105 protein-coding genes and 2 pseudogenes (2 of these 107 running past the window's edge) are annotated in these 111,844 nt (G+C 75.4%); 57 read left to right on the top strand and 50 right to left on the bottom strand.

Features of this window, described 5'->3' with window-relative positions; translation table 11 throughout:
- Together O7633_RS05230 and O7633_RS05225 are read left to right on the top strand one after the other, a co-directional pair.
- Positions 1 to 674: the 3' portion of a ferredoxin reductase gene (locus O7633_RS05230; protein ID WP_282326405.1), read on the top strand. 73 nt of this gene lie to the left of the window's left edge; the window shows 674 of its 747 coding nt (coding positions 74-747); its start codon lies off the left edge, out of view; it ends in the stop codon at positions 672 to 674.
- 19 nt (positions 675 to 693) lie between these two features.
- On the top strand, positions 694 to 978 hold the full coding sequence (locus O7633_RS05225; protein ID WP_278135862.1) for a DUF6510 family protein: 285 nt from the start codon (positions 694 to 696) through the stop codon (positions 976 to 978).
- 132 nt (positions 979 to 1,110) lie between these two features.
- On the opposite strand, the gene O7633_RS05220 is transcribed toward O7633_RS05225, so the two are convergent.
- Positions 1,111 to 2,139, bottom strand: coding sequence for a glycoside hydrolase family 43 protein (locus O7633_RS05220; RefSeq protein WP_282326404.1), 1,029 nt, complete (start codon positions 2,137 to 2,139; stop codon positions 1,111 to 1,113).
- Positions 2,140 to 2,285: 146 nt separating this feature from the next.
- Between O7633_RS05220 and O7633_RS05215 the strand changes: the two genes are divergently transcribed.
- From O7633_RS05215 to O7633_RS05200, 4 genes are all read left to right on the top strand, one after another.
- A complete protein-coding gene (locus O7633_RS05215) occupies positions 2,286 to 3,161 on the top strand; it encodes an endonuclease/exonuclease/phosphatase family protein (protein ID WP_282326402.1) in 876 nt (291 codons plus the stop codon).
- A 149-nt stretch (positions 3,162 to 3,310) separates the two neighbouring features.
- Positions 3,311 to 4,468, top strand: coding sequence for a ThiF family adenylyltransferase (locus tag O7633_RS05210; RefSeq protein WP_282326400.1), 1,158 nt, complete (start codon positions 3,311 to 3,313; stop codon positions 4,466 to 4,468).
- Between the two features lie 13 nt (positions 4,469 to 4,481).
- On the top strand, positions 4,482 to 4,859 hold the full coding sequence (locus O7633_RS05205; RefSeq protein WP_282326399.1) for a hypothetical protein: 378 nt from the start codon (positions 4,482 to 4,484) through the stop codon (positions 4,857 to 4,859).
- A gap of 277 nt (positions 4,860 to 5,136) precedes the next feature.
- Positions 5,137 to 6,336, top strand: a complete 1,200-nt coding sequence (locus O7633_RS05200; RefSeq protein WP_282326398.1) for an alpha/beta hydrolase-fold protein — start codon at positions 5,137 to 5,139, stop codon at positions 6,334 to 6,336.
- A gap of 39 nt (positions 6,337 to 6,375) precedes the next feature.
- Here O7633_RS05200 and O7633_RS05195 read toward each other — a convergent pair whose 3' ends face one another.
- Positions 6,376 to 7,698: an FAD-dependent monooxygenase gene (locus O7633_RS05195; protein ID WP_282326396.1), complete on the bottom strand. Its 1,323-nt coding sequence runs from the start codon at positions 7,696 to 7,698 to the stop codon at positions 6,376 to 6,378.
- 163 nt (positions 7,699 to 7,861) lie between these two features.
- Between O7633_RS05195 and O7633_RS05190 the strand changes: the two genes are divergently transcribed.
- Together O7633_RS05190 and O7633_RS05185 are read left to right on the top strand one after the other, a co-directional pair.
- Positions 7,862 to 9,574, top strand: a complete 1,713-nt coding sequence (locus tag O7633_RS05190; protein WP_282326395.1) for an L-lactate permease — start codon at positions 7,862 to 7,864, stop codon at positions 9,572 to 9,574.
- A 98-nt stretch (positions 9,575 to 9,672) separates the two neighbouring features.
- Positions 9,673 to 10,974 carry an NAD(P)/FAD-dependent oxidoreductase gene (locus O7633_RS05185; RefSeq protein WP_282326394.1) on the top strand — a complete coding sequence of 434 codons (1,302 nt, stop codon included), beginning with the start codon at positions 9,673 to 9,675 and terminating at the stop codon, positions 10,972 to 10,974.
- A gap of 144 nt (positions 10,975 to 11,118) precedes the next feature.
- On the opposite strand, the gene O7633_RS05180 is transcribed toward O7633_RS05185, so the two are convergent.
- From O7633_RS05180 to O7633_RS05155, 6 genes and pseudogenes are all read right to left on the bottom strand, one after another.
- A complete protein-coding gene (locus O7633_RS05180) occupies positions 11,119 to 12,153 on the bottom strand; it encodes an AI-2E family transporter (RefSeq protein ID WP_282326393.1) in 1,035 nt (344 codons plus the stop codon).
- A 154-nt stretch (positions 12,154 to 12,307) separates the two neighbouring features.
- Positions 12,308 to 13,099 (bottom strand): fused MFS/spermidine synthase, encoded by a 792-nt coding sequence (locus O7633_RS05175; RefSeq protein WP_282326391.1) that lies wholly within the window; start codon positions 13,097 to 13,099, stop codon positions 12,308 to 12,310.
- A gap of 109 nt (positions 13,100 to 13,208) precedes the next feature.
- Positions 13,209 to 13,856: pseudogene (locus tag O7633_RS05170) on the bottom strand (DUF2267 domain-containing protein); the annotation flags it as partial.
- Positions 13,857 to 14,121: 265 nt separating this feature from the next.
- Positions 14,122 to 15,087: pseudogene (gene bla / locus O7633_RS05165) on the bottom strand (class A beta-lactamase); the annotation flags it as partial.
- Positions 15,088 to 15,310: 223 nt separating this feature from the next.
- Positions 15,311 to 15,655, bottom strand: coding sequence for an STAS domain-containing protein (locus tag O7633_RS05160; RefSeq protein ID WP_282326390.1), 345 nt, complete (start codon positions 15,653 to 15,655; stop codon positions 15,311 to 15,313).
- Positions 15,656 to 15,701: 46 nt separating this feature from the next.
- Positions 15,702 to 16,103, bottom strand: a complete 402-nt coding sequence (locus O7633_RS05155) for an STAS domain-containing protein (protein ID WP_282326388.1) — start codon at positions 16,101 to 16,103, stop codon at positions 15,702 to 15,704.
- Between the two features lie 224 nt (positions 16,104 to 16,327).
- Between O7633_RS05155 and O7633_RS05150 the strand changes: the two genes are divergently transcribed.
- From O7633_RS05150 to O7633_RS05130, 5 genes are all read left to right on the top strand, one after another.
- Positions 16,328 to 18,088: a PP2C family protein-serine/threonine phosphatase gene (locus O7633_RS05150; protein WP_282326386.1), complete on the top strand. Its 1,761-nt coding sequence runs from the start codon at positions 16,328 to 16,330 to the stop codon at positions 18,086 to 18,088.
- Between the two features lie 112 nt (positions 18,089 to 18,200).
- Positions 18,201 to 19,250, top strand: coding sequence for a cobalamin-dependent protein (locus O7633_RS05145; protein ID WP_282326384.1), 1,050 nt, complete (start codon positions 18,201 to 18,203; stop codon positions 19,248 to 19,250).
- Positions 19,251 to 19,335: 85 nt separating this feature from the next.
- On the top strand, positions 19,336 to 19,683 hold the full coding sequence (locus tag O7633_RS05140; RefSeq protein ID WP_282326381.1) for an STAS domain-containing protein: 348 nt from the start codon (positions 19,336 to 19,338) through the stop codon (positions 19,681 to 19,683).
- A 68-nt stretch (positions 19,684 to 19,751) separates the two neighbouring features.
- Complete coding sequence (locus tag O7633_RS05135) at positions 19,752 to 20,198, top strand: response regulator (protein ID WP_074473272.1); 447 nt, start codon at positions 19,752 to 19,754, stop codon at positions 20,196 to 20,198.
- A 167-nt stretch (positions 20,199 to 20,365) separates the two neighbouring features.
- The gene (locus O7633_RS05130; RefSeq protein ID WP_282326379.1) at positions 20,366 to 20,902 is read left to right on the top strand and encodes an ATPase; all 537 of its coding nucleotides are present in this window, start codon (positions 20,366 to 20,368) and stop codon (positions 20,900 to 20,902) included.
- A gap of 7 nt (positions 20,903 to 20,909) precedes the next feature.
- On the opposite strand, the gene O7633_RS05125 is transcribed toward O7633_RS05130, so the two are convergent.
- From O7633_RS05125 to O7633_RS05110, 4 genes are all read right to left on the bottom strand, one after another.
- Positions 20,910 to 21,668, bottom strand: coding sequence for a hypothetical protein (locus tag O7633_RS05125; RefSeq protein ID WP_282328471.1), 759 nt, complete (start codon positions 21,666 to 21,668; stop codon positions 20,910 to 20,912).
- A 380-nt stretch (positions 21,669 to 22,048) separates the two neighbouring features.
- The gene (locus O7633_RS05120) at positions 22,049 to 22,474 is read right to left on the bottom strand and encodes an OsmC family protein (RefSeq protein WP_074473275.1); all 426 of its coding nucleotides are present in this window, start codon (positions 22,472 to 22,474) and stop codon (positions 22,049 to 22,051) included.
- Between the two features lie 11 nt (positions 22,475 to 22,485).
- A complete protein-coding gene (locus O7633_RS05115) occupies positions 22,486 to 23,457 on the bottom strand; it encodes a serine/threonine-protein kinase (RefSeq protein ID WP_282326377.1) in 972 nt (323 codons plus the stop codon).
- A gap of 137 nt (positions 23,458 to 23,594) precedes the next feature.
- Complete coding sequence (locus O7633_RS05110) at positions 23,595 to 24,428, bottom strand: FAD:protein FMN transferase (protein ID WP_282326375.1); 834 nt, start codon at positions 24,426 to 24,428, stop codon at positions 23,595 to 23,597.
- Between the two features lie 162 nt (positions 24,429 to 24,590).
- Here O7633_RS05110 and O7633_RS05105 point away from each other — a divergent pair, with 162 nt between their 5' ends.
- The 4 genes from O7633_RS05105 to O7633_RS05090 are packed head-to-tail and all read left to right on the top strand — an operon-like array spanning position 24,591 to position 30,334.
- On the top strand, positions 24,591 to 25,331 hold the full coding sequence (locus O7633_RS05105) for a response regulator transcription factor (RefSeq protein WP_141723685.1): 741 nt from the start codon (positions 24,591 to 24,593) through the stop codon (positions 25,329 to 25,331).
- Complete coding sequence (locus O7633_RS05100; RefSeq protein ID WP_282326373.1) at positions 25,309 to 26,802, top strand: ATP-binding protein; 1,494 nt, start codon at positions 25,309 to 25,311, stop codon at positions 26,800 to 26,802. Before O7633_RS05105 ends, O7633_RS05100 begins: the two co-directional genes overlap by 23 nt.
- 45 nt (positions 26,803 to 26,847) lie before the next feature.
- Positions 26,848 to 29,007 carry a glycosyltransferase family 39 protein gene (locus O7633_RS05095; protein WP_282326371.1) on the top strand — a complete coding sequence of 720 codons (2,160 nt, stop codon included), beginning with the start codon at positions 26,848 to 26,850 and terminating at the stop codon, positions 29,005 to 29,007.
- A 4-nt stretch (positions 29,008 to 29,011) separates the two neighbouring features.
- Positions 29,012 to 30,334 (top strand): glycosyltransferase, encoded by a 1,323-nt coding sequence (locus O7633_RS05090; RefSeq protein WP_278135843.1) that lies wholly within the window; start codon positions 29,012 to 29,014, stop codon positions 30,332 to 30,334.
- Positions 30,335 to 30,700: 366 nt separating this feature from the next.
- Here the strand turns inward: O7633_RS05090 and O7633_RS05085 are convergent, their stop codons facing one another.
- Genes O7633_RS05085 through O7633_RS05040 form a run of 10 tightly spaced genes read right to left on the bottom strand, consistent with a single transcriptional unit; the run spans position 30,701 to position 40,366 of the window.
- Positions 30,701 to 31,735 (bottom strand): LacI family DNA-binding transcriptional regulator, encoded by a 1,035-nt coding sequence (locus tag O7633_RS05085; RefSeq protein WP_278135842.1) that lies wholly within the window; start codon positions 31,733 to 31,735, stop codon positions 30,701 to 30,703.
- Between the two features lie 39 nt (positions 31,736 to 31,774).
- Positions 31,775 to 32,437, bottom strand: a complete 663-nt coding sequence (locus O7633_RS05080) for an SDR family oxidoreductase (RefSeq protein WP_278135841.1) — start codon at positions 32,435 to 32,437, stop codon at positions 31,775 to 31,777.
- Positions 32,434 to 33,216, bottom strand: a complete 783-nt coding sequence (locus O7633_RS05075) for an aldolase/citrate lyase family protein (RefSeq protein ID WP_282326369.1) — start codon at positions 33,214 to 33,216, stop codon at positions 32,434 to 32,436. Before O7633_RS05075 ends, O7633_RS05080 begins: the two co-directional genes overlap by 4 nt.
- Positions 33,216 to 34,298 (bottom strand): ABC transporter substrate-binding protein, encoded by a 1,083-nt coding sequence (locus tag O7633_RS05070; protein WP_278135839.1) that lies wholly within the window; start codon positions 34,296 to 34,298, stop codon positions 33,216 to 33,218. The genes O7633_RS05075 and O7633_RS05070 overlap by 1 nt, the downstream gene beginning before the upstream one ends.
- Positions 34,295 to 35,164 (bottom strand): ABC transporter permease, encoded by an 870-nt coding sequence (locus tag O7633_RS05065; RefSeq protein WP_282326366.1) that lies wholly within the window; start codon positions 35,162 to 35,164, stop codon positions 34,295 to 34,297. Before O7633_RS05065 ends, O7633_RS05070 begins: the two co-directional genes overlap by 4 nt.
- Positions 35,161 to 35,952, bottom strand: coding sequence for an ABC transporter ATP-binding protein (locus tag O7633_RS05060; RefSeq protein WP_282326364.1), 792 nt, complete (start codon positions 35,950 to 35,952; stop codon positions 35,161 to 35,163). The genes O7633_RS05065 and O7633_RS05060 overlap by 4 nt, the downstream gene beginning before the upstream one ends.
- 1 nt (position 35,953) lies before the next feature.
- The gene (locus O7633_RS05055; protein WP_282326363.1) at positions 35,954 to 36,892 is read right to left on the bottom strand and encodes a polysaccharide deacetylase family protein; all 939 of its coding nucleotides are present in this window, start codon (positions 36,890 to 36,892) and stop codon (positions 35,954 to 35,956) included.
- Positions 36,886 to 38,364, bottom strand: coding sequence for an MmgE/PrpD family protein (locus O7633_RS05050; RefSeq protein ID WP_282326361.1), 1,479 nt, complete (start codon positions 38,362 to 38,364; stop codon positions 36,886 to 36,888). The genes O7633_RS05055 and O7633_RS05050 overlap by 7 nt, the downstream gene beginning before the upstream one ends.
- Entirely contained in the window at positions 38,361 to 39,392 is a 1,032-nt protein-coding gene (locus tag O7633_RS05045; protein ID WP_278135834.1) for a zinc-binding dehydrogenase, read from the bottom strand. The genes O7633_RS05050 and O7633_RS05045 overlap by 4 nt, the downstream gene beginning before the upstream one ends.
- On the bottom strand, positions 39,389 to 40,366 hold the full coding sequence (locus tag O7633_RS05040) for an asparaginase (protein WP_278135833.1): 978 nt from the start codon (positions 40,364 to 40,366) through the stop codon (positions 39,389 to 39,391). The genes O7633_RS05045 and O7633_RS05040 overlap by 4 nt, the downstream gene beginning before the upstream one ends.
- Before the next feature lie 228 nt (positions 40,367 to 40,594).
- Between O7633_RS05040 and O7633_RS05035 the strand changes: the two genes are divergently transcribed.
- On the top strand, positions 40,595 to 41,275 hold the full coding sequence (locus tag O7633_RS05035; RefSeq protein ID WP_282326358.1) for a helix-turn-helix transcriptional regulator: 681 nt from the start codon (positions 40,595 to 40,597) through the stop codon (positions 41,273 to 41,275).
- Between the two features lie 114 nt (positions 41,276 to 41,389).
- On the opposite strand, the gene O7633_RS05030 is transcribed toward O7633_RS05035, so the two are convergent.
- Positions 41,390 to 41,791, bottom strand: a complete 402-nt coding sequence (locus O7633_RS05030) for a VOC family protein (protein WP_282326357.1) — start codon at positions 41,789 to 41,791, stop codon at positions 41,390 to 41,392.
- A 206-nt stretch (positions 41,792 to 41,997) separates the two neighbouring features.
- Between O7633_RS05030 and O7633_RS05025 the strand changes: the two genes are divergently transcribed.
- From O7633_RS05025 to O7633_RS05010, 4 genes are all read left to right on the top strand, one after another.
- The gene (locus O7633_RS05025; protein ID WP_176734789.1) at positions 41,998 to 42,147 is read left to right on the top strand and encodes a hypothetical protein; all 150 of its coding nucleotides are present in this window, start codon (positions 41,998 to 42,000) and stop codon (positions 42,145 to 42,147) included.
- Positions 42,148 to 42,164: 17 nt separating this feature from the next.
- Positions 42,165 to 43,595: a class I SAM-dependent methyltransferase gene (locus O7633_RS05020; protein WP_282326356.1), complete on the top strand. Its 1,431-nt coding sequence runs from the start codon at positions 42,165 to 42,167 to the stop codon at positions 43,593 to 43,595.
- Positions 43,588 to 45,648, top strand: a complete 2,061-nt coding sequence (locus O7633_RS05015) for a sulfatase-like hydrolase/transferase (RefSeq protein ID WP_282326355.1) — start codon at positions 43,588 to 43,590, stop codon at positions 45,646 to 45,648. The genes O7633_RS05020 and O7633_RS05015 overlap by 8 nt, the downstream gene beginning before the upstream one ends.
- 241 nt (positions 45,649 to 45,889) lie before the next feature.
- Positions 45,890 to 47,173: a citrate synthase gene (locus O7633_RS05010; RefSeq protein ID WP_074473291.1), complete on the top strand. Its 1,284-nt coding sequence runs from the start codon at positions 45,890 to 45,892 to the stop codon at positions 47,171 to 47,173.
- Between the two features lie 71 nt (positions 47,174 to 47,244).
- Here O7633_RS05010 and O7633_RS05005 read toward each other — a convergent pair whose 3' ends face one another.
- Entirely contained in the window at positions 47,245 to 48,663 is a 1,419-nt protein-coding gene (locus O7633_RS05005) for a glycosyltransferase family 4 protein (protein WP_282326353.1), read from the bottom strand.
- Between the two features lie 322 nt (positions 48,664 to 48,985).
- Between O7633_RS05005 and glgX the strand changes: the two genes are divergently transcribed.
- The 3 genes from glgX to treZ are packed head-to-tail and all read left to right on the top strand — an operon-like array spanning position 48,986 to position 55,210.
- On the top strand, positions 48,986 to 51,106 hold the full coding sequence (gene glgX, locus O7633_RS05000) for a glycogen debranching protein GlgX (protein WP_282326351.1): 2,121 nt from the start codon (positions 48,986 to 48,988) through the stop codon (positions 51,104 to 51,106).
- A gap of 4 nt (positions 51,107 to 51,110) precedes the next feature.
- Positions 51,111 to 53,468 (top strand): malto-oligosyltrehalose synthase, encoded by a 2,358-nt coding sequence (gene treY, locus O7633_RS04995; protein ID WP_282326350.1) that lies wholly within the window; start codon positions 51,111 to 51,113, stop codon positions 53,466 to 53,468.
- Positions 53,465 to 55,210: a malto-oligosyltrehalose trehalohydrolase gene (gene treZ, locus O7633_RS04990; RefSeq protein WP_278135825.1), complete on the top strand. Its 1,746-nt coding sequence runs from the start codon at positions 53,465 to 53,467 to the stop codon at positions 55,208 to 55,210. The genes treY and treZ overlap by 4 nt, the downstream gene beginning before the upstream one ends.
- A gap of 221 nt (positions 55,211 to 55,431) precedes the next feature.
- Here treZ and O7633_RS04985 read toward each other — a convergent pair whose 3' ends face one another.
- Positions 55,432 to 55,794: a hypothetical protein gene (locus tag O7633_RS04985; protein ID WP_278135824.1), complete on the bottom strand. Its 363-nt coding sequence runs from the start codon at positions 55,792 to 55,794 to the stop codon at positions 55,432 to 55,434.
- 509 nt (positions 55,795 to 56,303) lie between these two features.
- Here O7633_RS04985 and O7633_RS04980 point away from each other — a divergent pair.
- Both O7633_RS04980 and O7633_RS04975 read left to right on the top strand, forming a co-directional pair.
- The gene (locus O7633_RS04980; RefSeq protein ID WP_282326348.1) at positions 56,304 to 57,953 is read left to right on the top strand and encodes a pentapeptide repeat-containing protein; all 1,650 of its coding nucleotides are present in this window, start codon (positions 56,304 to 56,306) and stop codon (positions 57,951 to 57,953) included.
- A gap of 163 nt (positions 57,954 to 58,116) precedes the next feature.
- Positions 58,117 to 58,725, top strand: coding sequence for a hypothetical protein (locus O7633_RS04975; protein WP_282326347.1), 609 nt, complete (start codon positions 58,117 to 58,119; stop codon positions 58,723 to 58,725).
- Between the two features lie 139 nt (positions 58,726 to 58,864).
- On the opposite strand, the gene O7633_RS04970 is transcribed toward O7633_RS04975, so the two are convergent.
- Both O7633_RS04970 and O7633_RS04965 read right to left on the bottom strand, forming a co-directional pair.
- On the bottom strand, positions 58,865 to 59,287 hold the full coding sequence (locus O7633_RS04970) for an SUKH-4 family immunity protein (RefSeq protein WP_282326345.1): 423 nt from the start codon (positions 59,285 to 59,287) through the stop codon (positions 58,865 to 58,867).
- An 89-nt stretch (positions 59,288 to 59,376) separates the two neighbouring features.
- Positions 59,377 to 60,855, bottom strand: coding sequence for a glutamate--cysteine ligase (locus tag O7633_RS04965; protein ID WP_282326343.1), 1,479 nt, complete (start codon positions 60,853 to 60,855; stop codon positions 59,377 to 59,379).
- Positions 60,856 to 61,035: 180 nt separating this feature from the next.
- Here O7633_RS04965 and O7633_RS04960 point away from each other — a divergent pair, with 180 nt between their 5' ends.
- Entirely contained in the window at positions 61,036 to 61,374 is a 339-nt protein-coding gene (locus O7633_RS04960) for a DUF3817 domain-containing protein (RefSeq protein WP_074473307.1), read from the top strand.
- Between the two features lie 78 nt (positions 61,375 to 61,452).
- Here O7633_RS04960 and O7633_RS04955 read toward each other — a convergent pair whose 3' ends face one another.
- Entirely contained in the window at positions 61,453 to 61,989 is a 537-nt protein-coding gene (locus O7633_RS04955) for a hypothetical protein (RefSeq protein WP_282326341.1), read from the bottom strand.
- 239 nt (positions 61,990 to 62,228) lie between these two features.
- On the opposite strand from O7633_RS04955, the gene O7633_RS04950 reads away from it, so the two are divergent.
- The 4 genes from O7633_RS04950 (at position 62,229) to O7633_RS04935 (ending at position 67,760) form a co-directional block, all read left to right on the top strand.
- Positions 62,229 to 63,353: a Vms1/Ankzf1 family peptidyl-tRNA hydrolase gene (locus O7633_RS04950; protein ID WP_282326340.1), complete on the top strand. Its 1,125-nt coding sequence runs from the start codon at positions 62,229 to 62,231 to the stop codon at positions 63,351 to 63,353.
- Positions 63,346 to 65,106 carry a thiamine pyrophosphate-binding protein gene (locus tag O7633_RS04945; protein ID WP_282326338.1) on the top strand — a complete coding sequence of 587 codons (1,761 nt, stop codon included), beginning with the start codon at positions 63,346 to 63,348 and terminating at the stop codon, positions 65,104 to 65,106. Before O7633_RS04950 ends, O7633_RS04945 begins: the two co-directional genes overlap by 8 nt.
- A gap of 130 nt (positions 65,107 to 65,236) precedes the next feature.
- The gene (locus O7633_RS04940) at positions 65,237 to 66,625 is read left to right on the top strand and encodes a hypothetical protein (protein WP_282326337.1); all 1,389 of its coding nucleotides are present in this window, start codon (positions 65,237 to 65,239) and stop codon (positions 66,623 to 66,625) included.
- 280 nt (positions 66,626 to 66,905) lie between these two features.
- Positions 66,906 to 67,760: a SigB/SigF/SigG family RNA polymerase sigma factor gene (locus tag O7633_RS04935; RefSeq protein ID WP_074473317.1), complete on the top strand. Its 855-nt coding sequence runs from the start codon at positions 66,906 to 66,908 to the stop codon at positions 67,758 to 67,760.
- An 83-nt stretch (positions 67,761 to 67,843) separates the two neighbouring features.
- Here the strand turns inward: O7633_RS04935 and ctaD are convergent, their stop codons facing one another.
- From ctaD to O7633_RS04910, 5 genes are all read right to left on the bottom strand, one after another.
- Positions 67,844 to 69,847 carry a cytochrome c oxidase subunit I gene (ctaD, locus tag O7633_RS04930; protein WP_282326335.1) on the bottom strand — a complete coding sequence of 668 codons (2,004 nt, stop codon included), beginning with the start codon at positions 69,845 to 69,847 and terminating at the stop codon, positions 67,844 to 67,846.
- 146 nt (positions 69,848 to 69,993) lie between these two features.
- Positions 69,994 to 70,725, bottom strand: a complete 732-nt coding sequence (locus O7633_RS04925) for an ATP-binding protein (RefSeq protein ID WP_178065123.1) — start codon at positions 70,723 to 70,725, stop codon at positions 69,994 to 69,996.
- A 116-nt stretch (positions 70,726 to 70,841) separates the two neighbouring features.
- Entirely contained in the window at positions 70,842 to 71,294 is a 453-nt protein-coding gene (locus O7633_RS04920; protein ID WP_282328470.1) for a DUF4383 domain-containing protein, read from the bottom strand.
- A gap of 184 nt (positions 71,295 to 71,478) precedes the next feature.
- Positions 71,479 to 72,633, bottom strand: coding sequence for a glycosyltransferase (locus O7633_RS04915; protein ID WP_282326333.1), 1,155 nt, complete (start codon positions 72,631 to 72,633; stop codon positions 71,479 to 71,481).
- A complete protein-coding gene (locus O7633_RS04910) occupies positions 72,630 to 73,610 on the bottom strand; it encodes a glucosyl-3-phosphoglycerate synthase (protein WP_282328469.1) in 981 nt (326 codons plus the stop codon). Before O7633_RS04910 ends, O7633_RS04915 begins: the two co-directional genes overlap by 4 nt.
- Before the next feature lie 229 nt (positions 73,611 to 73,839).
- Here O7633_RS04910 and O7633_RS04905 point away from each other — a divergent pair, with 229 nt between their 5' ends.
- From O7633_RS04905 to O7633_RS04880, 6 genes are all read left to right on the top strand, one after another.
- Entirely contained in the window at positions 73,840 to 74,865 is a 1,026-nt protein-coding gene (locus O7633_RS04905) for a Gfo/Idh/MocA family oxidoreductase (RefSeq protein ID WP_282326331.1), read from the top strand.
- Positions 74,858 to 75,946: a zinc-binding dehydrogenase gene (locus O7633_RS04900; RefSeq protein ID WP_278135812.1), complete on the top strand. Its 1,089-nt coding sequence runs from the start codon at positions 74,858 to 74,860 to the stop codon at positions 75,944 to 75,946. Before O7633_RS04905 ends, O7633_RS04900 begins: the two co-directional genes overlap by 8 nt.
- 43 nt (positions 75,947 to 75,989) lie before the next feature.
- Positions 75,990 to 78,284, top strand: a complete 2,295-nt coding sequence (secA2, locus tag O7633_RS04895; protein ID WP_282326329.1) for an accessory Sec system translocase SecA2 — start codon at positions 75,990 to 75,992, stop codon at positions 78,282 to 78,284.
- A 142-nt stretch (positions 78,285 to 78,426) separates the two neighbouring features.
- Entirely contained in the window at positions 78,427 to 79,167 is a 741-nt protein-coding gene (locus O7633_RS04890) for a GAF and ANTAR domain-containing protein (protein ID WP_282326327.1), read from the top strand.
- Between the two features lie 122 nt (positions 79,168 to 79,289).
- Positions 79,290 to 79,790: a DUF2231 domain-containing protein gene (locus tag O7633_RS04885; protein ID WP_282326325.1), complete on the top strand. Its 501-nt coding sequence runs from the start codon at positions 79,290 to 79,292 to the stop codon at positions 79,788 to 79,790.
- 43 nt (positions 79,791 to 79,833) lie between these two features.
- Positions 79,834 to 80,595, top strand: a complete 762-nt coding sequence (locus O7633_RS04880; protein WP_278135809.1) for a class I SAM-dependent methyltransferase — start codon at positions 79,834 to 79,836, stop codon at positions 80,593 to 80,595.
- 96 nt (positions 80,596 to 80,691) lie between these two features.
- Here the strand turns inward: O7633_RS04880 and O7633_RS04875 are convergent, their stop codons facing one another.
- Complete coding sequence (locus O7633_RS04875) at positions 80,692 to 81,642, bottom strand: DUF3500 domain-containing protein (RefSeq protein ID WP_282326324.1); 951 nt, start codon at positions 81,640 to 81,642, stop codon at positions 80,692 to 80,694.
- Between the two features lie 93 nt (positions 81,643 to 81,735).
- Here O7633_RS04875 and O7633_RS04870 point away from each other — a divergent pair, with 93 nt between their 5' ends.
- The 8 genes from O7633_RS04870 (at position 81,736) to O7633_RS04835 (ending at position 87,289) form a co-directional block, all read left to right on the top strand.
- The gene (locus O7633_RS04870) at positions 81,736 to 82,119 is read left to right on the top strand and encodes a signal peptidase I (RefSeq protein WP_074473346.1); all 384 of its coding nucleotides are present in this window, start codon (positions 81,736 to 81,738) and stop codon (positions 82,117 to 82,119) included.
- Between the two features lie 113 nt (positions 82,120 to 82,232).
- Positions 82,233 to 82,694: a cysteine dioxygenase family protein gene (locus O7633_RS04865; protein WP_074473348.1), complete on the top strand. Its 462-nt coding sequence runs from the start codon at positions 82,233 to 82,235 to the stop codon at positions 82,692 to 82,694.
- Between the two features lie 86 nt (positions 82,695 to 82,780).
- Positions 82,781 to 83,278, top strand: a complete 498-nt coding sequence (locus tag O7633_RS04860) for a rhodanese-like domain-containing protein (RefSeq protein WP_282326323.1) — start codon at positions 82,781 to 82,783, stop codon at positions 83,276 to 83,278.
- Positions 83,279 to 83,330: 52 nt separating this feature from the next.
- Positions 83,331 to 84,038, top strand: coding sequence for a winged helix-turn-helix domain-containing protein (locus O7633_RS04855; RefSeq protein ID WP_282326322.1), 708 nt, complete (start codon positions 83,331 to 83,333; stop codon positions 84,036 to 84,038).
- 329 nt (positions 84,039 to 84,367) lie between these two features.
- On the top strand, positions 84,368 to 84,973 hold the full coding sequence (locus tag O7633_RS04850) for a winged helix-turn-helix domain-containing protein (RefSeq protein WP_278135805.1): 606 nt from the start codon (positions 84,368 to 84,370) through the stop codon (positions 84,971 to 84,973).
- 135 nt (positions 84,974 to 85,108) lie between these two features.
- On the top strand, positions 85,109 to 85,747 hold the full coding sequence (locus O7633_RS04845; protein WP_178065134.1) for a uridine kinase: 639 nt from the start codon (positions 85,109 to 85,111) through the stop codon (positions 85,745 to 85,747).
- Between the two features lie 217 nt (positions 85,748 to 85,964).
- Complete coding sequence (locus O7633_RS04840) at positions 85,965 to 86,363, top strand: TraR/DksA C4-type zinc finger protein (protein WP_074473357.1); 399 nt, start codon at positions 85,965 to 85,967, stop codon at positions 86,361 to 86,363.
- Between the two features lie 50 nt (positions 86,364 to 86,413).
- Complete coding sequence (locus O7633_RS04835; RefSeq protein ID WP_282326318.1) at positions 86,414 to 87,289, top strand: DUF72 domain-containing protein; 876 nt, start codon at positions 86,414 to 86,416, stop codon at positions 87,287 to 87,289.
- A gap of 274 nt (positions 87,290 to 87,563) precedes the next feature.
- Here O7633_RS04835 and O7633_RS04830 read toward each other — a convergent pair whose 3' ends face one another.
- Positions 87,564 to 87,818, bottom strand: coding sequence for a hypothetical protein (locus tag O7633_RS04830; RefSeq protein WP_282326316.1), 255 nt, complete (start codon positions 87,816 to 87,818; stop codon positions 87,564 to 87,566).
- Positions 87,819 to 87,945: 127 nt separating this feature from the next.
- Here O7633_RS04830 and O7633_RS04825 point away from each other — a divergent pair, with 127 nt between their 5' ends.
- A complete protein-coding gene (locus tag O7633_RS04825) occupies positions 87,946 to 88,602 on the top strand; it encodes a hypothetical protein (protein WP_282326315.1) in 657 nt (218 codons plus the stop codon).
- A gap of 11 nt (positions 88,603 to 88,613) precedes the next feature.
- Here O7633_RS04825 and O7633_RS04820 read toward each other — a convergent pair whose 3' ends face one another.
- From O7633_RS04820 to O7633_RS04805, 4 genes are read right to left on the bottom strand one after another with little or no spacing between them, the layout of a single operon-like run.
- Positions 88,614 to 89,324 (bottom strand): ABC transporter permease subunit, encoded by a 711-nt coding sequence (locus O7633_RS04820; protein ID WP_282326314.1) that lies wholly within the window; start codon positions 89,322 to 89,324, stop codon positions 88,614 to 88,616.
- A 5-nt stretch (positions 89,325 to 89,329) separates the two neighbouring features.
- On the bottom strand, positions 89,330 to 90,295 hold the full coding sequence (locus O7633_RS04815; RefSeq protein WP_282326312.1) for an ABC transporter ATP-binding protein: 966 nt from the start codon (positions 90,293 to 90,295) through the stop codon (positions 89,330 to 89,332).
- The gene (locus O7633_RS04810) at positions 90,292 to 91,173 is read right to left on the bottom strand and encodes an ABC transporter permease subunit (protein ID WP_178065137.1); all 882 of its coding nucleotides are present in this window, start codon (positions 91,171 to 91,173) and stop codon (positions 90,292 to 90,294) included. The genes O7633_RS04815 and O7633_RS04810 overlap by 4 nt, the downstream gene beginning before the upstream one ends.
- Positions 91,166 to 92,080, bottom strand: coding sequence for an ABC transporter ATP-binding protein (locus tag O7633_RS04805; protein WP_074473371.1), 915 nt, complete (start codon positions 92,078 to 92,080; stop codon positions 91,166 to 91,168). Before O7633_RS04805 ends, O7633_RS04810 begins: the two co-directional genes overlap by 8 nt.
- A gap of 292 nt (positions 92,081 to 92,372) precedes the next feature.
- Between O7633_RS04805 and O7633_RS04800 the strand changes: the two genes are divergently transcribed.
- Complete coding sequence (locus O7633_RS04800; RefSeq protein ID WP_176734790.1) at positions 92,373 to 92,537, top strand: hypothetical protein; 165 nt, start codon at positions 92,373 to 92,375, stop codon at positions 92,535 to 92,537.
- Positions 92,538 to 92,580: 43 nt separating this feature from the next.
- Complete coding sequence (locus tag O7633_RS04795) at positions 92,581 to 93,009, top strand: DUF2267 domain-containing protein (RefSeq protein ID WP_091284136.1); 429 nt, start codon at positions 92,581 to 92,583, stop codon at positions 93,007 to 93,009.
- Positions 93,010 to 93,068: 59 nt separating this feature from the next.
- On the opposite strand, the gene O7633_RS04790 is transcribed toward O7633_RS04795, so the two are convergent.
- Positions 93,069 to 94,334 carry an MFS transporter gene (locus O7633_RS04790; protein ID WP_282326307.1) on the bottom strand — a complete coding sequence of 422 codons (1,266 nt, stop codon included), beginning with the start codon at positions 94,332 to 94,334 and terminating at the stop codon, positions 93,069 to 93,071.
- Positions 94,335 to 94,544: 210 nt separating this feature from the next.
- Between O7633_RS04790 and O7633_RS04785 the strand changes: the two genes are divergently transcribed.
- From O7633_RS04785 to O7633_RS04775, 3 genes are all read left to right on the top strand, one after another.
- Entirely contained in the window at positions 94,545 to 96,032 is a 1,488-nt protein-coding gene (locus O7633_RS04785) for an endo-1,4-beta-xylanase (RefSeq protein ID WP_282326305.1), read from the top strand.
- Between the two features lie 156 nt (positions 96,033 to 96,188).
- A complete protein-coding gene (locus tag O7633_RS04780; protein WP_074473379.1) occupies positions 96,189 to 96,494 on the top strand; it encodes a hypothetical protein in 306 nt (101 codons plus the stop codon).
- A gap of 9 nt (positions 96,495 to 96,503) precedes the next feature.
- The gene (locus tag O7633_RS04775; RefSeq protein ID WP_282326303.1) at positions 96,504 to 97,778 is read left to right on the top strand and encodes a cupin domain-containing protein; all 1,275 of its coding nucleotides are present in this window, start codon (positions 96,504 to 96,506) and stop codon (positions 97,776 to 97,778) included.
- A 116-nt stretch (positions 97,779 to 97,894) separates the two neighbouring features.
- Here O7633_RS04775 and O7633_RS04770 read toward each other — a convergent pair whose 3' ends face one another.
- From O7633_RS04770 to O7633_RS04750, 5 genes are all read right to left on the bottom strand, one after another.
- On the bottom strand, positions 97,895 to 98,560 hold the full coding sequence (locus tag O7633_RS04770; RefSeq protein ID WP_282326301.1) for a hypothetical protein: 666 nt from the start codon (positions 98,558 to 98,560) through the stop codon (positions 97,895 to 97,897).
- Positions 98,557 to 101,241, bottom strand: a complete 2,685-nt coding sequence (locus O7633_RS04765; protein ID WP_282326299.1) for an FtsK/SpoIIIE domain-containing protein — start codon at positions 101,239 to 101,241, stop codon at positions 98,557 to 98,559. Before O7633_RS04765 ends, O7633_RS04770 begins: the two co-directional genes overlap by 4 nt.
- Positions 101,234 to 102,280, bottom strand: a complete 1,047-nt coding sequence (locus tag O7633_RS04760; protein ID WP_282326298.1) for a hypothetical protein — start codon at positions 102,278 to 102,280, stop codon at positions 101,234 to 101,236. Before O7633_RS04760 ends, O7633_RS04765 begins: the two co-directional genes overlap by 8 nt.
- An 8-nt stretch (positions 102,281 to 102,288) precedes the next feature.
- Positions 102,289 to 102,549 carry a hypothetical protein gene (locus O7633_RS04755; RefSeq protein WP_007076395.1) on the bottom strand — a complete coding sequence of 87 codons (261 nt, stop codon included), beginning with the start codon at positions 102,547 to 102,549 and terminating at the stop codon, positions 102,289 to 102,291.
- Between the two features lie 196 nt (positions 102,550 to 102,745).
- The gene (locus O7633_RS04750) at positions 102,746 to 103,123 is read right to left on the bottom strand and encodes a hypothetical protein (RefSeq protein ID WP_074473391.1); all 378 of its coding nucleotides are present in this window, start codon (positions 103,121 to 103,123) and stop codon (positions 102,746 to 102,748) included.
- 142 nt (positions 103,124 to 103,265) lie between these two features.
- On the opposite strand from O7633_RS04750, the gene O7633_RS04745 reads away from it, so the two are divergent.
- From O7633_RS04745 to O7633_RS04735, 3 genes are read left to right on the top strand one after another with little or no spacing between them, the layout of a single operon-like run.
- Positions 103,266 to 105,821, top strand: a complete 2,556-nt coding sequence (locus O7633_RS04745; RefSeq protein WP_282326283.1) for an ATP-dependent Clp protease ATP-binding subunit — start codon at positions 103,266 to 103,268, stop codon at positions 105,819 to 105,821.
- Positions 105,822 to 105,838: 17 nt separating this feature from the next.
- The gene (locus tag O7633_RS04740) at positions 105,839 to 106,012 is read left to right on the top strand and encodes a hypothetical protein (RefSeq protein ID WP_282326282.1); all 174 of its coding nucleotides are present in this window, start codon (positions 105,839 to 105,841) and stop codon (positions 106,010 to 106,012) included.
- Positions 106,012 to 106,362, top strand: a complete 351-nt coding sequence (locus O7633_RS04735) for a DUF3140 domain-containing protein (protein ID WP_282326281.1) — start codon at positions 106,012 to 106,014, stop codon at positions 106,360 to 106,362. Before O7633_RS04740 ends, O7633_RS04735 begins: the two co-directional genes overlap by 1 nt.
- A 149-nt stretch (positions 106,363 to 106,511) precedes the next feature.
- On the opposite strand, the gene O7633_RS04730 is transcribed toward O7633_RS04735, so the two are convergent.
- The 3 genes from O7633_RS04730 to O7633_RS04720 form a co-directional block, all read right to left on the bottom strand.
- Positions 106,512 to 106,748, bottom strand: a complete 237-nt coding sequence (locus O7633_RS04730; RefSeq protein ID WP_074473398.1) for a hypothetical protein — start codon at positions 106,746 to 106,748, stop codon at positions 106,512 to 106,514.
- 19 nt (positions 106,749 to 106,767) lie between these two features.
- Positions 106,768 to 107,781 (bottom strand): LysR substrate-binding domain-containing protein, encoded by a 1,014-nt coding sequence (locus O7633_RS04725; RefSeq protein ID WP_074473400.1) that lies wholly within the window; start codon positions 107,779 to 107,781, stop codon positions 106,768 to 106,770.
- Positions 107,782 to 107,904: 123 nt separating this feature from the next.
- Positions 107,905 to 108,519, bottom strand: coding sequence for a hemerythrin domain-containing protein (locus O7633_RS04720; protein ID WP_282326279.1), 615 nt, complete (start codon positions 108,517 to 108,519; stop codon positions 107,905 to 107,907).
- Positions 108,520 to 108,759: 240 nt separating this feature from the next.
- Between O7633_RS04720 and O7633_RS04715 the strand changes: the two genes are divergently transcribed.
- Positions 108,760 to 110,088: a M20/M25/M40 family metallo-hydrolase gene (locus O7633_RS04715; protein ID WP_282326278.1), complete on the top strand. Its 1,329-nt coding sequence runs from the start codon at positions 108,760 to 108,762 to the stop codon at positions 110,086 to 110,088.
- Positions 110,089 to 110,148: 60 nt separating this feature from the next.
- Entirely contained in the window at positions 110,149 to 110,814 is a 666-nt protein-coding gene (locus O7633_RS04710) for a hypothetical protein (RefSeq protein WP_282326276.1), read from the top strand.
- 67 nt (positions 110,815 to 110,881) lie between these two features.
- On the opposite strand, the gene O7633_RS04705 is transcribed toward O7633_RS04710, so the two are convergent.
- Positions 110,882 to 111,073, bottom strand: coding sequence for a DUF5703 family protein (locus O7633_RS04705; RefSeq protein ID WP_074473406.1), 192 nt, complete (start codon positions 111,071 to 111,073; stop codon positions 110,882 to 110,884).
- A gap of 94 nt (positions 111,074 to 111,167) precedes the next feature.
- Positions 111,168 to 111,844 carry the 3' portion of an aldo/keto reductase gene (locus O7633_RS04700; RefSeq protein ID WP_043968769.1) on the bottom strand. 295 nt of this gene lie beyond the right edge of the window, so 677 of the gene's 972 nt are visible here — the last part of the coding sequence; its start codon lies beyond the right edge, outside the window; it ends in the stop codon at positions 111,168 to 111,170.

The raw sequence follows: 111,844 nt of genomic DNA, 5'->3' as shown, positions 1-111,844 counted from the left end.
CCGCGCAGACCCTCGTGCTCGACGTTCCCGGCTGGCCCGGCCACCTGCCCGGCCAGCACGTCGACGTGCGGCTCACCGCCCCCGACGGCTACCAGGCCGCCCGGTCGTACTCCCTCGCCGGGCCCGCCGAGGGCGACCGCGTCGCGCTCACCGTGCAGCGCGTGCCCGACGGAGAGGTCTCGCCGTACCTCATCGACACCTGGGCGCCCGGCGACCCGGTGGAGGTGCGCGGCCCGGTCGGCGGGTGGTTCGTGTGGCGCCCCGCCGAGACCGCGCCGGTGCTGCTGGTCGCCGGCGGCTCGGGGGTGGTGCCGTTGATGGCGATGGTCCGCGCGCGCCGCGCCGCCGGCAGCCGGGCCCCGTTCCGGCTGATCTACTCCGCGCGGACCCCGGCCGACGTGATCTACGCCGACGAGCTGCGCCGCCGGGCCCGCGACGACCAGGGCCTCGACGTGGCGTACGTCTACACCCGGGCCGCCCCCGACGGCTGGCGGGGCGAGCCGCACCGGATCGGGCTGGCCGACGTGAACACCCACGGCTGGCCAGCCGAGCTGGAGCCGCTGTGCTACGTCTGCGGCCCGACCGGGTTCGTGGAGACGGTGGCGGACCTGCTGGTGGGGCTGGGCCACCCGCCGCGTCGGGTCCGCACCGAACGCTTCGGCCCCACCGGCTGACCGCCGACGAGGAGACCCCATGACCGAACAGTCCTACCTGGACGGCAACATGCTCGACGGCCCGCTGCGGGAGGTCTTCGCGATGGACGTCAGCGCGGCCACCGGGCGCTGCGCGTCGTGCGGCGCGACCGGTCCCATGGCGGGCCTGCGGGTCTACTCCCACGCCCCCGGCCTGGTGGCCCGCTGCCCGGCCTGCGCGGAGGTGATGCTGCGCCTGGTGCGCGGGCCCGACCGGGCGTGGCTCGACCTGCGCGGCACCACCTTCCTCCAGGTGCCGCTGCCACCCGACCCCCGCCCGCGCTGACGCCCCGGTCCCGGCGTCGTCCGCCGCGCCCGCACCCGCGGGCCGGCCGGTCGCGCGGCGGTGGTCCGGCCGGTCGCGCGGACACGGTCCGGCCGGTGCGCGGCGGCGGGCCCGCCGGTCGCGCGGCGGCGCTCAGAGGAACGCGCCGACGCGGGGGGTGGCGCCGTCCCACCGGAACACCGCCGCGTACAGCGCGCGGCGGGCGTCGGCGGGAAGCGAGCCGTCGGGCTGCTGTCGGCACGGGGCGGTGCCGCCGCAGACCCAGCCGTGCAGGAAGATCCGTTGCTCGTCGTCGACCAGCGCCGGCACGACGTCGGCCCCGCCCGGGCCGCAGATGCCGGTGCCGGCGGTGGTGAGCAGCGAATTCTGGGCCTTGCCGTGGAAGTCCCACTTGTCGGTGGAGGTGAGGTAGACGGTGGCGTAGCTGCAGTTGTCGTAGCCGTACCGGGAGGCGAACAGCACGAAGGTGGAGCCGCGCTGGCGTAGCTGCGGGTTCTCGATGATGCCGTCGCTGCGGACCAGTTCGCCGCTGGGGTTGCCCACCCAGCCGGTCCCGGCGTCGTCGACCCGCAGCATCCGGATCGACGAGGGCGTCTGCTGCGTCTTGTACAGCAGGAAACGGCGGCCCTCGGCGTCCTGGAACGGCGCCGGATCGATGACGCCGGCGGCGGACACCGGCCGACCCGGCACCGCGTCGTCCGCGCCGTGCGCGCCACCCGGACAGACCAGCGGGGTGTCGCCGACCGGATCGTACGGGCCGCCGACGGCGGTGGACCTCGCGACGCCGATGCACCGCTGCCCGTCCAGGTCCTTCGCCGGAGCCGAGTAGTAGAGGACCCAGCCGGCGGGGGTGCGGACCGCGTCCGGCGCCCAGACCGCCCCGCTCGCGGCCCAGCCGGGCAGCGCCCGGAGCACCGGCCCGAGATCGACCCAGGGGCCCGAGGCGGTGTCCCCCCGGTATGCCGGGGCCCGGCTGCCGGTGGCGAAGACGAAGAAGTTCCCGTCGTGCTGCACGACCCCCGGGTCGGCGACGCCGCCCGGCGGGGCGTAGACGGGTTGCGGGGCGGCTGCCGTGGCCGGCGTGGCGCCACCGCCGACCAGGCCGAGCGCGGCAGCGACGACGGCGGCCAGCAGCGGTCGCCAGGTCCTTCGTGGAGACACCGGACTCCTCCGGGGGACGGGACGCGCCGAAAACGTGCCCAGGTATTCATGATGATGACTTCTTTGCCCGTTAGTGTCTACGTCCGGAACGGCGTCGGCGTCGCGCGCGACGTCCCGTCCGGAACGGCAGCGAGGGGGAAGCGTCGATGCGGCGTGCAGGACGGTGGTTGGCCCGCGGCGCGGGTGCTCTGGTCGGCTCGGTCGTGCTGGTGGCCGGTCTGCTGCCCGCGCCCCCGGCAGCCGCGGCGAACGCGACCTTCAGGGTGGCGACGTTGAACATCCTCTACGAGCTGACCCAGGCCCAGTTCGTCGAGGACCTGCAACTGATCACCTCGAAGGCGGACCTGGTCGGCCTCAACGAGGTGGGCGGCCGGAAGGCGTACCTGCAGGACTGGGCCGCCGCGAACGGTTGGTGGCTGTACGCGCCCGAGCCGACGCAGGCCGCGGGAGAGGCGCTGTTGGCCCGCAAGAGCATGTTCGACGTGCTCGACAAGGACTCGGTCTTCGTGTGCGACACCAACGGGCCCGGCGAGGCGCCGCCGGCCCGCTACGACAACTGGGTCCGGTACCGGCACAAGCAGAGCGGCCGCAGCGTGTTCCACATCAACGCGCACGCCAACGCCAGCATCGAGGAGAACGGCCGCCCGGAGGACCTGCCGCGCACCAGGTGCGCCGAGAAGCAGTTCCAGGACCTCAAGAACCTGGCCGCCGTGAAGAAGGACCAGGGGCAGGTCATCGTCAGCGGCGACCTCAACGTCGACTTCAGCGCCGACCGGGCCTACGGGTACGAGAAGTTCCCGTGGAAGGTCTTCGAGGCCAACGACCTGCCCAACCTGCGATCCTGCTACAACCTCCTCGGCGAGAAGGGCAACGGGACGCACGGCAACCGGCACATCGACTACATCTACTTCTGGAAGCGCCTCGAGGAGTACCGGGAGATGTGGCTGAACGACTACGACATCGTCGGCGGGACCAACTCCGACCACAACGGCGTCGTCGCGCACTTCTCCATCGCCCTGTAGGAGCCGACCTGCGGGCCCGGCGTCGGGCGCCGGCCCGGGCCGGCGCACGCCGTCCGGGTCACCGTTCGGACACGGGGTGTTGCTTTCGTCACCGCCGTCCGCCAGGCTGATCGCCAAGACAGCGATCTGCCGTACGGGGGCGAGGATCGATGGCTTCACTCATGACGTCCGGGTGGTATCCGCAGGTGAAGCCCGAGCACGGCCTGCACCGGCTGCCCGGCGGACGGATCCGCATCGGCGGCACGGTCTACGGCATCGCCGCCGAGGTCCTCGACCCCACCGGGGCGATCTGGACGACGCTGCGCGCCGCCGACGGCACCCGCAGCGCCGACGAGATCGTCGCGCGGGTCCTCGCCGCGCACCCCACCGAGTCGGCGCGGGCGGTGCGCGCCGCGCTGGACCAGTTCGCCGCCGCCGGCTACCTCGCCGACGCGGCGGCCCCCGACCCGCCGGAGCTCACCGACCGGGACCGCGAGCGCTACGACCGCAGCCGCCGCCTCCACCGGTGGATCGACCTGGTCCCGCGCGCCTCCTCCTGGGAGCCGCAGGTCGCCCTGAAGCGGGCCCGGGCCGTCGTCGTCGGGCTCGGCGGCACCGGCGGGGCCGTCGCGCTCGCCCTCGCCGCGAGCGGCGTGGGGCGGCTGCACTGCGTCGACCCCGACGTGGTCGAGCTGTCCAACCTCAACCGCCAGACCGTGTACGTCGAGGACGACATCGGCCGGCCCAAGGCGGACGTCGCCGTCGCCCGGCTGCGCCGGCTCAACTCCGACATCGACGTCACCGGCGAGCAGGCGGAGGTACGCGGGCCGGCCGACCTGCGGCGGCTGGTCGCCGACCGCGACGTGCTGGTGCTCTGCGCCGACCGGCCGGGCGCCATCCGGGCCTGGGCCAACCGGGTCTGCCTGGACACCGGCACCCCGTGGGTCGACGCCGGCTACCACGGGCCGGTGGTGACGGCGGCGGCCTACCTGCCCGGGCTCGGCCCCTGCTACGAGTGCTTCTGGCTGGCCGAGCACGACAAGCGCCGCCGCGACGACCCGGCCGCCGAGTACACGGTGGAGCGGGAGAGCAGCAGCGCGGTCAGCGCCGCCTCCGCCGGGCTCTCCGGCCACCTCGCCGCCCACCTGGCGTCGGCGCTGCTCACCGGCGTGCCGGCCGTGCGCCCCGGGCAGCTCCAGGGGATCAACCTCGTCGCCGCCGACCAGCACTTCCTCATCGCCCACCCGCCGCACCCACGCTGCCCGGCCGGCTGCGGCGGCGAAGCGGTCGACGCGGTGGTCGCCACCGGGCGGGCATCGCGCCGGTGAGCTGCCGCTGCCGGTGCAGTTCCTCGTCCTCGTGCGCACCGACGTCTACCTCGTCCTGCAGGACGTCGCGGGCGCGCGCAACCTCCACGCCGACGGCGTCGCGTACGCCCGGTGGTGGCTGCGGCGGGCGGCCCGCCGGCCGGGCCGCGACCCGAGCCTGGCGCTGCCCGCCCGGGAACGCCGGGCCGTCCGCTGGTACGCGTCGCTGCTGGTCGTCGGCACCGCCGCCTGCCTCGCCGCCGCCGTCGCCGTGCTCGGCGGCTCCTGGGCGGTGTGGTGCTGGGCATGGTGGCGGCGGCACGGTCGGCGGCTGCGCAGCACCCTTCGCCGCGCCCGCCGCGCCGTGCCGGTGGCGGGGCCGGCCGGCCACCAGTCGACGGGAGGGAGGTGAGCGGCGTGGAGCAGATCGTCATTCGGAAGCTGGACAAGGTGGAGACGACCAGTGCGAGCAACCCCAGCGGCAACTGAGCCGGGGCCCGGCCGGCGCGCCGCCGGGGTGCCGGTGCCGGCGGCGCGGCGGCCACGGCTGCCGTCGGTCGCCCCGCCGCCGCGCCCACCCCGCCCCGGGCGTCGGCCCCCACCACCCTGATCCACCTCGCCCCACCACCCCCACCACCTCGCCCCACCATCCCGCCCCTCCGACCCGATCGACGAGACAGGGACCAGCCGTGCCGGAGACCAGCCCACGCATCGCCCGCCTGCTGCACGACCTGCGCGCCGGCGGCGCACAGGCGCTCGCCGACTTCTGGCGGGAGGTCGCCGCCCGGGGCACGCCCCTGATCGAGCAGGTCGACGGCGACAGCGCCCTGGTGACCTTCCTGTGGCGGGGGGAGGCGGCCCAGACCACCACCGGCTGGGGCATCGACCTGGCGTTGCGCCGCGTCCCGGGCACCGACCTGTGGCACGGCTCGCAGCGGCTGCCGGTCGACCTGCGCACCATCTACTTCCTACGGCACGGCTCGCCGGCACTGCCGACCGACGCCACCGGCCGGGGCCCCACCCACCTCGACGTGTTCAACCACCACCCGTTCCGGCTGCCCGCCGACCCCGCCGACCCCAACGACCGGGAGCTGTGGACGTCTCTGCTGGAGCTGCCGAAGGCCCCCGACGAGCCCTGGATCCGGCACCACCCCGGCGTGCCCCGGGGGACCGTGTTGACCACCGGCGTGCGCACCGCAGCCTGGGGCGGCCGCCGCCGCGTCGCGGTCTACCGGCCGGCGGTCCCGGCCACCGGGCCGCTGCCGCTGCTGGTGGTCTTCGACGGCTACCTCTCCCGGGCGCTGCTGCGGGTGCCCGCGACGCTGGACAACCTGATCGCCGCCGGGCGGATCCCGCCGACCCTGGCGCTGTTCGTCTCGGCCCCCAGCGGGGCGCGCCGGATGACCGAGCTGCGCCCGTCGGCCGCGCTGCGCGCGTTCGTCATCCGGGAGCTGCTGCCCTGGGCCCGGCGGCGCTGGGCGGTCACCGACGACCCCGCCCGCCGGGTCATCGCGGGCTCGTCGCTGGGCGGGCTCGCCGCCGCGTACGTGGCGCTGGCCGCCCCCGGCGCGTTCGGCGCGGTGATCGCCCAGTCGGGCAGCTTCTGGTGGCCCGCGTCGGCGCGGCCCGGCGAGCGGGAGTGGCTGACCCGCGCGTACGCCGGGTGGCCCGCCGCGCCCGTGCGGTTCTACCTGGACGTGGGGGACCGGGAGAACACCTGGCCCCGCCCCGAGCAGGTCGACCAGCTCTCCGTCAACCGCCGTTTCCGGGATCTGCTGCTCGCCCGCGGCCACCAGGTGACCTACGCGGAATACCGGGGCGGGCACGACTACGTCAACTGGCGGCGCACCTTCGCCGAGGGGCTGCTCGCCGTCCTCGGCGGCCCCTGACGCCCACCCGGGGCCTGACGCGCACCCGGCCTCCGACACTCACCCGGTCCGGGTGCCGCCCCGCAGCACCCGGGCCACGATCGCCGGCCGCAGCAGCCGGTGCGGCGGGTCGACGAGGTTGAGCACCCGCAGGAACGCGGTGCCCAGGACCGCGTCGGTGCGCGCCGCCGCGTGCAGCCGGTGCACGTACGCGTTGACGAGCCGGACCCGCGGCGTGCGCCGCCCGGCCACGCCGGGGAACCGCAGGTCCGTGCCGACCGCGATGGACCACGGCCCGTCGATGAGCCGGCCGGCGCCCCGGAAGAACCGTCGCCGCAACCGGCGTCGGTCGCCGGCCAGCAGCCGCCGCAGCAGCAGGCCCTCGCCGGCCGCGACCGTCATGCCCTGACCGTAGACGGGGTTGAAGCTGCACAGGGCGTCGCCGAACACCAGGAACCCGTCGGGGAAGCGGCGCAGCCGCTCGTAACGCCGCCGCACACTCGCCGGGTAGCGCATCAGCGCCGGCCCGCCCACCGGGACGGCCTCGCGCACCACCTGGCTGATCAGCGGCTGGCCCAGCGACTCGGCGAACCGGGCGTAGCCCTCGTCGTCCAGCGGCGGCTGCTCGCCGAGCACCCCGCTCAGCGCCACCGCGAAGCGGCCGTCCTCCTGGGCGGCGACGATGCCGGTGCGCGGGCGTCCCGGTACGGCGTTGGTCAACGCGCCGAGCAGGCCGTCGAGGTGGCGGGGGTCGCGCTCGTAGGTGCGGGTGACGTAGGTCACGTCGACGGCGACCCGCTGCTCGACCGGGGCCGGATAGCCGAGCGCGGCCAGCCACGCCGGGCTGCGCGACGCCCGACCGCAGGCGTCGACCACCAGGTCGGCGTCGAGCCGGTACGCCGCCCCGCCGCGCGGCGTCAGCAGGACCCCGGTGATCCGGCGGCGGTCGTCGGAGGCGCACAGGGCGGTCGCCTCCGCGGGCGGGCGGAAGTGGACGTTGGCCAGCCGCTCCACCCGGGCCCGCACCGTGCGCTCCAGCAGGGGGCGGCTCACGCCCACCCCGACCAGGTCGGACGCGGACCGGCGCATCAGGTGGCCGTCGTTGCACCAGTGCACCTGCCCGTTGAGGTCGACCAGGGGCGCGCCGGCGGCGTGCAGCTCGTCGCTGAGGCCGTCGAACAGCTCGTCGAGCGCCGCCCGGCCCCGGGCCAGCAGCACGTGCAGTTGCCGCGACTGGGGCACCCCGCGCCGGTGCGCGACGCCGTCGGGCAGCGCGTCGCGGTCGACGAGCGTGACGCTGTCGTACGCGTCGCTGAGCACCCGGGCGGCGATCAGCCCGGCCATGCTCGCGCCCAGCACCACGGCGGCGCCCGCTCGGCTCATGCCGCGACGGTAGCCGGCCCGGGGCGGGGCCGGCCTCTTCGAGATTGCGCAACCGGCCCGGCGGCAGGGCAACCTCGAAGAAGCGGCGTGCGCGGATCCTGGGTGGGATGAGCCCAACTCCACGCCGCCGGGACCGGGGGGCGTCGCACCCGAGGTGGTCTCGATGTACCAGCAGCCCCTGCAACCGGTGGCCGGCTCGCTCGCGCTGAGCGCCGCCTGCGCCGCGCTGCCCCTGCTCACCCTGTTCCTCCTGCTCGGGGTCGCGCGTACCCGCGCCTGGGTGGCGGCGTTCGGCGCGCTGGCCGTGGCGGTCGTCCTGGCGTGGGCGCTGTGGCGGATGCCGCTGGCGCAGACGCTGCTGGCCGCCGGGCAGGGCGCGACGTTCGCGCTCTTCCCCCTGGTGTGGACGTTCGGCACGGCGATCTGGATCTACCGGATGACCGTGCACACGGGACACTTCGACACGCTGCGACGCGGCTTCGCCCGGATCAGCGACGACCGGCGCGTGCAGGCCATGGTGATCGCGTTCTGCTTCGGATCGCTGCTGGAGGCGCTCGCCGGTCAGGGCACGCCGGTGGCCGTCACCACGGTCATGCTGCTGGCCCTCGGGTTCACCCCGGTCCGGGCGGCCACCGTGGCGCTGGTCGCCAACACGGTGCCGGCCGCGTTCGGGCCGCTCGGGCTGCCGATCACCACCCTTTCCGGGGTGACCGGGCTGCCCGCGACGGAGCTGGGCATGATGGCCGGCCGGCAGGTCCCCGTGGTGGCGGTCCTCGTCCCGCTGGTGCTGCTCCTCGTCGTCGACGGCCGCCGGGGGCTGCGGGAGCTGTGGCGTCCGGCGCTGGCCTGCGGCATCGCGTTCGCGCTGGCCCAGTTCGCCACCACGAACCTCCTGACGGCCGCGCTCGCCGACATCGTCGCCGCCTTCGCGGGGGCGGGCGTCCTGCTGCTCGTCACCCGCCGGGCACGCCGGCCGGTGCCCGCACCGGCCGGTGACGGCCCGCCCGAGCGCGCCGCGTCGTCGGGGTCCGTCGCGTCGCCGGGGTCCGTCGCGTTGTCGGATTCCGCCGCGTCGCCGGCGGGCGGGGCGGGGCCCGCCGGGTCGCCGCAGGGCCCGCCGGAGGGCGCCACGCCGCCGCCGGGCCGGGCGTGGCTGGCGTACGCGCCCTACGTCACCATCGTGGCGGTCTTCGCCGTCTCCCAGGTGCCGGCCGTCAAGCGCCTGCTGGACGCCGGCACGCTCGCCGTCTCCTGGCCCGGCCTGCACGTGCTCACCGCCGCCGGCGCCCCGTCGCCCCTGTCGACCTTCCGCTTCGCCTGGCTCGCCGCGCCCGGCTCGCTGCTGCTGGTGGCCGGCCTCGTCACGATGGCGCTGCTGCGGGTCTCCCCGCGCGAGGCCGGGCGGCTCTACGGGCGCACCCTGTACGAGCTGCGCTGGGCCGTGCTGACGGTGGTCGGCCTGCTGGCGCTGTCGTTCACGATGAACGCGTCCGGGCAGATCGCCACCCTCGGCGTCTGGATGGCCGGCGCGGGCACCCTGTTCGCCGTCCTGGCCCCCGTCCTCGGCTGGCTCGGGGTCGCCCTGACCGGCTCGGACACGTCGTCGAACTCGCTGTTCGGCGCGCTCCAGGTCGCGGCGGCGCAGCGGGCCGGCCTCGACCCGGTCCTGCTCGCCGCCGCCAACGCCTCCGGCGGCACGCTGGGCAAGATGATCAGCCTGCAGAACCTCACCATCGCCGCCGCGGCCGTCGGCCTCACCGGCCGGGAGGGCGACCTGTTCCGCCGGATGTTCGGCTGGAGCGTGCTGCTGCTCGCCCTGATGTGCCTGCTGGTGGGGCTCCAGGCCACGCCGCTGCTGTCCTGGATGGTGCCCTGACGGCGTCGTCCGCGTCGGCCGTCGCCCGGCCGGCTCCCGGTGCCCGGCGGTGCGTCCCGGCACGTTTGTCCCCGGCCAGGGCGGGAACGGCACCCGTCATGACGAAACCTCGTGTGGTGATCGTGGGGGCCGGATTCGCCGGTTACCACGCGGCGAAGACGTTGAGCCGGACCGCCCGCAACAAGGCCGAGATCGTGCTGCTGAACTCGACCGACTACTTCCTCTACCTGCCGCTGCTGCCCGAGGTGGCCGCCGGCGTGGTCGAACCCGGGCGGCTCAGCGTGCCGCTCAGCGGCACCCTCGACGGCGTGCGGGTGGTCGTCGGCGAGGCCGACCGGGTCGACCTGCAGAACCGCTGGGTCGGCTACCGGATGCCGGAGGGCGACGGCGGCCGGCTCGCGTACGACCGGCTGGTGCTCGCCGTCGGCAGCGTCAACAAGCTGCTGCCCATCCCCGGCGTGACCGAGTACGCCCACGGGTTCCGCGGCCTGCCCGAGGCGCTCTACCTGCACGACCACGTGGTCCGCCAGATCGAGCTGGCGGAGCTGACCGACGACCCGGCCGAGCAGCGGGCGCGCACCACGTTCGTGGTCGTCGGCGCCGGCTACACCGGCACGGAGGTCGCCGCCCACGGGCAGTTGTTCACCGACCGGCTGGTCGCCCAGCGGCCGCACCTCGGCGTCCGGCCCCGCTGGATGCTGCTCGACGTGGCCCCCCGGGTGCTGCCGGAGCTCGACGAGCGGATGTCCCGCACCGCCGACCGGGTGCTGCGGCGGCGCGGCGTCGACGTGCGGATGGGCGTCTCCGTGTCGGAGGCCACCCCCGACGGGGTGATGCTCACCGACGGGGAGTACGTGCCCACGTGCAGCCTCGTCTGGTGCGTCGGCGTGCGCCCCGACCCGTTCGTCGCCGAGCTGGGCCTGCGTACCGAGAAGGGCCGGCTCGTGGTGGACGAGTACCTCACGGTGCCCGGCTTCCCCGAGGTGTACGCCTGCGGGGACGCGGCGGCGGTGCCCGACCTGACGCAGCCCGGGAAGATCTGCACGATGACGGCCCAGCACGCCCAGCGGCAGGGCCGGCTGGTGGCCCACAACATCGCGGCCTCCTACGGGCAGGGCCGGCGTCGCCCGTACAAGCATCACGACCTGGGTTGGGTGGTCGACCTCGGCGGCCGGGACGCGGCGGCGAACCCGCTGAAGGTCTCGCTGGCCGGCCTGCCGGCCAAGGCCGTCACCCGGGGCTACCACCTGCTGGCGATGCCGGGCAACCGGGCCCGGGTCGGGGTGGACTGGCTGCTCGACGCCGCCCTGCCCCGCCCGGCGGTGCAGCTCGGCCTGGTGCCGGCCAACGCGGTGCCGCTGGAGAGCTCGTCGCCGGAGGTCCCGGCCTACCGCCGCTGACGGACCGCCCGCGCCCGTTCGCCCGCCCGCCCGCGCCGCGCCCGTTCGCCGGCGGGCGGGCGCGGGCTCGGCCGTGAGAAGGGGACCCTTCTCTACTGAAAGCGTTAACAAGGGGCCCTTCCTTGCACCCGCCCCTGCTTGCGCCTAACCCCGGCGTGGGGCGAACTCGCGCAGCAGCACCTGCCCCACGCCGACCACGGGGATGGCCAGCAGCGCGCCGACCAGCCCGGCCAGCTCCGCCGCGAACAGCACGCTGACCAGGACGGTGAGCGGGTTCAACCGGACCGCCCGCGACATGATCAGCGGTTGCAGCAGGTGGTTCTCGACCTGCTGGTAGACCACGAAGAAGACCAGCACCACGATGCCGGCGGTGGGGGAGTGCAGGAAGCCGGCGCCCCCGGCGAGGATGGCGCCGATGGTCGCGCCTACCAGCGGCACCAGGTCGGCGACCGCCACCAGCAGTGCGATCACCCCGGCGAACGGCACCCCGGTCAGGACGAGCACCAGGAACGTCAACGCCCCGCAGATCACGCTGATCAGCAGGTTCCCGCTCAGGTAGCCGGTGACCACCCGGGAGACGCCCCGACCGACCCGGCGCGCCCGCACCGCGGGCCCGTCGCCGAGCCACCCCAGCCCCGCCGAGATCATCTTCGGGGCCTCCAGCACCATCAGGTACGCCAGCACGACCACGGTGACCAGCCCGGCGACGGTCTCCAGCACGCTGCGGACCAGCCCCACCGTGGGATCGCGCAGCCGGTTGCCGTACTGCTGCACCTGCGCCGAGTGGCCCACGACGTACTGGCGCAGCCGCAGCCGTTCGAGCGCCTCGCCGAACGGCCCCCGGCCGGCCCGGGTCTCCCGCAGCACGTCCGGCGCCCGGTCGGCCGCGCGCCCCAGCTCGTCCAGCAGTGGCAGGACGATCCCCGCCACCAGCGCGGCGAGCAGGCCGAACGCGGCCACGAAGACCAGCAGCGTGGCCACCGTGCGGCGGCGCACGAGGCGGCGCTGCAGGGCGTCGACGGGCGGTTTCAGTGCGATGGCGAAGAAGACGGCGACGACCGTCCAGGTCAGCACCCGCCGGGTGGCCCAGGCCAGGGCCAGCACGACCAGGGTCGCCAGCACCAGGCCGATGACGATGGCCGCCCGCCGGGCGGCCGCCCGGTCCTCGGCGTTCCTCATCCGGCGCGGCTACCCCGGCCGGCGCTCCGGAAACCCGGACCCGGCGTCCGCTTCGCACCGTGCTGCCCCGTTCCGCGGCCGGTGAGGGGCCGAGGGTGGCGGCGGTGCCGAAGAGGCCGCCCGGCAGCCCTTGCCCGCCACCGCGGTGTCGCGGTCACCCGACGCCGAGGGACGTGTCCGTGCCCGGACGTGCCCCGGCGACGAACCGGTCGAGGGCCGCGCCGTGCAGCACCTGCCCCGGCACCGGGTCGCGGGCCGCGCGCGTCGCCAGCCGGCCCACCGGCAGCCGGCCCGGCCGGCGCGCGGCGGCGAGCACCAGGTTCCCGTAGCGCCGCCCGCGCAGCATCCGCCGGTCGGCGAGCAGGCAGACGTCGGCGAACGCGGCCCGCAGGGTGGCCACCCGGGCGCGGGTGAACACCAGCGGCGGCAGGTCGGTGACGTTGACCAGGAGGATCCCGTCGGGGCGCAGCACCCGGGCGGCCTCGGCGGCGAACTCGACGCTCGCCACGTGCCCCGGCATCCGGGCGGCCCGGTAGACGTCGGTGAGGACCAGGTCGTACCCCTGCGCCGGGACCGCCTCCACCGCCGCGCGGGCGTCGGCGATGTCGACGCGTACGCCCGGCGGTGGCGCGGGCAGCTCCCGGCGGACCAGCTCGACGACGGCCGGGTCGCGCTCCACCACCTGCTGGACCGAGCCGGGCCGGGTCGCCCCGACGTAGCGGGGCAGGGTCAGCGCGCCCCCGCCGAGGTGCAACGCGTCGACCGCCGCGCCGGGCGGCGCGGCGAGATCGACCACGGCCGCCATCCGGCGGACGTACTCGAAGTGCAGGTGGCGGGGGTCGGCGACGTCGACGTAGGACTGGGCGACGCCCCCGGCGAGCAGGATGCGCCCGGTGCGGCGGGCCGGGTCGGCCACGAGTTCCGGCCCCTCGGCGGCGGAGTGCATCCCGGCACCGTAGCCGCCGGCCGCACCGGTCGCGTTTGCCGGTCGGCCTGGCCGGGGCGGACCGGCGGGCGCGGTGGCCCGCCGGCCCACGCGCTCAACCCCCGGCCGCCGGGCCCAGCAGGTCGCGTAGCCCGTCCGGCACGTGCAGCGCGGCGACGAGGTCGCCGTCGCGGTCGGCCAACGCGCCGAGGGTCGCCTCCGCCTGCCGGCGGGCCTGCTCCGGGGTACGGCCGCTGATCCGGGCCACCTCGCCGACGAAGCCCGGCAGGTCACGATGGCGTTCGATGCCGTCGATCGGCACCACGTCGTGCAGCTTCACGGGCACCGCCTGGAGCAGCCGCTCCCGCGCCCCCTGGTCCAGCGCCCAGGCGAGGGCCAGCACCGTCGCCTCCGCCGCGACCTTCGCCGTGTCGAAGTCGACACCGGCCCGCCGGCCCACGTCGTCGACCAGGTCCCGGTACCCGATCCCGGCCGTGGCCGGTGCCTCGCCCGGACCGCCGGTGGCCCGGGACCGCGCGGGTCGGGACCGAGCGGTGGAGGGCGGGGCGGCCGGTGGCGGGGCGGGACCGCCCCGGGTGCTGTCCGGCTTGTGCCGCCCGGCCGGCGCCGGCCCGGCCCGCTTGCCCTGGTCCAGGTGGGTGAGCTGCTTGGAGGCGCTCAGGCTGGCCCCGGTCTCGCTGGCCTGCCGGCCGCGCTCCCGGGCCTGACGCGCGAGCGCCCGGCGGCGCTGGTTGTCCCCCTCCATCTGCTTGCGCATGACACACACCTCGCTCTCCTCGGTACCCTGTCTCGGCGGTCGCGTTCCCGACCCGGCCGCCCCCGAAACGCCCCCACCCCACCCCACCCCCCGGACCCCCGGACCCCCCACCCCACGCGCTGATCTTGCAGTTTCGGCCCGGGAAAAACGGGTGAAAGCGCCCATCGTGGGGGCCCAAAGTGCAAGATCGGCGTACGGGGTGGGGTGGGGTGGGGGTGGGGTGGGGTGGGGTGGGGTCGGCTAGGAGCCGGGGGCGCAGCGCGTCGAGCACCACCCGGGTGGCTTCGGCGATCAGGGCATCGTCGGGCTGCGCGTCCTTCGCGTCGCGGCGGGACAGCACGGCGAGCACGACGGGCGCGCCGTCGGGCGGCCACAGCACGGCGATGTCGTTGCGGGTGCCGTATCCGCCCGCGCCGGTCTTGTCGCCGACCTGCCAGCCGGCGGGAGCGCCGGCCCGGATCAGCGTCGCCCCGGTGGTGTTGCGCCTGAGCCAGTCGACCAGCACGCCGCGGTCCGCGGGGGAGAGGGCGTCGCCGAGGGCGTACGCCCGCAGGGAGCCGGCCAGGGCGCGGGGCGTGCTGGTGTCGCGGACGTCGCCCGGCGCGGCCTCGTTGAGGCTCGTCTCCGTGCGCGTCGGGTTGGTGACGGTGTCGCCGATGCCGCGCAGCGCCCGCCCCAGCCCGGCGGGACCGCCGAGCTCGGTGAACATCAGGTTCGCGGCGGTGTTGTCGCTGTGCCGCACCGCCGCGTCGGCGACCGCGCGCAGGGTCATCCCGTCCGGGACGTGCCGTTGCGTGACCGGCGAGTGGGGCACCAGGTCGGCGCGGTCGTAGCGGACGACGCGGTCCAGCTCCGCCTCCGAGGTCCGGGCGAGCAGCGCGCCGGCCGCGAGCGCCTTGATCGTCGAGGCGTACGCGAACCGCTCGTCGGCCCGGTAGGCGAGCGTGCGGCCGGTGCCGGTGTCGACCGCGTAGACGCCCAGCCGCGCGTCGAACCGCCGTTCCAGCGTGGCCAGCTCGCCGGGCGGGGGAACCGGGAACCCCCTCGACCCGGGAACCGCCGTGCCGCCGGCGGCGGCGGTGTCAGGCACGGCGGTCGCGTCGGGCGCGGCGGTGGCACCGGGCGCGGCGGTGGCGTCGGACGTGGCCGGACGCGCCGTCGGCGTGCACCCGCCCACGAGACCCCCCGCAAGCGCCACTGCCAGGACTGCCTTCCGACCGGCCCCCACCAGCGCCCTCCCTCCACCGACCAACGCCACGCCTTCTCCCACCCTGACGCCCCACTGCCTCCACGCCCGCCCCTGCCCCCGTCCCGCCCGCCCCGGCCCCCGGCTCCGCCCGGTGACCAGGAGAGAAGCGTCAAAGTCGATCTCCGCGCTGAGGCGCACCTCTTGATCACCGGGTGGCACCGGCCGGGAGGGGAGCAGGGGGTCAGGGGGGTGGGAGGGGTGGGGGTCAGGCCGTGTCGGTGGTGGCGGTGGTCCGGGTCTGGTGGGTGGTCAGCACCTCGGCCAGGCCCGTGCGGTCGAGCAGCTGTTGCAGCTGGTCGCTCGTGCCGGTCAACCGGATCGGCCCGGCCCCGTTGCGGTGGATCACCACGAGCGCGCTCAGGCCGGAGGAGTCGCAGAGGGTGATCCCGCCGAGGTCGATCTCCAGCTCGGCGCAGCCGTCGCGGCGCACCCTCTCGGCGGCCTCCACCAGCTCCGGCGCGGTGTCGTAGTCCAGCTCGCCGGCCAGCCGAAGCCGGGCGCGCCCGGCGGCGAGCCGGCTCACCTCGATGGTCAACAGCGGGGCTGCCATGTCTCCATGTTCCCAGCCGGTGGTGATCGACAAACGCCGGGGGCAGTCAGGCGGATGCCGCAGACCGCTGCGAACCGGACGCTCCGGCGGACTGCGCGCCGCCGGGCAGCGGGCGGGCGAGCAGCCCGGTGACGCCGGTCATGTCGAGGATGGTCGCCAGGAAGCGGGGCGTCGAGCGCAGCCGCAGGATGGTGCCGCCCTGTTGCCCCTCCCGCCACGCGTGCACGATCACCGACAGCCCGGTGCTGTCGATGAACTGCAGGTCGGCGAAGTCGAGCACGAGCACCGGCGGACGCTCGGCGAGCTGCCGGTCCACCTCGTGCCGTAGCGGCGCGGCGGTGGTGAAGGCGAGGTCACCGCCGACCCGGATGAGGGGCGCGCCGGGATCGCTCGCATCGACGGACATGGTCAGCGGGGTCGCCTCGGGTTTCCTCCCCTGGGGTGCCACGATCACGCCTTTCCGCAGGGCTGCCGGTCGGGGCAGGTTCGTCTCGGATCGTAACAATCCCCGGCCGATGCCGCCTGTCGAGAGCGATTCGGCAGCTCAGGGCAGCGTGGGGTGGCGGTGCCGGCGGACCGGCGTAGGGTGGGGTGAGGAGATTGGACCACATACGCCGTTTCCGGCGGCCCTCGGGTGTCGGGCGGGTGTCGAGAGGGAGTGGGGCTCAGCTGGTGACTGCTGCCGACGTCAGGGACTGGGACCCGGGCGACGGACGGATCTCCACGCCGAGTGCCGCCCGGGCTCCGGTGTGGTCCGCCGACGTTCCGGTGCGTCCGCCCGCCGCGCTGCCGCCCCTGGCCGCCGACCGGGGGCCGCCCGCGCCCGACTGGGCGGAGGTCGTCGAGCACTTCCGCGAGGGCCTGATCGTCTGCGACGCCGACGGCGTGGTGCGCCAGTTGAGCCCGGTCGCCGAGCGGCTGCTGCCCGAGGTGACCGTCGGCGAGCTGCTCGCCGCGTCCGGGGTGGCGGGTCTGCGTACGCCGCCGGTCGGTGGCGAGTTCGGCCACCGGGGCCGCCGGCTGCGCGTCCGCGAGGTGCCGCTGTCCGCCGCCCGGAGCTGCCACTACGTCGAGGACGTCACCGAGAGCGTCACCCGGGCCGACGCACTGCTGGCCGAGCGGGCCCGCTCGGCCTTCCTGGCCGTGGTGGGGGAGAAGCTCGGCAACCCGCTGCACCCCGACCGGGCGGCCGCGGCCGTGGTCCGGCTCGCCGTGCCGACCCTCGCCGAGGTGGCCGTGCTGGTGCTCGCCCCGCGCTCCGGCCGGGCCCGCTGGTGGCGGGCCGCCCGGACCGACGACGAGACGCCGAGCGTGGACAGCGGCGTGCTCGACGCCGTCGACCTGCCGGCGGCCATCGACGAGGGGCTCGCCGGCGGCGAGCCGCACACGCTGGACTGGCTGGTCGAGCAGGCGGTCGAGGCGGGCTGGCTGCCCGGCCTGGACGCCGTCGACGTGAGCGTGCGCGTGGTGCCGCTGCCCGGCCGGGACCTGCCGGCGGGCGCGCTGCTCGTCGCCCGGCGCTCGGCCCGCTACTACGACGAGGCCGACGTCGACCTGGTCCGCGCGTTCGCGGCCCGGGCCGGCGCGGCGCTCACCACCGCCGTGCTCTACCGCGACCAGGCCGAGGTCGCCGACACCCTCCAGGCCAGCCTGCTGCCGGTGGAGCCGGCCGAGGTGCCGGGCGTGCAGTGGGGCACGGCCTACCGGCCGGCGCAGGCGGGGCTGCGCATCGGCGGCGACTTCTACGGTTCACACCGGCTGCCCGACGGCGGCGCGGTGTTCTTCCTCGGCGACGTCTCCGGCAAGGGCGTCGAGGCGGCCGTCTTCACCGGCCAGCTGCGCCAGTGCCTACAGGCGCTGCACCGGGTGGAGTCGCACCCCGCCCGGCTGCTGCGGCTGCTCAACGACGCGCTCCTGGAGACCACCCTGGCGCACGGGCAGGGCCGCTTCGCGACCATGGTGCTCGGGGTGGTGCGCCCCCGGCGCGACGGCGGCCTGACCCTGACCATGTCCGGCGGCGGCCACCTGCCACCGCTGGTGCTGCGCTCCTCCGGCGAGGTGGAGACGGTCGCCCTGAGGGGCATGTTGATCGGGGTGGTGCCCGACCCGCGCATCGGGGAGGTGACCGTCGAGCTGGCGCCGGGCGAGACGTGCCTGCTCTACAGCGACGGGGTGACCGAGGCCCGGGGCGGCCGGCGCGGCGACGAGCAGTTCGGCGCCGACCGGCTGCTGCACGTGCTCGGCGGCTGCCACCGCATGCCCGCCCCGGCCCTGGCCGAACGCGTGGAGCAGGTGACCTGCGACTGGCTGGCCCACGGCGACCACGACGACATAGCGGTGCTCGCGTTGCGGGCGACCGGGCCGCAGAGCCGCCCGGCCCGGCACCTGCACGCGGTGCCGACGCTGCCTGAGACCACCCGCCCACGCCCCTGACCGCCCCGCCGCATCGTCACCTCGCCCGACCGCACACGCCCCACCGCCGCTCCGGCCCACCGCCGACCCGGCAATCCAGCCCGCCGGCCAGCCGACCGAAGGAGAGCACCGCGTGACCGTCCCCGCCGCTGTCGGCTCTCCGGCCGACGCCTGCCCCGGCTTCCTGCGGGCCTTGGAGTCCGCCGACGAGTACGCGGCGATCGAGACCGCCCTCGGGCTGGTCGACGCCGGGGTGCCGGCCGAACGGGTGCTGCTGGAGTTGGTGGCGCCCGCGCAGGTCGAGGTGGGCCTGCGGTGGGCGAGCAACGCGTGGAGCGTCGCCCAGGAGCATGCGGCCACCCACATCAGCGAGCGGGTGGTGGCGGCCGTCGCGGCCCGGGTCGACCCGCGTCCCACCCGGGGCCGGATCGTGATGGCCTGTATGGACGGCGAGTGGCACTCCCTGCCGCCCCGGCTGGTCGCCGAGGTGCTGCGGCTGCGCGGCTGGCAGGTCACGTTCCTCGGGGCCAGCGTCCCGGCGGCGCACCTGGTGTCGTACCTGCACCGGCACGACGCGCACGCCGTGGCGTTGGCCTGCGCGTTGCCGATGCGGCTGCCGCACGCGCACCGCATGGTCGAGGCGTGCCGCCGCTCCGACGTGCCGGTGGTGGTCGGCGGGCGCGGCTTCGGCGGGGACGGGCGGTGGGCCCGCCGGCTCGGGGTGGCGTGGGCGCCCGACGCGCCGGGCGCCGCCGACCTGGTCGCCGACGAGCGGGCCCTGCGCCGGGTCCCCCCGGCCGACCTGGCCCACCTCGCCGACGACGAGTACCCGAGCCTCGTCAAGCGGCGGGCCGCGCTGATCGACAGCGCCCTGGCCGACCTGCGCGCGCGGGTGCCGGGGGTACGCGAGTACGACGCGGTCCAGCTCGACTCGACCGTCAGCGACCTCGGCCACATCGTGGACTTCCTCGCCGCCGCCGTCTTCGTCGACGACGGCACGCTGTTCACCGAGTTCGTCGAGTGGCTGACCGGCATCCTGGTCAGTCGGGGGGTGCCCGCCGCGGCGATCGCCCTCACCCTCGGCCACTTCGCGGGTGCGCTGCGCGACTTCCCGCGCGCGGCGGGCTTCCTGGGCACCGGGCTGGCGCTGCTCGACCAGCGGGCCGGGGCCTCGGCGCGGTGACCACGGCCTGCCGGGGTCCGGCGCAACCCTGCTTATACTTGCTCCACTGCAAGCATTCGGCTGCGGTGAAGCGAGAGGGACCACGTTGACGTTCACCGTCACGTACGCCCAGCGGGACGGCGGCGGGGCGTGCCTGCGACTCGCCGGCGAGCTCGACATGAGCACCGCGCCGGAGCTCACGGCGGTGCTCGACCGGCTCACCGAGCAGGGGGAACGGCACCTGTTGGTCGACCTCGCCGAGCTGATCTTCTGCGACTCCACCGGCATCGCCGCCTTCGTCCGGGGCGACAACCGGGCCACCGCCCTGGGCGGGTGGTTGCGGGTCACCGGCGCGACCGGCCGGGTCGAGCGGGTGCTGCGGTTGACAGGGCTGGCGGAGGTGCTGGGCTACCCTCCCGACACGGGCCACCCGACGGCGCGGTCCGCTCCGTGATGGGCTAGATTTCCCCGCCAGCAGGCGATCGCGAGGTCGCCGTCCGCGTCAATCCGAGGCAGGTTCCCATGGCTGGAAGCACCCCCGGCCCCGTCCGTATCCTCGTGGTCGACGACGACCCGGGCGACGTCCTGATGATCGAGGAGGCCCTCGCCGACTCCGACGTCGACAAGGTGATCGACGTGGTCAGCGACGGCCAGGAGGCGATGGAGTTCCTGCGTCGGACCGGCCGGCACACCGAGGCCCACCGGCCGGACGTGATCCTGCTCGACCTGAACATGCCCCGGATGGACGGGCGGCAGGTCCTCGGCGAGGTCAAGCAGGACGACGACCTGCGGACCATCCCGATCGTGGTGCTCACCACCTCCAACGCCGACACCGACATCGTGGGCAGCTACACCCTCCAGGCCAACGCGTACGTGACCAAGCCGATCGACCTGGACGACTTCAACGACGTGGTGCGCCGCATCGACGAGTTCTTCGGCCGTGTCGTGGTGCTGCCCAAGCGGGTCTGACGGCCCGCGCCCCGGGCTGACGCCCCACCCCGCACCCCCGGGCCGACGCCCGCTCGGGGCGTCGCCGCTCGGATGCTGAACATTTTTCCCGAACGCCCGCGCCGTCCGCCCGCGCCGCCGAGGATCTCAGGTGGGGAAGAAACACCGGCTGCCTGGGGGGCGACAGCATGAGGTTCTCCGTCGTGGAGTTCGGCTACGACCGGCGGCAGGTCGACGCCTGTCTCGATCAGCTCGCGGTCCGGTTGAGCCGGCTGGCGGCGTGCGCGGAGGGTGCGGCGGGGGCGGGCCGGGACTGGGACCGGTTCCGGGACGAGGCGACCCGCCTGTGCGAGCTGGTCGAGCATCGGCCCGAGCTGGCCGCCGGGGCCGACGGCGCGCGGGCGGCGCTGGGCGGCGTCGAGCGGGAGGCCGCCGAGATCCTGGCGCAGGCCCGGTTCGAGCTGGACGCGGCCCGCGAGGAGGCCCGGCGCGTGCGCGAGCAGGTGTATGCCGATGCGCTGAGCGCCCGCCGGGACTTCGAGGCGGCCCTGGCCGCGCGCCGACGCCGCGAGGCCCGGGTGGACGAGATCCTCGCCGGGCCGGTCGTGGCGGCGGACACGCCCACGGCCGCGGCGGCGGTGCCGAACGCCGGGGTGCCGACGACCCGGGTCGCCGCCGGCCTCGACGTCGAGCCCCCGGGCGACTGGGGCAGCCGGGTCGCCTGAGCCGGGCTCAGGTCAGCGCCGCCACGACCGTGGTGGCCCGCTCCTCGTGCTGCGCGTACGCGTCGGGGTAGGCCGAGATCTGCACGGCCTGGGCCGCGGCGGTCAGGCTCATCTCCTCCCAGCCGGGCACCTCCAGCAGCGCCTCGTAGAAGGCGCGGGCCGCGTACGCGGGGCGCATCAGGTCCCGCACGGTGCCCCAGCCGCTGCTCGGGCGCTGCTGGAACAGCCCGACCGAGTCGTGGTCGGAGCCGCTGCCCTGGTGCGGGTAGTTCGCGGACTCGGGGAGCACGTCGCTGGCCAGGTTGTGCAGGTTGCTCTCCTGCATGGCGGTGGCCACCGCGACGACGAGGCCCCGGCGGGGCAGCTTCATGTCCCGGCCCACGTCGACGATGGTCTTCGCGTTGTCCATCTGGAGCTGGTTGAGCCCGGCGACCGGCCGGGGGCGCGCCGGCCTGGCGGGCTTCGGCTTCGGCTTGCGGGTGGCGCTCGGGCTGGGCTTCGCCGCCGGGCTGGGCGAGACGGTCACCGGGACCGCCGGGGAGCGGTCGAGGGAGCGGGAGGCGCGCTGCTCGGCCTCGGCGGCGGCCGCGGCCCGGTCGGCGAGGGCGTCCTGGACCGGCTCCGCGGGATCGTCGGCCTGCCGGGTGCCGGCGAACGCGGCGACGCCGAGGCAGCAGCTCACCCCGGTGACCAGCGCCGCCCGCACCGGCGTGGACCTCAGCAGCGTGCGCCGGGGCGGCTCGGGACGCCGGTGCCGGCCCGCCACCCGTTCGGTGGGGGCGGTGTCGGCCGGTCGGCCACCCGGTCGGTCGTGGGCCTGCTGCGGTTCGGCGGAGTCGTAGGGACGCACCCGCCGAGGCTAGATAGTCGACCGCGCCCTGCCACCGGGGTGGTTGGTGGCATGCATCACATTTTGCGGTTTTCCACCCGGACGCGCACGCCGAGAAGGTCCGCAACCCGGGTAGAAACCGCCAATGGCTTATTTGCGGTATTACCGATTCAGTGCAGGGAAAGGGACAGGTTCGGCGGGTGTGCCGCGCGGTCGCCTGGCGACGTCCGGGTCGGGCGTTCGGGCGATGGGCCGATGCCCGACCGGGCGGGTCCACCCGGGGTGACCGGCGCGGCACCCGGTGTTCGCGCCCGTGGTCAGCCGCGCCCGTTGTCGGCGGGCGTGACCGTCAGCCGGTGCCGGCTGTTGTCGCCGCTGGAGAACGGCCACAACCGGTCGGCGTACGCGACCAGCTCGGCGAGCTGCTGCCGGCTCAGCCCGGCGGAGGAGATCGAGGCGTGCACGTCGGCGCGGTAGCGCCCGTCGTCGTCGCGCCCCAGCCGCGCCTCCGCGCGCACCTGCACCGTGTGCGCCTCGTCGGTGATCTGCCCGGCCGCCTCCACCGCGGCGTGGTGCAGGCAGGACGCGAACGCCGCCGCCAGCAGCTGCTCCGGCGTCAGCCCCGTGCAGTGCGGCGCCAGCGGGGACGCCAGCGCGGTGGACAGCCCGCCGTCGTCGGTGCGGACGTGGCCACCCTCGGCGGTGGCGGTGGCCTCGTGCAGCCAGGAACTCGGATCCGGCATGACGTCCCCCCTCAGTCACCCGCCCGGCTACCCGACGCGCGTCCGGCGAAACCGGGGCTCCCGCCCACCGTCGCCGCCTGGGTCGCCTCGGCAGCCGCCTCCCGGGTCCACGGGGACACCCCGGCGTCGCCGCGCTGCCTCGGCGGGACCGTGGCGAGCATCGGCACGTACACCCGGGCGTCGACCGCCTCGGCCAGCAGCAGCGCCGCCATCAGGCTGCTCGGCCGCCGCGCCGGGTCGTCGGCCATCAGCTGCCGGCACAGCCCGGCCACCTCCGCCGGCAGGCCGTCGATCGGCGGCAGCGGCTCGGCCGGTCGCCGGCGGCGCGCCCCCAGCAGCTCGGTGGTGCTGTCGGCCGGGTACGGCAGCCGCCCGGCGAGGCAGTAGTGCAGCAGCACCCCGAGGGCGTACATGTCGGCGGCCGGGGTGGCCGGCTGCCGGTCGAGCTGCTCGGGGGCCAGGTAGGCGGGGGTGCCCACCACGATGCCGGCCGGCGTCTCGTCCGGCGCGCCGGCCGGGGTGGCGATGCCGAAGTCCAGGACCTTCACCCCGCACGGGGTGAGGACGACGTTGGCCGGCTTCACGTCCCGGTGGACGATCCCGTGCGCGTGGGCGGCGGCCAGCGCCGCGGCGATCTCGGCGCAGACGCGGACCGCGATGCGCCAGTCCAGCGGCCCGGCGCGCAGGTGCGCCGCGAGGGTCTCGCCCTCGGCCAACTCCATCACGATGTACGGCACCGGCCGGCCCGGCAGGGCCGGGGCCGTGCCGAAGTCGTGCACGCTTGCCACGTTCGGGTGCACCAGCCGGGCCGCCGAGCGGGCCTCGGCCCGGATCCGCTCGACCGGGACCTCGTCGCGCCCGGGGGAGATGAGCTTCACCGCGACCGGCCGGTCCAGCACGGCGTCGTGGGCCCGCCACACCTCGGACATCCCGCCGACGCCGATGCGCTGTTCGAGCCGGTACCGCCCGTCCAGCGTCCTCATCGACCGCTCCTCGTCGCTCGCGCCCGACGCCGCCCGTCGCCGGCGGCGCTGCCTGCCCCGATACCCGACCCCCGAGCTGGGCAAACCGCCGGGGTTGTCGCCCCGGCGGGAACGGCCCCGGCCGCCGGGGCGACCCGTCAACGGACCAGGACCGCCGTCGGGCGGCCCGGCGTCGGGTACGCGGCACCGTCGCCGATCCGCTCGGCGAGCCAGTCCGGGCCGTGCGGGCCGTGGGCGAGCGCCCCGACGGCGAGCGTCGCGGCGCGGACCGCGTCCGGGGCGACCACCGTGACCGACGCCCACGGCGAGACCGGCGGCGTGCCCGTGCGGGGGTCCAGCACGCCACTGTCGACCCGCACGTCGGCCGTGGCCAGGCCACCGCCGGTGAGCGCGACGATCCGCCCGCCGGTGGCGACCGGCCAGCCGCCCGCCGGGGCGGGGCCGGCGACGGCGACCCGGTTCCCGACGCCGACCAGCACCCCCGCGCCGGTGCGGGCCGCGACCCGGTGCGCGCAGCGCCGCGCGAGCTGGGCGGTCGCCGTGGCGGCCAGGCCCAGCGGCAGGGTCGGCGGCAGGGCCAGCAGGTCCCCGGCGAGCGTCACCGCCCGCCAGTTCGCCACCGGTGGCGGCCCGGCCGGCGCGCCGCCACCGCAGGCGGGCAGCAGCCCCGGCGCGGGTCGGCGGCGCAACCGGGCCGCCTCGACCGTGGGGTCCACCGCCCCGTCGCTGGCCTCGGCCGCGTCGAGCGCGACGCCGACGAGGTCCCGCAGCAGCGGGCCGACCGGCACCGGCCGGCCGGCGGCCCGCAGCGCCCGGCCCAGCGCGGCCTCGCCGCGACGCAGGCCGGCCAGCAGCAGTGTCAGCTCCCGGCGGGCCGCCGGCAGCGCGTGCCGGTCGGTCGCCGCCACCCGTACCGGCCGTCCCCGGTGCGTCCAGCGGCTCTCCCAGGTGTGGCCCGGTTCCTTGTCCATGCCGGGCAGCCTGCGCGGCGCGGCTGGACCGGGCTTGGGGCGCGGCTGTGCCCGTGCTGTGCGCCGGCGGGCCCGATCGGGCCCCGGCCGAGTCGCACAGCTGCTACACAGGATCTGCTGGGGTGGGGCACAGCGGGCGTGCCCACGATGGGGGGCATGGTCATGGAGGGGCAGGCCGCGCAGGGCCGCATCGAGCTGCGCCGACCGGACGGCGAACCCGTCCGGGTGCTGGTGGTCGACGACGAGCCCACGCTCACCGACCTGCTCTCCATGGCCCTGCGCTACGAGGGCTGGCAGGTCCGCACCGCCGGCAACGGGATGGCGGCGCTGAGCACCGCCCGCCAGTTCCAGCCCGACGCGGTGGTGCTCGACGTGATGCTGCCCGACCTCGACGGCTTCCAGGTGCTGCGCCGGCTGCGCGAGCACACCCCGACCGTGCCGGTGCTGTTCCTCACCGCCCGTGACGCGGTGGAGGAGCGCATCGCCGGGCTCACCGTCGGCGGCGACGACTACGTCACCAAGCCGTTCAGCCTGGAGGAGGTGATCGCCCGCCTGCGGGCGCTGCTGCGCCGCTCGGGCTTCGCGATCGCCACCCGGGAGGACGCCGTGCTGACCGTCGGCGACCTCAGTCTCGACGAGGACAGCCACGAGGTGCGCCGCGGCGACCAGTTGATCACTCTCACCGCCACCGAGTTCGAGCTGCTGCGCTACCTCATGCGCAACCCCCGCCGGGTGTTGAGCAAGGCGCAGATCCTCGACCACGTCTGGAACTACGACTTCGGCGGGCAGGCCAACGTCGTCGAGCTCTACATCTCGTACCTGCGGAAGAAGATCGACGTCGGGCGGGCACCGATGATCCACACGCTGCGCGGCGCGGGGTATGTCCTCAAACCCGCCGACTGACCGCGCGCGCCGGTGGCTGGCCGGCTGGTCCCTGCGCACCCGGCTGGTGGTGACCGTGGTGGCGCTGCTCGCCTTCGTCAGCGTCGGCATCGGCGCGCTGACCACGGTGGCGCTGCACCACTTCCTGATCGCCCAGGTCGACGACCAGCTCACCTTCGACCAGCGCCGCCGCCCCGGGGACCGGCCGCCGTGGTTCACCAACCCGCCCCCGTCGTCGCAGCGCCCCGTCGACCTGCCGCCCGGCTTCCCGGCCGGCTCGATCGCCGCCCGGGTCGTCGACGGCCGCGTCCAGTCGGCGACCACCCGCACCGCGGCCGACGCGACCGAACAGCTCGGCGCCGACGCGGCCGCCCCGCTGGCCGGGCTCACGCCCGACGGCCGCCCCCGCACCGTCGACCTCGGCGAGCGGGGCGACTACCGGGCGGTGGCCCGCCAGTACGTCGACGGCCAGACCCTGGTCTTCGCACTGCCGCTTGCGGGCGTCGAGGAGACGGTCTGGTGGATGGTGCTGGCCCAGGCGGGCGTCGCCACCGCCGGCCTGCTCGTCGCCGGCAGCCTCGGCGCGCTCATCGTCCAGGCCACCCTGCGCCCGCTGCGCCGGGTCGCCGCCACCGCCACCCGCGTCACCGAGCTGCCCCTGGACCGGGGCGAGGTGGCCCTGTCGGTGCGGGTGCCGGCCGCCGACACCGACCCGCGCACCGAGGTGGGCCAGGTCGGCGGCGCGCTCAACCGGATGCTCGGGCACGTCGCCGCCGCGCTCGCCGCCCGGCAGGCCAGCGAGACGCGGGTACGCCAGTTCGTCGCCGACGCCAGCCACGAGCTGCGCACCCCCCTCGCCGCCATCCGGGGCTACGCCGAGGTCGCCCGCCGGGGCCGCGACCGCGTCCCGCCGGACGTGGCGCACGCGCTGCGCCGGGTCGAGTCGGAGAGCACCCGGATGACCAGCCTCGTCGACGACCTGCTGCTGCTGGCCCGGCTCGACTCCGGCCGGCCCCTCGCCGTCGAGCCGGTGGACCTGACCGCCCTCGTCGTCGACGCGGTCAGCGACGCCCACGTCGCCGGCCCCGAGCACCGCTGGCAGCTCGACCTGCCCGAGGCGGAGCTGCTGGTGCCGGGCGACGCCGCCCGGCTGCACCAGGTGGTGGCGAACCTGCTGGCCAACGCCCGGGTGCACACCCCGCCCGGCACGACCGTCACCGCCCGGCTCGCCGCCGAGCCCGACGGGGTCGCGCTCACCGTCACCGACGACGGCCCCGGCATCCCGCCCGAACTACAGGGCGAGGTCTTCGAACGCTTCGCCCGGGGCGACAGCTCCCGCTCGCGCGCCCACGGCAGCACCGGCCTGGGGCTGGCCATCGTGGCCGCCGTGGTGGACGCCCACCACGGCCGGGTCGAGGTGTCCAGCCGCCCCGGTCACACGACGTTCACCGTCGTGTTGCCGGCGTTCACGGACCCCACAGCCACCGCATAGGCCGCCCACGGCCCGTCGCCAGTGGGGTCGCGCAGAGTGGCCGACATGGACAAGACAGAGAGCCTGCTGACCCTGCCCGCGCCGGCGCCGACCGGCCCCACGCCGACGGCCGCCACGGCCGATGCCGGCCCGCCGGCGCGCGGGCGGCCCAACCCCGCCTGGGTACGCCCGGCGCTGGCGGCCCTGCTGCTGGCCACCGCGTTGCTCTACCTGTGGGGGCTGGGCGCGTCCGGCTGGGCCAACTCGTTCTACTCGGCCGCCGCCCAGGCCGGCTCGCAGAGCTGGAAGGCGTTCTTCTACGGCTCGTCGGACGCGGCGAACTCGATCACGGTCGACAAGACCCCGGCGTCGTTGTGGCTGATGGCGCTGTCGGTGCGCGTCTTCGGCCTGAACAGCTGGGCGATCCTCGTCCCGCAGGCCCTGCTCGGCGTCGCCTCCGTCGGCGTGCTGTTCGCCACCGTCCGCCGCTGGCACGGCCCGGCGGCCGGCCTGATCGCCGGCGCGGTCCTCGCCGTCACCCCGGTGGCGACGCTGATGTTCCGGTTCAACAACCCCGACGCCCTGCTCGTGCTGCTGCTGATCGGCGCCGCGTACGCCACCGTCCGGGCGGTGGAGACCGCCAGCACCCGGTGGATCGTCCTCGCGGGAGCGCTGGTCGGCTTCGGCTTCCTCACCAAGATGCTCCAGGCGTTCCTGGTGATCCCGGTCTTCGCGGGGGTGTACCTGCTGGCCGCGCCCACCGGCTTCTGGCGGCGGGTACGGCAGGTGCTGGCCGCCGGCCTCGGCGTCGTGCTGGCCGCCGGGTGGTGGGTGGCGATCGTCGAGCTGGTGCCCGCCAGCGCCCGCCCGTACGTCGGCGGCTCACAGGGCAACAGCATCCTGGAGCTGACCCTCGGCTACAACGGGCTGGGCCGGATCACCGGCGCGGAGGAGGGCAGCGTCGGCGGTCGCGGGCCGGCGTCCGGGCAGACCGGGCTCGGCCGGCTGTTCGACACCGAGAACGGCGGGCAGATCTCCTGGCTGCTGCCGGCCGCGCTGATCCTGCTGGTCGCCGGCCTGCTGCTGGCCGGGCGGGCGGCGCGCACCGACCGCAGGCGGGCCGGGCTGCTGCTGTGGGGCGGCTGGCTCCTGGTCACCGGCGTCGTCTTCAGCTTCATGTCCGGGATCTTCCACGCGTACTACTCGGTGGCGCTGGCCCCGGCCGTCGGCGCGCTCGTCGGCATCGGCGTCACCCTGCTCTGGCAGCGCCGGGCGCCGGGCGTGCCCCGCTGGCAGGCGCTCGCGGCGACCGTCACCCTGGCCGCCGCCCTCGCCGTCACCGCCTGGTGGTCGTGGCGGCTGCTCGGCCGCAGCCCCGACTGGTACCCGTGGCTGCGCACGGCGGTGCTGGCCGGCGGCCTCGCCGCGGCGGTGCTGCTGGTCGTCGCCGACAGGCTGGCCCGCCGGGTCGTGCCGGTGCTCGTGGCGCTGGGCGCGACGGCGGCGCTCGCCGGCCCGGTGGCGTACTCGATCCAGACGGCCGCGACCCCGCACACCGGGTCGATCCCCAGCGCCGGCCCCGCGGTGGAGGGCGGCTCCGGCCCGGGCCGGGGCGGCTTCCCCGGCGGTGGCCGGATGCGCGACGGCGGCCAGAACGCGCCGGGCGGCCAGGCCCGGACCGACGGCCAGGCCGCCTTCCCCGGCGGCGCCCAGGGACCGGGCGGCCAGTTCCCGGGCTTCCCCGGCGGCGGCCAGGGCCAGAACGGCGGCCAGGGCCAGAACGGCGATGGCCAGGGGCGCGACGGCGGGCAGCTGCCCGGCGTGGCCGGCGAGGGGCGCGCCACCGGCGGCGGCATGGGTGGGCTGCTCGACTCCCGCGAGCCCAGCGCCGAGCTGCGCGCCCTGCTGGAGGCCAACGCCGTCGACTACACCTGGGTGGCGGCCACCATCGGCTCCCAGAACGCCTCCGGCTACCAGCTCGCCACGGGCGAACCGGTCATGTCGATCGGCGGGTTCAACGGCAGCGACCCGTCCCCGACGCTCGCGCAGTTCCAGCGGTACGTGGCCGAAGGGAAGATCCACTACTTCGTCGGCGGCAGCGGGTTCCGCGCCAACGGCGGCAGCTCCGCCTCGCAGGAGATCGCCGCCTGGGTCGCCGAGACGTTCGAGGCGACGACCGTCGACGGCGTCACCGTCTACGACCTGACCACCGGACAGGAGGGCTGAACCGATGACCGCATCCACCGAGCCGCGCCCCACCGTGGACGCCCGCGTCGCCGCCCCGCCGGCGGTGCTCGACGTGGTGATCCCCGTCTACAACGAGGAAGCCGACCTCGGGCCCTGCGTGCGGCGGCTGCACGCGCACCTCACCGCGCACTTCCCGTACCCGTTCCGGATCACCGTCGCCGACAACGCCAGCACCGACGGCACCCTGGCCGTGGCCGACGCCATCGCCGCCGAGCTGCCGCAGGTCACGGTGCGGCACCTGGACGCCAAGGGCCGCGGCCGGGCGTTGCGGGCGGCCTGGTCGGCGTCGGACGCGCCGGTGCTGGCGTACATGGACGTGGACCTGTCCACCGACCTGGCCGCGCTGCTGCCGCTGGTCGCGCCGCTCATCTCCGGCCACTCCGACCTGGCGATCGGCACCCGGCTGGCCCGCACCTCCCGGGTCGTGCGGGGCGCGAAGCGGGAGGTCATCTCGCGCGGCTACAACCTGCTGCTGCGCGGCACCCTCGCGGTGAGCTTCTCCGACGCCCAGTGCGGGTTCAAGGCGATCCGCGCGGACGTGGCCGCCGGGCTGCTGCCGCTGGTGCGCGACACCGGGTGGTTCTTCGACACCGAGCTGCTGGTGCTGGCCCAGCGGGCCGGGCTGCGCATCCACGAGGTGCCGGTCGACTGGGTGGACGACCCGGACAGCCGGGTGGACATCGTCGCCACCGCCCTGGCCGACCTGCGGGGCATCTGGCGGCTGGGCCGGGCCCTGCTGACCGGGTCGCTGCCCCTGGCGGAGCTGCGCGCGCAGCTCGGCCGGGCCCCCCTCGCCGCGCCGCCGGCGCGGGTGCCCGTCGGGCTGCCCCGCCAGCTCGTCCGGTTCGCCGCGGTGGGGGTGGCGAGCACGCTGGCGTACCTCGTGCTCTTCGTCGCGACCCGGGGCGCGCTCGGCCCCCAGTGGGCGAACCTGACGGCGTTGCTGGTGACGGCCGTGGCGAACACGGCGGCGAACCGGCGGCTGACCTTCGGCATCAGCGGGGGCCGGCACGCCGGCCGCCACCACGTGCAGGGCCTGCTGGCGTTCGGCCTCGGCCTGGCGCTGACCAGCGGATCCCTGGCGGCCCTGCACGCCGTCGCGGCGGCGCCGCCCCGCGCGGTCGAGCTCACGGTGCTGGTGGCGGCCAACCTGGCGGCCACGGCCCTGCGTTTCGTGCTGCTGCGCGCCGCGATGCACCACCGCCGGCCGCCGTCGGCGCAGCGGGCCGCCCCGGCCGCGCCCGCCGCCGCCCGCCCGCAGGCGCGTGGCGACGCCGGCCACCCGCCGGTGCGTGACGCGGCGTGATGGACGGCCGGCGCGTGCCGTGGGTGTGCTCGACGGCCGGTGTGTGACGCCGTGCGATCGGCCGCCCCGGCCGGTGTGTGACGCCGTGCGATCGGCCGCCCCGGCCGGCGGCACCCCGGACCCGCCCTTTGCTCTGCACCCGGATACGCAACGGTTCACCGAGCGCAACCGGTGACCACTCCGCCCGCGCCCGGCGGCCACGAGGATGACCAGGTCGTCGCCCTGTTGCGGAGATGGGTGCAGAGCAAAGGGATCGGGAGGGCGGTGGCCGCGCGCGAGGGCCGTGACGCGGGGTGACGCGGGGAGACCCGAGAGCATGTCCTCCGCACCGGCCGTCCCGACTGCGGCGAACGGTGCGCAACGCGCTCAGGGAGTGGCGGGTTCCGGAGCTCCGGCGGCCTGCGGGACGAAGTCGCCGGTCGTGGCCCGCACGATCAGCTCGGGCGCGAGGCGCACCGACCCGGCTTCGCCCGAAGCCAGCAGGGCCAGGAGCGCGTGCAGGGCCTGCGCGCCCATGTCGCGCAGCGGCTGCCGGATGGAGGTGAGCGGCACCAGCAGTTGGGCGTCCACGTCGATGTCGTTGTAGCCGACGACGGCGACCTGCCGGCCGACCCGCAGGCCGTGGTCACGCAGGGTGCCCATCGCGCCGATGGCGGCGAAGTCGTTGACGGCGAAGACGCCGTCCGGCTGCCCGACCTCGAGCAGCCGGGCCATCGCCGACGCCCCGCCGGCCACGTCGAAGCTCGACGGGGCCACCCACCTCGGGTCCACCGGCACCCCCCGGGCCTTCGCCGCCGCGAGGAAACCGGCGACCCGGTCGGCCGAGGTGCTCGCGTGGTCGGGGCCTGCGACGACCGCCAGCCGTCGGCACCCGATGTCGATCAGGTGGTCGGCGGCCAGGCGCCCGCCGAAGCGGTCCCGGCCGGTGACCGAGGGGTGACCCCGGGATGCGCGACTGACCAGCACGAACGGCACCTGTTCGGCGGCGAGCCTGGCCAGGGCGGGGTCGGTGCGGCGGGCGTCGCCGATGATGAGCCCGTCCACCCGTTCCCCGATGAAGCGCCGGATCCGCAGCGCCCGCGCCTCGTCGTCGTCCCAGGAGCTGCTGACGACCGCCTGGTAGCCGGCGCTCGCGGCGGCGGCGTCGATGCCCTCGAACACGGTGGCCAGCACGATGTCGGTGATCCGGGGGACCAGCACCCCGATCACCCCGGTCTTGCCGCTGCGCAGGCTCGCCGCCCACCGGTCCCGGTGGAACCCGAGCTCCTTCGCCGCGTCGACGATCCGGGTCGCCGTGGCGGGGCTGACCCGGACGTCGTCGCCGCGCAGGACGCGGGAGACCGTGGAGACGTGCACGCCGGTGAAGCTGGCGACATCCCGCAACGTCACCCGTTTGTTCACAGTGCCTCCCGCGCCGCCGTCGAACCGGTCCCCGGCAACCTAGCTGAGATGACTGCCGCCGTTCACATCGAAGGTCATCCCGGTGACCGTGGCGCAGGAGTCCGACAGCAGGAACAGCACGATGTCGGCGATCTCCTCCGCCGCGGCGACCCGTCCCAGCGGCATCCGTCCCCGCAGGGCCGCCTTCTGCTGCGCGGTGAGCCGGTCGTGCATCGGTGTCGCCACCGGGCCGGGCGCGACGGCGTTGACCCGCACCCCGCGCGGCCCGTAGTCGACGGCCAGGTGCCGCATCAGGCCGAGCACCCCGGCCTTCGCCGCCGCGTACGCCGTGCCCGAGAGCCGGGTCCCGCCGTCGCGGGCGTTGAGGCTGCTCATCAGCACCAGCGACCCGCCGCCCCGGGCCGCCATCCGGGGCACCACCGCCTGACTCACCACGAAGGCGGACGTGAGGTTGTTGCGCAGCGTCCGCTCCCACTCGGCGAGGCTGGTCTCCTCGATGCCGCCCGCGCTGACCACCCCGGCGAGGTGCGCCACGCGGTCCGGGGTGCCGACCGCGTCGACGAACTCTCCCACCGCCACCGGGTCGGCGGCGTCCACCCCGGTCGTCACGTCGACGACGTGCACCGTTTCGCCCCGGCTGCGCGCCGCCGCGACCACGGCCGCGCCGATCCCGCTGGCCCCGCCGGTCACCAGAAGGGTCATGCCGCACCTCCCAGGATCTGTTCGCGTGCCTCTCGGTACATGGTGGACAGCAGCATCTCCGGCTGCGAGTAGACGACGAACCGCACGCCCCGGTCGATCCACCGGCGGGCCTCCTCGGGGGAGTAGGCCAGCATCCCGGCGACCCGGCCGGCGGCGACCACCCGGTCGACGAACCCGACCGCGTGCTTCTCCACCTCGGGATGGGTCGGCTGGTAGCCCAGGCCCAGCTTGACCGACAGGTCGGCGCGGCCGAGCATGAGCACGTCCAGGTCGGCGGCGAGGATGTCGTCCAGATTGGCCAGCCCGGCGGGCGTCTCGACCAGGGCGACGGTGGTCGTGTTCTCCGCCGCCCACGCCAGGTACCGGTCGAAGTCGCCCCGGGCGGTGCCGTGCCCGGCGGCGCGGGCCGCCGAGCACAGTGTCCGGTCCCCCGCCGGGGGATAGCGGGTCAGCCGGGCCGCCTCGGCGGCCTGCGCCCAGGTCTCCACCAGGGGCAGCACCACCCCGCCGGCCCCGCTGTCCAGGGACCACAGGAGGTCCTTCTCCTCGATCCGGCGCAGCCGGACCAACGGGGTGGTCCCCGCCGAGCCGGCCGCCCGCACCATCGCCAGCACGCTCTGCTCGTCGGCGGCGGCGTGCTCGGTGTCGATGACGAGGAAGTCGTAACCGAGGACGCCGAGGATCTCGCCGAGCGCCGGTTCCTGGAGCAGGGTGAGGCTGCCCAGGGCGACCCCGCCGTCGCGCAGGACGGTGGCCAGCCGGCTCGGACGGGGGTACATCAGGACTCCAGCTTCTGCACCGAGGAGCAGTCCCGGTTCACCGGCACCTCACCGACGATCTTCAGGGCGGCGTCGACGACGGAGCCGTCGTGCCACCCGGAGACCTCCGGCAGCTTCTCGATGATCTTGTTGTCGAGCAGCCACTTGCCGTCCTCGGCGACCACCGTCGCGGTGTCCACCCGCCCGTTGGGGTCCATGTACGGCCACTGGTCGGTGCCGTAGAGCTTGCCGATCGTCTCGGCCGGGACCTTGGTCCGCTCGGAGACGATCTTGACGACCTCGTCCCGGTTGGCCGGGTCCTGGTAGAAGCGGACGCCCTCCAGCCAGCCGGCCATCCACCGGGCCGCCACCTCGGGGCGCTTGTCGATGAAGTCCTGGGACATGGTGATGAGGCCCTGCTCCTGGTTGGGGGCCACCTCGTTCATCGCCAGCATCCGCTTGGCCTGCCCGTCGCTGATGAGCTGGTACGCCAGCGGCTCCACGAGGAAGCCGGCGTCGACCGCCCCGCTCTTGAGCGCGTTGGCGGTGTCCGGGTAGCTCAACGTCACGACCTGCCCGAGGTCCGACTGCTTCAACCCGACCTGCCCCAGCGCCCGGTCCAGCCAGTACTCGGTGCTCGACCCCTTGGCCAGGATGGCCACCTTCTTGCCCTTGAGGTCGGCGATGCCCTTGAGCCCGCCGTCGTACGCGGCGGTCCGGGCCAACAGCAGGTTGTCCGACGCGCACCGGTACTGCTGACGGTCGGCGACCACCCGCACCCGCAGGCCCTGGTTGACCGCGTTGAACAGCGCGCCGCCGGTGCCGGGGATGTTCACGTCCAGCTTGCCCTGTCCCTGCACCGCCAGCCGGGAGTAGATGTCGGCGTTGCTGAACTCCACCTCGACGTCGTGCTTGCCGAAGAAGCCCTTCGCGTCGGCCACCATCATCGGCGCCAACGACAGGATCTCCAGCGAGTTCACCGTCACCTTGTCGGGCCCGCCGGACCCGGTCGACTCCGCCGCGTCGTCACCGCACGCGGCGGTGCCGAGCAACAGCGAGACGCCCAGCACCCCGGCGAGCACACCCGTCCTCGTCAATCTCATTTCTGACCCTCCGTCCAGCCGAAGAAGCGTCGCTGCACCCGCAACGTCACCGTGGTGAGCAGGAAGCCCATCGCCGCGATGACCGCGAGCGTGGCGTACATGTTGTCGATCTGATAGATCTGCCAGTAACGCCAGGTCATCGACCCGATCCCGTCACTGGCGGCAAGGAACTCGCCGGCGATGGTGCCCAGCAGGGCCAGCCCGGCGGCCAGCCGGATGCCGGCGAAGATGGACGGCAGCGCGCCGGGCAGGATGATCTTCCACAGGATCTGCTGCCGGCCGGCACCGAGGTTGCGGGCCATCAGGATGAGCCGCTCGTCGACCTGGAGCACCCCGGACATCGCGTTCACCACCGCGGGGAAGAACGAGATGATCCCGGCGAGCACCACGATCGGCCGCCCGCCGGTGCCGAAGATGACCAGCAGCAGCGGCAGGATGGCCACCACCGGGATCGGGTAGGTGATCGCGATCAGCGGGTCGACCAGCACCCGGATCCAGCGGGACCGGCCCATCGCGATGCCGAGCAGGGTCGCCGGGATCACGCCGAGCAGGAACCCGAGCAGGATCCGCCGCGCCGTGATGCCGACGTTCGGCAGCAGCTCACCGGAGGTGACGAGCCCGACCAGGGCCCGGACGCACTCCGACGGGGCGGGGAAGAACGTCTCGTCGATCAGTCCCGCCATGCTGCCGGCCTGCCACAGCAGCAACACCACGGCCACCGGGACGATGCTGCCCGCGCCGCTGCTGAGCAGCCGGAACAGCCGGCCCGGTGGGCGTTCCGCCCGTGGGTCCACCGCGTAGCGGACCACCGGCGGCGCGGGCTGCCCGGCCGCCCGGTCGCGGGTCGGCACGCTGCTCTCGCTCATCGTTCCCCCTTCGCTTCGGCCCACTCGGCGGCCAGGGTGGCGTCCCGCAGTTGCGCCCACAGGTGGCGCTTCAGCTCCGTGAAGCGCGGGTCCAGCTCCACGTCACGGTCGCGGGGCCGGGGGAACGGCACCCGGATCTCCTCCACCACCCGGGTGGGCCGGGGGCCGAGGACGATGATCCGGTCCGCCAGCAGCAGCGCCTCCTCGATGCTGTGCGTGATGAACAGGACCGTCTTGCGGTTGCGCGACCAGACCTGGAGGAGCTCGTCCTGCAGCAGGGTCCGGGTCTGCGCGTCGACGGCCGCGAACGGCTCGTCCATCAGCAGCACCTCGGGGTCGCTGGCCAGCGCCCGGGCGATGCCGGCGCGTTGGCGCATCCCGCCGGAGAGCTCGTGCGGCTTGGCGTCGGCGAACGCCTCGATGCCCATCATCGCCAGGTGCTCCCGGGCGACCTCCCGACGCCGCCGGGCCGAGACCCCTCGCAGCTCCAGCCCGAACGCGACGTTGTCCACGATGGAGCGCCAGGGGATCAGCGCGTAGTCCTGCCAGACGATCGAGGTGAGGGGACCCTCGGCGCCGCGGTCCCCGACGAACCGGATCTCCCCGCTGTCGGGCCGGCGCAGGCCGCCCAGCAGCCCCAGCAGCGTCGACTTGCCGCACCCGCTCGGCCCGATGACGCAGACGAACTCCTGCGCCTCCACGGCCGTGCTCAGGTTGCCGACCACCGACAGCCGCGAACCGTCGGCGCGCGGGTAGCCCTTGGCCACGTTGTCGATCTCGATACGCATCTCAGCGACCCCCGTGCGCGGGCAGGTCCGGGTAGTTGGCGTGCCACCAGTCGGCGATGTCGCGGCGGCGGGCGAACCAGACCCCGGGCAGCTCCTGCGCCCAGGCGATGAGGTCACGCAGCGCCGAGGCGCGGCCGGCCTGGCCGATCAGCCGGGCGTGCAGGCCGATGGAGATCATCTTCGGGGAGGTCTCGCCCTCCTCCCACAGGTACTCGATGCCGCGCCGACAGTTCTCGAAGAAGTCCGTGGGGTTGGCGTAGCCGGGGCTGAAGGCGAACCGGCCGTCGTTGTACGTGTGGGTGTAGGGCACGACGAGGTGCCGCGTGCCCGCCACGTCCACCCAGTACGGCAGGTCGTCGTTGTAGGCGTTGGAGTCGTACCGGAAGCCGCCCTCCTCGACGAGCAGCCGCCGGGTCCGTTCCGACGGCGCGTACCGGGAGTACCAGCCCACCGGCCGCTCGCCGCACAGCTCGCCGATCAGGTCCACCGCCCGCCGGATCTCCGCGCGCTCCTGCTCCTCGGTCATGCCCGACGGCTCCCGCCACCGCAACCCGTGGGAACAGATCTCGTGACCGGCCTCGACGAACGCCTTCGTCAGGGGCCGGTTACGGGCCAGCGCCTCGGCGCAGCCGTACACCGTGACCGGCGTGTCCATCCGCTCGAACAGCCGCAGCAGCCGCCACGCCCCGGCCCGGCTGCCGTACTCGTACACGGACTCCTGGGACAGGTCGCGGTGCGCCGCGCTGGTCGGGGTGTACGAGATCTCGCCCACCCACTCGTTGACGTCGTCGCCGTCGAGGAGGCTGTGCTCGGCGCCCTCCTCGTAGTTGAGGCACAGGCTGACCGCGACCCGCGCGCCGCCGGGCCACTCGACGCGGGGCAGGTCCGCCCCGTAGCCGAGGAAGTCCCGCTCGGTGCCGGGTTCCACTCTGCTCACCATGAAGCCGTGTCCTTTCTGCGGGAGGTGCCCGGCGCGGCGGGGGCCGGCCCCGGGCCGCCGGTGGGGGACGACGCCTCGCCGCGCACGGGCGCGGTGAGGTGCCGCAGGGAGGCGGAGCCGGGCGCCTGGGCCAGCGCCCGCAGCAGCTCCGTGGCACCGGCCGGCGGACCGGCCGTGCGCAGCAGCGCGGCGTCCACGGCGGCCAGCTCGTCCGGCGACAGCGGGGCCTCCCGGTCGCCGGGGTGGAAGCGGGCCCGGGCGGTGTGCCGCCGGCCGGCCCGGTCGCGCAGCTCGACCACGGCCGGGCGGCCGTGCGGGTAGCCGTCGTCCAGGCCGGGGTCGTGGTGGACCGTGACCCGCGCGGCGATCCGGGCCGCCTCGGCGTGCCGGGCCGCCTCGACCCGTCCGTCGGCGACGCCGGGGTCCAGGCCCAGCAGCCCGCAGGCCACAGCCCAGGGGATGCTGAACTGCCGGGCCAGCCGGTTGGCGGGGAACCGCTCGGCGAGCAGGGCCGCGCCGGCGTAGGTGTGCACGGTGACCGCGGCGACGTCGACGCCCCGGACGTCGCGGGCCAGCGACCGCGCCGCCGTCCAACCGGTGAGGGCGTGCGCGCACACCCCGACCGGCTTGAAGTAGGCGTCGGGCAGCAGCGGCTGGGTCGCCAGGGCGGCGTCGACCCCCACCGGGGTGGGCGGGCCCTGGTGGGCGGTACGGCCGAGGTGGGCCGTCGCCGGCCCGGTCGCCGGGAAGCCGTCGCGCACCAGGTACGCGACCGTCAGACCGGCGGCGGTGCCGAATGCGGGCAGCAGGTGGTGGGCCGGCGTCCCCCGCCGGGTCGAGTCGTCGGGGCCGGCCAGCGCGACGGTCAGCGCCAGGTTGACGGCGTCGGCGATGCCGGCGGTGTCCAGCCCCGCGACCACCCCGGCGGCGGCCGCCGCCGCTGCGGTGCCCCAGCCGCCGTGCGGGTGCACCCCGGCACGCAGCGGGCCCAGCAGCAGGCCGAGGCGGGCGCCCACCTCCCAGCCGACGGCCAGGGCGCGCAGCAGCGTCCGCAGGTCGCCGTCGGCGTCCTCGGTCGCGGCCAGGGCGGCGGCGTACGCGTGCAGGCCGGGGTGCCCGCGGGCCTCCCGGAGCCCCTCGTCGCACTGGGTGGTGGTGATCGCCGCCGCCGTCGCGGCCGCGGCCCGGTCGGGGGAGTCCGTCGCGCCCTGGGCAGCCAGCAGGGTGCACCGCCCGTCGGGGCGGCCGGGCGGGGCGAGGCCGGCCGGCAGGTGACCGCGGGCGGCGACCGCGTTGGCGGTCAGCCGGGCCGCGACGCGCCGGACCTGCTGCTGCCCGGCAGCGGTGGCCAGCAGCGCGTCTGCGGCGGCGACGCCCGTGGCCACCAGTTCGGGCAGCACCTCGCCGTCGGGCGCGACGGCCGCCCGGCCGACGGGGGCCGGGTCGCCGGGGCGGCCGGTCCACGGGCTCATGGGGCGATCACCTGCTTGCCGAGCACCCGACGCTGGGCCAGCGCCCGGTGCGCGTGCGCGGCGTCGGCCAGCGGGAGGACCGCGTCGACGCGGGGGCTGAGCCGTCCCGCCGCGACCAGCGCCAGCACCCGGGCGATCTCGTCGGGCCGCTGGCTGCGGGAGCCGCGCAGCTCGTACTCGTTGCGGAACGTCTCGATCACGTCCAGGCGCGGGTGCTCGCCGGCGTGCCCACCGGCGACGACCATCCGGCCGGTCGGCGCGAGGGTGCCGAGGGCGGCCTCGAACACGTCGCCGCCGATGTGCTCGACGATCACGTCGAACCCGGCGCCCCCGGTCGCCGCGCGGGCGCGCTGCGGCCAGTCGTCGTCGCGGGTGCTCAGCACCGCGTCGGCGCCGAGGGCGGAGACGAAGTCGGCCTTCGCCGGGTCGCCGATGAGCCCGACCACGCGGGCGCCACCGAGCTTGGCGAGCTGGACCACGGCGTGTCCCAGCCCACCGGCGGCGCCGGGGGCGAGGACCCACTCGCCGGGGGCCAGCCGCCCGATCGAGTAGAGGGTGCGCCAGGCCGTGCCGAAGGAGATGGGCGTCGACGCGGCCAGCACCGGGTCGAGGTCGCCGATGTCCAGCAGGCCCCGGCCGGAGACGACGGCGTGCCGCGCGTAGCCGCCCCACCGGGTGATCCCCGGCATGTCCGCCCGGGGGCAGAGGTTCGCCCGCCCGGTCAGGCACCGTTCGCACCCGCCGCAGGGGGTGTTCGGCAGCGCCAGGACGCGGTCGCCGGGACGGCGGCCGGCCACGGCGTCGCCCACCGCCTCCACCACCCCGACGATCTCGCGGCCGAGCACGTGGGGCAGGCGCAGGTCCATCCGGGACACGCCGCTGCGCAGGTCGGCGTCGAGGTGGTTGACGGCGACGGCGAGCACGCGCAGCCGGACCTCGTCCGGACGGGGCTCGGCAAGCTCCGGCTCGGCGAGGGTGAGCACGTCCGGGCCGCCGTACTCGTTCATCATCACGGCTTCGGTCTTCACGGTCGGCGTCCTTCCACCAGGTTCGACAGCGCCTGCGGCACCGCGTCGGGTCCATCGAGGGCCAGGGCCAGGGCCAGGGCGACCCGCGCCTGGCTGCCGGTGAGGTCCCCGGCGAAGAGCGCGCCGGCCCGGGCCAGGTCGGCCCCGCCGCCGGAGTAGATGGGCCGGACCCGTCCCGCCCCCGTCCGGCTGGTGATGGCCACCGGCACGCCCTGCTCGTGCGCCTCGCGGACGGCCTCGGCGACGGAGGGCGGGGCGTTGCCGGCCCCGAACGCCTCGACGACGACGCCCGCGGCCCCGGCCCGCAGCGAGGCGCGCAGGTGGGTGCCGTCGGCCCCGGCGACGAGCTTGACCAGGTCGACCCGGGGCAGCCGGTCGGGCACGGGGCGGCCCGCGTAGTGGCCGCCCCGCACCGGGGCCGACAGCCGCAGGACCCCGTCGGGGTCCACCAGCGCCAGCGCGCCGGCCGGGCCGCCGGAGAACGCCGAGACCGCCGAGGTGTGCACCTTGCGGCCCTCCACGGCGGCGCAGGCCACCCCGCCGAGCACGATCGCTGCGCCGACCGGCTCCGGCGCGGTGGCCACCCGGATCGCGTCGAGGAGGTTGCGTGCGGCATCGGAGTCCGGCTCGTCGGCCCCGCGCTGCGCGCCGGTCAGCACGACGCGGGCGTTCCGGCTGGTCAGCTGGCCGGTGAGGTATGCGGCCTCCTCCAGCGTGTCGGTGCCGTGCGTGACCACCACCCCCGCGAAGCCGCCGGTGAGCTTGGCGCGTACCGCGCGGACGGTGCCGAGCATGTCGTCGAGGGTCAGCGTGAAGCTCGGTCGGTGGGAGAGGTCGAAGCCGCAGATCTCGACGTCGGCCAGGTCCGGGACGTTCCCGAGCAGCTCGGCGACGGAGTCGGTCACCGCCAGGGTCCCGTCGGGAGCCAGGCGGGACGCGATCGTCCCACCGGTTGCCAACACCGCGATCCGCACCGGACCACCCTCCTGCGCAAACGATTGCTCACTTGGCTGGAGAGCGTTGCACAAACGTTCGCCCTGCACAAGAGCTGCGACAACGTCAGGGCGTGGAAAACTCGGGTTCGGCTGCCGGTGTGTGGCGGCGCGGTTTCCGGCGCATTGCCGAGGGGTGTTTCGCCCGATCTGCGCCGGGGCGTGGGGCGCGTTCTCCGGGCGGCGCGGCGGCGTGGAATGCTGGGCCGGATGTACCAGGAACGGCCGGCGGCCCTGCCCGGCGCGGTGCTGTGGACCGCCACCAGCGACGGCACCCCGAGCCGGGTGCTGCCCGACGGCTGCCTCGACCTGCTCTGGTCCAGCCGCGCCGGGCTGCTGGTCGCCGGTCCCGACCGCACGGCCCACCTGAGCGTCTCCGCGCCGGGGGAGCGGTGGCTGGGGCTGCGGCTGCCGCCCGGCGTCGGCCCGGCGGTCTTCGGCGTCCCCGCCGACGCGCTGCGCGACGCCCGGGTGCCGCTGGAGTCGCTGTGGGGCCGGGCCGCCCGGGAGGCCGCCGAGCGGTTGGGCGGGCGGCCCACCGGCACCGGGCTGGCGGCGCTCGCGGCCGACCGGCTCGCCGCGGCCGGCGGGCCCGACCCGCTGGGCACGCGCGTCGCCGGGCTGCTCGCCGCCGGGCGGCCGGTCGCCGAGGCCGCCGCCGAGGTCGGCCTGACCCCCCGGGCGCTGCACCGACGCTGCCGGGCCCTGTTCGGGTACGGCCCGAAGACCCTCGCCCGCATCCTGCGGATGCGCCGGGCGCTCGCCCTGGCCCGGGCCGGCACGCCGCTGGCCGAGGTGGCCGCGGTCGGCGGCTACGCCGACCAGGCCCACCTGAGCCGGGACGTGCGCGATCTGGCCGGCGTCCCGCCCGCCGTCCTGCTGCGCGGCTGAGCCGCCCCGGCCCGATGCGCTGCCGCCCGGCCCCGGCCCGCCCCGGCCGTGCGGCACCGGCCCGCGCAGCCGCCCGGCACCGGCCCGCGCAGCCGCCGCCGCGCGGCGGCCCGGTCAGCCGGCCGTCGGCAGCGGGGCGAACAGGTCCACCCCGTTGCCCTCGGGGTCGTGCAGGACGGCGTACCGCTGGCCCCAGACCGCGTCCCACGGCGGCAGGTGGCCGTGGAACCCGGCCCCCGTCAGCTCGGCCCAGCAGCGGTCCACCTCCGCCGGGTCGGCGCACCGGAACGCCAGGCTCATCCGGGGCGAGCCGGTCGGCGGCGTCCAGCCCGGGTCGAAGGAACGGATCGTCTCCACCGTGTCCCAGGCCAGCCGCAGCCCGTTGTCCAACGTGACCTCCACGTGCGGCTCGGCCTCCGCGCCGGCCGGGATGTCCAGCCCCAGGCGGCGGTAGAAGTCGAGGGTGCGGGCCATGTCGGCGACGGTCGTGCCGACGAGGTCGAAGTGAGGTGTCATACCGCCGACCGTACGGCCGGGGCGACGTGGGCGTCTTGAACGGATCGGACACCGCGCCGATCGGCGGCCGGAGTAGCCGGTGTGGCCTCGACGGGGCCGGGCGTCGCGTACGGTGGCAATGAGACAAGTCCGGCTTTTGGGCATGAACACCCCAGATTGGCGGGTGCCCGGGGTCGGCTCCGAGACGGCGAGGGGAAGGAGCGGCCGTGATGCACCTGGCCTACCTGGATGCGGGATCCGGCAGCCTGATCGTGCAGGCGGTGGTCGGCGGGGTGGCCGGAGTGGCGGTGGCCGCGAAGCTCTACTGGCGTCGGCTGACGGCCCGGTACCGCCGCCAGCGCACCGACCGCTCCTGAGCGGGGGCGCACCGGCGATGACCGTCCCGCACACCGACGTCCGGGTCGACCCCGGCTCGTTCCGCGACCCGGCCAACCGCGTCTTCTACGCCGACGGGGAGGTGCTGCGCGGCCTCGACGCCCGGGCGGCCCGGGACTGGCGGGCCCTGTCCGCCAGCGACTTCTTCCCGCCGCTGCTCGCGGCCGGCAAGGTCTGCGGCACCGAGCCCGTCGAACCGGCCAGGTTCGCCGCCGGGGCCGGCGGGCAGTGGGCCGCCGTGCTGCGTCACGAACGCATCCCGTTCGTCTCCCACCCGTACGAGTGGTCGTTCGGCATGCTCCGCGACGCGGCCCTGCTGCACCTGGAGATCCTGCGTGCCGCGCTGACCGCCGGCTTCACCACCAAGGACGGCTCGGCCTACAACCTCCAGTGGCGCGGCGTCGCGCCGGTCTTCATCGACGTCGGCTCGTTCGAGCCGGCCCGCGACGGCGAACCCTGGGCCGGCTACCGGCAGTTCTGCCAGACCATGCTCTACCCGTTGCTGCTCACCGCGCACCTCGGCGTGGACTTCCAGCCCTGGCTGCGGGCCCAGGTCGACGGGATCCCCGCGGAGCAGATGCGCCGGCTGTTCACCGGCGTCCGGCGGCTGCTGCCCGGCGTGCCCACCCACGTGCACCTGCACTCGGCCATGCAGCAGCGCAACGCCGACGCCGCCACCGGCGAGGTGCGCGAGCAACTGCGCGGCGCCGGGTTCTCCCGGGAGCTGGCGCTGGCCGCCGTCCGCCGCATCGAGCGGCTGGTCGGCCGGCTGCGTCCCCGCCAGGCGCGCAGCCACTGGGCCGACTACCAGCGCACGTGCAGCTACTCCGCCGCCGACCGCGCCGCGAAGGAACGCTTCGTCGAGCTGGCGCTGACCGCCGGCACGCCGCCCGGCCTGGTGCTCGACCTGGGCGCCAACGACGGCCGGTACGCCCGCCTCGCCGCCCGCTACGCCGGCTACGTCGTCGCCGTCGAGCAGGACGCGGCCGTGGTCGACGAGCTGTACGCGGCGCTGCGCGCCGAGGAGCAGCGGCGGGTGCTGCCGCTGGTGCTGGACCTGGCCGACCCGTCGCCCGGCGGCGGCTGGCGGGGCGTCGAACGGGCCGCGTTCGCCACCCGGGCGCGGGCCGACCTGGTGCTGGCCCTCGCCGTCGTGCACCACCTGGCGATCGGGCGCAACGTGCCGCTGGCGCAGGTCGTCGACCAGCTCGCCGACGCCTGCGTCCCCGGCGGCCGGCTGGTGGTCGAGTTCGTCCACCCCGAGGACCCGATGGCCCGGCGGCTGCTGGCCGACAAGCCGGCCGGCCTCTTCCCCGACTACCGGCCCGACGAGTTCGCCCGGCTGCTCGCCACCCGGTGCCGCGTCGAGCGGCGGGTCGAGCTGCCCGGCGGCACCCGGACGCTCTACCAGGCGGTGACGGGTGGTTGACGCGACCGTCGCGCCCCCGGTCGCTCCCGCGCCGCCCACCGCCGAGGCGGCTCCGGGCCGGCCCACCGGGCCCTCCGGCTGGCGGGCCGAGCTGCGCCGGCTGCTGGAGGTCACGGCCCTGGTCGGGCTGGTGGTCACCCAGCCGATGCTCGACGTGCTGGGCCGCAGTCCCGACTTCTTCCTGTTCCACCGGGCCACCCGCGGCGAGACCCTGGCCCTGGTCGCGCTGATCACCGCCGTGCCCACGCTGGTGCTGGCGCTGCTCGGGGCGGCGAGCCGGCTGGCGGGGCGGGCCGCCCGCTCGGCCGTGCACACGGTGCTCGTCGGCCTGCTGCTGGCCGCCCTCGCCGTGCAGGTGGGCCGGCACGTCACGCCCCTGCGGGGCGTACCGCTGCTGATCGTCGCCGTGCTGGCCGGCGCGGCCGGGGCGGCGGCGCACCGGCGGTGGCGCGGGCCGGGCCTGGCGCTGCGGGTGGCCTCGGCCGGGCCCGCGGCCTTCGTGGCGCTGTTCCTGTTCGCCTCGCCGGCCTCGGCGGTGGTGCTGCCGCGGGGCGACGCCGGCGCGGCCGGGGTGGCCGCCCCGGGCGGGCACCCGCCGGTGGTCATGCTGATCCTCGACGAGCTGCCCCTGGTCTCCCTGCTCGGCCCCGACGGGCGGATCGACGCCGCCCGCTACCCGCACTTCGCGGAGCTGGCCGGCGGCTCCACCTGGTACCGCGACGCCACCGGGGTGAGCGGCTGGACGCCGTACGCGCTGCCGGCCATGCTCACCGGCCGCTACCCGGCGAAGCCGGTCGCCCCGCACTACTCGCAGTACCCCGACAACCTGTTCACCGCCCTCGGCGGCCTGTACGACATCCGGGCCGAGGAGAGCATCACCCGGCTCTGCCCGCCCAGCCGCTGCGACCAGCCGGCCAGCCCCCGGCAGGGGCTCGGCACCCTGGTCCGGGAGAGCGGGAAGCTGCTGGGTCAGGTCGCCGCCCCGGTCGACAGCCACGTCGACCCGGAGGAGTCCTACCGCGAGCAGACCGCCGCCGAGGCGGGGCTGGACGCCGCCGAGCCCGTCCCCGCCGACCCGAAGTTCCGCTGGGACCGGCTGAACGCCAACCAGCCGGCCCGGTTCGCCAGCTTCCTGGCCGGGCTGCGTCCCGGCGACCGGCCCACCCTGCACTTCCTGCACCTGCTGATGCCGCACGCGCCGTGGCAGTTTCTGCCCTCGGGGGCCCGCTACGCCGCCCCGGAGGACCTGCCCAACGACGGCGTGGGCTGGGTCGAGCTGGCCCGGCGGCGGCACCTGGCCCAACTGGAGTACACCGACCGGCTGATCGGCGAGACGCTGCGCACGCTGCGCGCCACCGGCCTCTACGACCGGGCCCTGCTGGTGGTCACCGCCGACCACGGGGTCAGCTTCGACAACGGGGCCCAGGGGCGGGGGCTGGACGCGATCCGCGCGGCGGCCGGGCAGGTGGCCTGGGTGCCGATGTTCGTCAAGGAGCCCGGGCAGCGCGCCGGCCGGGTCGACGACCGCAACTGGGAGCACGTCGACCTGCTGCCCACCGTCGCCGACTACGCGCACGTGCGGATCCCCTGGCGGGTCGACGGGAACTCGGCCCGGCAGGCCCCGCGCGGTCGCGCCGACAAGCGCTTCTACGACCGGCCGGGGGAACCGGTCACGATCACCGGCGGGGTGCCCGCGCCGCCGCCGCTGCCGAAGCCGCACCCGCTGGTCGGCACGACCGTGGGCGAACGCCCGGCCGGCGGGTCGGCGCGGGTCGCCGACCTCGCCGCCTTCCGCGCCGTCGACCCGGACACCGGCGAGCTGCCGGCCCTGGTCTGGGGCACGGTGCCGGCATCGGTACGCGACGGCACGCTGCTCGCCGTCGCCGTCAACGGGCGGATCGGGGCGGTCGTCCCGGTGGTGCCGCCGGATGCCGGTGGCCGCCGGTTCGCGGCCTTCCTCACCGACGACCGACTGTTCCGCGCCGGGGACAACCGCGTGGACCTCTACCGGATCGGCCCGGACGGCGAGCTGCGTCACCTGAGTATTTCCTGAGAGTTTCATCCCTGCTGCCCACCGGGCCCCCGGTCACGCTTCGTGCGCGATCGGGGGCCTTTTGTCACATTGGCCCCGTTCGAGGTCGGTCTCCGACCCCCGGGTTTCCGGGCCCACCTGCCGGGAATCGGGTGACGCATACCTCACCTGCGGAACCACGACGGGCGGTGTCCCCGCAACCGTGTTTACGGTAAAAGCGAAGGCAATTTCAACGTAGATCTGCCGGCGAAGCGAGGAACACATGACGGAAGTCAAGCTCGATCACCCCGGTGGGCAGCTGTCGATGCCGGTGCAGTCGGCGGTCGAGGGCCCCGCCGGCATCGGCGTGAGTAAGCTCCTCAAGGAAACCGGGATGACCACGTACGATCCCGGTTTCGTGAACACCGCGGCCTGCTCCTCCGCGATCACCTACATCGACGGCGACGCGGGCATCCTGCGGTACCGGGGCTACCCGATCGAGCAGCTGGCCGAGAAGTCCTCCTTCCTGGAGGTCTCGTACCTGCTCATCTACGGTGAGCTGCCCGGCCAGCAGCAGCTCGACGAGTTCAGCGAGCGGATCCGGCGGCACTCCCTGCTGCACGAGGAGATGCGCCGCTTCTTCGACGGCTTCCCCCGCGACGCGCACCCGATGGCCGTGCTCTCCTCGGCCGTCAGCGCCATCTCGACCTTCTACCAGGACAGCCTGGACCCGTTCGACGCCGACCACGTCGAGATGTCCACCGTCCGGCTGATGGCGAAGGTCCCCACCATCGCCTCGTACGCCTACAAGAAGTCGATCGGGCAGCCGCTGCTGTACCCGGACAACTCCCTGGGCTACGTGGAGAACTTCCTGCGGATGACGTTCGGCGTGCCGGCGGAGCCGTACGAGGTCGACCCGGTCATGGCCAAGGTGCTGGACATGCTGTTCATCCTGCACGCCGACCACGAGCAGAACTGCTCCACGTCGACCGTGCGGCTGGTCGGCTCCAGCAACGCCAACCTCTTCGCCTCGGTCTCGGCCGGGGTGAACGCCCTGTTCGGCCCGCTGCACGGCGGCGCCAACCAGGCCGTGCTGGAGATGCTGGAGAAGATCCAGCTCGACGGCGGCGACGTGCAGTCCTTCGTCCGCAAGGTCAAGGACCGGCAGGACGGCGTGAAGCTGATGGGCTTCGGCCACCGGGTCTACAAGAACTACGACCCCCGGGCCGCGATCGTGAAGAAGGCCGCGCAGGACGTCCTCGGCCGGATGGCCAAGCCGGACCCGCTGCTGGACATCGCGATGCAGCTGGAGGAGATCGCCCTCGCGGACGACTTCTTCGTGTCCCGCCGGCTCTACCCGAACGTGGACTTCTACACCGGCCTGATCTACAAGGCCATGGGCTTCCCGACGAAGATGTTCACCGTGCTGTTCGCCCTCGGCCGGCTGCCCGGCTGGATCGCCCAGTACCGGGAGATGCTCGGCGACGCGGAGACCAAGATCGGTCGCCCGCGGCAGATCTACATCGGCTCCCCGGAGCGCGCCTACGAGCGGCCCGCCGACCGCTGACGCGCCTGTTCGTGGTTAAGAAGGGCCCCCTGCTATGCGGAATGCGTTAACAGGGGGCCCTTCCTTGCGCCTCAGCGCAGGCCGGCGGCGGCCAGCAGGTTGCCCTCGGCGACCCGCCGCTGGGCGTCGCCCCCGCTCATCCGCCGCTCGGCGCGCTCGGCGGTGAACGCCGGGGCCTTGGCGATCGCCGAGGCGTACGCGTCGGCCGTGCGGCGCGCGATGGCGGCCCAGCCGTACTGCTCGTGGACCATCCGCCGGGCCCGGCGGGCCAGCGCCCGGGCGCGCTCGGTGTCGGACAGCAGGGCGTGCACCGCCTCGGTGAGCCCCGCCGGGTCCTGCGGGGCGAACGTCATCCCGGTCACGCCCGGCTCGACGATCTCGGCCAGGCCGCCCGTCGAGGCGACCGCCAGGGGCGCCCCGGCCGCCGCCCCCTCCAGGGCGACCATGCCGAACGGCTCGTAGATGCTCGGCACCGCGAAGCAGTCCGAGGCGGCCATCACGGCGGGCAGGTCGGTGCCGCCGAGGAAGCCCGGCATGCTGACCGTGCCGCCGAGGCCGAGCCGGTGCACCTCGGCCTCCAGCGCCGGCTTGTACGGCCCGTCGCCGACGATCACCGCGCGCAGCCCTGGGTGCCGCTCGCGCAGCCGGGGCAGCCCGGCCAGCAGGTGCTGCACGCCCTTCTCGTAGACCAGCCGGCCGGCGAAGGTGACCAGCGGGCCGTCCCCGGCGAACCGGGCCCGGGCCGAGGCGACCGCCGACGTCGGCACCTTCCAGCGGTGCGGCTCCACCCCGTTGGGCACCACGTCGACCCGCGCGGCCGGCACGTCGAACAGCGCGCCGACCTCGTCGCGCATGTAGCCCGAGCAGACGATGACCCGGTTGGACTCGGAGCTCAGCCACTGCTCGACGCCGTGGATGGTGCGGTTCATCTCCTGCGGCAGCCAGCCCTGGTGCCGGCCCGCCTCCGTGGCGTGGATCGTGCTGACCAGCGGGATGTCGAGGTGGTCCCGCAGGGTCATCGCGGTGTGCGCGACGAGCCAGTCGTGGGCGTGGACGACGTCGTAGCTGCCGGATTCGGTGGCGCGCAGGGCGGCGCGGGTGAGGGTGTGGTTGAAGGCCATGGTCCAGGCGAGGAGGCTGCCGGTGGCCAGGGGGAAGGCGACCGGGTCCTCGGCGGCGCGCAGGACGCGGACGCCGTCGGCGTACTCCTCCAGGGGCGCGCCGTCGGCGTGGCGGGTGACGACGGTGACCTCGTGGCCGGCGGCGGCCAGGGCGACGGAGAGGGCGTGCACGTGGCGGCCGAGGCCGCCGACGAGCACCGGCGGGTACTCCCAGGAGAGCATGAGGATGCGGCGGGTCTGCGGGGGCACCCCACAGCCGTGGGGCTGCGGGAGCGCCGGCTGCGGGGTCTGGGACCGTGAGGTGGTGCTGGGCCGGCAGAGCCGGTCCGTGGCGGTGGCGGTCTGCTCGCCGGCCCGCAGGGTCGTCACATCGAACTCCGTCCGTGCAGGGTGGAACGCGCCGGCAACGATGGCGGCGTGACAGGGCAAGGTGGGGTGGCCGAGGGCCGAGCGGGAACGCGCGCCTCCGCACGCCCCCGCATCAAGGAAAGGGCATCCGGGCCCGAACCGCATCCTGAGAGGGCCCAAGGTGACGGACACCACCCAAAGGTCCAGTCGGCATCAGGCGGGCGGAATCGGTTACGGCACCAACGGGTGGATTGGGCCGACCGGCGGCGGGGCATTAGCGGCGTGCGCACCCGGCGGGCACGGCCCCGTCCGGGGCGATCATCATCATGGGCTGAGGAGCGACATGCAGGTCTGGCCGGGCGAGCGGTACCCGCTGGGGGCCACCCACGACGGGATGGGCACCAACTTCGCGATCTTCTCCGAGGTGGCCGAGCGCGTCGAGCTCTGCCTGTTCGACGAGTGGGACACCGGCGCCGAGCGCCGCGTCGAGCTGCGTGAGGTCGACGCGTACGTCTGGCACTGCTACATCCCGGGCATCGAGCCGGGGCAGCGCTACGGCTACCGGGTCCACGGCCCGTGGGACCCGGCGAACGGCATCCGCTGCAACCCGAACAAGCTGCTGCTCGACCCGTACGCGAAGGCCGTCGACGGTGACGTCGAGTGGCACCCGGCCGTCTACGACTACGAGGTGGGCGGCGACGAGGACCGGATGTCGGAGACCGACTCGGCCCCGTTCATGCCGAAGTCGGTGGTGGTGAACCCGTACTTCGACTGGGGCAACGACCGGCCGCCGCGCACCCCGTACCACCACTCGGTGATCTACGAGGCGCACGTGCGCGGCCTGACCATGCGCCACCCCGGCATCCCGGAGGAGCTGCGCGGCACGTACGCGGCCATCGCCTCCCCGGTCATGATCGAATACTTCCAGCGGCTCGGGGTCACGGCCGTGGAGCTGATGCCGGTGCACCAGTTCGTGCACGACCACCGCCTCGCCGACCTGGGGCTGCGCAACTACTGGGGCTACAACACGATCGGCTTCTTCGCCCCCCACCACGGCTACGCGGCCCTCGGCGGCCTCGGCCAGCAGGTGCAGGAGTTCCGGGGCATGGTCAAGACGCTGCACGCCGCCGGCATCGAGGTCATCCTCGACGTGGTCTACAACCACACCGCCGAGGGTAACCACCTCGGCCCGACGCTGAGCTTCAAGGGCGTCGACAACCCCAGCTACTACCGCCTCTCCGAGGAGAACCGGCGCTACTTCGTCGACTACACCGGCACCGGCAACAGCCTCAACGTGCGCAGCCCACACTCCCTGCAACTGATCATGGACTCGCTGCGCTACTGGGTCACCGAGATGCACGTCGACGGCTTCCGGTTCGACCTCGCGGCGACCCTGGCCCGCGAGTTCTACGAGGTCGACCGGCTGTCCACCTTCTTCGAGGTGGTCCAGCAGGACCCGGTGGTCAGCCAGGTCAAGCTCATCGCCGAGCCGTGGGACGTCGGCCCCGGCGGCTACCAGGTGGGCAACTTCCCGCCGCTGTGGACCGAGTGGAACGGAAAGTACCGCGACACGGTGCGCGACTTCTGGCGCGGCGAGCCCGCCACCCTCGCCGAGTTCGCCTCCCGCATCTCCGGCTCCGCCGACCTCTACCAGGACGACGGCCGCCGCCCGTTCCACAGCATCAACTTCGTCACCTGCCACGACGGGTTCACCCTCAACGACCTCGTGTCGTACAACGACAAGCACAACGAGGCCAACGGCGAGGACAACCGCGACGGCGAGGGCCACAACCGGTCCTGGAACTGCGGCGTCGAGGGCGAGACCGACGACCCCGGCGTGCTGGCCCTGCGGCAGCGGCAGCGGCGCAACTTCCTGGCCACCCTGATCCTCTCCCAGGGCGTGCCGATGATCGGCCACGGCGACGAGCTGGGCCGCACCCAGCGCGGCAACAACAACGCCTACTGCCAGGACAGCGAGCTGGCCTGGGTCGACTGGGACGACGCCGACGAGCCGCTGCTGGACTTCGTCCGGCGGTTGGTCGACTTCCGCCGACGCCACCAGGTGTTCCGCCGCCGCAGCTTCTTCACCGGCCTGCCCGTCGGCGGCCGGGCCGCCGGCTCGGGGCTGCCCGACCTGGCCTGGTACACCCCCGACGGCCGGGAGATGACCGGCGAGGACTGGGGCAACGACTTCGGCCGCTCGGTGGCCCTGTTCGTCAACGGCGACGGCATCCGCGAACGCGGCCAGTTCGGCCAGCGCCACCACGACTCGTCGTTCGTGCTCTGCTTCAACGCCCACGACGCCCCGCTCGACTTCACCCTGCCCGGGGAGGAGTTCGGCAAGCGCTGGGAGCAGGTGATCAGCACCGCGGACCCGGACCCGGAGAAGCCGACCCTCGTCGAGGCGGGCGGCACCATCTGCGTGCCCGACCGCTGCCTCGTGGTCCTGGAGAGGACGGTCTGAGTCGATGCCCGACACCCCCCGCCTGCCCGTCGGCTCGACCTACCGGGTGCAGGTCCGCCCCGGCTTCGACCTCGACACCACCGCCGGCCTCGCCGGCTACCTGGCCGACCTCGGCGTCACCCACCTCTACAGCGCCCCGCTGCTCACCGCGACCCCCGGCTCGCAGCACGGCTACGACGTCGTGGACCACCGGGCGGTCAACCCGGAGCTGGGCGGCGAGGCCGCCCGGGTGCGGCTGGTGCGGGCGCTGCGCGCCGCCGGGCTCGGCCTCGTCGTCGACATCGTGCCCAACCACGCCGGGGTGGCCCGGCCGGCGGCCAACCCCGCCTGGTGGGACGTGCTGCGCCGGGGCCGCGACTCGGCGTACGCGCGCTGGTTCGACATCGACTGGGACCGGGGCCGGCTGCTGCTGCCCGTGCTCGCCGACGCCCCCGACGCCCTCGACGACCTCACGATCGCCGACGGGGAGCTGCGCTACCACGAGCACCGCTTCCCGATCGCCGACGGCACCGGCGACGGCAGCCCCGGGCAGGTGCACGACCGGCAGCACTACGAGCTGGTCTCCTGGCGGCGCGGCGACCGCGAGCTGACGTACCGCCGGTTCTTCGCCGTCGCCGACCTCGCCGGCCTGCGCGTGGAGGACCCGGAGGTCTTCGCCGCCACCCACGCCGAGGTCCTGCGCTGGGCGGCGGCCGGCGACGTCGACGGCATCCGCGTCGACCACCCCGACGGGCTGCGCGACCCCGCCGGCTACCTGGCCCGGCTGCGCGCCGCCGCGCCGCGGGCGTGGCTGCTGGTGGAGAAGATCCTGGAGTACGGCGAGGAGCTGCCCGACTGGCCGGTCGACGGCACCACCGGCTACGACGCCCTCGCCGCCGTCGGCGGCCTCTTCGTCGACGGCGCCGCCGAGGCCGACTTCACCGCCCTCGACGCCCGGCTCACCGGCCGGCACACCTCCTGGCAGGACCTCACCCACGCCACCAAGCTGGAGGCCGCCACCCGGCTGCTCGCCGCCGAGCTGACCCGGCTCGCCTCGCTCGCCCCCGAGCTCACCCCCGACTCCGCCCGCGCCGCCCTGGCGGAGCTGGCCGCCTGCTTCCCCGTCTACCGGGGCTACCCGCCGCACGGGGCCCGCCACCTCGCCGCCGCCCGCGCCGAGGCCGGCCGCCGCCGCCCCGACCTGGCCCCCGCCCTCGACGCGGTCACCCGCCGGCTCCGCGACCCCGACGACGAGCTGGGCGTACGCTTCCCGCAGCTGAGCGGCGCGGTGATGGCCAAGGGCGTCGAGGACACCGCCTACTACCGGTGGAGCCGGTTCGTCGCCCTCAACGAGGTCGGCGGCAGCCCCGCCCACTTCGGCACCCCGCCGGCCGAGTTCCACCGGTTCGCCGCCGCCCGGCAGGTGCGCTGGCCGGCGGCCATGACCACCCTCTCCACCCACGACACCAAGCGCGGCGAGGACGTCCGGGCCCGCCTCGCCGTGCTCTCCGAGCTGCCCGGGCGCTGGGCCGAGCGGGTCACCCGGTGGACCGCCGCCGCGCCGCTGCCCGATCCGGCGTTCGCCCACCTGCTCTGGCAGACCACCGTCGGCGCGTGGCCCATCGAGCGGGAGCGGCTGCACGCGTACGCCGAGAAGGCCGCCCGGGAGGCGTCGGTGGCCACCAGCTGGGCCGACCCCGACCCAGGCTTCGAGCGCGCCATGCACGCCCTGGTCGACCGCATGTACGACGACCCGGAGCTGCACGCCGAGCTGACCGAGTTCGCCGCCGAGATCACCCCCGCCGGCTGGTCGAACTCGCTGGGGCAGAAGCTCGTCCAGCTCGCCATGCCCGGGGTGCCCGACACCTACCAGGGCACCGAGCTGTGGGACAACTCCCTCGTCGACCCCGACAACCGCCGCCCGGTCGACTTCGGCGTACGCCGGGAGAAGCTGGCCCGGCTCGACGCCGGCCTGCGCCCGGCGGTGGACGCGTCCGGCGCGGCGAAGCTGCTCGTGGTGTCGCGGACGCTGCGGCTGCGCCGCGACCACCCGGAGCTGTTCGCCGGCTACCGCCCGGTGCCCGCGCACGGCCCCGCCGCCGCCCACGTCGTCGCCTTCGACCGAGGCGCCGCCGACCGGGGCGGCTCTTCTCCCGGCGGGCCGCACCGCGCCGGGGCGGTCGCCGTCGCCACCCGGCTGCCGCTGCGGCTGGCCCGCGCCGGCGGCTGGCGGGGCACCCGGCTGTCGCTGGGCGGCCACACTGTTACCGACGTGTTCACCGGGCGGGTCTACAGTGGCAGTGAGCTGCTGCTGGACGATCTGCTCGACACTCTCCCCGTCGCCCTCCTCGCACCCGCCGACTCCGTGGAGGCTGCCGCATGACCGAATTCACCGTGTGGGCGCCCGAGGCCGCCCGGGTCCGGCTGCGGCTGGCCGGCGACGCCGACGCCGCCGCCGACCACGAGATGCGCCCCGAGCCGGGCGGCTGGTGGCGGGTCGAGGTGCCCGGCGCGGGCCCCGGCACCGACTACGCGTTCGTCCTCGGCGACGACGACCGGGCCCTGCCCGACCCCCGCTCGCCCTGGCAGCCCGCCGGGGTGCACGGGCCGAGCCGCCGCTACGACCACGCCGCCCACCGCTGGGGCGACGCCGGCTGGACGGGCCGGCAACTGCCCGGCAGCATCCTCTACGAGCTGCACATCGGCACCTTCACCCCCGAGGGCACCTTCGACGCGGCGATCGAGCGTCTCGACCACCTCGTCGACCTCGGCGTCGACCTGGTCGAGCTGCTGCCGGTCAACGCCTTCAACGGCGAGCACAACTGGGGGTACGACGGGGTCTGCTGGTTCGCCCCGCACGAACCCTACGGCGGCCCCGACGGGCTGAAACGGTTCGTCGACGCCGCCCACGCCAAGGGTCTGGGGGTGATCCTTGACGTCGTCTACAACCATTTCGGGCCCTCCGGGGCCTACGCGCCGATGTTCGCGCCGTACCTGACCGAGCGGAGCAACACCTGGGGCCGCACCGTCAACCTCGACGGCCCGCACTCCGACGAGGTGCGCCGCTACATCGTCGACAGCATCGTGATGTGGCTGCGCGACTACCACGTCGACGGCCTGCGCCTCGACGCCGTGCACGCGATGCCCGACACCCGCGCCACCCACCTGCTGGAGGAGATCGCGGTCGCGGTGGAGGCCCTGTCGACCCGGCTGGGCCGGCCGCTGTCGCTGATCGCCGAGTCCGACCTCAACGACCCGCGGCTGGTCACGCCCCGCGAGGCCGGCGGGTACGGCCTGCACGCCCAGTGGAACGACGACGCCCACCACGCCCTGCACACCCTGCTCACCGGGGAACGGCAGGGCTACTACGCCGACTTCGGCTCCCTGGAGTGCCTGGCGCAGGTGCTGACCGGCGGGTTCTACCACGCCGGCACCTGGTCCAGCTTCCGCCAGCGCAGCCACGGCCGGCCCGTCGACCGGCAGCGCGTGCCGGGGCACCGCTTCGTGGCGTACCTGCAGAACCACGACCAGATCGGCAACCGGGCCACCGGCGACCGGATCTCCGCGACGCTGTCCCCGGCGCTGCTGCGCGTCGGCGCGACGCTGCTGCTCACCGGCCCGTTCACCCCCATGCTGTTCATGGGGGAGGAGTGGGCGGCCAGCACCCCGTGGCAGTTCTTCACCAGCCACCCGGAGCCGGAGCTGGCCACCGCCGTGGCCGCCGGCCGTAGGCGCGAGTTCGCCGCGCACGGCTGGCCGCCCGGCGACGTGCCGGACCCGCAGGACCGGCAGACGTTCGTGCGCTCCCGGCTCGACTGGGCCGAGCTGGACAAGCCCGAACACCGCCGGATGCACGAGTTCTACCGACGGCTCATCGCCCTGCGCAAGAGCGACCCCGACCTCTCCGATCCCCGGCTCGACGCCGTCGACGTGCGGCACGGCGACCAGTTCCTGGTGATGCGCCGGGGCGAGCGGATGGTGGTGGCGAACCTCGCCGGCCGGCCGCAGCGGATCACCCTGCCGGGGGTGGCGCGCCGGGTGCTGCTGACCACGGAGGAGGGCGTCTCGGTCACCCGCGACCGCATCGAACTCCCCCCGGAGTCGGCGGCGGTGGTCGCGTTGTGAGGGGAGCGGGGCTGTCGGCGTGATCGTCTGCTGATCAGTGAGACGACACGCCGGACGAGCTCTCCGGAAACAGCAGACGATCATGCCGCGTGCGGCTTCGCCCACTCCGATCGGTCCGGCGCCAGGGTCCCGATTTCCGATCGAATCGCGCGAACCACTCCCGCCCCATCCGGCCGGGTGCCCGGAGCGACGCGCCCCGGGCACCCGTGGTGGAGGCTGGATCAGAAGTGGGGATCGATGTAGGAACCCCAGGTCCAGTTGCCGGACGGGGAGATGACAAAATCATCGCTGATGGTGGCGTTGGCCCATCCCGAATGATCCGGGTCCAGCGTCGTCGTCTGCCGGTAGTACCCGTTCTTCGGGTCCAGGCAGGTCGTCCACGTGTAGGTGGTGGCGCCGAGGTACTGATCCTGGACCGAGCCGGGGTAGTAGTTGCCCCAGGTGTAGTCCCCCGCCGACAGGGTGATCCGTTTGCTGGTGCACGTGGTGGCCAGCGAGTCCGTGGGGGTGCTGGTGAGGTACTGGGTCTGCTCCAGGTAGGCGGTGTCGGCGGCCATGGCCGGGCTTCCGGTCAGCAGAATCATCGCTCCCGCCGACGCACCCACCAGAGCAATCGCCGATGGTATAGCTCTCATTCTCACAGGATCTCCCATCCCCGTAAATTCGCCAGGCTGGCAAAATGACAGTAATCGATATGATGCACAACTTCCATGATGGCGAAGGAAGTTCATAAACATTTATGAATTCGTTGGCATTCTTTCGTTCGCGGCAGGTTCTGTCTCGCGGGTCATGAGTGTCACCCGTCAAGCCCTGCATGGCGCGAGGTGATCTCAGGAACCGCGAGCGGGCAGTGCTGGCACCGTTGTTGCCGGCACAGCCCGTACGGGGTGGCCTGGTGGTGGACCCACCAGCACGCCGCCGGCAGGTCGACGATGACGGCGACCCGACCGTGTGCCGACGGACACGGCACAGGCCCCGAGTCTCCGGTGCCTGCGCCGATGTCGGTCGTTGCGGCTATCCTGCGCCGACGCGTCGGGGCCAACCCGGCAGCGGGGCCGGTGTGCGGGGCGGCCGTCGGGTGCGGAGGGGTCACGTGGTGGACGATGCGGCGGGCGTCGAGGAGTGCCGGGCTGCCGGCCGGCAGGTGCTGGTTGCGGCGGGTGGGCAGCGGGAGGCCGCCCTGGGGCGGCTCGCCGAGGTTGGCGCGGCCCACCCCGACCTGCGGCAGCATGCCGCCGACGCGGTGTGCGCATACCTGCGTACGCCGGCTGACGGTCCTGCCAACCTGGACGCCGACGGGCGGCGGGTGGCGGGGCGCGTGCTGGCCGGGCTGCTCCGGCCCGACGCGGGTGCGTCAACCGTCGGCGTCGACCTGGCCGGGGCGACCCTCGTCGACGCCGACCTCGGCGGCTGCGTGCTGGCCGGGGCCCGGTTCGACGACGCCCGTTTCCTCGGGACGACCTCCTTCGCCGGGGCCCGGTTCGCCCGCGAGGCGATCTTCGCTCGCGCGCTCTTCCACGGAGCTGCCCGCTTCGACGAGGCGCACTTCGCCGCCGACGCCGTGTTCGGGCGGGCCCGGTTCCGGGGGCCGGCGAGCTTCGCGGGCGCGGCGTTCGGCGGGCTGGCCTGGTTCGGGCGCGGCGAGGAGGAGTTCTGGGAGGACGACCCGGCCTGGGACACCATCGAGGAGGTCCGGCCCGCTGAGTGGGACGAGCCGAACGAGGACGACCCCGGCTGGCCGGTGGCGGTGCTGATGGGCGACTACCAGGAGTGGACCGAGGGCGGTGACGGGGCCCGCTTCGTCGGCCCGGCTTCATTCCGCCGGGCCCGCTTCGCCGGCCCCGCCTGGTTCTACAAGGCGCGCTTCGGGGCGGAGGCGACCTTCGGCGGGGCGTGGTTCAGTGGGCCCGTGCACCTGGACCAGCCAGCCGTGGACCTCACCGACGCCCGGTGGGCCGGCTCGGCCGACGACGAGCCGATATGCTGGCCCCTCGGCTGGACGTCGGAACTCGGCCTGGACGACGCGAACGAACCAACCGGTCCGCAGGGGCCGTCCGCCCCGGGCGACGCGGCGGTGCTCGTGCCCGACGGCTCCGTCGCGCCGTACGCCCGCCAGCTCGCCGACCCCGACCCCGATGTGCGCCGGGCCGGCCTGCGTATCCTCGGCGAGTTGGGCGACGCGCGACCGGAGCTGCGCCAGCGGGTGGTGGACGCCGTCTGCGGCTACCTGCGCGCCCCGCTGCCGTTCCACGTGACCGGCGAGCTGACCGCCGCGCAGGCCGGCGAGGTGGAGCTGCGCCGCGCTGCCCAGCGACTCCTCGCCGCACGCCTGCGCCAGGGGGCCAGTGCCCCGGGTGAGCCGGGCGGTTCGGGCAGGCCCGACGAGCGGAACGAGCCGGGCGGGCCGGACGAGCCGGGCGGGGCGGACGAGCCGGGCGGGGCGGTGCACTGGGCGGGCATGAGCCTGTCGCTGTGCGGCGCGACCCTGGTCGACCTCGACCTCAGCGGCTGCGCGGTGGACCACGCCGACTTCACGGCAGCCCAGTTCCACGGGGTCACCCGCTTCGACGGGGCCACGTTCGAGGGGGCCGCGTTCCGCCTTGGCGGCCCGGAGGGGCGCGCCTCGTTCCACGGCGAGGCCACGTTTGCGGGCGCGCGCCTCGACAGGTTCCGCACCCCGGCGGAGGTCCTCGGTGCGGTCGTCTTCCACGCCACCCACGACCTCCCCACCCCCTCCTCCTGAATCCCGCGCCCCGCCTGCACCCCCGTTCTCCGCGATCTTGCAGTTTCGGCCCCCGCATAACGGTGATAACGGGCGAACAGGGGGCCACAAGTGCAAGATCGCGGGGTGAGCGGGCGAGCGGAGGAGCGAGGGAGGGGCCTGGGGGGTGGGGTAGCGTCGCGGGGTGGGTGACGAGAGGGCCGCAGGGGCCGAGATAGGCGCAGGGGGCGAGCGGGCCGCAGGGGGCGAGAGTCTGCTGCTGGGGCGGATCGCCGGCGCGGCGTGGATCGTCGACCTGTTGCGCCGGTTCGACTTCGACCTGGACCGGGCGGCCGACGGGCCGCCGGAGGCGGTGCACCTGCCCAGCGGCGAACCCCTTGAGATGATCGCCGGGGACGCCTCGGGCGGGGCCTTCATGCTGGTGGGCACCAGCGTCGCCCGGCCCGTGCTGTACGTCGGCTCGGAGGGCGAGGGCGGGCTGATCGCGACCGACCTGCGCGCCGCCCTCGCGCTCGTCGTCGGGCTCTCCAGCATCCACGACGCGACGAGCGTCCCGTACGGCGACGACGGCGGCGCGCGGCTGCGGGAGTGGCTGGCCCGCGCCGACGAGGAGATCCGCGAGGACTGGCCGGAGCTGGACGCGGAACGGGCGCGGCTGCGGCAGGCGCTCGACCTGCCGGAGGCCGACGGGCTGCTGGAGGCGCTGCACCGCCTGGCGGCCGACGAGGACTACCGCCCGGTCAGCGACGCCGGCGACCGGTACGAACCGATGGTCGACCCGCCCGGTGCGTAGCCGCCCGGTGCGTAGCCGCCGGAGGTGCCGACCCTTCGAACCGCCCGCGTCGTCAGGCCGCCGAAGCGCCGCCCGCGTTCAGGCCGCCGAAGCGCCGCCCGCGCCGTCAGGCCCGTCGCCACCGGGGAGGGCCGACCCGTCAGGTCATCCCGTAGCCGAGTTCCTCGGCGGCCACCGACCAGAAGCGGTTCTCGTGGCCGACCGACGCCGGGTCGAGCTGCCGGAACCGGTCGGTGAGCCGCTCGCCGACCGCCTCGAGGTCGTCGTCGGCGTCGTCGGGCAGCGCGTGGGCCTCCGCACGGGCGGCCAGGTACGCCTCCGCGCAGGCGACGAACGCGGCGAGGGTGGAGTTCACCGGCTCGGATCCGTCGTCGTCGACGAGGGACACCGCACCCGTGGCCGGGTCGACGACGAGGCGGGACAGCCCCTCGTCCTCGGCGAGGACGACCCCGGCCGAGTCGACGCGGGCGGCCGGGAGCCAGTCCCCGGGGTAGGGAAGCTGCTCCCCGAGGGACCGCAGCCGGGCGAGGGCGACGTCGATCGCCGCGTCGGTGTTCGGCACCGGCCCACCCTAGCCCCGGGCACCGGCCCACCCTAGCCTTGGGCGCAGGCCCGTCGGCCCGGGACTCCCGGGTCGGTCCCGGGCCCGGTCTAGGGGATCGGCCACTCGTGGACGGGGCGGTTGCTGTGCATCAGCTCCACGTAGTGGCGGACGACCTCGCGCAGCGCCTCGGGCCGGTCCAGGTGGTCGGCGGACTCCAGCCGGTGCAGGGTCTCCACCTGCCAGGTCGCGCCGTTGCGGCCGGTCAGGCAGCGCTGCTCGATGATCCCGAGCAGCCGGTCCCGCTCGGCCGGGTCCAGCCCCCACCGGTCGAGGCCGTGGTGGGCCAGCGGCAGCAGCCGGCGCAGCACCAGCTCGGTGACCGGCAGGTAGCCGAGGCCGGGCCAGAACACCTGGGCGTCGATCCCGTGCCGGGCGCAACTGGTGAAGTTCTCCTCGGCGGCGCTGAACGACATCTGCGACCACAGCGGCCGGTCCGACTCGGCGAGGGCCCGGACCAGCCCGAAGTAGAACGCGCCGTTGGCGACGGTGTCGAGCACGGTGGGGCCGGCGGGCAGCACCCGGTTCTCCACCCGCAGGTGGGGCCGGCCCTTGTGGACGTCGTACACCGGCCGGTTCCAGCGGTAGACGGTGCCGTTGTGCAGCCGCAGCTCGGCGAGCTTCGGCACGTCGCCCCGGGCCAGGGCCTCGGCCGGGTCCTCCGGGTCGCACACCGGCAGCAGGGCGGGGAAGTAGCGCACGTTCTCCTCGAACAGGTCGAACACGCTGGTGATCCAGCGTTCGCCGAACCACACCCGTGGGCGTACCCCCTGGGCCTTGATCTCTTCCGCCCGGGTGTCGGTGGCCTGCTGGAACAGCGGGATGCGGGTCTCGCGCCACAGTTCCCGGCCGAACAGCAGCGGCGAGTTCGCGCCGAGGGCCACCTGGATGCCGGCGACGGCCTGGGCGGCGTTCCAGTGGTCGGCGAACTGCGCGGGGCTGACCTGGAGGTGGAACTGGGTGCTGGTGCAGGCCGCCTCCGGGGTGATGGTGTCGGCGGTGACCGCGAGCCGTTCCACCCCGCTGATGGAGATCCGCAGGTCCTCGCCGCGCGCGGCGAAGATCTGCTCGTTGAGCAGCTTGTAGCGCGGGTTGGCCGACAGCGTCTCGGCGGTCAGGTGCTCCGGGCGCAGCGTCGGCAGGATGCCGATCATGACCATGTGCGCGCCGACGCCCTGGGCCTTGGTCTCGGCGGCGTTGAGGCTGGCCCGCACGTGTTCCTCGAACGCGGCGGTGCCCGTGCCGGCCAGCCGGCGCGGCGCGACGTTGATCTCCACGTTGAACTGCCCCAGCTCGGTCTGGAAGCTCGGGTCGGCGATCGCGGCGAGCACGTCGGCGTTGCGCATCGCCGGCAGGGACCCGTCGTCGACCAGGTTCAGCTCGATCTCCAGGCCGGTCATCGGCCGTTCCACGTCGAAGCGGGACTCCCGGAGCATCTCGGCGAAGACGTCCAGGCACCGGTGCACCTTCTCCCGATAGCGCGCCCGGTCCTCCCGACTGAAGGTGCGCGCCGCGACTTCCTCGCCCATGGTCACCGCCCTGTCACCGTTGGTTCCCCCAACCTCGCACGCGGCGGCGGCCGGGGGAAGACCCGAAGGTCCCTCTACGTACCCACCTGTGGCCCGCGTGATCCCCGTCGCCTCCGCCTCCCGGTCGGCCGGGCCGTCGGGCGGGCTGGCTAGCATGGCCGGCAACCGGTGGGGGAGACGATGCGCGAGAAGATCACGAAGCTGTTCGTCGCGGCGGCGGTCGCCGAGGCGTGCTCCTGGCTGGCCCTGCTGGTCGGCATGGCCGTCAAGTACGGCCCGCCGGGCAACGAGATCGGCGTGAAGATCTTCGGCCCGATCCACGGCGGCCTGTTCGTCGCGTACGGCGTGCTGGTGCTGGCCGTCGCGCGGCTGCACCGGTGGCGGGCGTGGCCGACCCTCGTGGCGTTGGCCTGTTCGGTGCCGCCGTTCGCCACCCTGGTCTTCGAGCGCTGGGCGGCCCGTCGGGGCATGCTGCGCACCGCGCCGGCCCCGGAGCGCCCCCGCACCCCGGTCGGCTGACCGCCCGGCGCGCTTCCCGTCGGGCGGCGCGGGGCTCGGGCGAGCAGGACCGGCGCGCCTCCCGTTGGCGGCGCACGCTCAGGTGAGCAGGATCGCCACGCCGATCACGAGGACCAGCAGCGCCCCCAGGGCGGCCTGGAGCAGCAGCGGCGGCCCGAGGTGGCTCCACAGGGTGGCGTGGCGGGGGCGCAGGAGCTGCCCGGTGGTGAGGTTGACGATCTGCTCGACGCGCGGCGGCAGGTCGGGATCCTGCGGCTTGAGGGTGATCTGCACCCAGTCGGCCGGGTGCAGCGCGCTCTGCGCCAGGTGCCCGTGCAGCTCCACCTCGCACAGCTGGTCGTTGGAGTCGCGCAGCCGCAGCGGGGTGACCAGGAACTCCGGCCCCTTGCGCAGCTCCTTCCAGGTGCGCCGGGCACCGCCACCGCCGCTGGACAGCAGCGAACGGAACGCCAGCAGCAGCAGCCCCATCACGCTGGCGGCCGTCACCACGGCGACGAGCACGGGCTGGCCGATCTTCAGCTCACGCGGGTAGCCGTCGAGCAACCGGACGACGCGGCCGGTGACGATCCGCTGCGTCGGGCGAGCGATCCGCCGGTAGTCGAGGTCGCCGTCCATTGTCCACCACCGAGAGTCGTTCACCACGGAGAGTCCGATTCGCTACACCGATCGTATCCGCCGGGGCGGCCGAACGACATGAATGAACGCGAGTCATGTTCGTGGCGGGTCGCGGCGGCGGGAGCCGACGCCGGCCGCCGGCGGAAGCAGCAGGCCAGGCGACCGGGTCGGCCGACCGGGTCAGGTGACAAGGCGACCGGCGCGGGTAAGCGGGGGGCCGAGCCGGAAAGGGGTCGAGCATGCAGCTGTCCTTCCTGCGTCCGCTCTACGACCGTCCCGGGCCGTGGTGCTCGGTCTACCTGGACGCCTCCCGGGACACCCACGACGCCCGCCCCGCGCTGGACCTGCGCTGGCGGGCCATCGCGGGGCGACTGCTGGAGCAGGGCGCCGACGCGCCGACCGTGGACGCCGTCGAACGCGTCGTCCGCGGCCACGACCCGATGCCGGGCGACTACGGCATCGCCGTCTTCGCCACCGGGGGCCGGGCGGTGCTCACCGAGTACCTGTCCGCCCCGCCGCTGCGGGACCTGGCGACCGTGTCGGAGCTGCCGCACACCATGCCGTTGCTCGCCCAGCGCGGCGAGCAGGTCGCCTGGGTGCGGGTGCTGGCCGACCGCAGGGGCGCGGACGCCGTGGCCGTCAGCGCCGGCGGGGTGCCGCGCCGCGCCCACGTCACCGGCCGGGAGGACTTCCCGCTGCGCCGCGTCAACGCGGGCGGCTGGTCGCACTCGCGCTACCAGCGGGCCGCCGTGGAGGCCTGGCACCACAACGCCGGCGACGCGGCGGCGGCCACCGTGGAGCTGGCCGAGAAGGTCGGCGCGGAGGTGGTGGTGGTCGCCGGCGACGTGCGGGCCACCGGCATGATCGCCGCCCAGCTTCCGGAGCGCTGGCAGGACGTGCTGGTGCGCACCGACGCCGGGTCGCGGCACGCCGGGGCGGACCCGGCGCTGATGGACGACGTCACCGTGCAGACCATCGCCGAGGTGGCCGACCAGCGGGTCACCGCCGCGCTGGACCGCTTCGGCGTCCAGGAGGACGTCGGGGCGGGCCTGGACGCCGTCGTGTCGGCGCTGCGCCGCAACCAGGTCGACACGATGCTGATCGTGGACGACCCGTCGTCGACGGCCCAGCTCTGGGTCGGCCCCGAGCCGACCGACATCGCCACCGACGCGGGCCAGCTCACCGCCGTCGCGGTGGCCGACCCCCAGCGGGTACGCGCCGACGCGGCCCTGGTGCGGGCGTTGGTCGGCACCGACGCGGAGCTGACCGTGCTCGCGCCGGACGAGGCGCCCGAGCTGACCGACGGGGTGGGCGCGGTGCTGCGCTACGTCGACGCCGCCACGCCCGGCCGCTCACATGGCTGAGCGTACGGTCGCCGACCTGGTGGTGGAGCGGCTGCGGGCGTGGCGGGTGCCGCGCGCCTTCGGGTGCCCGGGCCCCGCCGTCGCCCCGGTCGTCGCCGCCCTCGACCGCGCGGGCGGGGACCCCGAGTTCGTCCCCGCCCGGCACGAGGAGACGGCCTCGTTCATGGCCAGCGGGCACGCCAAGTTCACCGGCGAGATCGGGGTCTGCCTGGCCACCCAGGGCCCCAGCGCGGTGCACCTGCTCAACGGCCTGTACGACGCGAAGCTGGACAGCAAGCCGGTGGTGGCGATCGTCGGCGAGGACATCGACGGCCCGCTCGGCGGGGCCCACGAGGAGATCGGCCTGAGCCGCCTCTTCGGTGACGTCTGCAACCAGTTCGTCCGCTACGGGCGCACCCCGGGCCAGGTGCCGGCCGTGCTGGACCAGGCGTTCCGCACCGCCGCCGCCACCCGCAGCCCGACCTGCGTGGTGCTGCCCCGCGCGGTGCAGGTCGCCCCGGTGCCCGACCTGGTCCCGCAGTTCGCCGGGGTCGTGTCGGCGACGCCGGGGGAGCCGCTGGCGCGGGTGCTGCCGCACGACGCCGACCTGGCCGCCGCCTCCTCCCTGCTCGGCATCGGCGACCGGGTGGCGATCCTGGTCGGGCAGGGCGGGCACGGCGCGGCCGCCGAGATCGTGGCGCTGGCCGACCGGCTCGGCGCGGGGGTGGCCGCCAGCCTGCTCGGCAAGCCGGTGCTCGACGAGCGGCTGCCCTTCCACGCCGGCGTGCTCGGCGAGGTGGGCACCACCGCGGCGGCGCAGCTCATGGGCGGCTGCGACACCCTGCTGCTGGTCGGCACCAACGACCCGTGGACCGACTACTACCCGCTGCCCGGCCAGGTCCGCACCGTCCAGATCGACATCGACGGCCGGCGGATCGGCAACCGGTACCCGGTGGACGTGCCGCTGGTCGGCGACGCCACCGAGACGCTGCGGGCCCTGCTGGCGCGCGTCCCGGACCGGCCGCGGCGGGCATGGCGGGAGACGGTGGAGGCGTCGGTGGACCGGTGGCGTCGGGCGGCGGCGGCCCGCGCCGCCGAGCCCGCCGGGCCGGTCAACCCGCAGCTCGTGCTGCGCGAACTCTCCGCCCGGCTGCCCCGGGAGGCGGCCGTCGCCGTCGACGTGGGCTCGGTCGTCTACTGGTACGCCCGGCATCTGGAGCTGCCGCCCGGCGTCACCGCGCACCTCTGCGGCACCCTCGGGTCGGCCGGCTGCGCCCTGCCGTACGCGGTGGCGGCGAAGCTCGCCCGCCCCGACCGGCCGGTGCTCGCCCTCGCCGGCGACGGCGCGATGCAGCTCAACGGGCTGGCCGAGCTGATCACGGTGGCCCACCACTGGCGGGAGTGGCCGGATCCCCGGCTGGTCGTGCTGGTGCTCAACAACCGCGACAACTCGGGCGTGGGCGACGGCCGCCCGCCGTCCGGGGTGGCCGACCGGCGTCCCGACGTCCCGTACGCCGGCTGGGCCCGCCTGCTCGGCCTGCACGGGGTCCGGGTGGACCGGCCGGAGCTGATCGGCGCGGCCTGGGACGAGGTCCTCGCGGCGGACCGGCCGAGCGTGCTGGAGGCCGTGGTCGACCCGACCGTGGCGCTGCGCCCCCCGGAGCCGGCCCTGGCGGACCTGCGCGGCCTCTTCGCCGACGGCGAGGCGGCCCGGCGGGTGCGCGGTCGGATGCTCGACAACCGGGTCGCCGTCGAGGCGGAGGACCTCGTTTAGCGGACGACCCGCCCAGCGGGCACGCGCGGTGGCGGACGCCCCGTTTAGACCCCATCGGGACGGGAAGCCGGGCCGCGTGGTGAGCGAACGAGGCGGGTCCGGACCGACGCACACGGCGCGCCGGGACCTCATGGCGGACGGGGCCGGACTTGCCGGCGACCGGGTGATGACGGCGGGCAGCACGGCCCGGATCATGGTCGCCGCGGCGGTGCGGGCGCTGCGCGGGGAGGACTGCGCCGACCTGCGGAACCCGGGCGCGCCGTCCCGCTTCACCGGGGCCCCCGAGCCGGTGCGCCGGGGCGCGGCGGCGCGGGCGGCCGGACGGGTCGCCCTCACCCCCGAGCAGGCGGCCGAGGTCGACGCCGAGCGGGTCGCCCGGTGGATCGTCGACCAGTACCCGCGCCGGTGCTACCCGGGCGTGGTGCTCGGGTCGCCGCACGGCGCGGCCGTGCACCTGGCGGTCGCCCTCGGGGTGCCCTGGCTGCCGGCCGCGTTCGAGACGACGGTGCACTGGAGCGGCGGCGCGGTGGACCGGCCCGACGCGGCCCTCGACCACGGCGCCGCGCTCGCCGGCCGGCTGCTGGCCGGCAACCCGGACGTGCACGTGCGCCAGGTGCACTGCCCGGCCAGCCGGGGCCCGCTGTCCGGGGCGACCGTCTCCCTCCTGGTGCGCTGGCAGTCGCTGCCGGCGGCGTACGCCCGGTTCCTCGCCGACCGCCTCGCGCCCGACGGCCCGGTGCTGCTGCTGCGCGACGCCCGCACCTGGCCGGTGTACGACGCCGGGCGGGGGCACAGCTTCCAGGCCGGCTCCCCGGCCAGCGGCCTGGACCCGGCGGACTTCGACCCGGACTCGCACGCCCTGCGCCAGGTGCTCCGCTCCGTCGGCGGCGACGGGGCCCGCTGGCAGCCCCCGGCGGTCTCCTGCCCGCGGGGATACGCCGAGCACGGCGTGGAGCCCGGTTTCGAGCTCGCCGTCCGGGACTGGGCCGGGCGGCGCGGGAACGGGGTGCACCGGGTGCTCGTGCCCCGGCCGGAGGCGCTCAGCGCCGCCGTCGCCGACCTGTACCGGGGATGGCTGCGGCGTGCCGGCAAGACGGGCGACCGCCTCGTGGTGGAGTGCGGGCGGCTGCTCGACCCGTGGCAGGTGGTGCGGGCGGGGCTGGTGCCGTACTGGTGCGAGAACGCCACCCGGCGCAGCGTCGACGCCGCCGAGTGGTGGCTGGCCGGCAGCGAGCCGTTCAGCTCCGTGGACGTGCTCCCGGAGTCGCCGGGGATGCGCTCGCCGGCCCTCGCGGGCCTGCCGCAGTGGCTGGCCGTGGCCGCGTTCGGCCGCCGTCGCCGGGCCCTGGACCGCACCGCCGCCCGGGGCTACCCGGTCGCGGCCGTGCCGACCCGCCGGGCCACCGAGGTGCTCCGCGCCCAGCCGTACGACCTGCCGGCCCCGCCGCCGCTGCCCGCCGCGACCGCCGTCGAGGCGTTCCGGGCCGGCGGCGCCCGGCAGGGCCTGGTGGTCGGCTGACCGGTCCGTCCGCCGGCCCGCCGGCCGCCGCGCCACCGGCGCGCCGCAGTCGCCCGCACCGACCGGCCGAAACATCCTCGCGAACCCGGGCCGGCGTGATTGAGTACCTACGGAGCGGGAACACCGCTGGCTGCGACGGCCCGGCCAGGCTGCGCAGCCCGCTGTCGCCGCTCCTCGACGGATCCCGTCATGTGACCCACTTCCGGCCCGGTGCGTGGCTCGACCACGCGCACGTCCGGTTTCCCGACCCGGGCGGGGGACCTTCCTGAGGGAGGCGCGGATGTTCGGACAACCCAGCACGACCACGGCACCACCCCCCACCGACCGGGGGCTGGAGGACCTCGACGCGGCGGCGCTGGCGTACGCGGCGCGGATCGAGGGCCTGCCCCCCGAGCGGCGGCAGGAGGCCCGCGACGACCTGGTGCGCTTCGCGTTGCCGTTCGCCGGGCGGCTCGCCCGCCGCTACCGGGGGCGGGGTGAGCCGCTGGAGGACCTGGAGCAGGTGGCCCGCCTCGGGCTGGTCAACGCGGTCGACCGGTACGACCCGGAGCGGGGCTCGTTCACCGCGTACGCGGCGATCACCATCGTCGGGGAGATCAAGCGCCACTTCCGGGACCGGACGTGGGGGGTGCACGTGCCCCGCCGGCTGCGCGACCTGATCCTGGAGGTGGGGCAGGCCACCGCCGCGCTGACCAGCGAGCTGTCCCGGGCCCCCACCGTCGCCGAGCTGGCCGAGCGGCTGGAGACCCCGCAGGAGGAGATCCTCGCGGCACTGGAGTCGGCGGCCGGCTACAGCCCGGCCTCGCTCAACGCGCCCGTCGGCGGGGAGAGCTCCGCCGAGTTCGGCGACCTGGTCGGCGAGAGCGACAACGCGCTGGAGTCCGTCGACGACCGGGTGACCGTCAGCGGGCTGCTGCACCGGCTGCCCTGGCGGGAGCGGCGGATCCTGGCCATGCGCTTCTACGGCAACCAGACCCAGGCCGAGATCGCCGCCCGGTTCGGCATCTCCCAGATGCACGTCTCCCGGCTGCTGTCGCGGGCGCTGACCTGGCTGCGGCAGGCGATGCTGGCCGACGCCCCGCCGCCGTGGCAGAACGGCCCGGCCGAGACGGAACCGGTGACCAAGCGCGGCTGAGGCGCAAGGAAGGGCCCCCTCTTAACGCCTGAGGTAGAGAGGGGCGCCCTTCTCACACCCCGGACCCCGTCGCGGGGGCGGGCTCAGCGCTCCGTCGAGTCGCCGCGGCTGTGCGGGTGCCGCCAGCGCTCGTTCTCCTGCGGGGCCCGCTCCGCGCCGAGCCCGCCCACCTCCGGCTCGTCGGTGGCGTCGAAGCTGGGCCGGCGGACCTCCTCCGGTTCCGGCACGTCCACGGGCCGCGCGCCCGACTGCGGCGCGGGCTGGTACGCGACGGCCTCGCGGGCGCCGTGCGCGCCCTCGGCCGCCGGCGACTCGGGCAGGTGCCGCTCGTGGTGCAGCTCCTCGGCGAGGCTCTGCGGCGGCTTCGTGGCCCGCTGCGGCAGGTCCCGGCCCAGGTCGGCGACGAGGCGGCCGTACTTGGCGTCGAAGGCGGGGCGCTCGGAGCGGATCCGGGGCATCCGGTCGAAGTTGCGCAGCGGGGGCGGGCAGGTCGTGGCCCACTCCAGCGAGTTGCCGAAGCCCCACGGGTCGTCGACCGTCACCATCGCCCCGTACCGCCAGGACTTCCACACGTTGTAGATGAAGAACAACGTGGACGCGCCGAGCACGAACGACCCGACCGTGGAGATCATGTTGAGCGTGGTGAAGCCGTCGCCGGGCAGGTAGTCGGCGTACCGGCGGGGCATGCCCTCGGCGCCGAGCCAGTGCTGCACCAGGAACGTGGCGTGGAAGCCGACGAACATCGTCCAGAAGTGCAGCTTGCCCAGCCGCTCGTCGAGCAGCCGCCCGGTCATCTTCGGGAACCAGAAGTAGACCCCGCCGAACGCGGCGAAGACGATGGTGCCGAACAGCACGTAGTGGAAGTGCGCCACCACGAAGTACGAGTCGGTGACGTGGAAGTCGACCGGCGGGCTGGCCAGCAGGACCCCGGTGAGCCCGCCGAGCAGGAACGTGACCAGGAAGCCGACGGCGAAGAGCATCGGCGTCTCGAAGGTGAGCTGCCCCTTCCACATGGTGCCGATCCAGTTGAAGAACTTCACCCCGGTGGGCACCGCGATCAGGTAGCTCAGGATGCTGAAGAACGGCAGCAGCACCTGGCCGGTGGCGAACATGTGGTGCGCCCAGACGCTCATCGACAGCACGGTGATCGCGACCGTGGCCAGCACCAGCCCGGTGTAGCCGAAGATCGGCTTGCGGGAGAAGACCGGGATGATCTCGGTGATGATGCCGAAGAAGGGCAACGCCACGATGTAGACCTCGGGATGGCCGAAGAACCAGAACAGGTGCTGCCACAGCATCGGGCCGCCGGTGGCCGGGTCGAACACGTGCGCGTCGAGCAGCCGGTCGGCGGCCAGGGCGAACAGGGCGGCGGCCAGCAGCGGGAAGACCAGGATCACCAGGACGCTGGTGAGCAGCATGTTCCAGGTGAAGATCGGCATCCGGAACATGGTCATGCCGGGGGCGCGCAGGGTCAGGGTGGTGGTGATCAGGTTGACCGCGCCGAGGATGGTGCCCAGACCGGAGACGGCCAGGCCGACGATCCACAGGTTCCCGCCGATGCCGGGGGAGTGCTCCATCCGGCTCAGCGGCGTGTACGCCGTCCAGCCGAAGTCGGCGGCCCCGCCCGGGGTGGCGTAGCCGCCGACGACCATGGTCCCGCCGAACAGATAGAGCCAGTACGCGAAGGCGTTGAGCCGGGGGAACGCCACGTCCGGCGCGCCGATCTGCAACGGGACGATGTAGTTGCCGAACGCGAACACCAGCGGTGTCGCGAACAGCAGCAGCATGATCGTGCCGTGCATGGTGAACGCCTGGTTGTACTGCTCCGGGGAGAGGAACTGTAGGCGCGGCCGGGCCAGTTCGGCCCGCAGCAGCAGGGCCAGCACCCCGCCGATGATGAAGAAGACGAACGAGGTGACCAGGTAGAGCAGGCCGATCTGCTTGGCGTCTGTCGTCCCGAGCAGCTTGATCAGCTTCGCGCCGGGCAGCGCCGGGCGGACCGGGCCGGGAAAGCCGCCGAAGCGGGCCGGCGCGAGGATCGCGGGCCCCCGGTCTCGGGCAGGCTCCGTGGTTACCCGCTTGGGCATGCTTCTCACCCCGTCGGTGGCGACAGAAAGGGACGGGCGTGCCTACCCGCCCCTCTCCCTATGTAACCAGGCGAGAGCGGTAATTTCGGTCAATTCGCGGGCGACGCGGTCCGACAGCCGCCGGCACAGCCGCCGGCACAGCCGCCTCAGGTGGCGGGCAGCATCGCCCAGACCACCTTGCCGTCGACCACCGGCGCGCTGCCCCAGCGCTGGGTCAGCTCCCGCACCAGCAGCAGGCCCCGGCCGCCCTCGGCCCGCAGATCCGTCCGGGTCGCCGCCCGCGCCGCGGCCCGGCTGCCGTCGGCGACGGCCACCTGCAGGTACGGCCGGCGCAGGGTCAGCGTGACCTGCATCGGGGTGCCGGCATGTCGTACCACGTTGCCGACCAGCTCGCTGAGCACCACCGAGGCGGGGCCGACCAGATCCGGCAGGTGCCAGCGGCCGCACGCGTCGGCGACCAGCTCCCGGGCCCGCCGGCACGCGCCCGCCACCGGCTCCAGGCGCATCCGCAGCCGGGGCGCGGCGGCCGCCCCCGCCGTCCGGGCCGCCTCGGCGCAGTCCCGCTGCACCGGCAGCCCCCGGCACGCCGCCGACCCGGTCAGCCAGCTCGCCGCGCGCGCCGGTGGCGCGCAGAGCACGACGGGCACCGCCGGCCAACCGGCCGCCCGGCGGGCCGCGGCGGCGAAGACCGACAACGCGAGCCCGTCACGCACGGTGAGGTCGTGGAGGTCGACCACCAGCGCGTCCGGCTGGGCGGTGAGGCAGCGGTCGAGCACCCGGTGCACCGTCCGCATGGTCGCCAGGTCGAGCGCGCCGGCGACGCGTACGACGGTCACCGGCGACTCGTCGCGGACCTCGCAGGTGATCCGGCTCGGCATTGCGCGGTCCTCGTTTCCGTCTCGGGGTGACCCGGACGTACCCGGCGCGACGCCGGGCGAAACGGGACCGCTGACGGGCGCAGCAGGACGGCGGGCGTGGTCAGCGGCGTCGGCGGTCAGCGGCGTCGGCGGTCACGCGTGGTGAGCACGCCGAGCGCGATCATGCCGGCGCCGAGGAGCAGGTGCAGCCAGTTGTCGGCGTCGTTGACCGGGATGAAGTTGGCGCCGCTGCCGTGGTCGACGGCCAGGCCGTAGAGCCACAGCACGAGGTAGACCGCCCCGCCGCCGATCAGGAACGTCCGCGCCCCGTCCCAGGTGCGCGACAGCGCCAGGCCGGCCAGCCCGAACGCCAGGTGCACGGCGTTGTGCAGGACCGAGACCTGGAACACCCCGAGCAGCTTCGCCCCGGAGCCGTGCCCGGCGAAGCGCAGGTCGCCGAAGCCGGTGGTGATCCCCGGGACGAAGCCGAGCAGCCCGACCAGGAGGAAGACCACGCCGACGGTGGCGGCGGCGCGCCGCACCGGCGCCCGGCCGTCGGCCGGGTTGCGTCGGGCCCGCGCGTGGGCCATCGGACCGGCCACCCCCGACCTCCTCACCGCGACTGCCCGACCGCCGGGCGGGCGCCCCCCTCGGTCGGGCGGTCGCGTTCCCGCCACCGCCCCGGGCAAACGCGGGCGATCCGAGCAGGCAGTGTTAACAGGGGGCCCCTGCTCTACAGAAGGCGTTAACAGGGTGCCCTTCCTTGTTCCGGCGTCAGGCGGGTTGCAGGGTGCGGGTCGCGGTCTGCCGAACCCCTTCGTACAGCCCGACGTACGCGCGCGCCATCACCGCCGGGGTGAACCGGGTCGCCGCCTCCCGGCGGCACTCGTCGCCGTCGAGCACGCTCGCGGCCAGCAGCAGGTCGGCCAGTTCGTCCTCGTCGGCGGTGAGCAGCCCGGTGCGGCCGTGCTCGATCAGCTCCGGCAGGCAGCCGCGGGCCGTCGCCACGACCGGGGTGCCCAGCGCCAGGGACTCGACCACGGCCGTGCCGCCGGGTTCCTCCCAGCGCAGCGGGAACAGCGCGGCGCGGGCCCCGGCCAGCAGGTCGTCGCGGTCCCGCCCGGCGACCGTGCCGACCCAGCGGACCAGGTCGCCGTCGACGTGCGGGGCCACCTCGTCGTGGAAGAACCGCACGTCCGGGTTCTGCCGGGCCTCGTCGCCCGCCGCGGCCAGGTCCTGCGGCCGGTGGTACGGCCCGACCGGACCGGCGAGCACCAGCGGCACGCCGACCCGCCGCGCCAGCCGCGCGCCGACGTCCTGGCCCTTGCCCGGGTTGATCCGGCCCAGGATGACCAGGTAGTCGCCCTTGTCCGGCCGGGGCCGCCGGTCGGCGTCGACCGCGAGCGGGGTGGACAGGTGCACGTGGCCGACCGAGTGCTCCCGCAGCGCCCGGGGCGCGCGGGCCAGCTGCGCGGCGGACACCCCGTTGACCCGCACCCGGTCGCCGCCGTCGAGGTTGCCGTACAGGTCGGGGTGCTTGGCCAGGTCCCAGTGCAGGGTGTGCAGCACCGGCGGGCCCTGCGGGCCCATGGCCGCGAGGGTGGCCAGGCCGACGGCCTCCACATGGTCGTGCACCAGGTCGATGTCGTCGCGGGCGTGCAGCGCGCGCACCACGCCGCCCAGGTGCGCCTGGGAGATGCCGCAGACCTGGTTGTACGGCCGTTGCAGCGCGGGGAACTGGCCGTCGCCGAAGACCGCGATCTTCTCGTCGACGGGCAGGGTGCTGCTCTCCACGGAGGCGAGGACCACCCGCACGCCCAACCTGCGCAGCTCCGGCACGAGGGTGGCGATCACGTTCTCGATCCCGCCGTAGCCGGGCGGCGGCACGGACAGCCACGGGCCGGCGTTCATCAGGACGGTGAGGCTCATGCGGGCACCCGACGCCGGGGCACCCGGTGCCGCAGCTCCGCCAGGGGCGGGCGCTCCTCGACCGAGACGTCGCTGACGACGATCTCCCGGTCGAGGTTGGGCAGCGCGTCGGAGCCGCCCCGCCGGAACTGGGTCAGCAGGGCGGCCGGCACGGCGTCGGGGTTGGCCCAGCCCCGCCGCTGCAACCGGGACCAGGCGGTCAGCATGATCTGCGCCGACATCCGGCCCAGCGCCGCCGTGTCCTGGTGGCGGTGCCGGCGCTCGCCCAGGTCCACCTGCGCCAACGCGTCCAGGCCGAGCAGGTCGAGCAGGTCGATCAGCATCGCCGTCTCCACCCCGTAGCCGGAGACGAACGGGATCCGCTCCAGCACGTCGCGGCGGCCGGCGTACTCGCCGGCGAGGGGCTGGACGAAGCCGGCAAGCTCCGGCCAGAACAGGTTGAGCAGGGGGCGGGCCATCAGCTCGGTGACCCGGCCGCCCCCGTCGGCCTCCACGCTGGCCGTCCCCACCAGCGGCCGGTGGTAGAACCCCTTGACGAAGTCGACCGTCGGGTCGGTCAGCAGCGGACCGATCAGGCCGGTGACGAAGTGCGGGCGGAACTCGCGCAGGTCGGCGTCGACGAACGCGACGACGTCGCCCTCGGCCGCCGCCAGCCCGGCCCACAGCGCGTCGCCCTTGCCGGTCAGCCGGGGCAGCCCCCGGGTCATCTCGTCCTGGCCGACGACCTCCGCGCCGGCCGCCCGGGCCACCTGCGCGGTCCGGTCGGTCGACCGGGAGTCGACCACGATCAGCTCGTCGACCAGGGCCACCCGGTCCATCAGGTGCTCGCGGATGGTCGACACGATCGCGCCGACCGTCGCCTCCTCGTTACGCGCCGGCAGGACCACGCTGACCCGGCTGTCGCCCTTGGCGCGCAGCAGCCGCCGCGACGTCCATTCGGCCGCCGAACTGGTCCGGTATGTCGCCCAGGCCTCCACCACCGGTGTCACACTCGCCTCTGCATCCCGCACTGACGCACCCCCAGATCGTGGTGGAAGACGCGGAGTACGGGATTCCCAATCCCGCCCGCGCGCTAACCGGATTGTCGCTAACAGCTTGATCACGGGCCGCGCCCCCACCGGTTTTGGGCAGGTGAACGTTTGATTGCGCGCCCACCGGGCAGTGTCCGTCGCGCGAAAGGCGAAAGCGTGGCGAAGGGGTGTGCCGATGCGCGGGTGCCGGGTGGGGCTGGTCGGGGCCGGCGGGGTGGCGCAGCGCCACGCCCGGGTGCTGGCCGGCTTCGACGACGTCGAGCTCCTCGGCGTGACCGACGTGGCGCGCGACGCCGCGGCCGCCCTGGCCGGCGCGCACGGGGCGCGGACGTTCGCCGACGTCGGCGAGCTGCTCGCCGCGGGCCCCGACGCGGTGTACGTCTGCGTGCCGCCCTTCGCGCACGGGCCGGTGGAGGAGGCGGTGGTCGCCGCCGGGGTGCCCATGTTCGTGGAGAAGCCCGTCGCGGTGGACCTGGACACGGCCGAGCGGATCGCCGACCTGGTGGCCCGGCGCGGCCTGCTCACCGGCGTGGGCCACCACTGGCGGTACCTGCACGTGGTCCAGCGGGCCCGGGAGCTGCTCGCCGACCGGCCGGTGCGGATGGTCGGCGGCGCGTGGCTGGACAGGGTGCCCCCGGTCGCCTGGTGGGCGCGGCGGGACCGCTCCGGCGGCCCCGTGGTCGAGCAGGCCGCGCACGTGCTCGACCTGATGCGGGTGCTCGCCGGAGAGGTGACGGAGGTGACCGCGTACGGCGACGGCGTCCCGCCGCCCGTCGAGGGCGCCGACATCGACTCGGTGACCACCGCCGCCCTGCGCTTCGCCAGCGGCGCGGTCGGCACCGTCTCCGCCGCCTGCGTGCTGGGCTGGAGGCACCGGGCCGGGCTGGAGGTGCTGGCCGACGGCCTCGCCCTGAGCCTGACCGAGGACGGCCTCACCGTCCGCGACGCCGACGGCGAGCGGCACCTGCCGGCCAGCCCCGACGGGGCCCGCGTCGCCGTCGACCGGGCCTTCGTCGACGCGGTCCGGGGGGTCGGCGACGACGTGCGGGTCCCGTACGCCGAGGCGCTGCGCACCCAGCGGCTGGCCCTCGCGATCGCCGAGAGCGCCCGCACCGGGCGACCGGTGTCCCTGCCGACCGGTCCGGCCGCGGCCCCCCGCGTGCCCGTGCCGGCCACGACGCCGGTGGGCGTCGATGCGTGACCGGGTGGTGGTGGTCAGCGGCCCGGGGCGGGTCGAGCTGGTCGAGCAGGACGCCGACGAGCTGCGCGCCGGCACCTTCCGGGTGCGGACCCTCTACAGCGGGGTCTCCGCCGGCACCGAGCTCAGCTTCGTCAAGGGCACCAACCCCTACCTCCACGCCACCTGGAACGCCGGCCTGGGGCTGTTCCAGCCGGGCGGGGCGGGCAGCCCGTACCCGGTGACCCGGCTCGGCTACATGCAGGTGGGGCGGGTGGTGGACAGCCGCACGCCGGCCGTCGCCGTCGGCACGGTCGGCGCGATGACCTACGGCCACCGCACCTCCCACGTCGCCGACCCGCTCACCGAGCGGTTCGTGCCGCTGCCCGACGACCTCGACCCCCTGCTCGGCGTCTACGTCGCGCACATGGGCCCGATCTGCGCCAACGGGCTGCTGCACGCCGCCGCCGACCTGCGCGGCACCGACGTGCGCTCCCTCGGCGACGGCGTCGCCGGCCGCCGGGTCGCGGTGGTCGGCGGCGGCGTGGTGGCCCTGCTCACCGCCCTGTTCGCCCGCCACCACGGCGCGGCGTCGGTGGTGGTGCTCGACCCCACCCCGCAGCGGCGGGCGGTCGCCGAGGCGCTCGGCCTGGCGACCCTCGACCCGGACGCCGACGACCCGGCCGTGGTGCTGAAGACCCGGTGGCACCACGCCCCGGGCGACCGGGGCGCCGACGTCGTCTTCCAGTGCCGGGGCCAGGCGTGGGCCTTGCAGCTCGCCCTGCGCCTGCTGCGCCCCCAGGGCGTCGTGATCGACCTGGCCTTCTACCAGGGCGGCGCGGACGCCGTCCGCCTCGGCGAGGAGTTCCACCACAACGGGCTGTCGCTGCGCTGCGCCCAGATCGGGCGGGTGCCGCGCGGGCTCGCCCCGACCTGGGACCGGGAGCGGCTGTCGGCCGAGACCGTCGACCTGCTGCGGGCGTACGGTGACCGGATCCGCACGCGTCTCGTGTCGGCGGTGGTGCCCTTCGATCAGGCCCCGGAGCTGCTCACCGACCTGGCCGAACGCCGGCGACAGGAGTTGCAGGTGGTGTTGACCGGCTGACCGGGCCGCACGATCGGGCCCGGGTCGCGTACCGTTGCGGCTCATGGGTGTGTCGCAACGGTTGAAGAGCAGGTTCCGTCGGTTCCTCCAGCGCCCGGGCACCACGGTCGACCTGGGCCCGCTGGAGAAGCTGCTGCCGGCCATCGAGGCCCGTGAGGAGGAGCTGTCGGCGCTGACCGACGCCGAGCTCACCGAGGCCGCCGGCTCCGCCACGGGCTACGAGGAGATCTGCGCGATCGGCCGCGAGGCCGCCCGGCGCGGGCTGGACCAGCGGCCCTACGACGTGCAGCTGCTCGGCGCGATGGCCCTGCTCTCCGGCAAGGTCGCCGAGATGGCCACCGGTGAGGGCAAGACCCTGACCGCCGCGATCGCCGCGTACGGGCACGTCCGGCTCGGCAACGGCCCGGTGCACGTGCTCACCGTCAACGACTACCTGGCCCGCCGCGACGCGCGCTGGATGGAGCCGGTCTACGCGCTGCTCGGGCTGAGCGTCGGCTGGGTCAACGAGGCGTCCACCCCGCAGGAGCGCCGCGACGCCTACGCGTGCGACGTCACCTACGTCTCGGTCAGCGAGGCCGGCTTCGACTACCTGCGCGACCAGCTCGTCACCGACCTCGACGACCGGGTCCAGCCGGCGCTGCGCACGGCGATCGTCGACGAGGCCGACTCCATCCTGATCGACGAGGCCCGGGTGCCGATGGTCCTCGCGGGCGCGGTCGGCGGCGAGCAGGACCCGGTGCACGCCGCCGCGGCGCTGGTGCGCGGCCTGCGCAAGGGCAAGCACTTCACGGTCGCCGAGGACGGCCGCAGCGTCGCGTTCACCTCCGCCGGCCTGGCGGCCGTGGAGGCCAAGCTCGGCGGCATCGACCTCTACGACACCGAGCACGTCGGGCAGCTCTCCGCCGTCAACGTGGCCCTGCACGCGTACGCCCTGCTGCACCGCGACGTCGACTACATCGTGCGGGACGGCTCGGTGGAGCTGATCGACGAGATGCGTGGCCGGGTGGCCCAGCGCCGCCGCTGGCCCGACGGCCTCCAGGCGGCCGTGGAGGCGAAGGAGGGGCTCGACGCCACCGCCGAGGGCGAGGTGCTGGGCACGATCGCCGTGCAGGCGTACATCGCGCTCTACCCGAAGGTGTGCGGCATGACCGCCACGGCGGTGCTGGTCGGCGACCAGCTGCGCGAGTTCTTCGGCCTGGAGGTGGCGGTGATCCCGCCGAACACCCCCTGCGTGCGCGAGGACGAGCCGGACCGCATCTACGCCACCCGGGCCGAGAAGGACGAGGCGCTGGTCGACGAGATCAGGCGCTGCCACGACAAGGGCCGGCCGGTGCTGGTCGGCACCCTCGACGTCAAGGAGTCCGAGCAGCTCGCCGTCGGGCTGGAGGCCGCCGGGGTGCCCTGCGTGGTGCTCAACGCCAAGAACGACGACGACGAGGCGGCGATCATCGCCGAGGCCGGCGCGTACGGCGCGGTCACCGTCTCCACCCAGATGGCCGGGCGGGGCGTCGACATCCGGCTCGGCGGCAGCGACTCGGCCGACCGGGACCGGGTCGCCGAGCTGGGCGGCCTCTACGTCATCGGCAGCGGCCGGCACGACAGCCGCCGCGTCGACGACCAGCTGCGCGGCCGGGCCGGCCGGCAGGGCGACCCGGGCGGGTCGGTGTTCTTCGTCAGCCTGGAGGACGACCTCGTGGTCCGGCACGCCGGAGACGCCATCCCGGCGTCGCCCCGGATGAACGCCGACGGCCTGGTCACCGACCCGCAGGTCGACTACGCCGTGGAGCACGCCCAGCGGGTCGCCGAGGGCGTCAACCACGAGATCCACCGCAACACCTGGCGCTACAGCGTGGTGATCGAGCAGCAGCGCAAGGCCCTCGCCGAGCGGCGGGAGCGGCTGCTGACCAGCGACATCGCCGCGCTGATGCTGCTGGAGCGGGTGCCGGAGAAGGCCGAGGAGATGGACGAGGACCTGCTGGCCCGGGCGGCCCGGTCGATCGCCCTGTTCCACCTCGACCGGCTGTGGGCCGAGCACCTCGCCGAGCTGTCCGAGGTGCGCGAGGGCGTGCACCTGCGCGCGCTGGGCCGGCTCGACCCGCTCGACGAGTTCCACCGGGCGGCCGTGCCGGCGTTCAACGCGCTGGTGCCGGAGATCGAGGCCCGCACCATCGCCACGTTCGACGAGACCGAGTTCGACGAGGACTGGGAGCCGGACGCCTCGACGCTGGTGCGGCCGTCGGCGACGTGGACGTACCTCGTCCACGACAACCCGTTCGGCTCGGAGCTGGACCGGCTCATCGCCTCGGTGGGGCGTCGACTCAGCGCCGCCCCGCGCTGAGGTGCTACTTTTCGGCCGTTTCGACCCGGCTTGCCGGGGGTACTAGCGCGCGTCGAATGAACGGGAGAGCACAGACGATGAGACAGCGCAGGGGCGGCACGGGGCCTCGCCGGCCGGCGTCCCCGGCGGGGGCAGTGGCCCGGTGAACCTGGAGACGCGGGTCGCCGGCACCGAGACCCTGAGCGTGCTGGAGACGGCGGCGCTGCTGCGCGAGCTCACCGCCGGCCTGATCGCGGTGACGGATTTCGACACGGCGCTCGACGAGTTGGTCGGGATCGCCCAGGCGGCCGTCGCCGGGGTCGCCTGGTGCGGATTCACGGCGCTGCGGGCCGGCGGGCCGGCCGGGGTGGCCGCCTCCGCCCCGGCCCTCGCCGGCCTGGACGACCTGAGCGACGGCCTCGACACGCCGGCGCTGAGCGCCATCCACCGCCGCGAGATGATCCTCGCCGAGGACCTCGGGCGGGAGTCGCGCTGGCCGGACTGGACGGCCCGGGCCCGGCGGGCGGGGGTGCGCGGCGTCATCTCCGCGCCGGTCGACGTCGACGAGCAGGTCGTCGGGGCGATCAACCTCTACGCCTCGACGCCGGACGCGTTGACCACCCGGCACCAGCTCACGGCGATGCTCCTCGCCGAGCACGCCGGGCTGCTGCTGGCCGCCGTCCGGAACCGGGAACGGCACGCCGCCGAGGCCAGCGAGCGGCACGCCGCGCTGCTCGGCGAGGGGGTGGTGGGGCAGGCGATCGGCGTCATCATGACCCAGCGCGGCTGCCCCGCCCCGGAGGCCCTGGAGGTGCTCCGCAGCGCGGCGACGTCGCTGGCCATCCCGCTGCGCGAGGTCGCCGAACGCCTGGTGGCCACCGTCGCCCGCCCCCGGGAGGGCTAGCCGGGCCGGGCGGGCCGGCGCGCCGGCCACCGGCCTGTCGGCGATCCGACGGCCGTTTCCCTGCGGCGGCCGGCGGGTAGCACCCTGGACCGGTGAGCTGACGCGACCAGGGGAGGGCCACGATGGAGAGCCGACTGCGGGTGCACGGGCATCCCATCCAACCGATGCTGGTGACGTTCCCGTTCGGGCTCTTCGTCAGCGCCACCGTCTTCGACCTGGCCGACGTGGTCGGGGGCCCCGCCTTCCTCGGCGAGGTCGGCTACTGGACGTCCGTCGCCGCCCTGGTGGCCGCCGGGCTGTCCACCGTCGCGGGGATGGTCGACCTGTGGGACGCGGCGGCCGACCCGACCCGCCGGCTGAAGATCACTTTCAACCTGGTCAACGCCGCGATGGCCGCGCTGTTCCTGCTGACCTGCCTGATCCGGGCGCACTCGCCGCAGCGCGGCGCGACGGGCGTCATGCTCGCCGCCGAGCTGGTCGCCCTCGGGCTGGGCGGGGCCGGGGTGTGGCTCGGCGCCCGCCTGATGCGGCAGTTCGAGTCCGGGCGCGCCGAGGCGGGCACCCTCGACGCGCTGGGCCCGGTGGCGGGCTCCACCGTGGAGATCGTCCGGCCCCGCGCCTGAAACCGGTTGTCCCGGCGGCCGGGCGCGGCGATGCTGTCCGCCCATGAGCGGAAAACGGGGATTCGAGGAGCTGGTCGCCGAGGGCGCGTCCGTGCCCGTGCAGGGCTGGGACTTCTCCTGGCTGCACGGGCGGGCCAGCGAGGAGCGGCCGCCGTGGGGCTACGCCCGCCTCGTGGCCGACCGGATGGCCCGGGCCGACGCGGCGCTGGACGTCGACACCGGCGGCGGGGAGGTCCTCGCCGAGGTGCCCCGCCCGCCCCGGGTCCTGCTGGCCACCGAGGCGTGGCCGCCCAACGTCGAGGTGGCCCGCCGCAACCTGCGCCCGGTCGGCGCGACGGTGCTCCAGGTCGCCGAGGGCGGCGGGCTGCCGGTGGGCGACGCCACCCTGGACCTCGTGGTGAGCCGGCACCCCGTGCACACCCGCTGGGACGAGGTCGCGCGGGTGCTGCGGCCCGGCGGGACGTTCCTGTCCCAGCAGATCCGGGGCGGCACCGTCCGGGAGCTGAGCGAGGCGATGCTGGGCCCGCTGCCCCCGCCTCGGCGGCAGCTTCCCGGCCAGGCCGTCGCCGCCGCCGAGGCGGCCGGGCTGCGGGTGCTCGACCTGCGCGAGGCGAGCCTGCGCACGGTCTTCCACGACATCGCGGCGGTGGTCTACTTCCTGCGCAAGGTGGTCTGGACGGTGCCCGGGTTCACCGTCGAGGGCTTCCGGCCGCAGCTCGCCCGCCTGCACGACCGGATCGAGGCCGACGGGCCGTTCGTGGCCCACGCCCGGCGGTTCCTGATCGAGGCGGTCCGGCCCGCCTGAGTCGGCCGGCCCGCCTGAGTCGGCCGGCCATGGTCCGTGGCCGGCGTCGCCCGCGCGCCCGGGCCGGTGGCCGAGGGGCCGGGGGGTCGGCTGCGGTCAGTCGTGCGCCTCGGCGTGGTGGGCGGCGAGCACGTCCGCGCCGAAGTCGCTGGCGGGGCGGCGCAGCACGGTGTGGGCGTGGTTGCCGTCGTCGGCGGTGTTGTCGTACTCGATCAGCAGGTCGTCGCCCTGCACCCGGTAGTAGTGGCGCTGCCCGGGCCCGGTGGGACCGGCCCAGGCGAAGTGCAGCGCCCCGCCGGCGAGCCGGCGGGCCTCCCGGGCGGCGAGCTGCGGCGGCAGCCGGTCCAGGTACACGGCGACGAGCTGGTCGAGCAGGGCCCGGCCGGTGGGGCCGAGCCGGTCGGCGGCCACCCCCAGCGGCGCGATCTGCCCGGCGACGCGCGGGCGGGTGGCGCTGACGATGTCGGCGGGCGCCTCGTCGGCGACGATCGCCGCCGCCCGCCCCGCCGGGCCGATCGCGTCGAGCAGGGCCCGGCCCAGGTCCTCCTCGACCCCGAGCGGCCGGGACACCGGGTGCCCGGCGTGCCGGACGGCGGCCGGGTTCGCGCCGAGGAAGACGGGGGCGGGGGAGACCTGGTCGTCGACCACGGTCATGCTCACCGACAGGTGGTGCCCCTCGAACCGCCAGGCCCACCGGTCGTCGCGGCCCGGGTCGCCGAAGACCGCCACCCAGTAGTCGCCGCTGTGCCGCCCGCGCCGCCAGCCCTCGGCCCGGTCGAGCACCTCCTCCAGCGCCACGACGGCCATCGCCTGCGCGTACGCCGCGGGGCTCAGCGCCGTGGCCAGCAGCCGGTGCGCGGCCTTGCGGCCCGCCCGGTCCAGGTCGGCCAGGCAGACCCCGGGGCGCGGCCGGGGACGGTACTCCAGCCACCGTCGGGCCGCGTCGTCGTCGAACCGGTGGCTGGCGCGGTCCCGCGCCGGCCCGTCCAACGCGTCGAGCAACGCGGCGCCGGCCGCGCGCATCTGTCGGGGCAGGGGATCGTCCACCGACCCTGTATACCCCGGCGGCTCGCGGTCAGCGTGCCGCGGGTGGGGTCGGCGCGCCGCCTGGTAGCTTGCCGGGCCGGTGCGGGAGGGGCGATGGGCGACGACAGGGTGTACGTGGGCAGGGCGGACGTGGACGGCCCCCGGGAGGGCGGCTGGCTGCTGGGGCACTTCATGCCGGCGGGCGATCCGCGGCACAGCGGCGACGTGGAGGTGAAGTGGGGCGTGCACGCGGCGGGGGAGGCCCGCTCCCGGTGGGCCACCGGCGAACGGCGCACGGCGCTGCTGGTGCTGGTCAGCGGCGGCCGGTTCCGGGTCGAGCTGCCGGACCGCACGGTGCTGCTCGCCGAGCCGGGTGACTACGTGGTGTGGGGGCGGGGCGTGGACCACTCCTGGTACGCCGAGCGCGAGTCGGTGCTGCTGACGGTGCGCTGGCCGTCGGTGCCGGGCTACCGGGTGGCCCCGCCGGTGCGCCGCTGAGGCGTGCGCGGGTCCGCCGGTCGGCCTCCCAGCATGTGGTATTACCTACTAAACCTATAGGCTTTACCTTCTATGCTGTCCGGGCACGCTCCGCCCGATCCCGTGAGGTCCGCATGGTAGTCAGCCGCCGTCCCGAGTCCGACCTGCTCGCCGTCGCCGCCCGGTGGGCCGCCGACCCGGCCGGCTGGCCGGTGCCGCTGTGCTTCGACCCCACGCAGCGCTGGTACGCGCGCCTCGCGGCCGCCGCCGACCACGAGGTCTGGGCGCTGAGCTGGCTCCCCGGCCAGGGCACCGACCTGCACGACCACGGCGGCTCCTCCGGGGCCTTCCTGGTCGTGGACGGCGTCCTCACCGAGGAGACCGTCAGCGGCGGACGGCTGCGCCCGCACCGCCTCGCCGCCGGCGCCGGCCGCCGTTTCGGCGTCCGCCACGTGCACGTGGTCACCAACCGCGGCGACCAACCGGCGGTGAGTGTGCACGTCTACCGCCCCGCGCTGACCCGGATGACCCGCTACCGCCTCGTCGACGGCCGGCTGCGGGCGGCCGAGGTCGCCGAGGCCGGCGTCGCGTGGTGACACCCTTGATGGCGTCCCCGGCTCCGACGACCCCGACGACCCCGACCGGGCGGACGACCGCCCGGCGTCCCTGGAAGGACCCGACCATGCCGCACCACCCCGCCCCCGCCCAGGGCTGTCCCCTTCCCGTGCCGCCCCCCGGCTCCCGGGGCATCGACGAGATCCTCGCCGAGGCGCGCACCCGGCTGCGGCGGCTCGACCCCGAGCAGGCGCACCTGGCGTGCCGGGAGGGCGCGCTGCTGGTCGACATCCGGCCGGCCGCGCAACGTGCCGCGCACGGCACGGTGCCCGGCGCCCTGGCGATCGAGCGCAACGTCCTCGAATGGCGCTTCGACCCCCGGTGCGCGGCCCGGCTGCCCCAGGCCGTCGGCTACGACGTGCCCGTGGTGGTGCTGTGCCAGGAGGGCTACACCTCCTCGCTCGCCGCCGCCGCGCTCCAGGACATCGGCCTGCACCGCGCCACCGACGTCGTCGGCGGCTTCGCCGCCTGGCGCATCGCCGGCCTGCCCACGCTCGGCCCCACGCCCCCGCCCCGTTCCCCGTCCGTCGCGCCGCCGGTGACCGCCGGCCGGGCGCACCACTGACCGCCGCGCCCCACCGGACGCGGCGGCCGGCCCCGCCATCCCAGGAGGCACCATGTCCGCCGTCGCCATCTCCTCGCGCCCCCACCCGCCCGGCCGGGCCGACCGGGCCCCCCAGTACCGCGCCGACCGCGCGCCCGCGGGCCGGGTCGACCGGGTCCCGTCGCCGGGACATGCCCGGTCCGTACCGACACTGACCGTCACCGTCGAGCTCGCCCCCGGCCAGCTGACGCCGCGCCTCGCCCGCCTGGTCGAGCTGCTGCGGGAGCTGGCGGAGTCGGGCGAGGGCACGCTGCTGGCGGGCTCCGCGGAGCCGGACCTCCGCGCGCCGCAGCCGTGGGCCCCGGCGGAGCGCCGGCCCAGCCCGGTCGAGTTCCGGTCGGCCCAGGCCGACCCGGCCGGGCCGCAGCCGGTCGTGCCCCGGGTCCCGGCCGCCGCCCCGCCGCCCCCCGACGACCCCGAGGAGGTACGCATCCTGGCCGCCTCGCGGGTGGTGCGGCAGGGCCCGCGGGTCGTCCCGCTGACCCGCATCGAGTTCGACCTGCTGCACTTCCTGGCGGAGAACCCCCGCCGGGTCTTCACCCGGACGCAGCTGCTCAGCAACGTCTGGGGCTACGAGCACGCCATCGCCCGCACCGTCGACGTCCACGTCCGCCGGCTGCGCGCGAAGCTCGGCCTCGGCACCCCGGTGGTCACCACCGTCTACGGCGTCGGCTACCGGCTCGCCGACGAGGCGCGGGTCAGCGTCGACCCGCACCGCTGAGACGCCGCCGTGCCGTCGGCGACGCGGCGCACCCCGTCCTCGGGGTGCGCCGCGTCCGCGTGTCGGACGCCCGCGCCGCCTGGCCGGTCATCCTGCGCCCGGACCGCGATCGATGGGCCGTCCGGGTACCCCCCGTATCCCACGATCATGGCGACTCTGCTGTAATCATCAGGCCTCGTACGCAGAGCGAGCATCCGGCTCCGATGTGTTCGTCAATTGTCACATTCATGCAACGTAGCCGCCCCTTGACCGCCAGGTGGGCGCCGGGAAGCATCGATGCAGCGGCGTCCCGGGCCGTGGGGAGATACCCGGACCAGCCAAGGAGGACCATGTCGGTCAGCCCCGCATCGCCGCGCGCCGGATGGCATACGTCCCAACCCGCGGTTCCCGGTCGACCCCCCGGCGGTCAGCGTCGTCCCGTCAACGGCACCACGCCCGTGCTCACCGTGACCCTCAGCATCCCCCTGGTGGCCGAGGAGACCCTGACGCCCGCGGCCCGTCGGCTCCTCGAGGCGGCGCGGGAGATGCTGGAGCGGGGCGAGGGCGTCGTCACCGCCGGCCCCGCCCCCGACCGGCGACCCGACCAGGTGCCCGCCGGGCGCACGCCGCCCCGCCCCCTGGCCCCGACCATCCCGGCGCTGCACATCCTGGCGTCGTCCCGGTCGGTGCTGCGCGACAACGAGCCGCTGCCCCTGACCCGGCTGGAGTTCGACCTCCTGCTGCACCTGGTCGCCCACCCCCGGCGGGTGTTCACCCGGCTGCAACTGCTCAACGCCGTCTGGGGCTACGAACATGCCGGGGTCCGCACCGTCGACGTGCACGTACGCCGGCTGCGCGGCAAGGTCGGCGTCGACGTGCCGCTGGTCACCACCGTCTACGGCGTCGGCTACCGGCTCGCCGACGACGCCCGGGTGACCATCGACCGCAGCGGCTGACGGCCCCACCGGCCGGGCCGGCCAGCCGGCCCTCCCGCCGGCCGCGACGCCCGGCCCCACCCGCCCGCGCCGGTCCACCCGGCTGCCCACCCGCCCGGCCCGCGTCGCGTCCCGGCGACCGGGCACGATGGTCGGATGCGTGTGCGCCCCATCACCCCCGAGCGGCTCGTCGCCGAGCTGGCCGAGCGGCTCGTCGCCGCCGACCCGCCCGGCCGGCTCCGCGTCGCGGTCGACGGCGCCCCGGCGGCGGCCCCCGACGAACTGGCCGCCGCGCTGGTCGACCCGCTGCGCGCCCTCGGCCGCCCGGTGCTGCACGTGCGGGCCGAGGACTTCCTGCGCCCGGCCTCCGTCCGGCTGGAGTACGGGCGGACCAACCCCGACGCCTACTACGAGGGCTGGGTCGACGAGCCCGGCCTGCGCCGCGAGGTCCTCGACCCGGCGGGGCCCGGCGGCTCGGGCCGGATCCTGCCCTCCCTCTGGGACCCCCGCACCGACCGGGCCAGCCGGGCCGGCTACGTCACGCTGCCGCCCCACGGCGTCGTCCTGGTCAGCGGGGCGCTCCTGCTCGGCGGCGGGCTCCCCGTCGACCTCGCCGTGCACCTGGAGCTCTCCCCGGCCGCCCTGGCCCGGCGCACCGACCCCGCACGGCAGTGGACCCTGCCGGCCTTCGCCCGCTATGCCGAGGAGGTCGCCCCGGCCAGCTTCGCCGACGTGGTGGTCCGCGTCGACGACCCCCGCCGCCCCGCCCTCGTGGAGCCGGACGACGGCCGGTGACACCGGGCCGCACGGCCCCGGGCCGTGGCCGCCGGGGCGCGGCCGCCGGGCCGTGGCCGCCGGGGCGCGGGCCGAAGGCTCCGGAAAACCGGTGGTTTGGCGCGACCGCACGCGGGGTAATCGCCCGGCTCACAGAGCGCGAGTGATCTCCACCCGCGTCACGCAGCGACCGGGCCGGGCTCCACCCCGGCGCACCAGCCAGGAAAGGCAGGCAGCGATGCTCGTCCACGACACGGTAGCCACCGGCCGATCGCAGGCGGACACCGACCAGATCCGGGCGTCCCTGCGGGCTCGCTACGACGAGCTCTCCGCCGAGTACGAGCAGGCGGTGCTCCAGAGCCAGGTGCTGCGCCTGGTGGAGGTCGGCGACACCGCCGGCGACGACCAGGCCGACAGCGGCACCAAGACGGCCGAGCGGGACACCGCGCAGTCACTGCTGCGCACCATCCTCGACCGCCGGGCCCAGTTCGAGCGGGCCCTGGGCCGGCTCGACGAGGGCACCTACGGCTTCTGTGAGGGCTGCTCGGCCCCGATCCCGGTGGAGCGGCTGGAGATCTTCCCCTCCGCCACCGCCTGCGTCACCTGCAAGCAGAGCCGGGAGCGGCGGGCCGCCTGAGGCGGACCCCTCCGGTCGCCGGTCGGTAGTGGACGCGGTGCGCGCCGCCCATGGGTGAGATCCGGGTGGGCACCGCGTCCTGGACCGACCGGACCCTGCTCGACTCCGGCTGGTATCCGCAGACGGCGGACACCCCCGAGAAACGGCTGTCCTACTACGCGAGGCAGTTCCCGCTGGTCGAGGTCGACGCCACCTACTACTCGCCGCCGGCCGAACGCACGGCGCGGCTGTGGGCCGAGCGCACCCCGGCCGGGTTCACCTTCAACGTCAAGGCGTTCAGCCTGCTGACCGGGCACCCGACGCGGATCTCGGCGCTCTACAAGGACCTGCGGCCCGACACCGACAAGCGCAACGTCTACCCCGGCGACCTGCCCGCGCAGGCGTACGAGGAGGTGTGGACCCGGTTCCTGTCCGCCCTCGACCCGCTCGTCGAGGCGGGCCGGCTCGGCGCGCTGCTGTTCCAGTTCCCGCCGTGGTTCACCATCAAGCGGGACAACAAGCAGTACCTGCTGGAGGTGGCCCGCCGGTGCGCGCCCCTGCGGCCGGTGTTCGAGTTCCGCCACGCCTCCTGGTTCGCCGGGGACAACCGCGACGAGACGCTCGGCTTCCTGCGCGAGCACGAGCTGGCGTACGTCTGCGTTGACATGCCGCAGGGCCACCGCTCGTCGGTGCCGCCGGTGCTGGCGGCGACCGCCGACCTGGCCGTGGTCCGCTTCCACGGCCACAGTGCCAGGTGGACCAGCAGGGACATCCACGAGAAGTTCGGCTACGACTACTCCGACCGAGAGCTGCGCGCCTGGGCCCCGAAGCTGCGCACGCTCGCCGACGAGGCGCGGGAGACGCACGTGCTCATGAACAACTGCTACCGCGACTACGCCCAGCGCAACGGCCAGCGCCTCCAGTCCCTCCTGGCCGCCGGCCCCTGACGCCGGCTGGTGTGCGCCGGCGGGCGCCCGGGGATGCAAGATCGTGCTCAAGCAGGGAAGGAGTGGCATCACCCTGTCTTGGAGGCCACTCTTTCCGCGATCGAGCACGATCTTCCGTGCTGTCCCGCCCCTGCCCCGCCTCGGCATCGTCGCCCACGCCGCGAATAGCAGATCTTGGAAGCGGATGGCCCCTCCAGGGGCCGAAATCTTCCAAGATTCGCCCCGGCCCGTCGCCGTTGCTTCAGGGGCAACGGGGGGCAGGGCCTGAGTCGGGTCAGCCCGCCTCGACGCCGCCGGCCCGCAGGATCTGTCTGACCCTCTCGCGGGTGTAGCCGGTGGCCCGGACGATGTCCACCTGGCGCATGCCGTTGCGGGCGGCCTCGACGATGGCTCCCGCGAGGCGGGACCGTGCCGTGGCGATGTTGCCCCTGGCCTCGGCGACGATCCGATCCGCCTCGGCCTGAGCGCCGGTCATCGCCGCCTGCGCCTCTTCGTAGGCCCGAACCGCCGCTGCCAGGTCGTCTGCCACGGGCTAATAGTCCCACGGTGGATCTTGGCCAAGCCGAGTCGCAATCGATTAGGCCAAATCCTCTTGACTATGTTGGCCTATGTGGGCAGTCTTAACTTGTCTTCTTTGTCTTCGGGAGGTTCGTGTCGTGAGCGTGTTGCCGCCGTTGCCCGGGTGCGGGGAGTCGGCCACCATCCGGATCGAGGTGTACGGGGGAGGTGGCCTCGACGCCGCCGCGTACGCGTGCGCCGGGCACGCGGCCCCGATCGCCGCCACGATCGAGGCCGCCGGGTGGTCCGCCCACCCTGCGCCGCGCGTTCCCGAGTCGGGCCGGCCCTGCGGGCACGTCTACCGGTACCCGACCGGTGGGTTGGCCGACCCGCCCGGCGACACCCATCCCCGCTGGTGCGACCGGGACGGCTGCGCCGCGAGGCGACGGCACCGCTCAGCGCGGCTCCCGCTGACCCCGCGCCCGCCGGCCCCGCCCCCCGGCCTGCTGACCGCCGACGACCCGGCCGCCGACGACCCGCCCACCGGAGCCCAGGCCACCCAAGGCCCTGCCTTCGAGGCCCTGCCCGCCGAACCCGCCGCCGACGTGGCGCTGGCGCAGGCGCTCGTGCCCGGCGCGGGCCCGGTGCTCGTGGTCGCCGTCGGCGGGGCCGAGCCCGGCGAGCTGATGCTCACCCTCGACCAGGGGCGGGTGCTGTCCTACCGGCTCCGCCGCCTGCTCGACCTGGCCGCCGCGGCCCACGTCCGCCGCGCCGGCCCCGGAGGTCGCCCCCGCAACCGGCGCGGCCGCCCCTGACGGGGCCGGGGTCAGCTCGTCTCGCCGGCCACGCTGAACGAGCGCAGCCGGTCGATCGCCAGCGCGGTGAAGCCCACGCTGATCAGCACGCTCATCACCGCCGCCACCGGCACCGAGACGTCGCCCAGCAGCAGCTCGGTGGGCGCGATCCGGTCGGCGAGGGCGATCACGTACTGCTGGATGGAGAGCACCCGGGTGCCGCTCACGACGCTGCCGAGCAGGCCCTCCCAGATCAGCACGTAGACCAGGCCGAGCAGCACCGGCCGGCGGGTGAGCAGGCTGAGCGCCAGGAACAGCGCGGAGTACGCCAGCGCGCCGACCGCCGAGGCGGCGGCGAGCGCCAGGCCGAGCCGGGCGGAGTCGGCCAGCAGGCCGGCGGCGAAGAGCGGCACGGCGACGGTGATGCCAGTGACGGCGGTGGCCACCGCCAGCTTGGGCAGCACGATCTGCCAGCGGGGCAGCGGCTTGGTCAGGATGTGCACGACCGTGCCGTCGTCGATCTCGGCGCCGAGCACGCCGGTGCCGACGATCAGGGCGATGACCGGAAGGACCACGGCCAGGCCGAGACCGACCAGCACCGGCGGGCCCCAGTCGCGCGGGGCGACCCCGAGCGACCGGGAGAGCACCGCCAGGAGGACCAGCACGACGGGCAGCGGCAGCAGCAGGAGGAAGCGGCGACGCCCGAACAGCCCGCGCAGGGTGAGCCAGGAAACGGTAGACATGGGGTTCAGGCCTCCACCAGGTAGGAGAAGACGCTCTCCAGGGACTCGTCCTCGGGCACCAGTTGGCGCACCCGGACGCCCTCCCGCAGGGCGATCTTCGGCAGCGCGCGGGTGAACGCGCCGTAGTCGCCGGCGCGCACCGTCAACCCGGCGCGGCCCAGCTCGACGCCCGCCACCGACGCCTCGGCCATCAGCGCCACGGCGAGCGCCCGGTCGTCGGTGGAGCGCACGGTGAACACGTGTGGCCGGTTGGTCATCAGCCGTCGGATGGTGCGGAAGTCACCGGAGGCGGCCAGCCGGCCGGCGACCATCACCTGGACCGTCCCGGAGACCTGCTCGACCTCCTCCAGGATGTGCGAGCTGAACAGGATGGTGCGGCCGGCGTCGCCGAGGCGGTGCAGCAGCTCCATCATGTGCAGCCGCTGCCGGGGGTCCATCCCGTTGAACGGCTCGTCGAGCAGCAGCACCTGCGGCTCGTGCACCAGCGCGGCGGCCACCCGGGCGCGCTGCCGCATGCCCTTGGAGTAGGTGCCGATCCGGCGGTCCTGCGCGCCCTCCAGCTCCACCAGGCCGATCGCCCGGCGGGCCGCGGCGGCCGGGTCCGCGAGCCGGTGCAGCTTCGCGCTGGCCAGCACGAACTCGTACGCGGTGAGGAAGGTGTGCACCGCCTCCCGCTCGCTGACCAGGCCGAGCCGGCGGTAGACCTCGGGGTTGCGCCAGGTGGGCCGCCCGCCGAGGGTCACCATCCCGCGCGACGGGGCCAGGAAGCCCGCCATCATGTGCAGCAGGGTCGTCTTGCCCGCGCCGTTGGGGCCGAGCAGCCCGGTGACCCCGGGGCCGAGGCGCATGCTGACGTCGTTGACGGCCACCACGTTGCCGTACCAGCGGGAGACGCCCGCGAGGTCGAGGTCGAGGGTGCCGGGGTCGGCCGTGGGTGCCGCCGCCGGCGGGGCGGCGCTGGTCGTGGTCATCGGGCGGCCACCTTCCGGTATCGACGCAGCAGCAGGGCGACGCAGCCGGCCACGAGCAGCACGGCGACGACCGCGTAGACGGGGCCGAAGCCGCCGACCGGGACGCCCTGCTGGTCCTCGGTGACCAGCAGGTCGCCGAGCGCCCAGGAGCCCACGCCGCCGACCAGCGTCGACGGCGAGGCGAGGAAGGCCAGCTCGTTGACCGTCCGGGAGGGCATGACCGACAGGGTGCCGACGATCGGCGTGGTCATCAGGAACACGGCCACGATCCCACCGGCCGCGAACGCCCGCTTGCCGGTGAGGGAGGCGACGAGCAGCCCGACCGAGGCGAAGACGGTCGCCCACAGCCCGGCGTAGAGCAGACTCGGCAGCAGGTCGAGCAGCTCGTCGGCGACGCCGCCCATGCCGTCGCCGGTGCTGAAGGCCGCGCCGAGGAACATCACGAGCTGCGGCCCGCCGAGCAGCAGCCAGAGCGCGGTCGCCAGCGCCAGCAGCTTGGCCAGCGGGTAGTCCGCGCGCGGCAGCGGCCGGGAGAAGTAGAGCGGCAGCACGCCGCTGCGCAGGTCACGGGAGACCAGCTCGGGCGCGGCCACCGCGACGAAGAAGATGACCAGCCAGCTCATGTTGTCGGCGAACTGGGCGTACGTCATCACCGCCTCGCCGATCTGGGCGCGGATGGCGGTGAGGGCGGCGGCGACCGCCGTGACGATGCCGACCACCAGCCATGGGAAGATCTTGGCCTTCGCGCTGCGCCCCAGCCCGAACGCCGTCCGCAGGCCGTGCAGGTAGAGCGCGCCGAAGACGGCCCGGCGGCCGAGCCGGGGGCCGGTGTACCGCTGGTAGCCGATGTCGTGGATGACGCCGGTCGGCTCAGGCATGGCTGGGCTCCCTCGTGGCGAAGAGCTCGGCCACCCGGTGCCGGCGCTGGTCCAGCCGGTGCAGCGGCAGGTCCAGCTCGGCGACCGCGCCGAGGATCAGGTCGTAGGTGGCGTCGTCGACGAGCTCGACGAGCAGCAGCCGGCCGTCCCGGCGCACCGGCAGGCCGAGCGCGCCCAGCCGGGCGGCCAGCTCCTCGGTGCCCTCGCTGACCTCCACGGCGAGCACGTCGGTGGCGGAGGTCATGGCGGAGATGTGGTCGGCGCGCAGCAGCCGCCCGCCGTCGATGGCGACGAGGGTGTCGCAGATCCGCTCCACCTCGCCGAGCAGGTGCGAACAGACCAGCACGGAGATGCCGAACTCGGTGCCGATGCGGTGCACCAGCGTCAGCATGGCGTCCCGGCCGGCGGGGTCGAGGCCGTTGGTCGGCTCGTCGAGCAGCAGCAGGTCGGGGTCGTGCACGAGGGCCTGGGCCAGCTTCACCCGCTGCTTCATGCCCGTGGAGTAGCCGCCGACGGGGCGGTAGCGCTCCTCGTAGAGGCCGACGTGCCGCAGCGCCTCGGAGGCCCGCTCCCGGGCGACCGTACGCGGCAGGCCGCTGACCCGGCCGAGGTGGGTGACCAGTTCCGCGGCGGAGAGGTCGGGCGGCAGCGCGTCGTGCTCGGGCATGTAGCCGACCCGGGCGCGGACCCGGGCGGAGTCCGTGGTCGGGTCGAGGCCGAGCACCCGGGCCCGGCCGCTGGTCGGGGTGAGGAGGCCGAGCAGGATCTTGATCAGGGTGGATTTGCCGGCGCCGTTCGCGCCGACCAGCCCGATGATCCCCGGTTCGACCGCGACGGTCAGGTCGGCCAACGCCGTGACCGCGCCCCCGTACGTCTTGGTCAGCGACTCGGTCGCGATGAGTGTCACGCCGTACAGCGTAGGGACCGGGGGCCGCCGGTGGCCGGCGCACCACCCCGGGCGGATCCCTGAACTTCCCGGCCGGCTCCCCCTAGGGTCCCGCGGCCGCGCCGGCCGGCCCGGGGCCCCGCCGGGCGGGAAAGTCACCCGGTCCGGGTGAGCCGGCCTCATCCCCGCCGGGCGCAGCATGGCCGTGTGCGTCTCCGGGTTCCGTGGCCGCCGCGGCGGGTTCGGCCGCGTCGGCGCTCGGCGGGAGACGGCCGCGACAGCGCAGGCAGCAGACGGGCGAAAGGTGGGGAGCATGACGGTTCGGGACACGACGGTCCGGCGGCGCGGCGGCGTGCTGCACGTGGTCGGGTCACCCGGTGGCCCACGCCCCGGTCGGGCGTGGCCGGGCCGCCGGGGCCTCACCGCGCAGCGGCACGGCCCGGCGGGTCCGCCGCGCCGCGACGACGACCGCCGGTGACGGGCACCGGCACCGGACACGACAGACCTACGGGGGTGGGCAGATGGCTGAGCAGCTGATCTCGGCGTTCGAGAGTTCGCTGGACAAGACCAACCTGATCCTGAAGGACATCGAGGCCGCGTACGGCTGGCCCAAGGAGCAGCGCAACCAGTCGTACGCGGCCCTGCGCACGGTGCTGCACCTGCTGCGCGACCGGATGCCGGTGCAGGAGAGCGTGGAGTTCGCCGCGCAGTTGCCGGTGCTGCTGCGGGGCATCTACTTCGACGGCTGGCAGCCGTCGGACGTGCCGATCAAGCTGAACCGCGACGACTTCCTCTACGAGGTCCGCCAGGGCTTCCCGTACGACGTCGAGGGCGGCCCGGAGCGCGTGGTCCAGGTGGTGCTGGACACCCTGCGCCGGCACGTCACCCAGGGGGAGTGGGAGGACGTCCGCTCCACCATGCCCGGGGACCTGGCCCAGCTCGTTCCCTGACGCGTCCCGACCGTCGGCCGGCCGCTCCCGACAGCGGCCGGCCGCGCCGGCTCCGGCGGTCACGCCCGCGCCGGGCGGTCGGGCCGGCCGACGGGCGGTCGGGTCGGCGGGCGGGCGTCGACGGTGAGGCCGTGCAGCACCGCCACGGCGGCGAGCGGGAACAGGGCGGCGACGGCGAACCCCGGCCCGAAGCCCAGCCCCGCCACGGCCAGCCCGAACAGCGGCGGGGTGGCCGTGGCGGCCACGTTCTGCAGCACGGTCTGTGCGCTGGTGGCCCGGCCCGCCCAACTCGCCGGGGCCACGTCCGCGACGGCCGCGTACGCCACGCCGTGCCAGCTGACCGTGGCGACGAGGGCGACCAGCAGCAGCGGGGCCGCCGGCGGGGCGTGCAGCGCCTCGGCCACGGCGAGGGCCCCGAGGGCGGCGGCGGTGCCGGCGGCGATGATCCGCAGCGGTCGCAGCCGCTGGGTGGACCGGTCGGACCAGCGGCCGGCGAGCACCCGCGTCGCCGCCGCCACGAGCTGCGCCCCCGCGATCAACGGCCCGGCGGTGCGCACCGGCCAGCCGCGTTCGGTGACGAGGTAGTCCAGGGCGTACGCGCCGACGACGAACTGCGCCACGACCAGCAGGGCGCTCGCCCCGTGCACCCGCCACAGCGTCGGCGACCGGTACGGCGACGGCACCCGCGCCCCGCCCGTGCCGGTTCCGGCCGAGCCCGCACCGTCCGAGCTGGCGGCGGCCGGTGCCGCGCCGGTGCCGGGCCGTGGCCCGTCGACCAGCAGCAGGGCGGCCACGATCCCGGTCAGCGCGCAGACCGCGGCGGCGGCCAGCAGCGCCAGCCGGGGGCCGCCGCCGGAGTCGGCCAGCACCGGCAGTGCCGCCGAGGCCGCCGCCACGCCAAGCGGCTGCGACGTCTGCCGGATGCCCATCGCCAGGCCCCGCTCGCCGGGCGCGAACCAGCCGGTCACCACCCGGCCGCTGGCGGCGTACACGGCGGAGCCGGCCGCCCCGGCCAGGGTCAGCAGCACGAACAGGGTCGGCCCGGCGGCGTGCGCGGCGGCGGCCAGGAACGCGGCCCCGCCGGTCAGGCCGAGGCCGATGACGAGGCGCTCGCCCCGCCGGTCGGCGACGACGCCCCAGCCGATGAGGGCGAGCACCATGCCGAGGCTGGGGCAGGCCACCAGCAGCCCCAGCTCCCACAGCGGCAGGCCGGTGGCGCGGCGCAGCGCGGGCAGCAGGAACGGCAGCCCGTAGAGGTAGAGGGTGCCTGCGGTCTGCGCGGCGGTGCCGATGCCGAGCATGACCCACCGGCGGGAGTCGGCCATGGGGCGAGGCTAGCCGCCGTCCCGAAATAAGAGACGATTATCCCGCTATTCGGGAGGATGGGTGCGGCGGCGCGGCGTCCCGGCCGCCGGGTCCCGGATGCGGCGCACCGTCCGGTTGACGACGGGTGTCGATGCTGCCAGGATATCGGGAGCGCTCCCATCGTCTCGTCGTCGCCGTGGCTGGCGACCCGTACGAAGGACAGGGAACGCATGCGCATCCACCACCACATCGGCCGGCGCACCAGGTCGGGCCTGCTGGCCGGCCTGCTCGCCGCCACGAGCGCGCTCGCCATGGGCATCGCCGTCGCCCAACCCGGCACCGCCGAGGCCGCCGCCAGCCTGAGGAGCCTCGCCGACGCCAAGGGCCGCGACATCGGCTTCGCCCTGGACCCCAACCGGCTCTCCGAGGGCCCGTACAAGCAGATCGCCGACGCCGAGTTCAACCTCGTCGTCGCCGAGAACGCGATGAAGTGGTCCGTCACCGAGCCGAACCGCAACCAGTTCTCCTTCGGCCAGGGCGACGCGGTCGTCAACTACGCCGTGGGCAGCAACAAGAAGGTGTACGGCCACACCCTCGTCTGGCACAACCAGATGCCCGGCTGGACGTCGAACCTCTCCGGGTCCGACCTGCTCGCCGCGATGAAGAACCACATCGCCGGGGTGGCCGGCCACTACAAGGGCAAGGTGTTCGCCTGGGACGTGGTCAACGAGGCGTTCGCCGACGGCGGCTCCGGCGGACGCCGCGACAGCATCCTCCAGCAGCGCATCGGCAACAGCTGGATCGAGGAGGCGTTCCGCGCCGCCCGCGCCGCCGACCCGGGCGCGAAGCTGTGCATCAACGACTACAGCACCGACGGCATCAACGCCAAGAGCACCGCCATCTACAACCTGGTCCGGGACTTCAAGTCCCGGGGCGTGCCGATCGACTGCGTCGGCTTCCAGGCGCACCTGATCGTCGGCCAGGTCCCCGGCGACATGCAGGCCAACCTCCAGCGCTTCACCGACCTCGGCGTCGACGTGCGGGTCACCGAGCTGGACATCCGGATGTCCACCCCGGCGAACTCGTCGAAGCTGGCCACGCAGGCCGCCGACTACAAGAAGGTCTTCAACATCTGCCTCGCCGTGGCCCGGTGCCAGGGCGTCACCGTGTGGGGCATCACCGACAAGTACTCCTGGATCCCGGGGACCTTCCCCGGTGAGGGCGCCGCGTTGATCTGGGACGACAACTACGCCCCGAAGCCCGCGTACCAGGCGGTCGCCGAGGCCCTCGGCAGCGGCACCAACCCCACCACGCCGGCCCCGACCACGCCGGTGCCGACCACCCCCGTGCCCACCACGCCGGCGCCCACCACGCCCGCCCCGACCACGCCGGCCCCGAACGGCAGCTGCACGGTGACCTACGTGCCGAACTCCTGGGGCAACGGCTTCACCGCCGAGATCCGGATCCGCAACGACGGCCCCGACGCCGTCACCGCCTGGAGCTTCGGCTTCTACTTCACCGCCGGCCAACAGGTCACCAACGCCTGGAACGCCACCGTCAGCCAGTCCGGCACCCAGGTGCTCGCCCGCAACGCCAGCTACAACGGCGCGGTGCCCGTCGGCGGCACGGTGAGCTTCGGCTTCCAGGGCACCCACACCGGGTCCAACCCGTCGCCCACCAGCTTCACGTTCAACGGCAGGGTCTGCGCCAACGGCTGACCGCCCGCGTCCCGCCGGCACACCGGGCGAAACCGGGCGTGCCGGCGGGACGCGCCGTCTACGGTGTGGTTAGAGAAGATCGCGCCGGGGGTACCACCCGTCGCACGACGAACCCCCGCCGCGCGGCGGGGCGGGAACTTGGCGAGGGAGCACCGCATGGCACTCAACGACGACGACATCCAGACGACCAGCGGCGGTGGCCTGGAGGGCCCGGCCGACGGCGGCGCGACCCCCGGTCAGCAGGACGGCGGGGCCGACGGCGGCGCGGAGGGTCCGGCCGACGGCGGTGCCACCCCGGGCCAGCAGGACGGCGGTGCCGACGGCGGTGCCGAGGGTCCGGCCGACGGCGGCGCGACCCCCGGTCAGCAGGACGGCGGGGCCGACGGCGGCGCGGAGGGTCCGGCCGACGGCGGTGCCACCCCGGGCCAGCAGGACGGCGGCGCCGACGGCAGCGCCGTCTGACGCCTCGCGATGACGATCACCGACCCGCCGGGCGGCCACGGCCGCCCGGCGGTCCCGTCTGCCGCCGCCCGCGCCCTCGCGCGGTGCGTCGCCGTCGAGCCGGGCAAGTTCGCCGCCGCCCACTGGGGCCGGTCGCCGCTGCTGTCCCGCGCCGCCGAGCTGCCCAACGCCGACGGCTTCGCCGACCTGCTCAGCCCCGCCGACGCCGACGAGCTGCTCAGCCGCCGCGGGCTGCGTACCCCGTTCCTGCGCGTCGCCAAGGACGGCCAGCTCGTGCCCGCGGCGCGCTGGACCGGCGGTGGCGGCGCGGGCGCCGAGATCGGCGACCAGGTCCTCGACGAGCGGATCCTGGAGCTGTACGCCTCCGGCGCGACCCTGGTGCTCCAGGGCCTGCACCGCACCTGGCCCGCCCTGATCGACTTCGCCCGCGACCTCGGCGCGGCCCTCGCCCAGCCGTTGCAGGTCAACGCCTACCTGACCCCGGCCGGCAGCCAGGGCTTCGCCACCCACTACGACACCCACGACGTCTTCGTGCTCCAGGTCGACGGGCGCAAGCACTGGCGCATCCACCCGCCGGTGCTGCCCGACCCCCTCGAACGCCAGCCGTGGGGCGGCCGGGCCGACGAGGTCTCCGCGACCGCCCAGGGCCCCGCCGCGCTCGACGTGGTCCTCGAACCGGGCGACGCGCTCTACCTGCCGCGCGGCTGGCTGCACAGCGCCCAGGCCCAGGACAGCAGCTCCCTGCACCTGACCGTGGGCATCCGGGCGCTGACCCGGTACGCCATCGTCGAGGAGCTGCTCGCGCTCGCCGCCGCCGACGCCCGGCTGCGCGCCGGCCTGCCGTTCGGCACCGACGTGGCCGACCCCGACGCGATCGAGCCGGAGCTGACCGAGACCGTCGAGGCGCTGCGGGACTGGCTGCTGCGCGCCGACCCGGCCGCCGTGGCCGCGCGGCTGCGGGAACGGGCCTGGCCGGCCGCCCGGCCCGCCCCGATCCGGCCCCTAGCCCAGGCCGCCGCGCTCGCCGCCGTCGACGCCGACGCCCGGCTTGCGGCCCGGCCGGGGCTGCGCTGGCGGCTCGACCCGGCCGGCGATGACAAGATCGCGCTGCGCGTGTTCGACCGGGTGCTCACCCTGCCCGCAGGATGCGGGCCGGCGCTGCGCGCGCTGCTCACCGGCGCGGTGAGCCGGGTGGGCGACCTGCCCGGCCTCGACGACGACGCCGACCGGGTCGTCCTCGCCCGCCGGCTGCTGCGCGAGGCGATCGCCGTCCCTGCGGAGTAAGGAAGGGCACCCTGTTAACGCTTTCGATATAGCAGGGGCCCCTTCCTAACCACGCGGGGCGGCACGCGCGGCAGGCGGAACGGCGGCAGCGGGGGCGGTGGTCGGTGTGGCGCGGCTCAGCGGGCGAGGACCAGCAGCACGCCGGTCGCCACCACACCCGCCACCAGGACGACCGTGATCGGCCGGGGCGACAGCACCGCGTGCCGACGGTCGGCGAGCCGCTTGGCCAGGGCCAACCCGACCAGCGGGCCGAGCAGGGTCACCACCAGCGCCAGCACCGGCAGGCCCACCGCCAGGTCCCCGCCGTTGCGGGCCCCCAGCGCCCGCGCGCCCAGGCCGAGCGCGAACATCAGCGCCGCGCCCACCACCCCGCACAGCGCGAGCAGCGGGTTCGCCGAGGCGGGCAGCTCGCCGGGCTGCCGGGTGCGGTCCAGCAGCCCGCGCACCCCGTGCAGCAGCAGCAGCGGGTCGCCCGAGGCGTCCCGGGCCGGGCCGGGCGGGTCACCGAGCCGGCGGGCCCCCGCGCCCAACCGGGCCCGCAGCTGCTGCCACAGGTGGGCCGCCTCGGCGTCCACCCGCTCCACCAGCTCCCGCGCGTCGGCCGCCTCCCGCTCGGCCTCGCGCAGCTGCTCGGCGGCCTCGGCGACGGCCCGCTCGGCGGCGGCGCACTGCTGCTCGTGCCAGGCGTGGGCCTCGGCGCGCTGGGTGCGCACCCGGTCGGTCAGCTCGGCCAGCCGCCGCACCTGGGCCGCGTACGTCTCACTGGTCACCGGTTCGTTCACGCCGACGGTCCGTAGGGGATGATGACCTGCCCGGTGCGGTGCGCCGCCCGGTCGAAGAAGAGCCCCCGCCACGGCCGGGGATACCAGTCGGGGCCGCCGGAGCCCGGGTAGAGCGACGAGCCCAGCTCGCCACCCTGCACGTCGAGGGCCACCCACGCGCCGATCTGGTCGGTGCGGGCGGCCGGCCCGCCGAGGTCGACCCGCATCCGGGCCACGCCGCGCCACCAGGCCAGCACGTGGGTGCGCCGCTCCGGGCCGTCGTGCAGGATGCGCCGCAGGTGCTCCAGCCCGGTGCGCCCGCCAGCTCGCGCGGCCAGCCGCCCGGCCGCCGCGTCGACCGCGTACAGCAGCAGGTAGTGCGGGGTGGCGGGGGTGCCCGGCCGGTCCAGGGCCGCCGCCGTCTCGGCCATCAGCTCCGGCACGGTCTCGTCGTCGTACCAGGCGGCGTCGTCGGCCAGGTCGGCGTAGAGCTCCCGGGCGGCCGGGTCGGCGTCGGGGTCGAGGCAGGCGATGGAGTACCGGGCCGCGCCGGGGCGGTGCTGCCGGGCCAGCGATCTGGCGGCGGCGTCCAGCACGGCGCACGCCTCGTCGACGCGGGTGCCCAGCACGGCGAGGTTGCGCCCGGGGGCCCGGGGCAGCCGCAGCGCCGCCGAGCGGGCCTGCACGTCGATGATCTCCCCGAGCAGGGCCACCGGGCTGCGCGGCGTCCCGTCGCCCTCGGGCGGGGTGAGCGCCCGGAAGTCCGGGGCGTCGGCGAGCCGGGGGATCGCGTCGCCGTCGAAGAGGCGGGCGGGCTTCGCGTCGGCGGGGCGCATCCGCCACAGCCGGTGCTGCAACTCGCTCCACTCGTCCCAGTCGCTGGCCGACGGGATGCGCGCCACCTCGTTGCCCTCGACCAGGCCCGACTCGGCGTTGACCACCGCGTGGTGGCGGGGCAGCGACTGGGCGGCGTCGTTGCGTTCGGCGAGGATCCGCAGCGCCTTGGGCAGCGCGATGCGCAGGGTGAACTGGGCGACCAGCGCCGGCCGCCCCCACAGCGCCTCGATGCCGCGCACGTCCTGCGAGGCCAGCACCAGGTGGATGCCCTGGGAACGGCCCCGGCGGGCCAGGTCTTCCAGGAGGTCGGCGGCCTCCCGGGCGACCACGTCCCGCCCGGCCAGCAACGCCTGGAACTCGTCGACCACGGCGACGATGCGGGGCCAGTGCCCGGTCGGGTCGACCGCCCGCAGCTCGGCCAGCTTGGTCACCTCGTGCTTCTTCGCCGCGTCGGCCCGCCGGCGCAGCTCCTCGGCGAGGAACCGCAGCAGCGCCAGCCCGAACTCCCGGTCGGTGTTGACGTTGATCCCGACCAGCCGCATGTGCGGCAGCCAGCTCGGGTCCCGCCGACCCTGGGCGAACCGGGCGAAGGACACCCCCTCCTTGAAGTCGAGCAGGTAGAACTCCAGCTCGGCGGGGGAGTAGCGGGAGGCCAGCGCCCCGATCCAGGCGAAGATCAGGTTGGTCTTGCCGGTGCCGGACGGGCCGCCGATCAGCGCGTGCGGCGGGTAGTCGCCGAGATTGAGCAGCACCGGGCGGCCGTGCGGGCCCTCGCCGATGGGCGCGGTCAACCCCGTCGAGGAGTCCTCCCGCCACATCTGCTCCGGCGGCGGCAGCAGGTCGGTGAACGGGGTCGGCGGGGGGCCGGCGTTGACCCGGGCGGCGACCTGCCGGCAGGTCTCGGTGACCAGCGTGGCCGGCGGCGGCGGGTCCAGGGTCACCGGCAGGCCGGGCGGGCCGCCCACCCGGGCGCCGTCGGGGCCCACCACGACCCGGGTCACCGTCGGGTCGTCCGGCACCGGCACGCCGCGGACGACCAGGTGCACCCCGCAGGCCGCGCCGGTGCGCACCACCCGGTCGAGCTGGCCGCGTTCGTGCCGGGACAGCTCGTCGCCGCCGAGGAGCACCGCGACCCGCCACGGCTCGGGGCGGCGGCCGGTCGCGGCGGCCAGCTCCCGCAGCGAGCGGTACTCCCCGGCGAGCACGGTCTCGTTGATCCGGCGGATCTGCTCCACCAGGTCGTCCAGCAGCCGGCCCAGCCCGCCGGGGCCGACGAAGGTGAGCAGCCCGGCGGTGCCCAGCGGGGCGAAACCGGCCAGGCCGCCCCCGAGGCGCTCCGGGTCGTAGCCGAACAGCCGCACCGCGCCCGGGTCGGCCCGGCCCAGGCTGCGCAGCAGCAGCGCCGGCACCACGGCCGCCCCGCCGTCGGCCCCGGCCCCGGACAGGTGCACGTGCCCGGCGTCGAGCAGCGGCACGAGCGCCGGCACCGGTTCCGCGCCGGGGATGCGCACCGTACCGACGCGTACCGCGCCGGGGGTCTCGCCGCGACCGGCCGGCGTCGCGGTCCACTGCGCCCAGTCGGCGCTCGCCGCGCCCGGCGCCTCCCGGCGGGCGGCGTCGACGGCCCGGCGGGCCAGCTCGGCGATCCGCGCGGTGTGCCGGGCGTCGATCTCGGCGAGCCGCCGGTCCCGCTGCGCCCCCACCTTTGCCGGCACGGCCGCGGCGGCGCGCTGCACCCGGGCCAGCCGGTCCCGGGCGGCGGCCAGCTCGGCGTCGGCGTCGGCGAGCCGGTGCCGGGTGGCGCCCAGCGCCTCGGAGAGCATGCCCCGCACCCTGGTCACCAGCTGGGTGCGGCGGTCAGCCATCGGACCCCCGGCCGGCGGCTCGCCCGGTGGGCGGTGCGGGAGGCACGGGAGGCAGGCCCTGCGCGGCCCGCTCCCGGGCGGCGCGCTCACGGTCCGCCCGCTGCCGCGTCGCCTCGTCCCAGGCGTCGCGCTCGGCGTCGCGGCGTTTCTGTTGCGCGGGCCCGTTCTCCCTGCCAGCCTGCCCCTCGTCGCGGGGCAGGTCCCTGCCGAGGCGGTCCAGCAGCACGGCGGTGACCACACCGGCGGTGACGGCGGCGTCGGCGGCGTGCGGCTGCTCCTCGCCGCCGCCGCGCGGCGGCGGGGGCATCCGGCAGACCCGGGTCAGCAGCGTCTCCAGCACCGGCGGGGGCAGCCCGGGCAGCAGGTCGCGCACCCGGCCGTCCAGCTCCCGGCGCAGCCGGGGCAGGTCGTCGGCGCGGGGCGGGTGCCCGAGCAGCTCCCCGGCCAGCTCCCGCAGCAGCGGCGGGGCGAGCGCGGCCAGGCCGAGGCCGACGTCGGCGTGCGCGGCGCGCAGCTCGCGGTGCAGCCGCTCCCGGTCGCCGCCGCGGACCCCGTCGGCGACCCGGCGCAGCAGCTCCCGGGAGTCGCCGATCCGCTCGTCCGGCTCGTCCGGCGCGCCCTCCCGGCCGCCGGTCAGCTCCGCGACCCGCACCGCCCACCAGCGGCGCAGCACCGGGTTGTCGTCCGGCGCGAAGGGCGGCCCGTCGCCGGCGGCGGGCGGCGCGTCGCGCGGGGCGTCGTGCACCTGCCGGTCGCCGGCCGGGCGGGCCGGTGGCGCGCCGTCGGGGGCCAGGCCGATGGCCGCGAGGTACGCCGACAACTGCTCCTGGGCCACCCGCAGCGCGTGCCCGGCGGACTCGGCGTGCTCGACGGCCGCGGAGAGCTCCGGCACCCCCATCGGGTTGGCCGACTCCTGCCGTACCCAACGCAGCCGCTCCGTGGCCTGGCCGAACTTCTCGAGCGCGAGGGCGAGCTGGGCCAGCGGGAACTCCTCCGCTGCGGCCCGCACCTGGGCCCCGACGTCCTCGATGATCGACACGCCCGGCCCTACAGGGTCGAGACGTAGAGTTGCGCCTGCTCCACCGCGACGAGGGTCGCCGCGAGGCACTCCTCGAGCTCCTGGCTGGCCTGGGTCAGCGAGGCCTGCGCCGCCTCGACGGTCTCGTGCCCGCTGCCCTCCAGCGCCCCGGCGAGTGTCTGCTGCGCCTCGGCCAGCTTCTCGCCGGCCGCCTGCACCGCGGTCTGCCCGTCACCGATCTGTTGCAGGGCGACATCGATGGCTGCCTTCAGCTCGGCGACGCTCGCCACGGGGACCTCCTGGGGGCGGGGAGATCTCCATTACAACCCATCCCCCGTGGGGAGAGAACATCCGCCCTGTCGGTGTTGCTGCCCGGCTGTCCGATTACGTCACTGAGGTGCGCAAACCCCACCCACCTGTCTCACCTGCGCGTCATCCGATCCCACCGACGGGACTTGCTTGGTCCCCGCGGGGACGGGGCAGGCGTCAGGTGGGCAGCCAGCGGGGGCCGTGCACCTCGGCGCCCAGCGCGCCGACCCGGGAGCGCAGCTCACGGTCGGCGGTGACCACGAGCCGACGGCGGCCCGGGGCGGCCCCGACGAGGTCGACGATCGTGTCGTCGCCGGACCCGGGGGCGGCGACCACCCGCACGCCCGGCACCGCGGGCACGCCCCGCGCGGCGCCCTCCACCACCAGCACCACCTCCGCCGGGCCGGCGAGCTGCGGCGGCACCCCGGAGTCGGCCAGCGGGACGAGGGCGTCGCGCAGCCGGGCGGTGGCACCGGCCCGGTCCCGCCACCATCCGTCGGGGCGCGAACCCACCACGTTGGCGGCGTCCACGATCAGCAGCGGCGTCGGCTCCATGCCTCCAGCCTGCCACCGCCGGGCGGCCGTCCCCGCCCGCCCCCGCCGCCTGCGTTTGTCGCGCCGACCGCCGGGTAGCCACCGCCGACCGTGCCGGCGGCGACCGCACCGGCGAGCGTGCCCGACCCGCGGGAGGACAGCGATGATGGGACCCGGCGACCTCGGCTCCGACCCGTGGGACGAGTTCCTGGCCCGGTACTTCGGCCGGGGCGAGGGGGGACGCCGGCCGGCGCACCGGGTCGACATCACCCGGCTGATGACCGCCGACGCCCGGGAGATGCTGGCCGACGCGGCCCGCCGGGCGGCGCAGCGGCACAGCAACGACCTCGACACCGACCACCTGCTCTGGGCGGCGTTGCAGCGCGAGGCGCTGCGCGACCTGGTACGCCGGGCCGGCGCCGACCCGGACGCCCTGGTCAACGCCCTCGGCGGGCGCGGCGAGAGCGCGCCGAGGGGCGAGGTGCCGCCGAACCTGTCGCTGACCCCGGCCGCGAAGCGGGCGCTGCTCGACGCCCACCAGCTCTCCCGCGCGATGGGCGCCAACTACATCGGCCCCGAGCACATCCTGATGGCGCTGCCGCTGAACCCGGAGTCGCCGGCGGGCCGGATGCTGGCGGCCGGCCGGATCCAGCCCGAGTCGTTGCAGGCGGCCAGCGCGGAGCGCGGCCCGATGTCCGGCGCGAAGCCCGACCACGGCACCCCGACCCTCGACCAGTACGGCCAGGACCTCACCGAGCTGGCGCGCAACGACCAGATCGACCCGGTGATCGGGCGGGCCGCCGAGATCGAGCAGGCCGTGGAGATCCTGTCCCGGCGGACGAAGAACAACCCGGTGCTCATCGGCGAGGCCGGCGTCGGCAAGACCGCGATCGTGGAGGGCCTGGCCGAGCGGATCTGCGACGGCGACGTGCCGCAGACGCTGATCGGCAAGCGGGTGGTGCAGCTCGACCTGGCCGGCCTGGTCGCCGGCACCCGCTACCGGGGCGACTTCGAGGAGCGGCTCAAGAAGGTCATCGAGGAGATCCGCGCCCACCGCGACGAACTGATCATCTTCCTGGACGAGATCCACACCCTGGTCGGCGCGGGCGGGGCGGGCAGCGAGGGCGGCATGGACGCGTCCAACATGCTCAAGCCGGCGCTGGCCCGCGGCGAGCTGCGGGTGATCGGCGCGACCACCCTGGACGAGCACCGCCGCAGCATCGAGAAGGACGCCGCCCTCGCCCGCCGGTTCCAGCCGGTGCTGGTGCCCGAGCCCACCGTCGAGGACACCGTCGCCATCCTGCGCGGCCTGCGGGACCGCTACGAGGCCCACCACCAGGTCCGGTTCACCGACGAGGCGCTGGTCGCCGCCGCCGAGCTGTCCGACCGGTACGTCACCGACCGGTACCTGCCCGACAAGGCCATCGACCTGATCGACCAGGCCGGGGCCCGGGTGCGGCTGCGCACCCGCACCCCCGCCTCCGACGTGCGGGAGCTGGAGCAGCAGCTCGACGAGGTGCGCCGGGACAAGGAGCAGGCGGTCGCCGACGAGCAGTACGAGCGGGCGTCGGCCCTGCGCGACCGGCTCGCCGAGCTGGAGGCGCAGATCAGCCGGGCCAAGGGCGACGACGGCAGCGGCTCCCAGGTCCCCGCCGTCGGCCCGCAGGAGATCGCCGAGGTGGTGTCCCGGGCCACCGGCATCCCGGTCGCCCAGCTCACCGAGGAGGAACGCGACCGGCTGCTGCGCCTGGAGGGGCACCTGCACCAGAAGGTCGTCGGCCAGGACGACGCGGTCGGCGCGGTCGCCGAGGCGGTGCGCCGCTCCCGTACCGGGCTGGCCGATCCGAACCGGCCGATGGGCAGCTTCCTCTTCCTCGGCCCCACCGGCGTGGGCAAGACGGAGCTGGGCCGGGCCCTGGCGGAGGCGCTGTTCGGCGAGGCCGACCGGATGATCCGGCTGGACATGAGCGAGTTCCAGGAGCGGCACACCGTCGCCCGGCTCGTCGGCGCGCCCCCCGGCTACGTCGGCTACGAGGAGGCCGGCCAGCTCACCGAGGCGGTGCGCCGCCGCCCGTACGCGGTGGTGCTGCTCGACGAGATCGAGAAGGCCCACCCGGACGTGTTCAACATCCTGCTCCAGGTGCTCGACGACGGCCGGCTCACCGACAGCCAGGGCCGGACGGTGAACTTCAAGAACACCGTACTGATCATGACGAGCAACCTCGGTTCGGAGCTGATCACCGGCAGCCAGCGCGCCGTGGGCTTCGGCGCGGGCGAGCCCGGCACCGAACGGGAGACCGACGAGCTGCGCGAGCGGCTGATGCGCCGGCTCCAGGAGAACTTCCGCCCGGAGTTCCTCAACCGCATCGACGAGGTGATCATCTTCCGGCGGCTGGAGCAGCAGCAGCTGCGCCAGATCACCGAGCTGCTGCTGGAGGAGACCCGCCGCCGCCTGCACGCCCAGGACATCGACGTCGCGTTCACCGTCGCCGGGATCGACTGGCTCGCCGAGCACGGCTACCAGCCGGAGTTCGGGGCCCGCCCGCTGCGCCGGGTGATCCAGCGCGAGGTGGACAACCGGCTGTCCCGGATGCTGCTGGAGAGCGCCGTCTCGCCCGGGCAGCGGGTCACCGTGGACGCCCGCGACGGCGCGCTGGCCTTCGAGGTGGGCGCCGGCGACCGGGGCTACACCGCCGCCACGACGTCCCACCCCCGGTGAAGGGGCGGAGGCCGCAGATGACCGAGCCCGAGGAAGCCGCCGGGGAGGCCGGGACCGACCCGGACCGCAGCGAGCCGATCGAGGCGCCGCCGACGGCCAACCCCGCGCGGGTGCGGGTGCCGCCGGAGGGCCTGGGTTCCCACACCGGCGACCCGGAGCCGTCCGGGCCGCCGTCCGCAGAGGAGGCGTGATGGTACGCGAGGCGCGACTCGATCCCGAGGTCGAAGTGCTCTGGGAGGACTTCCACGCCGAGGTGAACGTCACCTCCGAGCAGCTGCGCAGTTGGCTGCTGACCCGTGGCTCCGGCACGGAGTCGTTCGGGGCGGGCCCCGACCTCGACCTGCCCGAGCCGGGCCGGCAGATCCTGGCCGTGCTGCGCAAGCGCAAGGTCGACCTGACCCGCGACGACATCGAGGTGATGCGGGAGGCGGTCGACCGGATCCGGTCGCTGACCGCCGCCCGCCCGGCCGGCGGCGTCGCCGACGACGAGTGGCGGCGCGCCCTGCTGGACCTGGGCCACGACGCCCTCGTCGAACGCTGACCGCCCGTCGTCGGCCCGCCGGGCCGCGCGACGGGCGGTCGCCGAGCCCGGCGGCGGGGCCTGGCGGGCGGACCCCGCGCGCGACGGGCCCGACCGGCGAGGCAGCCCCGCCGCCGGCACCGGCGGCGGGGCTGCTCGCCCGGTCGGGCTCACTCCGATTCCAGGCTGCCGATCTGTAGGCCGACGGCGTCGGCGGCGGCCTGGCGTTCCCCGCGCGCCCGCTCCTCCCGGCTGAGCAGGGTGGCGTACTCGGTCACGTCGGCGGGGCCGGGGACCTCGGGCAGGCGGCGCAGGAACGCCTCCACGTCCCGGGCGGCGGCGCTGTGGGCGGCGGCCGCCCCGCGCAGGGTCTCCCGGTCGTCGGCGGTCGGCTGGGCATCGGTCATGGGCCCGTGATACCCACCGTCAGGCGGTTCGCACCCCGGAACCGGCGTCCCCGGTCAGCGGCCCGGCCGGGGCCGACCGGCGTACCCCGAAGTCGGGGTGCCGCAGCAGCCAGGCCAGGTAGTCGGGGTGCGTGGCGAGCGAGTCGTCGTAGACGGCCACCGCCGCCTCCAGCACCTCCTCGGCGAAGCTCGCGCCTGCCGATTCCGGGTGCCAGCCCAGCAGCAGCCGCCAGCGCAGCGGCGCGCCGGCCAGCCGGCGGGTCACCAGGCCGGGCACCGGGCGGAAGGTGGCCTGGCACAGGGCCACCGCCGCGCCGGCCTCCACCAGGTCGATGCAGCCGCGCACGTCGGCCTCGTAGACCTTGCGGGGGGTGAAGCCGGCGCGGGCGCAGGCGGCGGCGAAGCAGTCGCCGAAGCAGCCGTCGCCCGGCGCGGCGACCCACTGCTCGGCGCGCAGGTCCACCAGCCGCACCTCGTCGTGGTCGGACAGCGGGTGCTGCTCGGGCAGCAGCACCTGCACCGGCTCCAGCGCCACCTCCCGCCAGGTCAGCCCGTACCCGGCCGGCGGGACGGCGTCGCCGCAGACCCCGACCAGCGCGTAGTCCAACCGGCCGCCGCCGACGAGCTGGGCCAGCTCGTCGGCGGACCAGGAGGCGTACGTGGTGATCTGGGCCTGTGGGTGCGCGGCGGCGAGCCGGTGCACCAGCCGGCCGAGGATGGGGCTGTTCACCCCGCCGAAGCGGTACCGGGCGGGGGACGGGCCCGCGCCGGCCAGCCGGGCCGCCTCGTCCTGGAGCCCCTGCATGGCCGGCAGCAGCACCCGGGCCCGGGCCAGCACCAGCTCGCCGAGCGCGGTGGGCCGGGCACCCCGCCGGTCCCGCTCGAACAGTGGCCCGCCGAGCGCCCGCTCGATGCGTTGGAGCTGGGCGGTCAGCGCAGGTTGGGCCAGGCCGAGCGTCGACGCCGCCTTCGTCACGCTCCCTGTCTCCGCGATGGCGCAGACCACCCGCAGGTGTCTCAGCTCCAGATTCATACGGTGACGGTATGACCACGGAAGGATCGATGGAAGGGTCCTAGCGGATAGGAGTTGACCGATGTCCGATGGTGACCGCCCGGTATCCGGTCGGTGACACCGTGGTAACCGTCCGGTATTCGGTCATTCTCCGGGTGGAAGCAGGTCCGACGCGTGCGTCGGCCGGCCCGTCACCGCGTCGCGGACCTTGTCCACCACCCCCACGGCCGGCTCGACGATCCGGTTCCACGGCGGGCTCGCCGGCATCCCCGGATGCGGCCGGGTCGGCGCGGCCTCCTCGGCGATCTCCCACCGGTTGCCCAGCCGGATCAGCTCGGCGGGGGTCGCCACCTCGCGCAGCGACGCCAGCAGCGCCGCCGTCGCGGCGACGTGCCGGCGCAACCGGTCGGCCACGTCGGCCAGCGCCGGATCCGCCGGCCCGGTCAGCGCCTTGAGGGCTGCCGACAACTCGACCGCCGCCCCGACCTCCCGGTCGACCGCCGCGCCCGCCCCGGGCACGGCCGCCCGGACGGCGGGGAAGAGGTACTGCTCCTCCGCCGACAGGTGCCGCGACACCACGGCGGTCAGCACCTCCACCACCTTGCCGGGCGGCTGCGCCGCGGCGTCCGGGCCGGTGACCCGGTCGGCCAGGTCGAGCAGCTCCCGGTGCTCGCGGTCGACGAGGTCGACCAGGCTCGGGCCGCCGGGCCGGTAGCCCTCCCCGGGCACGGGCGGCAGCGGCGGCAGGGGAACGGTCATGGTGCCCTCCTCGGGCGGGCGGGCGCGCGCTGCGGGAAGGAGGCGGCCCGGTGAGCGGTGCGGGACGGCAGCGGCGGTACCCAGACCACGTCCCGGCGAAACGACGCGCCCGCGCGGCGGGCGGCGGGCGCGGGGCCGGGCAGCGGGTCAGGGGCGGCCGGGCCGGCGGCGGGACGGCCCGGCCGGGGCGCCGCCCGGCCGGGCGCGCTGCGTGTGCGACCCGGCTGGTATGAAGAACCGATGACGAGCGACGCCGCCTCCGCCCCGCCCGACCCCACCGCCGAGGTCGTCGACCTCTGCCGCGACCTGCTGCGCATCGACACCACCAACACCGGGGACAACGACACCAGCGCGGGCGAGCGCGTCGCCGCGGAGTACGTCGCGGAGAAGCTCGCCGAGGTGGGCGTCGAGTCCCGCATCCACGAGTCCGCCCCCGGCCGGGCCAGCCTCGTCGCCCGCATCCCCGGCACCGACCCCGGCCGGGACGCCCTGCTCGTCCACGGCCACCTCGACGTCGTCCCCGCCGACGCCGACGAGTGGTCGGTGCACCCGTTCTCCGGCGAGCTGCGCGACGGCTACCTGTGGGGCCGGGGCGCGATCGACATGAAGGACTTCGACGCCATGGTGCTGGCCGTGGTGCGGAACTGGCAACGCACCGGCGTCCGGCCCGCCCGCGACATCGTGCTGGCCTTCACCGCCGACGAGGAGGCCGGCAGCGACTACGGCGCGCACCACCTCGTCCAGCACCACCGCGACGCCTTCGACGGCTGCACCGAGGCCATCGGCGAGGTCGGCGGCTTCTCCTACACCGTCGACGACTCCCAGCGGCTCTACCTCATCGAGACCGCCGAGAAGGGCATCGACTGGTTGCGGCTGCACGCCAAGGGCCGCCCCGGCCACGGCTCGATGGTGCACGACGACAACGCCGTCACCGCGCTCGCCGAGGCCGTCGCCCGCATCGGCCGGCACCGCTTCCCCGTGGTCGTCACCGACACCGTGCGGGCCTTCCTGGAGGAGGTCTCCGACCTGCTCGGCGTCGAACTCGACCCCGAGGACCCGGAGGCGGCCATCGCCAAGCTCGGCCCCATCGCCAACATCATCGGCGCGACCATCCGCAACACCGCCAACCCGACCCGGCTCGCCGCCGGCTACAAGGACAACGTCATTCCCGGCCGGGCCACCGCCACCATCGACTGCCGCAGCCTGCCCGGCCAGTCCGAGCTCCTCGAACAGCAACTGCGCGAGCTGGTCGGCCCCGACATCGCCATCGAGTACGTCCACCGCCAGCCCGCCCTGGAGACCACCTTCGACGGCGACCTCGTCGAGGCCATGTCGGCGGCGCTGCGGGCGGAGGACCCGGGCGCCCGGCCCGTGCCCTACATGCTCTCCGGCGGCACCGACGCCAAGGCGTTCTCGCAGCTCGGCATCCGCTGCTTCGGCTTCGCCCCGCTGCGGCTGCCGCCCGACCTCAACTTCTCCGGCCTGTTCCATGGCATCGACGAGCGGGTGCCGGTGGACGGACTACAGTTCGGCGTGCGGGTTCTCGACCGCTTCCTCCGGAATTGCTGACCGTGTCCGCCGCCCCATCCCGCCCGGCACGGATCGTCCCCCATCGCGAAGGGAACGCACATGACCGACCAGCACGGTGAGCTGGACGCCGCCCTGGAGCGGGTGATCGACGCCGCCCGCCACCACCTGGCCGCCGTCCGCGCCGCACAGGGCCGCATCGACGACGACGACGTCTGGCAGGCGTACGTCGCCCTGAACAACGCCTCGTTCGCCTACGACGAGCAGCTGCTCGACGCGTTCGGCGAGGTCACGCCGTGGGACGTCGAGTCCATCGACCCCGACGAGGCCGACGAGCGCTTCGGCGCGGCCGAGGGCGTCGAGGCGACCGACCCGCACCCCCGGGTCATCTCGGTGCGTCAGCGCCGCGACTACCGGGTGCCCAGCGTCGCCGCGCTGATCCGGGCCGCCGAGGCCGCCCGCCGCGAGGGCACCCCCGAGGAGGACGAGCCCGCCCCCGTCGAGGGCGTCGGCGAGGCGGTGCTGGAGCTGCTCCAGAGCGGCGACGGATCGCTGTCCGCGCTGGACGTGCCGGAGCTGGAACCGCTCGACGGCGTGGTGATGGTCAGCGAGGTCGGCACCCCCGTCGACCTGGAGTCCTTCGACGACGACGACCCGGTCGGCCCGTTCCAGCCGGCCGCCGACGACCGCCTCGTGGGCCGCCTCGACGAGCACCCGTTCCTCGACCCGACCGACGAGGAGCACGACCACGCGGGGCACCGCCACTAGGCCGGGCTCGTCCCGGGGCCCGGCCCGCCGGCCGCGCCCCGGGACGGCGGGCGCGGCCCGCCCCGGGTCAGTACGACAGGCCGGGCTGCGGCTGGCTGACCACGCGGCGACGCAGCACCACCTGCCGCGTGCCGTCCCGGTACAACCGCACCCGGGCCAGCTCCCACCCGGAGAACTCGGCCTGGATCGCCAACTGCGCCGCAGCGGTCAGCCGGTCGACGTTCGAGGGCAGCCGCAGCGGCGCGTATTCGTAGTCCATGCGTCCATGCTGCCCAGCCAGGCGACCGTCCGCCACCCCGCCCGACCCGTCCCGCCAGCCCGGCCCGTCGCGCCCCGGGCCCGGCCGGGCCCGCTCAGCCGTCCCGCTCGGGATAGCCCACCGGCACCGCCGACACGTCGTCGAGCGCGACGATGATCTCCGCCGGCAGCGTCATCCGCTCCACCTGGAGCGCGCCCAGCAACTGCCCGACCGTCCGCGCGCCCAGGATCGGCGCCGTCACGCCCGGCCGGTCCCGGATCCACGCGAGCGCCACCTCCAGCGGCGACACGCCCAGCCCCCCGGCCGCCGTGGCCACCGCCTCCACGATGCTGGAGCAGCGCGGCTCCAGGTACGTCGCCACGAACGGCTCGAAGTGCGGCGACGCGGCCCGCGAGTCCGCCGGCCGGCCGTGCCGGTACTTGCCGGTGAGCACCCCCCGGCCCAGCGGCGACCAGGGCAGCACCCCGAGCCCCAGGGCCGCGCACGCCGGCAGCACCTCCCGCTCCACGCCCCGCTCCAGCAGCGAATACTCCACCTGGGCGGCCACCACCGGGGCCCGCCCCGGCCAGGCCGCCTGCCAGGCCGCCGCCCGCGCCGTCTGCCAGCCCGAGAAGTTCGACACCCCGACGTAGCGGACCCGGCCACTGGCCACCGCGTGATCCAACGCCGCGAGGGTCTCCTCCAGGGGCGTGTCCGGGTCGTACCCGTGGACCTGCCACAGGTCGACGTGGTCCGTGCCGAGCCGGCGCAGCGAGGCGTCCAGGGTCCGCA

Source organism: Micromonospora sp. WMMD712, from assembly GCF_029581295.1.
Classification (GTDB): domain Bacteria; phylum Actinomycetota; class Actinomycetes; order Mycobacteriales; family Micromonosporaceae; genus Micromonospora; species Micromonospora carbonacea.
Note: the sequence above shows the minus strand (reverse complement) of the source record. Positions and strands in the feature narration are given on the sequence as shown.

Bases quoted from the DNA above. Each gene is read 5' to 3' on its own strand.
- O7633_RS04925 (WP_178065123.1), bottom strand. From the start codon at position 70,725: ATGCCGAGCCGGATCACCTGCGAGGTCCGCGACGAGTCGCCGGTGACC.
- O7633_RS04740 (WP_282326282.1), top strand. From the start codon at position 105,839: ATGACCGAGCCCGAGGAAGCCGCCGGGGAGGCCGGGACCGACCCGGAC.
- O7633_RS05065 (WP_282326366.1), bottom strand. From the start codon at position 35,164: ATGAGCGAGAGCAGCGTGCCGACCCGCGACCGGGCGGCCGGGCAGCCC.
- O7633_RS04835 (WP_282326318.1), top strand. From the start codon at position 86,414: ATGGGTGAGATCCGGGTGGGCACCGCGTCCTGGACCGACCGGACCCTG.
- O7633_RS04845 (WP_178065134.1), top strand. From the start codon at position 85,109: ATGCGTGTGCGCCCCATCACCCCCGAGCGGCTCGTCGCCGAGCTGGCC.
- O7633_RS04955 (WP_282326341.1), bottom strand. From the start codon at position 61,989: ATGGACGGCGACCTCGACTACCGGCGGATCGCTCGCCCGACGCAGCGG.
- O7633_RS05160 (WP_282326390.1), bottom strand. From the start codon at position 15,655: ATGGCAGCCCCGCTGTTGACCATCGAGGTGAGCCGGCTCGCCGCCGGG.
- O7633_RS04905 (WP_282326331.1), top strand. From the start codon at position 73,840: ATGCGCGGGTGCCGGGTGGGGCTGGTCGGGGCCGGCGGGGTGGCGCAG.
- O7633_RS05135 (WP_074473272.1), top strand. From the start codon at position 19,752: ATGGCTGGAAGCACCCCCGGCCCCGTCCGTATCCTCGTGGTCGACGAC.
- O7633_RS05105 (WP_141723685.1), top strand. From the start codon at position 24,591: ATGGAGGGGCAGGCCGCGCAGGGCCGCATCGAGCTGCGCCGACCGGAC.
- O7633_RS05075 (WP_282326369.1), bottom strand. From the start codon at position 33,216: ATGTACCCCCGTCCGAGCCGGCTGGCCACCGTCCTGCGCGACGGCGGG.
- O7633_RS04840 (WP_074473357.1), top strand. From the start codon at position 85,965: ATGCTCGTCCACGACACGGTAGCCACCGGCCGATCGCAGGCGGACACC.
- O7633_RS04935 (WP_074473317.1), top strand. From the start codon at position 66,906: ATGTTCGGACAACCCAGCACGACCACGGCACCACCCCCCACCGACCGG.
- O7633_RS05070 (WP_278135839.1), bottom strand. From the start codon at position 34,298: ATGAGATTGACGAGGACGGGTGTGCTCGCCGGGGTGCTGGGCGTCTCG.
- O7633_RS05035 (WP_282326358.1), top strand. From the start codon at position 40,595: ATGTACCAGGAACGGCCGGCGGCCCTGCCCGGCGCGGTGCTGTGGACC.
- O7633_RS04715 (WP_282326278.1), top strand. From the start codon at position 108,760: ATGACGAGCGACGCCGCCTCCGCCCCGCCCGACCCCACCGCCGAGGTC.
- O7633_RS04800 (WP_176734790.1), top strand. From the start codon at position 92,373: ATGACGGTTCGGGACACGACGGTCCGGCGGCGCGGCGGCGTGCTGCAC.
- O7633_RS05120 (WP_074473275.1), bottom strand. From the start codon at position 22,474: ATGCCGGATCCGAGTTCCTGGCTGCACGAGGCCACCGCCACCGCCGAG.
- O7633_RS04950 (WP_282326340.1), top strand. From the start codon at position 62,229: ATGCAGCTGTCCTTCCTGCGTCCGCTCTACGACCGTCCCGGGCCGTGG.
- treZ (WP_278135825.1), top strand. From the start codon at position 53,465: ATGACCGAATTCACCGTGTGGGCGCCCGAGGCCGCCCGGGTCCGGCTG.
- O7633_RS05110 (WP_282326375.1), bottom strand. From the start codon at position 24,428: ATGGACAAGGAACCGGGCCACACCTGGGAGAGCCGCTGGACGCACCGG.
- O7633_RS05195 (WP_282326396.1), bottom strand. From the start codon at position 7,698: ATGAGCCGAGCGGGCGCCGCCGTGGTGCTGGGCGCGAGCATGGCCGGG.
- O7633_RS04705 (WP_074473406.1), bottom strand. From the start codon at position 111,073: ATGGACTACGAATACGCGCCGCTGCGGCTGCCCTCGAACGTCGACCGG.
- O7633_RS05210 (WP_282326400.1), top strand. From the start codon at position 3,311: ATGGCTTCACTCATGACGTCCGGGTGGTATCCGCAGGTGAAGCCCGAG.
- O7633_RS04795 (WP_091284136.1), top strand. From the start codon at position 92,581: ATGGCTGAGCAGCTGATCTCGGCGTTCGAGAGTTCGCTGGACAAGACC.
- O7633_RS04860 (WP_282326323.1), top strand. From the start codon at position 82,781: ATGCCGCACCACCCCGCCCCCGCCCAGGGCTGTCCCCTTCCCGTGCCG.
- O7633_RS05190 (WP_282326395.1), top strand. From the start codon at position 7,862: ATGTACCAGCAGCCCCTGCAACCGGTGGCCGGCTCGCTCGCGCTGAGC.
- O7633_RS05215 (WP_282326402.1), top strand. From the start codon at position 2,286: ATGCGGCGTGCAGGACGGTGGTTGGCCCGCGGCGCGGGTGCTCTGGTC.
- O7633_RS04785 (WP_282326305.1), top strand. From the start codon at position 94,545: ATGCGCATCCACCACCACATCGGCCGGCGCACCAGGTCGGGCCTGCTG.
- O7633_RS04880 (WP_278135809.1), top strand. From the start codon at position 79,834: ATGAGCGGAAAACGGGGATTCGAGGAGCTGGTCGCCGAGGGCGCGTCC.
- O7633_RS04720 (WP_282326279.1), bottom strand. From the start codon at position 108,519: ATGACCGTTCCCCTGCCGCCGCTGCCGCCCGTGCCCGGGGAGGGCTAC.
- O7633_RS04780 (WP_074473379.1), top strand. From the start codon at position 96,189: ATGGCACTCAACGACGACGACATCCAGACGACCAGCGGCGGTGGCCTG.
- O7633_RS04745 (WP_282326283.1), top strand. From the start codon at position 103,266: ATGATGGGACCCGGCGACCTCGGCTCCGACCCGTGGGACGAGTTCCTG.
- O7633_RS05090 (WP_278135843.1), top strand. From the start codon at position 29,012: ATGACCGCATCCACCGAGCCGCGCCCCACCGTGGACGCCCGCGTCGCC.
- treY (WP_282326350.1), top strand. From the start codon at position 51,111: ATGCCCGACACCCCCCGCCTGCCCGTCGGCTCGACCTACCGGGTGCAG.
- O7633_RS04855 (WP_282326322.1), top strand. From the start codon at position 83,331: ATGTCCGCCGTCGCCATCTCCTCGCGCCCCCACCCGCCCGGCCGGGCC.
- O7633_RS05010 (WP_074473291.1), top strand. From the start codon at position 45,890: ATGACGGAAGTCAAGCTCGATCACCCCGGTGGGCAGCTGTCGATGCCG.
- secA2 (WP_282326329.1), top strand. From the start codon at position 75,990: ATGGGTGTGTCGCAACGGTTGAAGAGCAGGTTCCGTCGGTTCCTCCAG.
- O7633_RS04790 (WP_282326307.1), bottom strand. From the start codon at position 94,334: ATGGCCGACTCCCGCCGGTGGGTCATGCTCGGCATCGGCACCGCCGCG.
- O7633_RS05130 (WP_282326379.1), top strand. From the start codon at position 20,366: ATGAGGTTCTCCGTCGTGGAGTTCGGCTACGACCGGCGGCAGGTCGAC.
- O7633_RS04735 (WP_282326281.1), top strand. From the start codon at position 106,012: ATGGTACGCGAGGCGCGACTCGATCCCGAGGTCGAAGTGCTCTGGGAG.
- O7633_RS04915 (WP_282326333.1), bottom strand. From the start codon at position 72,633: ATGAGCCTCACCGTCCTGATGAACGCCGGCCCGTGGCTGTCCGTGCCG.
- O7633_RS05020 (WP_282326356.1), top strand. From the start codon at position 42,165: ATGACCGTCCCGCACACCGACGTCCGGGTCGACCCCGGCTCGTTCCGC.
- O7633_RS05225 (WP_278135862.1), top strand. From the start codon at position 694: ATGACCGAACAGTCCTACCTGGACGGCAACATGCTCGACGGCCCGCTG.
- O7633_RS04940 (WP_282326337.1), top strand. From the start codon at position 65,237: ATGGCGGACGGGGCCGGACTTGCCGGCGACCGGGTGATGACGGCGGGC.
- O7633_RS05175 (WP_282326391.1), bottom strand. From the start codon at position 13,099: ATGCACTCCGCCGCCGAGGGGCCGGAACTCGTGGCCGACCCGGCCCGC.
- O7633_RS04870 (WP_074473346.1), top strand. From the start codon at position 81,736: ATGGGCGACGACAGGGTGTACGTGGGCAGGGCGGACGTGGACGGCCCC.
- O7633_RS04920 (WP_282328470.1), bottom strand. From the start codon at position 71,294: ATGGCCCACGCGCGGGCCCGACGCAACCCGGCCGACGGCCGGGCGCCG.
- O7633_RS05030 (WP_282326357.1), bottom strand. From the start codon at position 41,791: ATGACACCTCACTTCGACCTCGTCGGCACGACCGTCGCCGACATGGCC.
- O7633_RS05115 (WP_282326377.1), bottom strand. From the start codon at position 23,457: ATGAGGACGCTGGACGGGCGGTACCGGCTCGAACAGCGCATCGGCGTC.
- O7633_RS05060 (WP_282326364.1), bottom strand. From the start codon at position 35,952: ATGCGTATCGAGATCGACAACGTGGCCAAGGGCTACCCGCGCGCCGAC.
- O7633_RS04710 (WP_282326276.1), top strand. From the start codon at position 110,149: ATGACCGACCAGCACGGTGAGCTGGACGCCGCCCTGGAGCGGGTGATC.
- O7633_RS04820 (WP_282326314.1), bottom strand. From the start codon at position 89,324: ATGTCTACCGTTTCCTGGCTCACCCTGCGCGGGCTGTTCGGGCGTCGC.
- O7633_RS04725 (WP_074473400.1), bottom strand. From the start codon at position 107,781: ATGAATCTGGAGCTGAGACACCTGCGGGTGGTCTGCGCCATCGCGGAG.
- O7633_RS05050 (WP_282326361.1), bottom strand. From the start codon at position 38,364: ATGAGCCCGTGGACCGGCCGCCCCGGCGACCCGGCCCCCGTCGGCCGG.
- O7633_RS04865 (WP_074473348.1), top strand. From the start codon at position 82,233: ATGGTAGTCAGCCGCCGTCCCGAGTCCGACCTGCTCGCCGTCGCCGCC.
- O7633_RS04965 (WP_282326343.1), bottom strand. From the start codon at position 60,855: ATGGGCGAGGAAGTCGCGGCGCGCACCTTCAGTCGGGAGGACCGGGCG.
- glgX (WP_282326351.1), top strand. From the start codon at position 48,986: ATGCAGGTCTGGCCGGGCGAGCGGTACCCGCTGGGGGCCACCCACGAC.
- ctaD (WP_282326335.1), bottom strand. From the start codon at position 69,847: ATGCCCAAGCGGGTAACCACGGAGCCTGCCCGAGACCGGGGGCCCGCG.
- O7633_RS04750 (WP_074473391.1), bottom strand. From the start codon at position 103,123: ATGGAGCCGACGCCGCTGCTGATCGTGGACGCCGCCAACGTGGTGGGT.
- O7633_RS04810 (WP_178065137.1), bottom strand. From the start codon at position 91,173: ATGCCTGAGCCGACCGGCGTCATCCACGACATCGGCTACCAGCGGTAC.
- O7633_RS04765 (WP_282326299.1), bottom strand. From the start codon at position 101,241: ATGGCTGACCGCCGCACCCAGCTGGTGACCAGGGTGCGGGGCATGCTC.
- O7633_RS04815 (WP_282326312.1), bottom strand. From the start codon at position 90,295: ATGACCACGACCAGCGCCGCCCCGCCGGCGGCGGCACCCACGGCCGAC.
- O7633_RS04960 (WP_074473307.1), top strand. From the start codon at position 61,036: ATGCGCGAGAAGATCACGAAGCTGTTCGTCGCGGCGGCGGTCGCCGAG.
- O7633_RS05055 (WP_282326363.1), bottom strand. From the start codon at position 36,892: ATGGTGAGCAGAGTGGAACCCGGCACCGAGCGGGACTTCCTCGGCTAC.
- O7633_RS05095 (WP_282326371.1), top strand. From the start codon at position 26,848: ATGGACAAGACAGAGAGCCTGCTGACCCTGCCCGCGCCGGCGCCGACC.
- O7633_RS04775 (WP_282326303.1), top strand. From the start codon at position 96,504: ATGACGATCACCGACCCGCCGGGCGGCCACGGCCGCCCGGCGGTCCCG.
- O7633_RS04900 (WP_278135812.1), top strand. From the start codon at position 74,858: ATGCGTGACCGGGTGGTGGTGGTCAGCGGCCCGGGGCGGGTCGAGCTG.
- O7633_RS04885 (WP_282326325.1), top strand. From the start codon at position 79,290: ATGGAGAGCCGACTGCGGGTGCACGGGCATCCCATCCAACCGATGCTG.
- O7633_RS04850 (WP_278135805.1), top strand. From the start codon at position 84,368: ATGTCGGTCAGCCCCGCATCGCCGCGCGCCGGATGGCATACGTCCCAA.
- O7633_RS04945 (WP_282326338.1), top strand. From the start codon at position 63,346: ATGGCTGAGCGTACGGTCGCCGACCTGGTGGTGGAGCGGCTGCGGGCG.
- O7633_RS05185 (WP_282326394.1), top strand. From the start codon at position 9,673: ATGACGAAACCTCGTGTGGTGATCGTGGGGGCCGGATTCGCCGGTTAC.
- O7633_RS05180 (WP_282326393.1), bottom strand. From the start codon at position 12,153: ATGAGGAACGCCGAGGACCGGGCGGCCGCCCGGCGGGCGGCCATCGTC.
- O7633_RS04730 (WP_074473398.1), bottom strand. From the start codon at position 106,748: ATGACCGATGCCCAGCCGACCGCCGACGACCGGGAGACCCTGCGCGGG.
- O7633_RS05100 (WP_282326373.1), top strand. From the start codon at position 25,309: ATGTCCTCAAACCCGCCGACTGACCGCGCGCGCCGGTGGCTGGCCGGC.
- O7633_RS05080 (WP_278135841.1), bottom strand. From the start codon at position 32,437: ATGACCCTTCTGGTGACCGGCGGGGCCAGCGGGATCGGCGCGGCCGTG.
- O7633_RS04985 (WP_278135824.1), bottom strand. From the start codon at position 55,794: ATGATTCTGCTGACCGGAAGCCCGGCCATGGCCGCCGACACCGCCTAC.